This window comes from Micromonospora echinospora (assembly GCF_014203425.1).
GTDB classification, from domain to species: domain Bacteria; phylum Actinomycetota; class Actinomycetes; order Mycobacteriales; family Micromonosporaceae; genus Micromonospora; species Micromonospora echinospora_A.
Genome location: NZ_JACHJC010000001.1, coordinates 2611259 through 2726601 on the forward strand (window position 1 = coordinate 2611259; position 115343 = coordinate 2726601).

At 73.1% G+C, this 115343-nt stretch carries 94 protein-coding genes and 1 pseudogene (2 of these 95 running past the window's edge); 53 read left to right on the forward strand and 42 right to left on the reverse strand.

Annotation, left to right across the window (positions count from 1 at the left end):
• The 4 genes from FHU28_RS12475 to FHU28_RS12490 form a co-directional block, all read right to left on the reverse strand.
• Positions 1–1779: the 5' portion of a hypothetical protein gene (locus tag FHU28_RS12475; RefSeq protein WP_116509250.1), read on the reverse strand. It extends 741 nt beyond the left edge of the window; 1779 of the gene's 2520 nt are visible here — the first part of the coding sequence; its start codon is at positions 1777–1779; its stop codon lies off the left edge, out of view.
• Positions 1776–3431 (reverse strand): hypothetical protein, encoded by a 1656-nt coding sequence (locus FHU28_RS12480; RefSeq protein WP_184683819.1) that lies wholly within the window; start codon positions 3429–3431, stop codon positions 1776–1778. The genes FHU28_RS12475 and FHU28_RS12480 overlap by 4 nt, the downstream gene beginning before the upstream one ends.
• A complete protein-coding gene (locus FHU28_RS12485) occupies positions 3428–5182 on the reverse strand; it encodes a hypothetical protein (protein WP_184683821.1) in 1755 nt (584 codons plus the stop codon). The genes FHU28_RS12480 and FHU28_RS12485 overlap by 4 nt, the downstream gene beginning before the upstream one ends.
• Before the next feature lie 114 nt (positions 5183–5296).
• Complete coding sequence (locus FHU28_RS12490) at positions 5297–5527, reverse strand: hypothetical protein (protein ID WP_116509256.1); 231 nt, start codon at positions 5525–5527, stop codon at positions 5297–5299.
• 95 nt (positions 5528–5622) lie between these two features.
• On the opposite strand from FHU28_RS12490, the gene FHU28_RS12495 reads away from it, so the two are divergent.
• The gene (locus tag FHU28_RS12495) at positions 5623–6390 is read left to right on the forward strand and encodes a TetR/AcrR family transcriptional regulator (RefSeq protein ID WP_184683823.1); all 768 of its coding nucleotides are present in this window, start codon (positions 5623–5625) and stop codon (positions 6388–6390) included.
• Here FHU28_RS12495 and FHU28_RS12500 read toward each other — a convergent pair.
• Positions 6377–7093 (reverse strand): TetR family transcriptional regulator, encoded by a 717-nt coding sequence (locus FHU28_RS12500; RefSeq protein WP_116509260.1) that lies wholly within the window; start codon positions 7091–7093, stop codon positions 6377–6379. The genes FHU28_RS12495 and FHU28_RS12500 overlap by 14 nt on opposite strands.
• 44 nt (positions 7094–7137) lie before the next feature.
• On the opposite strand from FHU28_RS12500, the gene FHU28_RS12505 reads away from it, so the two are divergent.
• Positions 7138–8034, forward strand: coding sequence for an alpha/beta hydrolase (locus FHU28_RS12505; protein WP_184683825.1), 897 nt, complete (start codon positions 7138–7140; stop codon positions 8032–8034).
• Positions 8035–8131: 97 nt separating this feature from the next.
• Here the strand turns inward: FHU28_RS12505 and FHU28_RS12510 are convergent, their stop codons facing one another.
• The gene (locus FHU28_RS12510) at positions 8132–8410 is read right to left on the reverse strand and encodes a hypothetical protein (protein WP_184690092.1); all 279 of its coding nucleotides are present in this window, start codon (positions 8408–8410) and stop codon (positions 8132–8134) included.
• Here FHU28_RS12510 and FHU28_RS12515 point away from each other — a divergent pair.
• The 3 genes and pseudogenes from FHU28_RS12515 to FHU28_RS32575 all read left to right on the forward strand — a co-directional run.
• Positions 8388–9515, forward strand: a complete 1128-nt coding sequence (locus tag FHU28_RS12515; RefSeq protein ID WP_221453183.1) for a zinc metalloprotease — start codon at positions 8388–8390, stop codon at positions 9513–9515. The genes FHU28_RS12510 and FHU28_RS12515 overlap by 23 nt on opposite strands.
• Positions 9516–9662: 147 nt before the next feature.
• Complete coding sequence (locus FHU28_RS12520; RefSeq protein ID WP_260412916.1) at positions 9663–10256, forward strand: hypothetical protein; 594 nt, start codon at positions 9663–9665, stop codon at positions 10254–10256.
• 12 nt (positions 10257–10268) lie between these two features.
• Positions 10269–10526, forward strand: a pseudogene (locus FHU28_RS32575) (DUF6745 domain-containing protein); the annotation flags it as partial.
• A gap of 40 nt (positions 10527–10566) precedes the next feature.
• On the opposite strand, the gene FHU28_RS12525 reads toward FHU28_RS32575, so the two are convergent.
• Positions 10567–12375 carry a hypothetical protein gene (locus tag FHU28_RS12525; RefSeq protein WP_184683828.1) on the reverse strand — a complete coding sequence of 603 codons (1809 nt, stop codon included), beginning with the start codon at positions 12373–12375 and terminating at the stop codon, positions 10567–10569.
• A 17-nt stretch (positions 12376–12392) separates the two neighbouring features.
• Entirely contained in the window at positions 12393–13121 is a 729-nt protein-coding gene (locus FHU28_RS12530) for a DUF899 family protein (RefSeq protein ID WP_221453184.1), read from the reverse strand.
• A 93-nt stretch (positions 13122–13214) separates the two neighbouring features.
• On the opposite strand from FHU28_RS12530, the gene FHU28_RS12535 reads away from it, so the two are divergent.
• Entirely contained in the window at positions 13215–14618 is a 1404-nt protein-coding gene (locus FHU28_RS12535; RefSeq protein ID WP_184683830.1) for an NDP-hexose 2,3-dehydratase family protein, read from the forward strand.
• A gap of 44 nt (positions 14619–14662) precedes the next feature.
• Here FHU28_RS12535 and FHU28_RS12540 read toward each other — a convergent pair whose 3' ends face one another.
• The 3 genes from FHU28_RS12540 to FHU28_RS12550 are packed head-to-tail and all read right to left on the reverse strand — an operon-like array spanning position 14663 to position 17020.
• Complete coding sequence (locus FHU28_RS12540) at positions 14663–15139, reverse strand: SRPBCC family protein (protein ID WP_225980486.1); 477 nt, start codon at positions 15137–15139, stop codon at positions 14663–14665.
• Positions 15140–15194: 55 nt separating this feature from the next.
• Positions 15195–16019: an ABC transporter permease gene (locus tag FHU28_RS12545; protein ID WP_073827288.1), complete on the reverse strand. Its 825-nt coding sequence runs from the start codon at positions 16017–16019 to the stop codon at positions 15195–15197.
• Positions 16016–17020: an ATP-binding cassette domain-containing protein gene (locus FHU28_RS12550; RefSeq protein WP_184689472.1), complete on the reverse strand. Its 1005-nt coding sequence runs from the start codon at positions 17018–17020 to the stop codon at positions 16016–16018. Before FHU28_RS12550 ends, FHU28_RS12545 begins: the two co-directional genes overlap by 4 nt.
• A gap of 159 nt (positions 17021–17179) precedes the next feature.
• On the opposite strand from FHU28_RS12550, the gene FHU28_RS12555 reads away from it, so the two are divergent.
• From FHU28_RS12555 to FHU28_RS12575, 5 genes are all read left to right on the forward strand, one after another.
• Complete coding sequence (locus FHU28_RS12555) at positions 17180–18004, forward strand: SAM-dependent methyltransferase (RefSeq protein WP_116509275.1); 825 nt, start codon at positions 17180–17182, stop codon at positions 18002–18004.
• A gap of 40 nt (positions 18005–18044) precedes the next feature.
• The gene (locus tag FHU28_RS12560; RefSeq protein ID WP_184683832.1) at positions 18045–19277 is read left to right on the forward strand and encodes a class I SAM-dependent methyltransferase; all 1233 of its coding nucleotides are present in this window, start codon (positions 18045–18047) and stop codon (positions 19275–19277) included.
• A complete protein-coding gene (locus FHU28_RS12565) occupies positions 19274–20026 on the forward strand; it encodes a class I SAM-dependent methyltransferase (protein WP_311773573.1) in 753 nt (250 codons plus the stop codon). The genes FHU28_RS12560 and FHU28_RS12565 overlap by 4 nt, the downstream gene beginning before the upstream one ends.
• Positions 20023–21009: an NAD-dependent epimerase/dehydratase family protein gene (locus tag FHU28_RS12570; RefSeq protein ID WP_184683834.1), complete on the forward strand. Its 987-nt coding sequence runs from the start codon at positions 20023–20025 to the stop codon at positions 21007–21009. Before FHU28_RS12565 ends, FHU28_RS12570 begins: the two co-directional genes overlap by 4 nt.
• 101 nt (positions 21010–21110) lie before the next feature.
• On the forward strand, positions 21111–22226 hold the full coding sequence (locus FHU28_RS12575) for a nucleotide disphospho-sugar-binding domain-containing protein (protein ID WP_184683836.1): 1116 nt from the start codon (positions 21111–21113) through the stop codon (positions 22224–22226).
• Between the two features lie 58 nt (positions 22227–22284).
• Here the strand turns inward: FHU28_RS12575 and FHU28_RS12580 are convergent, their stop codons facing one another.
• Entirely contained in the window at positions 22285–24039 is a 1755-nt protein-coding gene (locus FHU28_RS12580; protein WP_221453185.1) for a selenium-binding family protein, read from the reverse strand.
• Between the two features lie 473 nt (positions 24040–24512).
• Between FHU28_RS12580 and FHU28_RS12585 the strand changes: the two genes are divergently transcribed.
• From FHU28_RS12585 to FHU28_RS12595, 3 genes are all read left to right on the forward strand, one after another.
• A complete protein-coding gene (locus FHU28_RS12585; protein ID WP_184683838.1) occupies positions 24513–25622 on the forward strand; it encodes a DegT/DnrJ/EryC1/StrS family aminotransferase in 1110 nt (369 codons plus the stop codon).
• 73 nt (positions 25623–25695) lie between these two features.
• Positions 25696–26241 carry a pyridoxamine 5'-phosphate oxidase family protein gene (locus tag FHU28_RS12590; RefSeq protein ID WP_184683841.1) on the forward strand — a complete coding sequence of 182 codons (546 nt, stop codon included), beginning with the start codon at positions 25696–25698 and terminating at the stop codon, positions 26239–26241.
• Positions 26242–26326: 85 nt separating this feature from the next.
• Positions 26327–27670 carry a cytochrome P450 gene (locus FHU28_RS12595; RefSeq protein ID WP_184683844.1) on the forward strand — a complete coding sequence of 448 codons (1344 nt, stop codon included), beginning with the start codon at positions 26327–26329 and terminating at the stop codon, positions 27668–27670.
• Positions 27671–27726: 56 nt separating this feature from the next.
• On the opposite strand, the gene FHU28_RS12600 is transcribed toward FHU28_RS12595, so the two are convergent.
• From FHU28_RS12600 to FHU28_RS12645, 10 genes are read right to left on the reverse strand one after another with little or no spacing between them, the layout of a single operon-like run.
• Positions 27727–28269: an EF-hand domain-containing protein gene (locus tag FHU28_RS12600; RefSeq protein WP_184683846.1), complete on the reverse strand. Its 543-nt coding sequence runs from the start codon at positions 28267–28269 to the stop codon at positions 27727–27729.
• Entirely contained in the window at positions 28266–29159 is an 894-nt protein-coding gene (locus tag FHU28_RS12605; RefSeq protein ID WP_184683848.1) for a class I SAM-dependent methyltransferase, read from the reverse strand. Before FHU28_RS12605 ends, FHU28_RS12600 begins: the two co-directional genes overlap by 4 nt.
• A 26-nt stretch (positions 29160–29185) precedes the next feature.
• Entirely contained in the window at positions 29186–29887 is a 702-nt protein-coding gene (locus FHU28_RS12610; protein ID WP_184683850.1) for a copper resistance CopC family protein, read from the reverse strand.
• Positions 29884–30447 (reverse strand): hypothetical protein, encoded by a 564-nt coding sequence (locus tag FHU28_RS12615; protein ID WP_184683852.1) that lies wholly within the window; start codon positions 30445–30447, stop codon positions 29884–29886. Before FHU28_RS12615 ends, FHU28_RS12610 begins: the two co-directional genes overlap by 4 nt.
• Positions 30444–31007: a flavin reductase family protein gene (locus FHU28_RS12620; RefSeq protein WP_225980488.1), complete on the reverse strand. Its 564-nt coding sequence runs from the start codon at positions 31005–31007 to the stop codon at positions 30444–30446. The genes FHU28_RS12615 and FHU28_RS12620 overlap by 4 nt, the downstream gene beginning before the upstream one ends.
• The gene (locus tag FHU28_RS12625; RefSeq protein ID WP_184683854.1) at positions 31000–31449 is read right to left on the reverse strand and encodes an acyl-CoA thioesterase; all 450 of its coding nucleotides are present in this window, start codon (positions 31447–31449) and stop codon (positions 31000–31002) included. The genes FHU28_RS12620 and FHU28_RS12625 overlap by 8 nt, the downstream gene beginning before the upstream one ends.
• Before the next feature lies 1 nt (position 31450).
• Positions 31451–37228 carry a type I polyketide synthase gene (locus FHU28_RS12630; RefSeq protein ID WP_184683857.1) on the reverse strand — a complete coding sequence of 1926 codons (5778 nt, stop codon included), beginning with the start codon at positions 37226–37228 and terminating at the stop codon, positions 31451–31453.
• A gap of 32 nt (positions 37229–37260) precedes the next feature.
• The gene (locus FHU28_RS12635; protein ID WP_184683859.1) at positions 37261–38232 is read right to left on the reverse strand and encodes an enediyne biosynthesis protein; all 972 of its coding nucleotides are present in this window, start codon (positions 38230–38232) and stop codon (positions 37261–37263) included.
• A complete protein-coding gene (locus FHU28_RS12640; RefSeq protein ID WP_184683861.1) occupies positions 38229–40181 on the reverse strand; it encodes a CRTAC1 family protein in 1953 nt (650 codons plus the stop codon). The genes FHU28_RS12635 and FHU28_RS12640 overlap by 4 nt, the downstream gene beginning before the upstream one ends.
• 4 nt (positions 40182–40185) lie before the next feature.
• Complete coding sequence (locus FHU28_RS12645; RefSeq protein WP_184683863.1) at positions 40186–41157, reverse strand: DUF1702 family protein; 972 nt, start codon at positions 41155–41157, stop codon at positions 40186–40188.
• A 414-nt stretch (positions 41158–41571) separates the two neighbouring features.
• Here FHU28_RS12645 and FHU28_RS12650 point away from each other — a divergent pair, with 414 nt between their 5' ends.
• Positions 41572–42372, forward strand: a complete 801-nt coding sequence (locus FHU28_RS12650) for a helix-turn-helix domain-containing protein (RefSeq protein ID WP_260413422.1) — start codon at positions 41572–41574, stop codon at positions 42370–42372.
• Positions 42372–43361, forward strand: a complete 990-nt coding sequence (gene add, locus FHU28_RS12655; RefSeq protein ID WP_184683865.1) for an adenosine deaminase — start codon at positions 42372–42374, stop codon at positions 43359–43361. Before FHU28_RS12650 ends, add begins: the two co-directional genes overlap by 1 nt.
• Here the strand turns inward: add and FHU28_RS12660 are convergent.
• Positions 43352–45835, reverse strand: a complete 2484-nt coding sequence (locus tag FHU28_RS12660) for an ATP-dependent Clp protease ATP-binding subunit (protein WP_184689481.1) — start codon at positions 45833–45835, stop codon at positions 43352–43354. The genes add and FHU28_RS12660 overlap by 10 nt on opposite strands.
• A 369-nt stretch (positions 45836–46204) precedes the next feature.
• Between FHU28_RS12660 and FHU28_RS12665 the strand changes: the two genes are divergently transcribed.
• The 10 genes from FHU28_RS12665 to FHU28_RS12710 all read left to right on the forward strand — a co-directional run bounded on the left by FHU28_RS12665 (position 46205) and on the right by FHU28_RS12710 (position 57617).
• Positions 46205–48109 carry an AfsR/SARP family transcriptional regulator gene (locus tag FHU28_RS12665; RefSeq protein ID WP_184683866.1) on the forward strand — a complete coding sequence of 635 codons (1905 nt, stop codon included), beginning with the start codon at positions 46205–46207 and terminating at the stop codon, positions 48107–48109.
• 206 nt (positions 48110–48315) lie between these two features.
• Positions 48316–49515 carry a DUF6004 family protein gene (locus FHU28_RS12670; protein WP_184683867.1) on the forward strand — a complete coding sequence of 400 codons (1200 nt, stop codon included), beginning with the start codon at positions 48316–48318 and terminating at the stop codon, positions 49513–49515.
• A gap of 128 nt (positions 49516–49643) precedes the next feature.
• Positions 49644–50540 (forward strand): 50S ribosomal protein L11 methyltransferase, encoded by an 897-nt coding sequence (locus tag FHU28_RS12675; RefSeq protein ID WP_184683868.1) that lies wholly within the window; start codon positions 49644–49646, stop codon positions 50538–50540.
• On the forward strand, positions 50540–51181 hold the full coding sequence (locus FHU28_RS12680) for an NHL repeat-containing protein (RefSeq protein ID WP_073827311.1): 642 nt from the start codon (positions 50540–50542) through the stop codon (positions 51179–51181). The genes FHU28_RS12675 and FHU28_RS12680 overlap by 1 nt, the downstream gene beginning before the upstream one ends.
• Before the next feature lie 5 nt (positions 51182–51186).
• Positions 51187–52473: an ABC1 kinase family protein gene (locus tag FHU28_RS12685; RefSeq protein WP_184683869.1), complete on the forward strand. Its 1287-nt coding sequence runs from the start codon at positions 51187–51189 to the stop codon at positions 52471–52473.
• A gap of 92 nt (positions 52474–52565) precedes the next feature.
• Positions 52566–53270 carry a winged helix-turn-helix transcriptional regulator gene (locus FHU28_RS12690; protein WP_184683870.1) on the forward strand — a complete coding sequence of 235 codons (705 nt, stop codon included), beginning with the start codon at positions 52566–52568 and terminating at the stop codon, positions 53268–53270.
• Between the two features lie 248 nt (positions 53271–53518).
• Positions 53519–54796, forward strand: a complete 1278-nt coding sequence (locus FHU28_RS12695) for an aminotransferase class V-fold PLP-dependent enzyme (protein ID WP_184683871.1) — start codon at positions 53519–53521, stop codon at positions 54794–54796.
• A gap of 22 nt (positions 54797–54818) precedes the next feature.
• Positions 54819–55958 carry a trans-sulfuration enzyme family protein gene (locus FHU28_RS12700; protein ID WP_184683872.1) on the forward strand — a complete coding sequence of 380 codons (1140 nt, stop codon included), beginning with the start codon at positions 54819–54821 and terminating at the stop codon, positions 55956–55958.
• A 39-nt stretch (positions 55959–55997) separates the two neighbouring features.
• A complete protein-coding gene (locus FHU28_RS12705) occupies positions 55998–56900 on the forward strand; it encodes a homocysteine S-methyltransferase family protein (protein ID WP_184683874.1) in 903 nt (300 codons plus the stop codon).
• A gap of 63 nt (positions 56901–56963) precedes the next feature.
• Positions 56964–57617: an NHL repeat-containing protein gene (locus tag FHU28_RS12710; protein WP_184683876.1), complete on the forward strand. Its 654-nt coding sequence runs from the start codon at positions 56964–56966 to the stop codon at positions 57615–57617.
• A gap of 45 nt (positions 57618–57662) precedes the next feature.
• Here FHU28_RS12710 and FHU28_RS12715 read toward each other — a convergent pair whose 3' ends face one another.
• On the reverse strand, positions 57663–57842 hold the full coding sequence (locus FHU28_RS12715; RefSeq protein WP_184683878.1) for a hypothetical protein: 180 nt from the start codon (positions 57840–57842) through the stop codon (positions 57663–57665).
• Positions 57843–57980: 138 nt separating this feature from the next.
• On the opposite strand from FHU28_RS12715, the gene FHU28_RS12720 reads away from it, so the two are divergent.
• From FHU28_RS12720 to FHU28_RS12745, 6 genes are read left to right on the forward strand one after another with little or no spacing between them, the layout of a single operon-like run.
• On the forward strand, positions 57981–59318 hold the full coding sequence (locus FHU28_RS12720) for an aminotransferase class V-fold PLP-dependent enzyme (RefSeq protein WP_184683880.1): 1338 nt from the start codon (positions 57981–57983) through the stop codon (positions 59316–59318).
• Positions 59315–61009 (forward strand): ABC transporter substrate-binding protein, encoded by a 1695-nt coding sequence (locus tag FHU28_RS12725; RefSeq protein WP_184683882.1) that lies wholly within the window; start codon positions 59315–59317, stop codon positions 61007–61009. Before FHU28_RS12720 ends, FHU28_RS12725 begins: the two co-directional genes overlap by 4 nt.
• Complete coding sequence (locus FHU28_RS12730; protein ID WP_184683884.1) at positions 61006–62226, forward strand: DUF2268 domain-containing putative Zn-dependent protease; 1221 nt, start codon at positions 61006–61008, stop codon at positions 62224–62226. The genes FHU28_RS12725 and FHU28_RS12730 overlap by 4 nt, the downstream gene beginning before the upstream one ends.
• Positions 62227–62278: 52 nt before the next feature.
• Positions 62279–63991, forward strand: coding sequence for an ABC transporter substrate-binding protein (locus tag FHU28_RS12735; RefSeq protein ID WP_184683886.1), 1713 nt, complete (start codon positions 62279–62281; stop codon positions 63989–63991).
• Positions 63988–65715: an ABC transporter substrate-binding protein gene (locus tag FHU28_RS12740; protein WP_184683888.1), complete on the forward strand. Its 1728-nt coding sequence runs from the start codon at positions 63988–63990 to the stop codon at positions 65713–65715. The genes FHU28_RS12735 and FHU28_RS12740 overlap by 4 nt, the downstream gene beginning before the upstream one ends.
• An 11-nt stretch (positions 65716–65726) precedes the next feature.
• Positions 65727–66509, forward strand: coding sequence for a hypothetical protein (locus FHU28_RS12745; RefSeq protein ID WP_184683890.1), 783 nt, complete (start codon positions 65727–65729; stop codon positions 66507–66509).
• Here the strand turns inward: FHU28_RS12745 and FHU28_RS12750 are convergent.
• On the reverse strand, positions 66493–67866 hold the full coding sequence (locus tag FHU28_RS12750) for a metallopeptidase TldD-related protein (protein WP_184683892.1): 1374 nt from the start codon (positions 67864–67866) through the stop codon (positions 66493–66495). The genes FHU28_RS12745 and FHU28_RS12750 overlap by 17 nt on opposite strands.
• Complete coding sequence (locus tag FHU28_RS12755) at positions 67863–69368, reverse strand: TldD/PmbA family protein (protein WP_184683894.1); 1506 nt, start codon at positions 69366–69368, stop codon at positions 67863–67865. Before FHU28_RS12755 ends, FHU28_RS12750 begins: the two co-directional genes overlap by 4 nt.
• 412 nt (positions 69369–69780) lie before the next feature.
• Between FHU28_RS12755 and FHU28_RS12760 the strand changes: the two genes are divergently transcribed.
• Entirely contained in the window at positions 69781–71052 is a 1272-nt protein-coding gene (locus tag FHU28_RS12760) for a cellulose-binding domain-containing protein (RefSeq protein ID WP_184683896.1), read from the forward strand.
• Between the two features lie 111 nt (positions 71053–71163).
• Here the strand turns inward: FHU28_RS12760 and FHU28_RS12765 are convergent, their stop codons facing one another.
• Positions 71164–72015, reverse strand: coding sequence for a helix-turn-helix transcriptional regulator (locus FHU28_RS12765; protein ID WP_184683897.1), 852 nt, complete (start codon positions 72013–72015; stop codon positions 71164–71166).
• Positions 72016–72101: 86 nt separating this feature from the next.
• Between FHU28_RS12765 and FHU28_RS12770 the strand changes: the two genes are divergently transcribed.
• On the forward strand, positions 72102–72899 hold the full coding sequence (locus FHU28_RS12770) for an SDR family NAD(P)-dependent oxidoreductase (protein ID WP_184683899.1): 798 nt from the start codon (positions 72102–72104) through the stop codon (positions 72897–72899).
• A gap of 5 nt (positions 72900–72904) precedes the next feature.
• On the opposite strand, the gene FHU28_RS12775 is transcribed toward FHU28_RS12770, so the two are convergent.
• From FHU28_RS12775 to FHU28_RS12830, 12 genes are all read right to left on the reverse strand, one after another.
• Positions 72905–73603, reverse strand: a complete 699-nt coding sequence (locus FHU28_RS12775; RefSeq protein ID WP_184683901.1) for a DUF4386 domain-containing protein — start codon at positions 73601–73603, stop codon at positions 72905–72907.
• Positions 73604–73765: 162 nt separating this feature from the next.
• Positions 73766–74854 (reverse strand): TFIIB-type zinc ribbon-containing protein, encoded by a 1089-nt coding sequence (locus FHU28_RS12780; protein ID WP_184683903.1) that lies wholly within the window; start codon positions 74852–74854, stop codon positions 73766–73768.
• 46 nt (positions 74855–74900) lie between these two features.
• A complete protein-coding gene (locus tag FHU28_RS12785; protein WP_260412919.1) occupies positions 74901–76049 on the reverse strand; it encodes an SPFH domain-containing protein in 1149 nt (382 codons plus the stop codon).
• Positions 76050–76172: 123 nt separating this feature from the next.
• A complete protein-coding gene (locus FHU28_RS12790) occupies positions 76173–77249 on the reverse strand; it encodes a glycosyltransferase family 2 protein (protein WP_260413426.1) in 1077 nt (358 codons plus the stop codon).
• Positions 77250–77304: 55 nt separating this feature from the next.
• On the reverse strand, positions 77305–79089 hold the full coding sequence (locus FHU28_RS12795) for a hypothetical protein (protein WP_184683907.1): 1785 nt from the start codon (positions 79087–79089) through the stop codon (positions 77305–77307).
• 87 nt (positions 79090–79176) lie between these two features.
• The gene (locus tag FHU28_RS12800; RefSeq protein WP_184683909.1) at positions 79177–79767 is read right to left on the reverse strand and encodes a DinB family protein; all 591 of its coding nucleotides are present in this window, start codon (positions 79765–79767) and stop codon (positions 79177–79179) included.
• 43 nt (positions 79768–79810) lie between these two features.
• Positions 79811–80230: a PPOX class F420-dependent oxidoreductase gene (locus tag FHU28_RS12805; protein ID WP_184683911.1), complete on the reverse strand. Its 420-nt coding sequence runs from the start codon at positions 80228–80230 to the stop codon at positions 79811–79813.
• 108 nt (positions 80231–80338) lie between these two features.
• Positions 80339–81466, reverse strand: coding sequence for an RICIN domain-containing protein (locus FHU28_RS12810; protein ID WP_184683912.1), 1128 nt, complete (start codon positions 81464–81466; stop codon positions 80339–80341).
• A gap of 11 nt (positions 81467–81477) precedes the next feature.
• Positions 81478–83217, reverse strand: a complete 1740-nt coding sequence (locus tag FHU28_RS12815; protein ID WP_184689484.1) for a family 43 glycosylhydrolase — start codon at positions 83215–83217, stop codon at positions 81478–81480.
• A gap of 124 nt (positions 83218–83341) precedes the next feature.
• Positions 83342–85771 carry a ricin-type beta-trefoil lectin domain protein gene (locus FHU28_RS12820; RefSeq protein ID WP_184683914.1) on the reverse strand — a complete coding sequence of 810 codons (2430 nt, stop codon included), beginning with the start codon at positions 85769–85771 and terminating at the stop codon, positions 83342–83344.
• A 284-nt stretch (positions 85772–86055) separates the two neighbouring features.
• Positions 86056–87387, reverse strand: a complete 1332-nt coding sequence (locus FHU28_RS12825; protein WP_184683916.1) for a cellulose binding domain-containing protein — start codon at positions 87385–87387, stop codon at positions 86056–86058.
• 357 nt (positions 87388–87744) lie between these two features.
• Positions 87745–88932, reverse strand: a complete 1188-nt coding sequence (locus tag FHU28_RS12830; RefSeq protein ID WP_184683918.1) for an ROK family transcriptional regulator — start codon at positions 88930–88932, stop codon at positions 87745–87747.
• A 371-nt stretch (positions 88933–89303) separates the two neighbouring features.
• Here FHU28_RS12830 and FHU28_RS12835 point away from each other — a divergent pair, with 371 nt between their 5' ends.
• The 19 genes from FHU28_RS12835 to FHU28_RS12925 all read left to right on the forward strand — a co-directional run bounded on the left by FHU28_RS12835 (position 89304) and on the right by FHU28_RS12925 (position 111991).
• Positions 89304–90419 carry a substrate-binding domain-containing protein gene (locus tag FHU28_RS12835; protein WP_184683921.1) on the forward strand — a complete coding sequence of 372 codons (1116 nt, stop codon included), beginning with the start codon at positions 89304–89306 and terminating at the stop codon, positions 90417–90419.
• A 108-nt stretch (positions 90420–90527) separates the two neighbouring features.
• On the forward strand, positions 90528–91520 hold the full coding sequence (locus tag FHU28_RS12840; RefSeq protein ID WP_184683923.1) for a phosphotriesterase family protein: 993 nt from the start codon (positions 90528–90530) through the stop codon (positions 91518–91520).
• Positions 91520–92497: an ROK family protein gene (locus tag FHU28_RS12845; protein ID WP_184683926.1), complete on the forward strand. Its 978-nt coding sequence runs from the start codon at positions 91520–91522 to the stop codon at positions 92495–92497. Before FHU28_RS12840 ends, FHU28_RS12845 begins: the two co-directional genes overlap by 1 nt.
• A complete protein-coding gene (locus FHU28_RS12850) occupies positions 92498–93478 on the forward strand; it encodes an ABC transporter permease (RefSeq protein ID WP_184683928.1) in 981 nt (326 codons plus the stop codon).
• Between the two features lie 19 nt (positions 93479–93497).
• Positions 93498–94754 (forward strand): alanine racemase, encoded by a 1257-nt coding sequence (locus FHU28_RS12855; RefSeq protein WP_184683931.1) that lies wholly within the window; start codon positions 93498–93500, stop codon positions 94752–94754.
• Positions 94754–95542, forward strand: coding sequence for an ATP-binding cassette domain-containing protein (locus tag FHU28_RS12860; RefSeq protein ID WP_184683933.1), 789 nt, complete (start codon positions 94754–94756; stop codon positions 95540–95542). The genes FHU28_RS12855 and FHU28_RS12860 overlap by 1 nt, the downstream gene beginning before the upstream one ends.
• A 369-nt stretch (positions 95543–95911) precedes the next feature.
• Complete coding sequence (locus FHU28_RS12865; RefSeq protein WP_184683935.1) at positions 95912–97567, forward strand: ABC transporter substrate-binding protein; 1656 nt, start codon at positions 95912–95914, stop codon at positions 97565–97567.
• Positions 97568–97582: 15 nt separating this feature from the next.
• On the forward strand, positions 97583–98593 hold the full coding sequence (locus FHU28_RS12870; protein ID WP_184683937.1) for an ABC transporter permease: 1011 nt from the start codon (positions 97583–97585) through the stop codon (positions 98591–98593).
• Positions 98593–99480 carry an ABC transporter permease gene (locus FHU28_RS12875; RefSeq protein ID WP_184683939.1) on the forward strand — a complete coding sequence of 296 codons (888 nt, stop codon included), beginning with the start codon at positions 98593–98595 and terminating at the stop codon, positions 99478–99480. The genes FHU28_RS12870 and FHU28_RS12875 overlap by 1 nt, the downstream gene beginning before the upstream one ends.
• Positions 99481–99482: 2 nt before the next feature.
• Complete coding sequence (locus FHU28_RS12880; RefSeq protein WP_184689486.1) at positions 99483–101516, forward strand: ABC transporter ATP-binding protein; 2034 nt, start codon at positions 99483–99485, stop codon at positions 101514–101516.
• Positions 101513–103564, forward strand: a complete 2052-nt coding sequence (locus FHU28_RS12885; protein ID WP_184683942.1) for a hydantoinase/oxoprolinase family protein — start codon at positions 101513–101515, stop codon at positions 103562–103564. Before FHU28_RS12880 ends, FHU28_RS12885 begins: the two co-directional genes overlap by 4 nt.
• Entirely contained in the window at positions 103561–105249 is a 1689-nt protein-coding gene (locus FHU28_RS12890; protein WP_184683945.1) for a hydantoinase B/oxoprolinase family protein, read from the forward strand. Before FHU28_RS12885 ends, FHU28_RS12890 begins: the two co-directional genes overlap by 4 nt.
• Positions 105242–106912 (forward strand): hydantoinase B/oxoprolinase family protein, encoded by a 1671-nt coding sequence (locus tag FHU28_RS12895; protein WP_184683948.1) that lies wholly within the window; start codon positions 105242–105244, stop codon positions 106910–106912. The genes FHU28_RS12890 and FHU28_RS12895 overlap by 8 nt, the downstream gene beginning before the upstream one ends.
• Positions 106909–108174 carry an amidohydrolase family protein gene (locus tag FHU28_RS12900; RefSeq protein ID WP_184683950.1) on the forward strand — a complete coding sequence of 422 codons (1266 nt, stop codon included), beginning with the start codon at positions 106909–106911 and terminating at the stop codon, positions 108172–108174. The genes FHU28_RS12895 and FHU28_RS12900 overlap by 4 nt, the downstream gene beginning before the upstream one ends.
• Positions 108171–108584 carry a nuclear transport factor 2 family protein gene (locus tag FHU28_RS12905; protein ID WP_064447407.1) on the forward strand — a complete coding sequence of 138 codons (414 nt, stop codon included), beginning with the start codon at positions 108171–108173 and terminating at the stop codon, positions 108582–108584. The genes FHU28_RS12900 and FHU28_RS12905 overlap by 4 nt, the downstream gene beginning before the upstream one ends.
• Positions 108581–109585: an NADPH:quinone oxidoreductase family protein gene (locus FHU28_RS12910; RefSeq protein WP_184683952.1), complete on the forward strand. Its 1005-nt coding sequence runs from the start codon at positions 108581–108583 to the stop codon at positions 109583–109585. Before FHU28_RS12905 ends, FHU28_RS12910 begins: the two co-directional genes overlap by 4 nt.
• Positions 109582–109911 (forward strand): TIGR04076 family protein, encoded by a 330-nt coding sequence (locus tag FHU28_RS12915; RefSeq protein ID WP_073827356.1) that lies wholly within the window; start codon positions 109582–109584, stop codon positions 109909–109911. The genes FHU28_RS12910 and FHU28_RS12915 overlap by 4 nt, the downstream gene beginning before the upstream one ends.
• Entirely contained in the window at positions 109908–110906 is a 999-nt protein-coding gene (locus FHU28_RS12920) for an LLM class flavin-dependent oxidoreductase (protein ID WP_184683954.1), read from the forward strand. The genes FHU28_RS12915 and FHU28_RS12920 overlap by 4 nt, the downstream gene beginning before the upstream one ends.
• A 5-nt stretch (positions 110907–110911) precedes the next feature.
• On the forward strand, positions 110912–111991 hold the full coding sequence (locus FHU28_RS12925) for an alpha/beta fold hydrolase (protein ID WP_311773574.1): 1080 nt from the start codon (positions 110912–110914) through the stop codon (positions 111989–111991).
• A 61-nt stretch (positions 111992–112052) separates the two neighbouring features.
• Here the strand turns inward: FHU28_RS12925 and FHU28_RS12930 are convergent, their stop codons facing one another.
• The 3 genes from FHU28_RS12930 to FHU28_RS32290 all read right to left on the reverse strand — a co-directional run.
• On the reverse strand, positions 112053–112688 hold the full coding sequence (locus FHU28_RS12930) for a helix-turn-helix domain-containing protein (protein ID WP_221453940.1): 636 nt from the start codon (positions 112686–112688) through the stop codon (positions 112053–112055).
• A gap of 220 nt (positions 112689–112908) precedes the next feature.
• Entirely contained in the window at positions 112909–113907 is a 999-nt protein-coding gene (locus FHU28_RS12935; RefSeq protein WP_184683960.1) for an alpha/beta hydrolase, read from the reverse strand.
• Between the two features lie 25 nt (positions 113908–113932).
• Positions 113933–115343, reverse strand: partial view of an FG-GAP-like repeat-containing protein gene (locus FHU28_RS32290; protein ID WP_221453187.1) — the 3' portion only. It continues 116 nt past the right edge of the window; only the last 1411 of its 1527 coding nucleotides appear in the window; its start codon lies beyond the right edge, outside the window; its stop codon occupies positions 113933–113935.

Genomic DNA, 115343 nt, shown 5'->3' on the forward strand with positions numbered 1-115343 from the left:
CTGCTGCGATCCGATCGCCACCGGCAGATGTCCGGTCAGCTGCTGCTCCAGCTCGACGGTGTGGGACTCCGCGGCGTCCCCGGCCACTATCGAGATCCGCCGGCCGCCGACGGCGACGTTGACCGGAGCCTGCTTGAACGTCGACGCGGGCACGTCGTCCGGATCCGGCTTTTCGCCGACTGCCAGTTGCCCGCCGTACACCACCGACACCGTCACTCTGCCGGCCGCGTACCCGTCGGGGATGGTGACCTGCGACGTGGTGACCCCGTTGGCGAGCATCGCCGGCGGAGCCGTCTCGGGGTCGTAATGGACGGGCTCCGTCGTCATCGACGGGGCGAAGGTGAACGTCGCCGGTACGGTCACGACCTTGTCCGGGGGCCGTTGCAGCCCGGTGGCGTCGTAGCGCCGGCCGAGCGCGACGAAGGTGTTCTCGGTGACGTCCTCGGGACCGAAGTCCAGCGCGCGCGGAGCCACCGGCTCGTTCGCCGACGCGGCCGCCCCGGCGAGGTGGACGTGCTGCGCGGCCGGCTCCGGCACCACGAACTCCAGCAGCAGCCGCTCGCCGTAGTTGTAGACCTGCGCGCGGTCGACCTTGTTCAGCCACCGGTAGACGCCACGGACGTGGTCGGTGCCCTCCCGGTTGTCGAAATCGTGCTTGTTGGTCTCGGTGACCTGGGTCCGGCTCGTGGTGACGGTCCGCGTGGACGCCTGGCTGCGCATGCTCTCGGTGGCCCGGTCGGTGACGTCCTTGCCGTACGTGGAGGAGGAGCTGTTGCTCTGTGTGGTGCTCGTGGAGTTGCTGGCGTTCACGTCGACCCCGACGCTGACCGGGCCGAACCCGCCGGACACGCTCACCCCCGCCGAGAGACTGGTGGTGGCCGTGTTCGTCGTGCTCGCCGCCTCCTGGAGCGCGAACCGCTCGGCGGTGGTCAGCTCCCGGCTGGTCTCGCTGGACAGGTCGGTCGTCTCGACGACCTTCTGACCCGTGGTCGTGTCGACGACTGTGGTCCGGCCGCGCACCTCGGACCGCAGCACGTTCTCGATGTAGGCGATCTCGCCGAGGTCGTAGCGCAGGTGCTCGGTCCGTACCACCATCAGGTCACCGCGGCCGAGCACGCGGGCCCGCGCCTCGAACACCGGCAGCGCGGGAGGGGGAAGCGGCACCGGCACCGGGTAAGGCGTGGGTGTCGGCGTCGGCGTGGGCGTCGTGGCGATCCTCTCGTCGGGACCGCCCTGGGCGGACGGCGGCAGGGCCGGCAACCGGAGGGTCTGACCGCGTACGAGGTGCCGCACCCGGTAACCGCCGTCGAGCGGCAGCGCCGCCAGGCGGAGCACCGTGGCGCCGCGGAGCAGGGCGGTGGCCCGGGTGGTGGCCGGGGAACCGGCCGCGCCGAGCCACCGGTTCAGCACGATCACGCTCGTCGCCCGCCGGGCCACGTCGGCAAGCGCCTCGCGGTGCGGGCCGTCGTCCGGTGCGGGCCGCAGGTCACCCAGGCTGAGCGTCTCGTCGACGGCGGCGCGGCGCCGTACCTCACGCAGCCGCTGGGCCGCTACCGCGAGCGGTGACGGCAGGTCGGTGAGCAGGCCGCGCGCCAGCCCTGCGGCGGTCTCGCGGTCGCGCTCCCGGATCGCCTGCGCGGCCACGGGCAGCAGCGCGTCGGTGTAGTCGAACGCGCGCAGCAGAACCTCCACGGACGGCGGAGGCAGTACGGGCTCGGCCGGTGCGGGCCGGCGCACCGCGACGAAGCGGAACAGGGCCTGCGGCGTGGTGTCGGTCATCGCCAACTCCCGTCTGTCAGTAGCGGGGGCATGAGGTCGGGATCCATTCCGTACGCCCGCATGGCGGCGTTCAGGCAGCCGGCGAAGCCGTTGTAGACGGCGATGCTCTCGTCGCCGTCCGACTCCCCGAACAGGTCGCCGAGCGCTCGCCGGACGCCGGCGTCGCGGAACAGGTTCGCCACCGGTTCCAGGTAGTACGGCGAGAAGCCGAAGAACCCGTTCATGGCGCGAGTGATGTCGCGATGCGAGTCGTAGTCGAGCCGGAAGGTGCGCGGCTCGACGAGGTCGCGCCGGTTCAGCCCGGCCAGCGGGGCCGGCGACGGCGGCGGCGGGCCGAACAACGCGGCGGCGCGCGCCCGGTTGGGCACCCACCGGTTTCCCCGCGCCGGCTGCAGGCCGCGCCGGGCGTCCGGGAGGTAGCCGGAGAACGCGGCGAAGAAGTCCTCGGCGGCGTGCCCCTCCGGGGTCAGCACCCGCAGGTTGTGCGGGTCGCACAGGCCGCACATGTGCCGGAGCAGGTCGGCGTCCACGACCTGGTCCAGCCGCCGGAAGAGGCGCTCCAACTGGTACACCATGCGCTGGACCCGCCGGTGCTCGACCTCGAACGCCTGGACCGCGATCGTGGGGCAGCCGTGCCGGTACAGGGCGACCGCGACCAGCTCGGCGTTGCTCAGCGTGGTGACGGGATGGTCCGGATTCCCGATCACCGGCCGGGCCGTGTCGGCCGCGTCCGGATGCTGCTGGACCAGTCCCTCGAACCGCGCCTCGCTGGAGGTGAGGAGGCCCGGCTCGTTCAGCCGGCCCGCGAGTTCCCAGCGGGCGTCCCGGGCGGCCCGCCCACCCGACCCGTGGGAGACGAGGAAACCCGTCGGCGGGGTCGCGCCGGGCGCCACGAGCATCGACCGGTACGCGGGCGAGCGGCCCTCGACCAGCAACTGCGCCACCTGCAGGTCGCTCATCGCCAGCACGCCCATGCCGCGGAACGGGCGTGGCGTCGGATCGTGCGGCAGCCGCAGCGCGGTGAGCAGCGCCGGCCCGTTGAGGTCGAGCGGGATCGCGGTGTCGGGAAGCCGGTGCGCCAGCTCGGCGTACGCCAGGTTCTGGAACAGCCGGGTCCGCCCGGTCTCCCAATCCGGGTAGCCCCAGCGCTCGCTGCCGGCGTGCGGCCCCCGGATGATCCGCTTGCGTTGCGGGAAGTCCACCGGCAGCAACCCCGGCATGTCCGCGAAGACGTCGACGGTCACCGGGTCGCGCCCCCACTGCCCCCAGGCGAGCCACTGCGCGACCGCCGGCTGGTCGTAGCGCAGCGACCGCAGCAGCCGCGTACGGGCGTCGAAGTACCGCCGGCCGGACTGCTCGGTGGCGAGGATGAAGTAGTCCGGGCCGACGATGCGTTCCAGGGCCTCCCGGGCGGCGGGGTCGTCGAGCAGGAACTCCCGGAACGTCAGGTACCGGCTCGGCTCGGCGCGCCTGGCCCGCTCGAACGGCTCGTACAGGAAGCGGTGGAAGTCGACGAGCGCGTCGTGACCGTTGCGGGTGAACACCGCACCGACCTGGTCGAGGCTGTGCGCGAGGACCGGGTGCATCAGCGCCTCGCTGAGATCCCGGTGCAGCCCGCGCCGGACGACGGTGGCGAGCTCCTCGACTCTCACGGCGCGACCTCCCGGGCGACCGCCTCCGTCGCCGCCGCCAGCCCGGCCGGTTCGACGGCCGCGAACGCGGCAGCGAGGCGGCGCGCCGGGGAGTCGCCGGCGGTGACCAGGTGGGCGACCTTGCGCGCGACGACTTCGAGCACCTCGGGCAGGAGTACGCCGCCACAGGTCAGCGCGAGGTCGAGGCGGGTCATGTCGCGGCCGAGGAGGTCCTTGCCGTCGTACAGGTACCGCAGAATCGTGGCGTAGTCGTTGAGGTCCGCCACCACCTGCGCGGGTGGCCAGGGAAGCAGCCCGATCGCCGTGACGGTGAGGTCGGCGATCTCGGTGGGTGTCACCGCGCGCGGGGGCAGCGATCCCGCGCGCAGCGTCGCGCCGTGGTCCACGATCGCGACCGGAACCGCGGCGAGGTCCGCCACCTCCTGCTCGCGGAAGTCGACCACCTCGCCGATCTGTGCCGACCCCTCCGAGCCGAAGAACAGCCCGGCACGTACCGAAACCCCCGGGGTGCGGATCACGCTCAGCCGGAACCGTCTCCCGGTGCGGCCCGCCAGCCAGGGCCGGTCCACCGGCTCGCCGCCGTCCAGGTAGGTCACCGAGTAGGCGAACCTGTCGTCCGGGCTCTGCGGATCGACCCGGATGTGCACCGGCACCGCCGGGTTCGGCGGCAGCGCGCCCCGGACGCCGGCGACGTACGGGGCGACCTCGGCGGCCAGTGCGGCGATCGGGTCGCCGCGGGCCCGGTTCAGGTCGAGTGCCGCCTCCGGGGTGAGGAACAGCAGGTCGACGCCGTCCGGCCGGGTGATCTCCTCGATCCGCGGGCCGGCCGTCCACTCGCCGGCGGACAACTCCGCCTCGGGTGCCCCGCTGCGCCGCCTCGGCGCGCCCGGCGGCGGGAGCGCCTCGACGTTCTGGAAACGCTCGATCTGCAGGTCCAGCGCCTGCTGGCTGGTCACCACAGCCGGCGACCGGGCGCGGGTCGTGTCGTCCTGGCGGCGGGCGGCGTCCATGACGAACCACCCCCAGAACGGCGAGGACGCCAACGCGGCCACGCCACCCGAGGTGAGGTCGAGCGACAGCGGGTCGAACTGGGTGTCGACGGCCGGGAACAGTTCCGCCGGCACGATCCGGACCCCCGGCGCCGCCGAGATCCGCAGCGACGGGGCGATCCAGTGGACCCGTTTGATGCCCGCGTACCCCTCCGGCGACCCGTCGGCCAGCAGTTGCGGATCGGCCCCGTCGCGCATGGTCAGGGCGCCCTGCGACGGCCGCGCGTCGTAGCTGATCTGCGGCGGGACCGCGCGGCGGACGCTGATCCCGGGCGGTGGCGCCACGCCCGCGGGGAACAGCTCGATACGGGTGGCGGTGGCGTGCTCGACCCGCGCCTCGATCCGCAGCGGCACCGCCAGGTCGCGGTCACTGACCTGCGCGACGACGGTCTCGGCGCCCGGACCGGAGCGCAGCCGCGCGAGCGCCCGGGCCGGCACGGCGTCGAGGGCCGCGGCGAACCACGAGGGAAGGTACGTGATGGTGAGCCGCTCGTCGGCGGATGTGGTCGCGTCCCGGCGCACGTGCAGCACGTTGCCGAGGAAGTCGACCATGACGCATGTCGGAAGCAGGGGATTGCCCCGCCAGAACTCGAACCACTCGGAGCCCCAGTAGTCGGGGTCGTCCACTGTCAGGCGGGCGTCGTCGAGCACCTCGGCGAGGCCGTCCGCGGCCCGGGTGAGGATCTCCAGCTGGTTCACCACAGCGGATCACCTCCGCCAGAAGCGTACGGATGCGCGCCGGATGTCGCTGTCAGGTGCGTGCCAGTCGGCCGTCGGCATTCATGGGCGGCGAGGTGGCACGAGCCTGGAAGGTGCTCAGAGGACCGTGTCGGAGTAGACCTCGACGTCGTAGAGCAGTTGCACGTGGCGCCGGCCGTTCGTGATGCCGACGAAGGTCGGGTCACCGGCCGGGGTGTGGCCCCGGCGCCACACCTGTTCCCGAGCCGCCTCCCGCGACTCGTGGTGGATCTTGCCCTCCTGGTGCAGTTGCAGGACGCGACGGGCGGTGCTCCGGTCGCTGTCGAGGTGGACTCGCAGCACAGGCATGGGTGATCTCCTAGCCGACCGTCACGGTCCAGCTTCCTCCGTTCGATCAGCTTACCGATGTTAAGTTGCCTGTCCAATGACATAGAGTCGGCTGCATGACCACCGCGGAGCCGGGTGCGCCGACGACAACCTCAGCCGGGCGGGACAGCCGCGTCCCACCGCCGATATGGCTGCGTGCGGAACCCTCGCGCGCGCGACGTAAACCGCCGCTGACTCTCGGCCGCATCGTGGACACAGCGGTGACCGTGCTGGACGAGCAGAGCATCGAAGGACTGACGATGCGCTGCCTCGCCCAGCGTCTCGACGTGACGGCGACCGCGTTGTACTGGCACGTGAGGACGAAGGACGACGTCCTGGACCTGGCCGTCGACCGGATCTTCGGCGACGTGCCCGTTCCGGACGTGAGCGACGACTGGCTGGCGGACATCCGCGTCCTCGTCCGAGGATGGCGCGGCGCCATGCTGGACCATCCCTGGGCACCGGGGCTGGTCGGGCGTCCGATGCTCGGACCGAACGTCCTGGCCCGTACCGAGTTCCTGCAGTCGGCGCTGGTGCGCGGCGGCTGTAGCGGACTTCAGCTCGCGGTGGCCACGCGAATGGTGGCCAACTACGTCATCGGCGCCGCGCTCACCGAAGCCACCTGGCACCGGTTCGCGGACCCCGACGCGAGAGCCGCGGCCCGCGCCCATGTCGCCGCGAACGCCGGCGCCTATCCGACTCTCGACGCCTCCGGCCATCTCGACGGCGACCGATGGGACGACGACGTGCTGTTCGAGCAGGGCCTCAACGGCATTCTCCTGGCGGCGGCACGGGCAGGTGGCGCTGTCTCAAAACCTGTGTCGCGAAAACCTACCGAGTTTTGAGAACCCGGTAGATCGTGGCGCGCGAGACGTCGTATCGATCGGCCAGCTCGTCGACGCCGAGCCGGTCGGTCTCCCGCAGGCGGCGTACCTCCTGCGCGTCCGCGGCCGTCAACGCCGCCGGCCGGCCGCCGGCCCGGCGGGGCGTACCCGGCTCGGGAACGCCGCCCGCGGCCGGGTCCTCCGCCGCCAGCAGCGTGCGGACGCCGTCGAGGATCAGCCGCCGCAGCCGGGCAGGTGGCACGTCCCGGAACAGCACCACAGGATCGGCGAGCCCGGCGACCACCTGAGCCGCGCGTACGCGCTGGGCGAGCGCCGGCCGGGGGCCGCTGACGAGCGTGTTGGCCAGGGCGATCGCGGCCCGGAAGCGGTCGGCGACCGGCGCCTGCACGAGCAGCGTCATGTCGCGGACCAGCATGAGCAGCGTGTCCCGGTGGCGCAGGTGCACGTCGAGGAACGCCTCGATCGCACGCCAGCGCACCGTCTCCGGGTCGCCGGCGGCCTCCGCCTCGTTCAGCGCCTGCTCCAGTTCGTCGAGCACCGGGCCGGTCAGCTCGTGGAGCACGTCCTCCTTGGCGGCGAAATGGTAGTAGAGCGCGGCCTTCGTGATGCCGACCCGGTCGGCGATCTCCTGCATGGAGGTGGCCCGGTATCCGCGCTCGGCGAACAGGGCCGCCGCGACCGCCAGGATCCGCTGCCTCGTCACGCCGCTCCCTACCGCCGGTAAGTAAAGTTGCTATCATTCTGACCGTGGGTCAGGTTACTGCTGTCGACGTGTCCTTTGCGAGCAACGGTGGCCGGCGAGCCGGCCGCCTGTACCGGCCGGAGGGATCGCATCCGGCGCCGTGCGTCGTGATGTGCGCCGGCTTCGGCAGCACCGCGGACCGGCTGTCCGGCTGGGCCGAGGTCTTCGCCGCCGCCGGGCTCGCGGCGATGGTGTTCGACTACGGCAGCTTCGGGCGGAGCGACGGCGATCCGCGGCAGGTCGTCGACATCGACGGCCAGCTCGCCGATGTGCGCGCGGCGGTGGCCTGTGCCCGGGCCGACAGTGCGGTCGACGCCGACCGGGTCGTCCTGTGGGGCAACTCCCTCGGCGGCGCCCACGCGATCACCGTGGCGGCCGACGACCCGCGGATCGCCGCAGTGGTGGCGCAGATCCCGTTCAACGGGTTCCCGCGCCGCGTCGAGGGCCGGTCGACGGCGCAGAGCCTGCGGCTCACGGCCGCCATCCTGCGGGACGCGCTACGGGGCAGGCTCGGCCTGACGCCGCACTACATCCCACTCGTCGGTGAACCGGGCGAGATCGCGATCACCAACGCGGCGGAGGCCAAGGAGCACATCAGCACACTGGCCGGCGGGGACTCGCTGTGGCGCAACCAGGTGGCACCCCGCGCGACCCTGCGGATGATGCGTTGCCGCCCGGCGGACGCGGCGGCGCGGCTGACCGTGCCACTGCTGGTCTGCCTCGCCGCCGACGACGCGGAGACGCCGCAGGAGCTGAGCAGCCAGCTCGCCGAGCGCGCCCCGCGCGGGCGGCTCAAGGTCTATCCGGGTACGCACTTCTCCTTCTACACCGACCCGCGGACGCGCCAGGCAGTCGCGTCGGACCAGATCGCCTTCATCCGGGAGGCGCTCGCCCTCCCGTAGAGGCCGTCGACGGAGCTGGATCACCCGTCCGACGTCGCGGCCGGCCGGACGCCGTCAGGAGCCGACGGCACGACCGGTCAGGCCCGGGACGGCGCGGTCATGCCCAGGCGCGTTCGAGGGCCAGCGCCAGCCGCCTCGTCCACTCCTCGCCGGTGCCCTCGACTCCCGGGTACTCGTCGACGAAGTTCTCCCAGTCGATGCCCCACGTCAGCACGGTCTCGGCGGTGAGGGCGTCGGCCTTGCCGGGCGCGAGGGCGCGTGTACCCCTGCCGCCGCCCGTCCGGCCGTACCATCTCCCGGTGAAGCTCCGCCGTCGGCTGGTCGCCGTGTCACTCCTCCTGGCGGTGGAGGCGATGGCGTTCGCGCTGCTCGTCACTGAGTCCGTGACGGGTGCGATCGTCGCCGCCGGCCTCACCTGCCTGTCGTTGTGGCTGCATCTCGTCCTGCACGAGTGCGGACACCTCGTCGTGGCGAAGCTGCTGGGTCTGCCGGTCATCGCGGTCCGTATCGCGCCCTTCAACGGTTGGCGCAACGAGGTGTCGGTCCGGCCTTCGCCGTCGATGACGGCGTTACCGCTGCGGATGGTGCTGTTCTACCTCGGTGGCCCGCTGACCAACCTGTGCGCCGCGGCGGCACTCGTCGTCGCGTCGGCGTCCACCGGTACAGCCTTGACGCGGTCGACGTTGCTCGGCGCCGCGTTCGTCGGGGCGCTGCTCGGCGTGGCCAACCTCGTTCCGGGGCGTTCGACCCGCAGCGACGGCCACAACCTGCTCCGCTGGCTCCGGGCTCCGGCAGCCGCCCGTGACGGGCTGCGAGCGGGCTACTACCAGGAGGAGGTGGTCAGGGCACTGCGGGCGGTTGCCCGAGCGGGTGGTGACGTCCACCGGGTCGGGATTCAGGCTCGCCCCGGCAGCGATCCGCTCCTGGCCCTCGCTGCCTACCAGCAGAGGCTGAGCACTGCGCACATGCAGCCGGCGGAACTGGTCGAGGAGGCCGAGCGGCTCGCGGCGCTGGCTCGCGCGGGCAGCACCGATCCCGCGGCGGCCGCCGCCATCGGGCAGATGCTGAGCGTCCAGTTCGGATTGTGGTACCTGTACGCCGCGGTGGTGACCGGTTCGCCGGTGGCACGCCGGGAGGTGCGGGAGATCTCGGAACTCGCCGGGATCGCCGCCCGGACACAGCCGCGCGTGTTTTCCGCCCGGATCGCGATGAGCCTGGCTCATCTGCTCAACCAGCGGCCCGAGGATGCGCGATCGTTGCTTCTCGACGTTCGCCCCGGCACCGAACCGGCCGACCTCTGCGCCGTCGCGCTCCTGCTGCGGGCGGCCGCCGAGTCGTACCTCGGCAACCACGCCGACGCGGACCACCTTCTCCGCGCGGCCCGCGGCGACTACCCGCAACTGGCGCAGCTCGTGGGCGCGATCCGGGCAGCCGATCCGGCGCCGCCCCTGTTCGCGCCGCTGCCGGTGGCCGGCGCCTGACCTGATTGCGGGCCGGCTGCTGTGGCGGATGCCGTGGCGTCGATCGCCTTGCTCACGGCCTGACCGGAATTCGCTTGAGCGGCGCCGCGACGTGAGTCAGAGTCGTTCCATGATCTCCAACCGGAAGGGCGGCGACGCCCCGGCGCGATGAGCGCCCCCGCGCGGCGCGACGGCGCCGCGAAGACCCCGCAGACCGTTCGCAGCGGTGACCCGCACGACCTGTGGCAGCAGGCCGTCCGGATCCGCCAGGAATGGCTCGACCACGCCCTGTCCACGCAGCCGGCCGACAGGCCGGCCGCCGAGCGGTGCCTGACCGCCGTCTACGCGAGGGCGTCGCGGCCGAGGCCCCGGTTCGAATGGGTCGACTCGCCGGAGAAGGCGATGCCGCTGGTCAGCGGCTGGCCGAACCTCGACCACCTTTACGAACGCATCCGGGCGGCACGGCCGCCCCGGACACCTCTGCTGGCGAGCGACATCGCCATGATCGTCTCCCAGCTCCGGGGCGCGCTGGGGGCGGGCGTCGTGCACACCGATCCCGAGCTGTCACCCGCGCGTACGGGCAAGGCCAAGGTGCCGTGGCCCGAGCTGGCGCCGCTGCGGGCGCTGGACAGCGGCGTACCGCTCGCGGTCGTGCTGCACCAGGGGGTACGGACGGCGCTGCACCGGAGCCTCGCGCACGGGTACTACCTCCCGGTGCGTGCGGCGCTGGCGAGCGACGGCCCGGTGCCCGTGTGCTGGTAGGGGCAGCAGGACGCGTCGTGGATCGCCTACTACGACGTGCTGCGCCGGCTCGGCCTCGCCCGGTACGGGCCCGGCGAGGCCGATCACCTCGACATCTGGGCCGGCCTGGCACGCTCCTGCGGCTGGTGGTGGCCGGGGGAGGACGTCTGCGTCGTCGTGGAACGACCCGAAGCGGTACGAACCGAACCGGTGTCCGGTACGGCGCACGACCAGATCCGGCTGCAACCGGGCGGGTTGCGCTACCGCGACGGCTGGCAACCACTGACGTGACAGCGACAGCCGGCGACTCACATCCCGGCGCGGACGCGCCCTAGCCGAGCGGGCCGGTCACCGCGGTCACCGTACCCCCGGGCAGGAAGCCGGACCGGCCGTGCCCGCCGTGTGCGACCGGGCCGGGCAGCGAGACAGCTGCCGCCGCGTACATCCGGGCCGGTCCGGCGGGTGAGCCACCCTGCCAGGCCAGGTAGCCGGAGACGGTGGCGGGTTCACCGGGGAAGCGGCGGGCCAGCGCCGTGACGTACCGGGACACCGGCTCGGCGCGCGGATCGAACCGGAGCGCGAGCATCTGCCCGGTGGCGGGGCGAAGCACCCCGGCGGTGAGCAGCCAGGGGGCCAGGTAGGTGCCGAGCGCCGCGCCCGGCCCGCGCGCGGCGTCGCGGAGCGCCGCTTCCGCCGCGGCCCAGCCGGTGACCACGAGCGTCGGATGCCGTCCGGTCCCCGGGGGTACGACCCGCAGCCCGGCACGCCGCGCGGCCGCGGTGACGGCGGCGACCGCCGCGACGGAGCGGGCCGAGGAGTCGCCGACGACGGTGACGGCGCCCTCGGCCCGGGGCGCGAGGAAGGCCACGGTGGCGTCGAGGTCTTCGCGGTCGCCGGGGGAGAGGGCGTCCGCCGGGCAGTGTGACAGCGGCTGCGAGCCGCCCCGGAGCAGTGCGCCGAGGGCCGCGCTGACGCACTCCGGCCCGTCCGGGCCGCGCAGGTCGGGACCGGCGCCGCCGGCCGCTCCGGCGTCGAGCCGGACGACGGCGTCGCGTCCCCCGTACGCGACGTGCAGCCGGCCGGGGCCGGGCGGAAGGTGCACGACGGACCAGCCGTTCGTGGCGCCGGGCAGCCGGGTCACGGGGGAGAGCCGATCCGGCCGCAGCCCGACCGAGACGCCCTCGGCGCCGACGTGCACGAGGTTCCAGCCGGGTCGCTGCGGCACCACCATCAGCGGGATGCCCCGGTCGCCGTTGTCCACCGTGACGAGCAGCGGCGCGCCGGGGCGGCCGGGCGGCGCGGACAGCGCCACGGCGGTCGCGGTGACGGCGACGATGACGACAGCGGGCAGCACGACCGCCTGTCCGCGCAGCAACGTCCGGTCCGGCTGCCGTCGGCGTCGCAGGCCGGCGCCCAGGCCCGCCGCCCCGGCCACGGCGACCGCGAGGCAGACCCAGCGCGCCGGGCCGGCCCATCCGGGGCCTTCCGGGCCGAGGGCGCCCTGGCCGGCGCCGAGCCGCACCGCGCCGGCCGCCGCCTCGGCGGTGACGGCGGCGAGCATCCAGGGCGCGGCCCGGTGGGCGACGCGTCGCCGGGCCGACTCCGCGCCGAGCACTGTGGCGACGCCGCCCAGCAGCAACGCGGCGGCGACCCCGTGTCCGGCGGCGGCCACCGCCTCCGCGACTGTCGCCGTGGGCGGCGCCAGCAGGCCGGCACCGGCGGACACGAGCAGGGCCAGGGGTACGCCGACCGCGCGCCGCCCCGCGTACGGCAGCAGGGCGAGGCAGGCCGCCGCGAGTGCGAGCGTCCCGGCGGCGGGCGCGTCCCCGCCCAGGCCGAGGGTGAGCAGGTGCGCGACGGCGGCGGTCACCGACGCGGCGGTCAGGTGGCGTGGCGCCGGGGCGCCGAGTGGTCGCAGCAGCACCAGCCCGGCCGCGGTGGCCGTCGCGGCGAGTGCGAGCAGGCCGGCGAACGCGGTCGCGGCCGGCGCGACGCCGCCGCCGTCCGCGGCGTGGGCCGGCGCCGCCGCGAGCAGCGTGGCCGCCACTGCGGCGAGGGCCGCGCCGGCAAGCCGTCCGGCCGCGCGGGGCACGCCCCGGCGACAGTCGGCGGTACGCGGTGTCGTGGTGCGGTCGGGCACTCGTGGCTCCTCGGCTGTCACACGGGTCGATCGGCCGGGGCGGCCACCCGGGGATACGTGTTTGCGGCGTACCAGTCGCCGCGACCCTGCGGCAGCAGGTCGAGCACGTTCCACACCGGGGAGAGCAGGTCGATGCCGCGCTCGGCGCCGTCGACGAAGTTGGCCGGCTGGCTGTAGAAGTGCCGGACACCGTCGCCGGCACGGATCAGCACGCTGACCATCGGGCGCTGGTCGCCGTTCGGGTGCTCGGCGCGCAGGTCGGCGTTGAAGTCGGTGCCGTGGCTGGAGAGCAGCCGCAGGCCGTCCCAGCCGCGCCGGGCGCCCCAGGCGCGCAGCTTCGCCGCCGGGGCCTTGCCGACCACCACGAACGCGGCGTGCTGCTGGATGTGGTGCGCGACGCCGTGGAACCCGTCCACCCACAGCGAGCACATCGGGCAGGCGGCGTCGGCCTCCGGGTGGAACATCAGATGGTAGACGACGAGCGTGCGGTGCGCGCCGAAGAGCGCGGAGAGCCGGACGGGACGCAGCGGGCCGGGCGCGGTCAGGTCGGCCGGTCCCTCGGTGAGCGCGACGTCGGCCACCGGCGCGCCGGGTGGCAGCTCCCGCCGGGCGGCGGCGACCCGCTCGACCTCGTCACGCAGGCGGCGTTCCGCCTCGGCCAGGCGCAGCCGCGCCGCCACGTACCCGGCGTCGGCGCCGTCCGGCCACATCGGTAGCGGCGGCGGTCCGGTCCCGTCGTCGGTCATTCTCGTCGTCCTTCCTCGACCCGCGCCAACGCCGGTCATTCGCTATAGAATATAGAAGTGATTAACGGGTAGGCGTCGACGAAGGGGGTATGCGTGACGGAGACGACCGCGCCAACATGGCTGCCGCAGCACGACCCGCTCGCCACTGCCGACCCCGACGCCGACATCCACGAGTGGCTCGCCGGGTGGCGCCGCCGGGCCGGGATGCGCGTGGACGTGGTGCCCCTGGCCGGCCTGCGCGGCTGGCGCCAGGACGCCGACACCGGAGTCCTGGCCCACGGCAGCGGCCGGTTCTTCCGGGTGGAAGGGCTTTCCGTCGAGGTGCCGGGCGCGGCCGTGCCCCGCTGGGACCAGCCGGTGCTGCACCAGCCGGAAGTGGGCATCCTCGGTCTGCTCGCCCGCCGCGACGGCGACACGCTGCGGGTGCTGGTGCAGGCCAAGGCCGAGCCCGGCAACCAGGACGGCCACCAGATCGCGCCCACCGTCCAGGCCACCCGGAGCAACTGGACCGGTGTGCACGGCGGCCGCCCGGTGCCGTTCCTGCACCACTTCCGCGACCCGGACCCGCGCCGGGTGCTCGTGGACGTCCGCCAGTCCGAGCACGGGTCCTGGTTCCTGCGCAAACGCAACCGCAACATGGTGGTCCTCACCGACGAGGACATCGTGCCGCCGCCCGGGTTCCGCTGGCTCAGCCTCGCCCAGCTGCACCGGCTCCTCCGCCACGACGACCTGGTCAACATGGACACCCGTACCGTGCTCTCATGCCTGCCGACGGAGCTGACGGCCCGGGCGGCCGGCCCGGCACAGGACGCCTTCACGGCCGCGCTGCGCCGCTCCTGCCGGCCCGGTACGGGCAGCCGGCACCGCACCGGCGAGCTGCTGCACTGGATCACCGACGTCCGCAGCCGGACCGAGGTGGGCGCCGACCGGACGGCGCTGCGCGGACGGGCGGCGTGGCATCTCGGCGAGGTCTCCCTGCGTCACGACAGCGGACTGTTCTTCGAGGTCATCGGCGTGGACGTGGACGCCGAGGGGCGCGAGGTGGCGAGCTGGTCGCAGCCGATGCTGCGGCCCTGCGGCCAGGGGGTGGTGGCGTTCCTGGCCACCCGCCTCGACGGAGTGCTGCACGTGCTGGCGCACGCCCGGGTCGAGGCGGGCTTCGTCGACGTGGTGGAGCTGGCGCCGACGGTCCAGTGCACGCCCGCCACGCTCGACTACCTGCCCGCCGCGGCGCGTCCGCCCTTCCTGGACCAGGTGCTGGGCGCGCCGCCGGAGCGGGTCCGGTTCCGGGCGGTCCTCTCCGAGGAGGGCGGACGGCTCTACCGTGCCCGCAGCAGCTATCTCGTGGTGGAGACCGACGACGCCGACCTGGAGAGCGACCAGTACCGCTGGGTGACCCTGCACCAGGTCTCGGAACTGCTGCGGCACAGCAACTACGTGAACGTCTCGGCCCGCAGCCTGATCGCCTGCCTGCGCGGGCTGCTGGACGCCGCCTGAGCGGGCGGACCGGGCCGCTCCCGGTCCGCCCGCCGCCACGGCGGTCAGTCGCCGAAGCCGGCCGGGTGGGCGTCGCCCACCGCGTTGAGCAGCACACCCTGCTCCAGCAGCGCCTTGCAGGCGCAGAGCACCATGGTGAAGCCGCCCATGGAGTCGATCGCCTTCCCCACGGCCTGGTCGGCGGTGCCGGTGAAGCCGGTCTCGGTGATCCGGACCAGCGTCGTGTCACCCTCGCCCGGCAGGAACCGCCATTCGAGCTGGGTGGGGGACTCCGGGTCCCACTCGGCCAGGATGCGGCTGTTCTCCTCGACGTCCTTGACGGTCACCACCGTGGAGACGCCGTACATCTCCCAGTCCCAGGTGACTGTGGCGCCGGGCTCGAGCCGGCCGCTGCTCCTGGTGAACCAGAACTTCGTGGTCACCGCCGGGTCCGCGAACGCCTGGAAGACCTCGGCGACGGGCTTGCGGATGAGCATCTGCGCGGTGACGGCAGGCGGTTGGGTCAAACGGTCGCTGTCCACGGGTCAGCCGTGTTCCCTTCTCGTGTCATCGGCACTGCGTACAAACGGTGGCGGGTCAGGCCCGCCGGCGGTAAAGGAACATGGAGAGCGGCGCGAAGACGGCCACCAGCGCCGCGCAGCCGGCCAGCGCCGCGCCGACCTCACCGGCGGTCGCCGTGCCGTGGGCCAGACCGCGCGCGGCGGTGATGGTCAACGCGAACGGGTTCAGACCGACCACCGCCTGCAGCCAGCCGGGCAGCGTCTCCTGCGGCACGAAGAAGTTGCTGACGAACGACACCGGGAAGACGATCGCCTGGCAGGCGCTCAGCGCGGCGGTCGGTGACTTCAGGGCGAGCCCGAAGACCACGTACACCCAGGAGAAGGAGAAGACGAACACCAGGGTGATCAGGATCGTGGCGAGGACGCCGAGCACGCCGCCGTCGGGCCGGAAACCGACCGCGAGCCCGACCGCCACGGCGACCGCGCAGCCGACGACGTAGAGCACGTTGTTGCCGAGCAGCGTGCCGACGATCGCGGCGGGACGCCAGATGGCGAGCGCGCGGAAGCGGTCGGTCACCTCCCGGGAGTTGTCCAGGTTGACCACCGCGCCGATCCGCATGCTGATCATGATCCCGGTGAACACCACGATGCCGGGGATGTAGAACTGCATGTAGCTCGACGTCGAACCGGCCAGGGCGCCGCCGAACAGGAAGCCGAAGACGAGCGTGAACATGATCGGCACGCCGAGCGCCTCGAGGATCTGCGTCGGGTCACGGCGTACCTTCTGCACCGCCCGCCACGCGAAGGTGAGCGTGGACGACAACGCGCCGGGACGCGCCGGCCGCGCCGCGGCCAGCGCGGACACCCCACGGCCGGTGCCGGCCTCCACCACGCTGCTCACGCCGCCTCCTCGGTCTCGGTCCGCGTGCCGTCCGCCCGGTGCCCGGTGAGGGCGAGGAACACCTGGTCCAGGGTGGCGTGGCCGAAGGCGTACTCGGCCAGCCCGACGCCGGCCCCGGTGAGGGCGGCCAGCGCCCGGGTGGCCTCCTCCTCGGCCGGCACCTGCGCGGTCAGCTCCAGCGGGTCGGCGCCGGCGTGCACCGAGGCGCCCAGCGCCTCGGCCAGCATCCGCTCGGCCGTCTCCCGCGCCCCGGCGTCGCGCAACCGCACCCGCAGCACGCTCGAACCGACCGACCGCTTCAGCTCCACCGGCGTGCCCTCGGCGATGACCCGGCCGTGGTCGACGACCGCGATCCGGTCGGCGAGCTGGTCGGCCTCGTCGAGGTACTGCGTGGTGAGCAGCACGGTGGCGCCCTCGCCGACCATGCCCCGGACGAGTTCCCACACCTGGTTTCGGCTGTGCGGGTCCAGCCCGGTCGTCGGCTCGTCGAGGAACATCAGGTCGGGCGTCACGACCATGCTGCTGGCGATGTCGAGCCGCCGGCGCATGCCGCCGGAGTAGGTCCGGACCAGCCGGCCGGCGGCCTCCTCCAGGTCGAACGTGGCGAGCAACTCCTCGGCGCGGCGGCGTGCCGCGCCCCAGGAGAAGCCGCGCAGCCGGGAGAGCAGGACGAGGTTGTCCAGGCCGGACAGTTCCTCGTCGACCGACGAGTACTGCCCGGTCAGCCCGATCCGGTCGCGGATCGCCCCGGCCTCGCGCACCACGTCGTGGCCGAGCACGCGGACCTCGCCGCTGTCGGGCGGGACGAGCGTGGCGAGGGTGCGGACGATCGTCGTCTTGCCGGCGCCGTTGGGACCGAGCACCCCGAACACGCTTCCGGCCGACACGCGCAGGTCGACTCCGTCGAGCGCGCGCACCTCACCGTAGGATTTGCGCAATCGGGTGACCTCGATGGCGGGACTGTCGGTCTGCTGTGCGGACAAGCCAGCCGTACGCGACATTGTGTTCACAAACATATAGTAGCAGGACGTTTCGCTCCGGTCACGCCCTTGATCCGCGCGTCGCGCGTTCCTTTGCCACGTGATCCTCGCATGGACACTCGCCGGTCGATAGCTATAGCATTCTCAAGCAGCAAGTTGCCGCGAGAGTGAGGAGCGGACGTGTCCACACGCGAGCTGACCGACATCGACGAGGTGGCGGAGATCTACGACGACGGCGCCTGGGCCGTCGAGGTGCTCGGCGGGAACATCCACTTCGGATGGTGGGAGGACGACGACGACCGCACACCATTCCTGGAGGCCATCAACCGGTTCACCGACATCGTCGGCGATCGGCTCGCGCTGCGTCCGGGCGAGCGGCTGCTCGACGTCGGATGCGGCGCCGGTGAGCCGGCGATCCGGCTCGGCCAGCGCAGCGACGCCGACATCACCGGCATCACCAACAGCACTGAGCACCTCAAGCGGGCCCGGGAACGGGTGAACGAGTCCGGGCTGCGCGGCCAGGTCCGCTTCGAGCTGGGCGACGCCGCCGCGCTGAGCTACCCGGACGCCTCCTTCGACAAGGTGCTCGCCTTCGAGTCCCTGGTGCACGCGCAGGACCGCCGGCAGTGGCTCGCCGAGATCCGCCGCGTGCTCAAGCCGGGCGGCCGGCTCGTGCTCACCGACCTCGCCGAGGACGCCCCGCTCACCGAGCGGGACCGGCAGATCCTCACCGACTTCACACTCGCCCCGCCCGGCCCGCCGATGGCCGCGTTCGACCTGGTCCGCGACGCCGGCTTCGTGGTGGACGAGTTTCTCAGCTGCGGCGACAAGATCAGCCGCTCGTTCCCCGCGTACCACGAGCGGGTGCAGCAGCGGCGCGAGACGCTCGCCGCCGCGCACGGGGCTGAGAAGATCGACGCCTTCCTCGCCGAGATGCCGGCCGTGCTCGACGTCCTGCGCACCAAGGTCGGCTGCGTCGTCATCGCCGCTCACAAGCCGCGCTGAACCGGCCGGCGGCGCACCGGTGTCCGAAGGAAACAGGCACATGACCGCCCTCGCCGTCAGCGGCTGCCGGATCTGCGGCGGCCCGGTGACCGAGGTGCTCGACCTCGGCCGGCAGCCCCTCTCCGACGCGTTCCTCCGCCCGGCCGACCTCGCCGGCGAGTTCTTCTACCGCCTCGCGCTGGGCCGGTGCGCCGACTGCACGATGGTCCAGCTCGTCGAGGAGGTGCCCCGCGAGCGGATGTTCCACCACGACTACCCGTACCGCTCGTCGCTGTCGTCGGTGATGCGCGCGCACTTCACCGGCACCGGCCGGGAACTGCTCGCCACCGAACTGACCCGGCCCGGCGCGTTCTGCGTCGAGCTGGGCTGCAACGACGGGGCGATGCTGCGGACCGTGGCGCAGGCCGGCGTACGCCACCTCGGCTTCGAACCGTCCGCCGGGGTGGCCGAGCTGGCCCGCCGGCAGGGCGTACGGGTACGCACCGACTTCTTCGAGGAGAAGACCGCCGCCGACGTGCTCGTCACCGACGGGCCGGCGGACGTCATCTACGCCGCCAACACGATCTGCCACCTGCCCTACCTGGACTCGGTGCTGCGCGGGGCGCGGCTGCTGCTCGCCCCCGGCGGCGTCCTCGTCTTCGAGGACCCGTACCTCGACGACATCCTCGCCCGGACCGCCTTCGACCAGATCTACGACGAGCACTTCTACTACTTCACCGCCCACTCGGTACGCGCCGCCGCGGCCCGCTTCGGGCTGGAACTCGTGGACGTACGCCGGCTACCAGTGCACGGGGGCGAGGTGCGCTACACGCTCGCCCACGCCGGGGCGCGTACCCCGTCCCCGGCCGTCGCCGACCTGCTGCGTCAGGAACGGGAGCGCGGGGTGACCGGGGTGGAGGCGCTGCGCCGGTTCGCCGCCGACGTCGCGCGTAACCGGGCGGAGCTGGTCGCGCTGCTGCGCTCACTGAAGGAGGAGGGCCGCACCGTCGCCGCCTACGGGGCCACCGCGAAGAGCGCCACCGTCACCAACTACTGCGGGCTCGGACCGGAGCTGATCTCGTACGTCTGCGACACCACCCCGGCCAAGCAGGGCCGGCTGACCCCGGGCGCGCACATCCCGGTCCGCCCGCCGGCCGCCTTCGCCGACCCGTACCCGGACTACGCGGTCCTCTTCGCCTGGAACCACGCCGAGGAGATCATGGCGAAGGAGACCGGCTTCCGGGCCGCCGGAGGCCGGTGGATCCACTACGTGCCCACCGTGCGCGTACGGTGACGGCATCGGTGGCGCGCGGCTTCTACCGCGCCGGATACCCGGAGATCTACGACCTGGTGATGCGGCACCGGGGCCGCGACCACACGGCCGAGGCCGCCACGCTCGCCCGGATGGTCCGGCGCCGGAACCCGGCCGCCGCCTCGCTGCTCGACGTGGCCTGCGGCACCGGGCTGCACCTGGAACACCTGCGGACCCACTTCGCCCCGGTGACCGGGGTGGACCTGTCCGCGGAGATGCTCGCCCGCGCCGGTGCCCGGGTGCCGGACGTGGCCCTGCACGAGGGCGACATGCGCGAGCTGGACCTGGCCGCCGTCTTCGACGTGGTGGTCTGCCTCTTCGCGGTGCCGCACCTGCGCGGCGTCGCCGAACTGGAGCGGACCGTCGCGCGGCTGGCCGCCCACCTGACGCCGGGCGGCGTGCTGGCGGTCGAGCCCTGGTACACGCCGGAGACGTTCGTCCCCGGCTACGTGGCCCGCGACATGGTGCAGGAGCAGGACCGGGTGGTGGTCCGGCTGTCCCACTCGACGTGGCTCGACGGCGCGCGCGACCGCATCCGGATGACTGTGCACCAGGCGTACGCCGACCCGGACGCGGGCATCCGGCACGACACCGCGACGACCGAGCTGACGCTGTTCCGGCCGGAGCACTTCGCCGCCGCGTTCGCCCGCGCCGGGCTCGCCGCCGCGCACGTCACTGCGCCTCCGTTCCGCTGGGGCCTGTGGATCGCCCGGCCCGCAGGTGCCCGGTGACCGGCGACCGGCCCCGGGCGGTCGTGCTGGGCGGCACCGGGTTCGTCGGCGGTCACGTCGCGGACGCCTTCACCGACGCCGGCCACGACGTGCTCACAGTGGCCCGCCGCGCCCCGGCCGGCCGCCGGCACCGGTTCACCGCGCTCGACCTCGGCAGCACTGACCCGGAGACGCTGGCGCGGCTCCTGGACGCCGAGGGCCCGGTCGCCGTCGTCGACGCCACCGGCAGCAGCTGGGGACTGGACCCCGGCCGGATGGCGGGGCGCTGCACCCGGCTCAGCGGGCTGCTGCTCGACGCGCTGCGCCGCGCCACCTGCCGGCCGCGGCTGGTCCACCTCGGCTCGGTGCTGGAGTACGGCCCGCAGCCGGTCGAGCCAGCCGATCCGCGCCGTACGCCCGCACCGGACACCGCCTACGGCCGGGCGAAACTCGCCGCGACCCGTGCCGTGCTGGCGGCTACCGACGCCGGTGACGTCGACGCGGTGGTGCTGCGACTGGTGAACGCGCTCGGCCCAGGGCTGCCCGTGACCAGCCTGCTGGGCCGGGTCGCCGCCGCGCTGGCGCCGGCCGCGTGGTCCGGCGTCCCCGCGCGGGTGACGCTCGCCCCGCTGGAGGCCCGGCGCGACTTCGTCGACGTCCGGGACGCCGCCGACGCCGTGCTGGCTGCCGCCGGACGCCCGGTGACCGGCCGCGTCCTCGACATCGGCCGGGGCGAGGCGGTGCCGGTGCGGTCGCTGGTACGGCTTCTGGTGGAGGTCAGCGGGGTGCCCACGACGGTGGTGGAACGCGCCGGCCCGGCCGGCTGGCGGGCCGCCACCCGGTGGTCGTGTGTCGACCCCGCGCCGGCCGCTGCCGCGCTCGGCTGGTGGCCCCGCCGCGACCTGCGAAAGGCGGTCACCGACTTCTGGCACGACGAGCTGCGCCGGCAACCCGGCACCGGGGAGCCGGCGGCCGCGGGGAAGCCGCGACAGCGGGCGCCGTAGCGCCGGTGCGGGCGGCGAATCGACAGGTGGCGCGACCGGCGTCACCGGCTCGGCGGTACGGCGTCGACCGTGCCGCCTCGGCGACAGGGAGGGCAGGAGTCATGCGCGTACTGTTCATGCCGGGTCCGGCCATCGGCCACGCGTTCCCGCTGGTGCCGCTCGGGTGGGCGTTCCGCGCCGCCGGTCACGAGGTCGTCTTCGTCACCGCCGGTGACGCGCTGGCGGTGGCCCGGGCCGGGCTGCCGGTCCTGGACGCCGTGCCCGGGCGGAGCACCTCGGACATGCAGGCGCAGTTCATCAGGGACGTGCCGCGCCTCTTCGAGCCGATCGGTGCCGACCCGATCGGGGAGATGGAGGAGCGAAAGCCGTACATCGTCGCGGCCTGGGACCCGTTCGTCGACGCCCACGTCGCGCTCGGCGAATGGGTGCAGCCGGACCTGGTGGTGTACGACCCGATCTTCGCGGTCGGCCCGGTCGTCGCCGCCCGGCTGAAGGTGCCGGCGGTGGCGCACAGCCTCGGGCTCGCCCGGTTCACCCCCGACCTGCTGCGCGAGCTGCCCGGCGCGGTGGCGATGCGCCGGCACGGGGTGACGCTGCCCGAGGGCATCCGGACCGTCGACATCGCCCCGCCCAGCCTGGTCGAGGGTGGGCCGGCCGAGATCTCCATGCGCTACGTGCCGTACAACGGCGGCGGGGTCCTGCCCGGCTGGCTCCGGGAGCCGGTCGACCGGCCCCGGATCGCTGTCACCTTCGGCACGCTCGGCGGGCCGGACCGGTTCGCCGCCGGCATCGAGCGGGTACTCGCCGCCGCCTCCGAGCTGGACGCCGAGTTCGTGCTGGCGATCGGGGAGTCGGCGGCCCCGGCCGACCTGCCGCCCAACGTGCGTACCACCGGCTGGGTGCCGCTGAACCAGTTGCTGCGCGGCTGCGCCGCCGCGATCCACCACGGCGGGGACGGCACGACGCTCACCTGCGCCGCGCTCGGCGTCCGCCAGATGGTGCTGCCCGGCTCGCCGGACGAGCTGGTCACCGGCGAGCTGCTGCGCGCCCGAGGGCTGGCGCACGTGCTGGACTCGGTGGACGATTTGGGCGCCGCCGCGATCGACAGGCTGCTCACCGACGCGGAGCTGGGCCGGGTGACAGGTGAGGTGCGGGCCGAGATCGCGGCGCTGCCGTCCCCGGCCGAGGTGGTGCCCCGCCTGGCCGCGCCGGCGTGAGCCCGGACGTGCCGCGGCGGCGGGCGGCTCGTCGCCGCCCGCCGCCGGTCCGTCGTGCTCAGCGCAGTTGCGCGTCGGCCACCGCGAAGAGCAGCCCGTGCGGGTTCGCCTTGCCGGTGTCGCCGTGCGGCCAGCTCGTCCGGTCGAAGCTCACGCAGCGCCGGCCGGTGTGCTCGTCGCGGAACGCGCGGTCCTCGGTGAGCCGGCCCGCCGGGTCGACCAGTGCCATGCAGATCCGGGCGTCACCGTCGAGCCCGGTGGGGGCCACGAAGTAGTTCGAGGTGACCACCCGGGAGACCTGGTCGGTCTGGCGGAAGTGCTTCCCGCCCGCCATCGGCCGGAACGTGTCCAGCGCCCCCCAGTGCGGGCCGCCGAGCGTGGTGTCCACGATCGGCAGCGCGCTGACCAGCGCGGGACAGTCCGGCTCGGCGCCGCCGCGTACGGTCTCCGCGATCGTGTCGATCTGGCACGAGGTCCGGCTTCCGGCGGCCAGGAGCCGGCGGATGTCCAGCACGTACACCATGCCGGACTCGGCGTTGACGGCCGGTGAGTTGTTGCCGCCGAACATCACCGTGTGGAACAGGAAGCGGTCGTCCGGGCTCACCATGAGCCAGCTGCCGCCGTCGGCCGCGCTGGTCGGGGTGTCGCGCGGGTAGATCCGGCGGAAGGCGGTCGCGTCGTCGAACACCTGCCGCCAGGTCAGCTCCCGCTTGGTGATGTCCGGCGTGTAGTAGACCGCGCCCATCCCGGTGGCCACGAACGCGCCCTTGTTGCGGGGCTTGTTCGTCACCGCGGGCTCCATGGCCAGCATGCCCTCCCGGCTGAACTCGTCGTCGACCCGGGGCCCGTCGGGCAGGTACGACAGGGAGAGCAGGCGGGGCCGGTTACGGTCGCTGATGTCGTACGTGCGGACCGTGCGGCGCTGCAGATTGGGGTCGGTCACCAGGCCGGCGACGACGTGCCGCACCTCGACGAAGTCGCTGGTGACCAGCCGGTTCAGGTCCTCGCGCAGCGCGATGCCGTGCGGGTTGGCGCAGGTCGGCACTGGCAGCGCCGGCTGGTTGGGGCAGGAGACCGGGTCCTCGGCCTCCTTCTTCGCCGCCGGCATCTCGGCCAGCACCCGGCCGTCGGCGCCGAGCCGGACCACCTCGCCGGGGGAGCCGGCGAAGCCGTTGCCCACGCGGGTCTGCCCGTCGGAGTAGGTGCAGGGGCCGGCGACGTCGGGCCCGCCCATGTACGACCCGTACGCGGTGCCGTCGCGCAGGACGGTGAACGCGTCCGGCACCGAGCCGCACGGGGTGTCATGCGGCAGCGTCACGCCGCTGAGCGAGACCCGGGGCAGCCGGCTGACGTCGAAGACGAAGACGGTGTCGCTGAGCAGGCCGCCCGCGTACACCTTGTCGCCCTTGCGCCAGGTGTACTGCATGTGGTGCGGCTCGTTGCCGAAGACCGAGTCGACGGTGACGGTGTTCGCCACCCGGCCGTAGTCGGGTGAGCCGGGGGTGGCGTCCACGACGGCGAGGAAGTCGGGGTCGGGCTTGCCGTCGGGGCCGGGGGCGGCGTCGCCGGTCCACACCAGCAGCCACTGGCGGGCGGGCGCACCCGCCCGCTCGGCGGCCTGAGCCGTGCGGGTGAGGTGATTGGTGATCCGGTACGGCTGACCGTCGCTGCCGGTCACGGTCGAGGTGATCCGTCGCACGGACGCCCCGGCCGCGGCCGGGGGCGGCACCAGGCCGCTGCTGACTGCGACGAGCGCGATCACTCCGATGTGGGCGGCGCGCCGGAGCGGGCCGCGCAGTTGTCTACGGGGCATGGACGTCCTCCTGGTCACGTGCGGGATTGAGGCCGGAACATGCCAGGCGTCGCGGTCGGAGGGAGACGGAGAGGGCCGGAGAGCGGCGCCCGCGGCAGGGAGCCTACTATGCGAATTGCAACTGTCAATTGATGGGAAGTCGGCTGCGGGGAGATCCACTCCGCGCAATTTCCACCTGTCGACGGAGGGGCCACAGCGGTCGACGGCAGCCGATGTCGTGGCAGGTCAGGGCGGCGTTGAAGGCTTGCCCGGCAAGGTTTTCGCGCGCGCCTCGCAGGGCTGGTGTCAGGCCCGGGGCGGTGGCGTCGCGAAGGGAGCGATTCCGTCCGTTCGGGCCAGTGGGCGTGAGCCGGGGGTACCGATATCGGTTGACGAACGTGTAGCTGGCCGACGGGTCGGCGACTAGGATGCGAGGTGGTGATGCCGGGGTGAGGCACCGCGGCGACGACGCGTCCCCGGGGAGGTCCGCCGCCATGACCGTCGGAGTCTGGAACTACCTGGCCGAGTACGCCAGCGAGCGCGAGGACGTCCTCGGCGCCGTGGAACAGGTCTTCTCCTCCGGCCGCCTGGTGCTCGGCGAGAGCGTGCGCGGCTTCGAGCGGGAGTTCGCCGCCTACCACGGCGTACCGCACTGCGTCGGGGTGGCCAACGGCACCGACGCCATCTCGCTGGCCCTGTGGGCGCTGGGCGTACGCCCCGGCGACGAGGTGGTCACCGTCGCCAACACGGCCGCCCCGACAGTGCTCGCCATCGACGCGGTGGGCGCGGTGCCGGTCTTCGTGGACGTGGACGAGGCGACCTGCCTGATGCGCGTCGACCAGGTCGCAGACGCGATCACGGCGCGTACCCGGGTGCTGCTCCCGGTGCACCTCTACGGGCAGTGCGTCGAGATGGCTTCGCTGCGGGCGCTCGCCGCCGAGCACGGCCTCGCGGTGCTGGAGGACTGCGCGCAGGCGCACGGCGCGAGCCACCACGGCCGCGTGGCCGGGTCGCTCGGTGACGCCGCCGCCTTCTCGTTCTACCCGACCAAGGTGCTCGGCGCGTACGGCGACGGCGGCGCGACGATCACCGCCGACCCGGACGTGGAGCGGCGCCTGCGCCGGCTGCGGTACTACGGGATGGAGGACCGCTACTACGTCGAGGAGACGCCCGGGCGCAACAGCCGCCTGGACGAGGTGCAGGCGGAGATCCTGCGCCGCAAGCTGCGGCGGCTGGACCGCTACGTCGCCGCCCGGCGCGAGATCGCCCGCCGCTACGACGAAGGGCTGGCCGGCACCGGCCTGGTCCTGCCGGTCACCGCGTCCGGCAACGAGCACGTTTACTACCTGTACGTGGTACGGCACCCGCGGCGCGACGAGATCCTGGCGGAGTTGCGCCCGCACGGCATCGAGCTGAACGTCAGCTACCGCTGGCCGGTGCACACCATGCGCGGCTTCGCCCACCTCGGCTACTCCGACGGGTCGCTCCCGGTCACCGAACGGCTGGCCGAGGAGATCTTCTCGCTGCCGATGTACCCGTCCCTGGACGCGGACACCCAGGCCCGGGTGATCGACGCGCTGCGCAAGGTCCTGCGGGCCGGCTGAGGCTCCACGCCGGACACCGCAAGAATTGAGAATTATATAGCAAACTCCGCTCCCGCGGATCTACCATCTCGACATGGAGCCTTCCACTTTCAGCACCCCGGTCGGCGACTTCGCCGACCTCCGTGACGACTTCCTGCGGCTCACCACCGAGATCGGCTGGTGCACGGTCGCCACTGTGGACGGACACGACCGGCCGCGCAGCCGGATCATGCACGTCTCCTGGGAGGTCGGCGACGCCGGCCCGACCGGATGGGTCAGCACCTCCCGCACCCCGGTCAAGACCGCCCACCTCGCTCGCAACCCGTACGTCTCGTGCAGCTACTGGACACCCGCGCACGACGCCGTCTTCGTCGACTGCCGCGCCACCTGGCTGGAGCCGGGCGACACCAAGCGCCACGTCTGGGACCTGGTCGCCGCCGAGGCGACCCAGCGCGGCTTCGACCCGTACGCGGTCTGGCCCGACGGCCCCACCGACGCCGGCTTCGAGGTGCTCCAGTTCGACCCCTGGCGGGTCCAGATCACCCTTCAGGACCTGGCCAACGGCCAGACCATCGGTTCGTCGCGGGTCTGGCACGCCGCCGGACGGCCCGCGTCCACCGGCGCGCTGCTCTCCCGCTGATCCCGACCGGGCCGCCGTCGCACCCGGGCCGGCCCGTCACCGCCGACGCGGCGAGCCGCGCGGCCCGACACCGAGGGAACGCACCATGACCAGCACCCTGCGCACACCCGCGTCGGCGCCCGGCCGCCTGCCCGTGCTCGGGCACGGCCTGCAGATGAAACGACGACCCGCCGAATTCCTGCTCGAACTCCAGTCCGGCGAGCCGGTCGTCACCATCGCGCTCGGCAAGCGCCCGGCGTACGTGGTGAACGACCCGACCCTGATGCGCGAGCTGCTCCGCGACGGCGACACCTTCGTCCGGGGCGGGCCGATGACCGACCGCTTCCGGTCCATGTTCGGCAACGGCCTGGGCATCTCCGAGGGCGAGTTCCACCGCCGGCAGCGGGCGCTGATCCAGCCCGCCTTCCATCGCAACAAGGTCATCCACTACACGGAGCTGATGAGCCGGACGGTCGCCGGCAAGCTCGACTCCTGGCGCGACGGCCAGCGCCTCGCGGTCGAGAAGGAGATGGACGAGCTGGCCCTCACCAACGTCGTCGAGGTCGTCTTCGCCGGTGACCGGCGCCTCGACCGCGCCCGGTTCATGGCCGCGACCACCACCGTCCTGGGCGGACTGTTCCGCCGGATCACCGACGTGACGGGCGTGCTGACCCGCCTGCCCACCCAGGCCAACCGCGACTACGACGCCGCGGCCGAGTACCTGCGGGCCACCATCCGCCGGGTCATCGCCGAGTACCGCGCGGCCGGCACCGACCACGGCGACCTGCTGTCGATGATGCTCTTCGCCCGCGACGAGGACGGCCGGCCCGCGATGAGCGACGAGCAGGTCCACGACGAGGTGATGACGTTCTTCATCGCCGGCAGCAACACCATCGCCAACACGCTCTGCTGGGCGCTGCACCACGTCGGCGCGGACGCCGGCGTGCAGCGGCGGCTGCACGCCGAGGTCGACCGGGTGCTCGACGGACGGGCCGCCGGCTATGCCGACGTGGCGGCGCTGGAGTACACCCGCCAGGTGCTCTCCGAGACGCTGCGGCTGCGCACCCAGGGCCTGTTCAACAACCGGGTCACCGCCCGCGACGCCGAACTGGGCGGCTACCTGATCCCGGCCGGCTCGGACGTGCTCTACAGCTTCCACGCCGTACACCACAACCCGCTGATCTATCCGGAGCCCGAGCGCTTCGACCCGGACCGGTGGCTGCCGGAGCGGGCCCGGGGGCTGCCGCGCGGCGCCTTCATGCCGTTCGCCACCGGCGTGCACGGGTGCATCGGCGACCAGTTCGCCTGGACCGAGATGATCGTCTCGCTGGCCAGCATCGCCGCCCGCTGGCGGCTGGAGCCGGTGCCGGGCCACGAGCCGAAGCCCGTGCCGGCCATGACCATGCCCGTCGACGCGTTGCCGATGACCGCGCGCCTGCGTACCCGCTGACCGGCGGACGCTCGGCCGCCGGCCCACAACGGACCGGCGGCCGGGCGTCCGGTCGCCTAGAGCTCCCCGGCGATCACATTGCCCGGCGCGTCCGGGTCGGCGCTCAGGTAGAACTCGTGCGCCGCCCGGCCGTACTCCTCGCTGGTGAGGTAGCCGTCCCGGTCGGTGTCGAGCCGGTCGAAGATCCGCTGGGTCTCCTCCGACCGCATGCCGCTCTTGCTCTGCGCCGCGAACATCTCCGCGTGGTTGATGCGCCCGTCCCGGTCCGCGTCGGCCACGTCGAAGACGGCCAGGCTGAACGGCACCGCCGCGTTCGTCACGAACTCCGGGAACTCCGGCTTGTCGGCCCACGCCACCCACTCGGCGACCGTCACCCGCTTCTCGCCGTCCGGCCCGTCGCTGCCGCGCATCCCGCGCCACATCCGGGCCGCCGCGCCGTGGATACGCCGCCAGCCCGGCGAGTACGGCGCGACGCCGTACGTGTCGCACCAGATCTGGGCCATCGCGGTGATGTCCAGCCCGTCGATGACGCCGTCACCGTCGGCGTCGTACGAGGCGAAGACCTTCTCCAGCTTCCGGCGTTGCAGTTCGGTGGTCATCTCGGTCCTTCCGTCGTGATGGATGGGGGTCGGTGCGGGGCGACCGCGCGTACGGTGAGCGCGGTCGAGGTCAGGTCGACCAGCCCGTCCGGGCCCAGGCGCCCCCGCGCGGCGGCGGCCACCTCCGCCCAGAGCGCGTCCCGCCCGGCCGGGTCGAGCGCGTCGACCCGGCGGCGTACCGGAGGCGGGGCCACCGCCCGGGTGAACCGCGCGTACTCGGCCGGGTCGTGGAACCGGAACGGGACCGGGTACTCCTCGACCGTCACGTCACGCAGGCCGGCGTCGGTCAGCCCGGCCGCCAGCGCCTGCGGATCGCAGAGGCGGTACGGGCCGGGGGCGTCCGGTGGCCCGGACGGCAGGTCCAGCCGTCGCGCGAGCACGCCGTACCCGAGCGACATCAGCGGCACCCGCGGCGGTGGCGCCCACACCGCCGCGGCGAGCACGCCGCCCGGGACGAGGAGCCGGGCGATCCGGCGGAACGCGGCGTCCGGGTCGACGGCGAACATCAGGCCGAGCCGGCTGAGCACCACGTCGAAGGCGTGCGGCGGCAGCTCCACCGTCTCCAGGTCGGCGACGAGGAAGTTGACGTTGCGGCGGCCCTCGGCGCGGCGGCGGGCCACGGCGAGCATGGCGGGGGAGAGGTCGACACCGGTGACCGTGCCGGCCGGGCCGACCACGTCGGCGGCGCTGAGCCCCGGCTCCCCCGGACCGGTCGCGACGTCCAGGACGCGATGCCCCGGCCGTACGCCACCCAGGGCCAGCAGCCGCGCGGTGAGCGCCGCGCCGCCCCGCTCGAAGGTCTCCCACTCGCGGGTCCAGCCGTCGCTGACGGCGTCCCAGGTCCGCCGCTGTTCGGCCTTCACGGCGGCGGCATCTGTCGATACGGACATCGCTCCTCCTCCTGTGGTCCGTCAGGTCACCCGCCCGGCCGGGCCGGTTCGCGATCGGCGGGCCGCTCGTCGGCGTCCTCCGGTTCCCGCAGCACCCAGGCCCGCCGTCGCCCGCCCGGCCCGGGACCGGCCGGCGACCCGGGCGGGCCGTCGACGGCGGGCCGGTCACGCCGTCCACGCGCCATCAGCACGAGCAGGACCGCTCCGGTCACCACCGGCGCCAGCAACAGGGCCAGTCCGGCCGCTCCGCCCGTACCCCCGTGGTGGCTGCCCCCGGCGGGCCCGTCCGGCGGCGCGGTGACCGGCGGGGACACGGCCGGGGCCGCCCGCGGCGGGGCGACGAGCCCGGCGGCGACGGTGAAGGGGACCACGCCGGTGGCGGTCTGCCCGGTGGCGAGCTGGGCGTGGTAGCCGACCCGGTAGCGCCCGTCACCCGCGACCGTGACCGGCAGCTCGACGCCGTTGCCGCGATACCGGGGCGCGCCCGTCGCGGCGAACGCCCCGCCCGGACCGACCAGCCAGACATGGGTCCGCTCGCCGTCGAGCGGACCGTTGAAGGTGAGCGTCACCGCCGCCGGCGCCGTGGTCAGCCGGGCGCCGGCCGGCGGGTCGGTGCTCACCAACCGCGCCGGCCGCAGCTGCGCCGCCAGGGTCAGCCCGGCCAGGCCGAGCGCGAGCAGCGTGAGCAGTCCCGCCGCCAGCCACCTCAGCCCCGGCCCGCGCCTCACCGGACTTCGGCCACCCGGCGGCAACTGCACCGCATCCGGGCCAGCTCGTCGGCGAGCGGCGTGCGGTGCAGGTACATCGCCACCACCATCGGCAGGAACACCACCGCGTTGTAGAACAGGTGCAGCTCCACCCGGGGCGCCACCAGTTGCAGCAGGCTCGTCGGCACCGGCTGCCCGGCCAGGTTGCTGCCGGTGAGCGACTGCACCAGCAGCAGCAGGTGCTCCAGGTGGTGCCACACCTGGATCAGCAGCGCCGCCGTCCACCAGGTCCGGGCGCGGCCGACGAAGCCGCCGCGCAGCATCCAGAAACCGGCGAGCATGACGAGCGCGTACCCGTAGTGCAGCCACTCGCTCTCCACGAGCCACGGGAACGGCATGCCGAGCACGCCCCGGGCCTCCGGCCGGGACCAGCCGAACACCCAGATCTGGGCGGCCTGCACCAGGTGCTCGGCCCAGTGTGCGATGACGACGACGAGGAAGATCTGCAGGGCCGCCCGGTGCCGGCTGCCGTTCAGATCGAGCCCCGAAGCGCCGGCGTCGCGCTTCTCCGACAGGGTCACTGCGCCTCCTTCAAAAGCGGTTGGATGTGCCGGCGGCCGGCGGCCGGGTGGGGTTTCCCGTACCTGTCGAACCGGCCCCGCCGGAAGATCAGGGCGTCGCTGTCGGCGGCCGTGCGCGCGGCGACCAACCGGCCCACCACGATCACGTGGTCGCCGCCGTCGTGGCAGCGCCACGGCCGGCACTCCAGCCAGGCCAGCGCCCCGTGCAGCAGCGGCGCGCCGGTCTGCTCGCCCGGCGACCAGCCGACAGTGGTGAACTGCGCGCGCCCGGGCCGCCGGCGCCGGTCGGCGAAGTGCCGGGCCAGGTGTTCCTGACCGGCCGCCAGGACGGAGATGCCGAACCCGTCCGCGTCGGCCAGGCAGGCGGACATCAGGCTGTCGCGGCTCACGCAGAGCAGCACCAGCGGCGGGTCCAGCGAGACCGAGGTGAACGAGTTCGCGGTCATCCCGTGCGGCAGCGGACCACCCACCGTCAGCACCGTCACGCCGGTGACGAACTCGCCGAGCACCGCACGCAGCGCCGCGGCGGCCGGCGGCGCGCCCACGGCCCGCTCAGGCACGACCGGACACCCCCTCGGCCGCCCGGTACGGCGCCAGTGCCCGCACCAGCGGCGGCGGCACGCGGGTCGGCACCACCTGCCCGGCGACCTCCCGCATGCAGGCGATCCGCTGGTGGCCACGGGCCACCGGGACCAGCCCGCCCGTGCCGTCACGCAGGTAGTCGAAGGCCAGGCCGAGCTGCGTCTGGGTCAGCTCGGTCAGGCTCATCCGGATGCGCAGCTCGTCGAAGGCGTCGAGCTCGGCGAGGTACTCGCAGTCCACCCGCAGCGTGAACAGCTTCAACCCGGCGCGCAGGTCGTCTACCACCGCCGGGGCGTGCTCGCGCAGGAACATCTCCCGGCAGCGGCCCTGCCAACGCAGGTAGTTGACGTAGTAGACGTTGCCGACGAGGTTCGTCTCCTCGAACCCGACCACGTGGCGGTACTCGTACCAGGCGGACACGTCACACCCCCGTCGCGGTGAGGACGGCGACGACCACCGGTTGTGGCTCGCCGATGAGACGGACCGGGCCGGTGGCCACCGTGACCCGGCCGCTGCGCACCAGCACCCACTCGCCGTCGGCGCCGGCCACTGTCAGCGGGGCGTCCACCGGCAGCCCCGCCTTGACCAGGCACTCCTTGGCGCACCAGACCCGGGTGGCGGCGACGTCGGGGTCCTCGCCGAGGTCGGCGGCGACCTGCCCGGCCAGCCCGGCGTGCCGGCCGAGCAGGTCGGCCCAGACCTCGGCGGGCCGGGGCCGGACCACCTCCAGGTCGCAGGCGAGCGGCCCGGCGCCGGCCACCAGCAGGCTGGCGACGTCGCTGTGGGCGGCGGAGACGTGCCGGCCGTTGACCTCCTCGGGCCGCCCGTCCGGCCGGTAGCGCAGCCGCACCGGCCGTCCCACGGCCCGCCCGACGGCGGTGGCGGTGACCTCCCGGCGTGCCCCGCCGGTCCCGTCCGGACGCGGCTCCACCACCACCGCCAGGTCGGCGTCGAGCAGCCGGCCGAGCCGCCGCTCCAGCGCCGGTCCGAGCAGCGCCGGCGGCCACGGCAGGGCGGCCGGGCGGTGACGCACCGCGCGCAGGCGCAGACCGAGCCAGCGTTCCACCACCACCCCGGCCGCGCCGAGGACCGTCACGTCGTACCGGTAGGTGTCGTCGCGGTGCTCCCGCTCCACCGCCACGAAGCGGACCTGCTCGGTGGCGGCGAGCTTCGGTCCCGCCGGCTCCACCCGGTCCACCGCGACCGGCAGCAGCGTCGCGTCCGGCACGCAGACCTGGATGCCGTGCAGGAAGGCGTCCCGCGCGCCCGCGTCGCCGAGCAGCAGCCGCTGCGGCAGGAACGCGTGGAACCAGCGCAGATCCTCGGTGGTGGCGACGTCCGCCTCGGCCCGCCGGGACGCGACCCGGTGGTAGCGCACCAGCCGGCGGAACCGGTCGCCCTGGAAGAGCAGGTCGCCGTAGAGGTCCCGGCCCGGCTGCAGCGGCACCGGCGGCAGCCCGCCGGTCACGCCCGGCGCCTCCCGGTCGCCCTCGTCCGGCTCGAAGCGGACGGTGCCCCGGAAGTGGTCGACCGCGAAGCCCGTCTCGTCGCTGCGGATCGCCACCTCCACCACGCCCGCCTCGGCCTGCACCGCAGCGATCCGGACGGTGGTGCGCCCGCCGCGGGCCACCACCACGGGCCGGGAAAAGCTGACGCCGGTCAGCACCGGCACACCGGTGGCGCCGCTGAGCGCGGTGGCCACCTGCGCCATCGCCTCCATGCCGAGCACGGCGGGCAGCAGGAGGTTGCCGTCGAGGTCGTGCTCGGCGAGGTACGGGTCGCTCTCGGCCGACAGGTCCGCCTCGACCACCAGCTCCACGCCGTCGTACTGCACCAGCGGGCGTTCCAGGAAACGCAGCAGCGGCAGCTCGCGCCGCTCGTGGCGCAGCGTGTCCAGCCCGTCGGTACGGCCGGTGACCACCACCGAGGCGGGCAGCCGGGGCAGCGTCAGCACCTGGCGCAGCAGCCGGACGCCCTCGTCCGGCGGGATCGGGGTGATCCCGGCGCGCAGCAGCGACTCGACAGCGGAGAGCCGCTCGCCCATGCCGACGCCGGACCAGACCGACCACTCCAGACAGACCGCGCGGCATCCGGGGGAGCGTCGGCCGGCCTCGGCGGTCAGCCGGGCCAGCCAGTCGTTCGCCAGCGCGTAGTGCGCCTCCCCGGGCAGGCCGCCGCGCCCGATCACGCTGCCGAACGTCACCAGCAGCCTCAGTTCGTCCGGCTCGACCGCGGCGAGGACGTTCGCCAGGCCGTCCACCTTCGGCGCGAGCGTGGCGCGCAGGGTGTCCGGGTCCAGCGCGCCGAGGGCGGCCGGCCGGTTGACCCCGGCGCCGTGCAGGACCCCGGCGACCGGACCCAGGTGCTCGCGTACCTCCGCCACGGCGGCGAGTACCGCCTTCGGGTCGGTGACGTCGGCGCGGACGTACCGCGACCGCACCCCCGCCTCCCGCATCCGGGTCAGGTTCGCGGCCAGCTCCGGGTCCGCGGCCGGGTCGGCCCGGCCCAGCAGCGCCAGCCGGGCGCCGGTGTCCCGGGCCAGCGCGAGCGCGCACTCGGCGGTGATGCCCTTCCCGCCGCCGGTCACCAGCAGCACGTCGTCCGGGCGCAGCGGCGGACCGGCCGGCCCCTCGCGTACCGGGCCGGGTGGCGGCAGCGGCCGGAGCAGGGGGACGCGCCGCGTGCCCTCCGCGCCGAGGTGGCACTCGGCGTACCCGTCGGTGGCGGCCACCTCGCGTACCACCCGGTGCACCAGGTCGTCGGCGGGAGCCGCCTCGACGAGCGTCACGTGCAGGCCCGCGCCCTCCAGCCGGGCGGTACGGGCCAGCCCGGCGACGCCCCGGCCGTGCTGGACGACCACCAGGCGGCTGCCCGGCGGCTGGGCCACCGCGGCCTGGACGGCGCGCAGCGCGAGGTCCAGGTCCACCTCGTCGTCCGGGCAGAGCAGCACGCCGCCGCCGACGCCCGCACCGGCGAGCGCGTCGCGCAGCGCCCCCGCGTACCGGTGGCCGGCCGGCGCGTACAGCTGCCAGCCGCCCGGTCCGGTGGGACCGGCGGTGATCCGCTCCACCGGTTCCTCGGCCAGCTCGACGGTGAAGCCGCGCACCCACGGGGCGACGCCGTCCACCCGCCGGTCGGCGGGCGCGGCGGCCGGGTCCAGCTCCCGCAGCGCGTCGGCGATCTCCCGCAGCGTGGCGGTGGCGAAGTTCGTCGGGGCCTGCACCGCCGGCAGGCCGAGTTCCCGGGCGGCCTCGTTGACCAGCTGTCCCACCGCGATCGAGCTGAGGTGCAGGCCGTCGAGGAGCCGGGTGTCCGCGCCGACGCTCTCGGCCGGCAGCTCCGCGCGGGACGCGGCGAGCCGGCGCAGCACGGCCAGCGGATCGGCGGCGGGGCCGGCCGGCGCCGTCGCGTCGCCGGTCGCGGGCCGCTCGGCGTCGCCGGCCGCCGGGGTCGTCTCGTCCCCGGCCGCGGACGCCGCCGCCACGACCGCCGCCGGCGCGGCTTCGCACGGGTTGGCGAAGAAGCGCCGCCGCGCGGCCAGGTCGAGCGGACGGATCGGACGGTCACTGACCAGCGCGGCGTGGTCGACGGGCACGCCCAGCGTCCAGAGCGCGCCGACAGTGCCGAGGAACCCGGCGAGCGTCGGCGCGTCGGTGCCGGTGGCGAACACCGGCACGTCGACCAGTTCCCGGGCCATCCGGGCGAGCACCTGGCCGGGACCGACCTCGACCAGCGCGTCCACCCGCTTGCCGGCCTCGGTGACCGCGGCGGCGAAGCGCACCGGGTCGGTGATCTGCCGGCGCAGCAACGCCGCCAGGTCCGTGCCGGAGGGCAGTTCCGCGCCGGTGACCGTGGAGACCACCGGCCGGCGCGGCGGGGCGAGCCGGACCCCTTCCAGCCAGTCGCCGAACTCGCGGGCGGCCGACGCCATCAGCGGGGAGTGGAACGCGTGCGAGACGGCCAGGTCCGCCCAGTGCACACCGGCCTCGGTGGCCCGCTCGCACACCCGCCGGACCGCGTCGGACGGGCCGGCGACCACCGTCTGCCGCGGCCCGTTGTAACCGGCCACCACCACCGGTTCCGTGCCGATGAGCCGGGCGGTGGCGGTGTCGTCGGCGGCGATGCCGGCCATCGTGCCCGGTTCCCGGCAGCCGGCCATGACGGCGCCGCGTGCCGCGGCGATCCGCAGCAGCGCCTCCGCGTCGACGGTTCCGGCCCAGTGCAGCGCGGTGATCTCGCCGAGGCTGTGCCCGACGGCCACCCGTGCCTCGACGCCCAGTTCGGTGAGCACCCGCAGTCCGGCGAGGGAACCCGCGGCGATCCGCGGCTGGGCCACCTCGGTGGCCACCGGGTCCGCGTCGGCCGGCAGCGCCGCCAGGCGGTGCACCTCGGCGGCGGCCGGGAAGCGCCGGGCCAGCGCGCCTCCGTCGACGCTGCGGCCGGAGCCCTGGCCGGGGAAGAGGAACCCGAGCCGGGCCGGCCGCAGCGTGCGCCGCAGCGCCAGCCCGTCGGCGAACAGTTCCTCCTCGCCCCGGTCGAGCTCCGCCAGGGCACGCTCGAACCGGTCGACCGCCTCCGCGGGGGAGGCGGCGACCACCGCCAGGCGCGTCGGCCGGCCGCGTACCTCACCGGCCAGCGCGCCGGCGAGGTCGGTCAGCTCGCCGTACGACAGCCGGGCCAGCGGGGGCAGCAGCGCGGCCACCCGTTCCCGCAGCGCCGCCGGGTCGGCCGCGTCGAGCAGCAGCAGTTCGGCGTCCTGGGTGTGCCGGGCCAGCCGGAGCTGCTGCCGCCGGATCCGCTCCGGTACGGCGGACGGGCCGGCCTCCAGCACCAGGTGGGTGTTGATCCCGCCGAAGCCCATCGCGGTGACCCCGGCGCGCAGCGGCGCACCGTCCGGCCAGGGCTCGGCCACCGGCGCGGCGCGCAGCGTACGGTCCGCGGCGGTCAGCTCCGCGCGGGGACGGGCGCACCCGGCGGTGGGCGGGACGATCGCGTGCCGCAACGCCATGGTCGCCTTGATCAGCCCGGCCACGCCGGCGGCGGCCTTGGTGTGCCCGATGAGCGCCTTGATCGAGCCGATGGCGGCCGGGTCGGCGGCCCCCGCGTCGCGCCGGGCGGCGGAGAGGGCGCGCAACTCGGTGGCGTCGCCGACCGCCGTGCCGGTGCCGTGTCCCTCGAAGAGCGGGACCGTGCCGATGCCGAAGCCGGCCCGCTGGTACGCCCGGTCCAGCGCCAGCCGGTAGCCCTGCGCCTCCGGGCGGGTCATCCCGCCGCGCCCGTCGGAGGAGACACCCCAGCCGGCGATCGTCGCGTGCACGGCGCGCCCCTGCGCCACCGCGTCGTCGTGGCGCATCAGGACGACCATCCCGCAGCCCTCGCCCGGCCAGAAGCCCTGCGACCGCTCGTCGTAGACCCGCATCTCGTCGCGGGCCAGCGCGCCGGCCTTGGCGAAGCCGACCATCTCGAACGGGTCGATGGACAGGTCCACCCCGCCCGCCACTGCCACGTCGACCTCGCCGTCGGCCAGGGCACGCGCGGCGGTGACCACCGACAGCAGGCTGGAGGCGCAGGCGGCGTCCACTGTCCAGCCGCCGCCGCCGAGGTCGAAGTGGTTGCAGATCCGCCCGGCGATGGTGTTGGAGAGGCCACCGGCGAGCGTGTCCTCGTCGATCGGCGGGAACGGGCTCTTGTACCGCTCCTCGGTCACCGCCAGGAACTCCGCGATCCGCCGGTCGGGCCACCCCTGCTCCTGCAACCCGGCGGCCAGTACCCGGCGCACGTACGGCCAGCGCAGCCGCAGCACGTTGGCGCGGGAGAACTCGCCGGTGAGGGTGTTGCCGACCACCACGGCGGTACGTTCCCGGGGCAGTCCGGCGCCGTCCGGCCAGCCGGCGTCGGCGAGCGCCTCGCCGGCCACGTCCAGCGCCAGCCAGTGGGTGAGGTCGGTGGAACGGTAGGTGCTGCCGGCGATCCGGTGGCGGATCCGGTCGAACGTGTACCCCTCGATGACGGCGGCGTGCCGGTTGTAGAACCGGTCCGGGGCGGCCGGGTCGGCGTCCCAGTAGTCCTCCAGGCTCATCCGCTCCGGCGGCAGCCGGCGGAACGCGCGGCGTCCGCTGAGGGCGTTGCGCCACAGGTCGGCCACCGAATCGGCTTCCGGGTAGCGGCAGCTCATGCCGACGACCGCGATTCTGCTCATGTCGTCACTCCTGGGGTTGTGCGATTCGCGGATCAGGCGGGCACGGGCCGCTTGCCGTTATCCGCGGAGACGGGACCGGCGGTGGCCGGTGTCCCGGGCGTTGCGGGCGAGACGGGGTGGTCCTGCTCGCGAAGCCGCTGCTCGCGACGCGAGGCGTGCAGCGACCAGAGGTAGACGCCGCGGACCAGGCAGACGATCGCGGTGGCGAAGAAGAGCCCGTACGTCACCGAGGCGCCGGTCAGCACGCCGTACACCAGCGCCACGCCGCCGCCGAACGCGAACTGGGCGGCGGGCCGGCTCGGTGTGGTGCCCGGGTCGGTGATCATGTAGTTGGTGAACAGGACGAACGCGGTGCCGGTCATGGTGGCCAGCGCGGCCGCGATCGAGGTGTCCAGCACCAGGCCCCGGACCACGGACTGCACCACGAAGATCGACAGCCAGCCGGCGATCAGCCACATCCGGCGGGTGAGCTTCGCGTTGAGCAACGTGCCCAGGACGAGGATCACCGCCACGATCGCCCAGTCGGCGGGACCGGAGAGGTTCTCGGTGAAGTGGTACGGCGGCGCGATGGAGACCCACGGGAACAGCAGAAGCACGATCGCGATGCCGAAGTTCGACGGGTTCATGAAGTGCCGCAGCCGCCCGTTGACCGGCGCCCGCAGAAGCCACTTGCCGCTGATCGCCACCAGCACGCCGAAGAGCATCACCAGCAGCCGGTCGTTGGTGTAGAGCAGCATGTTCACCGCCAGCGCGGTGATGTGCGCGGGGAAGAGGAACTCGACCAGGTTGCGTACGCCGCCGGCGTACCGGGGGGCGCGGCCCTCGCCCCGCGCGCCCACCGCCTCCAGCAGCAGCTCGGCGGCGTACGCGGTGAGCACGGCGTACACCGGCCAGAGCGCGGGCTGTTCGAAGCCGAGGACCGTGTAGCCGAGGATGTTGAGGACGCTGATCGAGATCGCGAAGCGGCGCAGCGCGGTCACTCGCGGGTCGCGTGGCTTCGTCATGAACTCGCCTCCTGTGCCTGGGTGCCGAGGGTGAGCGCGTGCCGGCCGGGGGTGAGCGTCACCGTCTGCGCGCGGGGCGCGCCGGTGCGGTCCCGCCAGGCCAGGTCGACCTGGACCGGCCCGGTGACGTCACCGAGGCCGATGTGCACCTCGAAGCTGCGCCGGCCGGAGTGGCCGCTGCCGCCGTCGACCCGGCCGCGCAGCACGCGGCCGTCGGGGGTGCGGACGGTGACGTCCGCGCCGATCACCGGGGAGCCGGTGACGGCGTCGCCGGTCGGCGGCCGGTTCAGCTTCAGGGACAGCTGCGACCCGGTGCCGGGGCTGTCGTTGCGGTAGAACACCGGCGCGTCCCACTGCCGGGCCACCGCCATGTCCAGCCGGCCGTCGCCGTCGGCGTCGCCGAGCGCGATGCCCCGGGTCGGGATCGGCACGGCCAGGCCGAGGTGGCCGGCGATGTCGGCGTAGCCGCCGCCGGGCATCTGGGCGTGCAGGCGCAGCGGCTGGCCGCCGGCGATGTCGTCGCCCTCCCGGACCCGTGGCCACGACGAGGTGTGCTCCAGCAGCGTGTCGTTGGCGGTGGCCAGCTCCTGCAGCTGCGCCCACCGGTTCACCTCGCCCTTGACGAAGCCGCTGGTCTGCACGATGTCGGCCCGGCCGCGGTTGGTCAGGTCGGCGATCTTGACGTCCCAGCTCCAGCCGCTCCAGGCGAGGTTGAGCGGGGCGCTGCGGTCGACGAACGGCGCCCGGCCGTCGGCGAGCCGCTGCCGCAGGTCGTCGGTGTCCCGGGCCTGGTTGACGAAGGCGAAGTTGCTCTCCTGGATGCCGAACGAGGTGGTGATGTTGCCGACGTACATGTCGTAGAGGCCGTCGCCGTTCAGGTCGCCGACGTCCACGCCCATGCCCTTGAAGGAGTCGTGCCCGAGGATCTTCGACTTGGGCACGGTGAGCCGGCTGCCCTCGCCCTCGACGAGGGCCAGCCGCACCCGGCCCGGCGTGGAGCGGTTGTGCAGCAGCCGGTCGGGGCCGAAGTCGTTCGCCACGTACAGCTCGGGCAGCAGGTCGCCGTCGAGGTCGGTGGCGGTCGACGCGAGTGACCAGCCACGGGAGACGTCGTCGTCGAAGAGGTCCGGCACGTCGGCGAAGGTGACGGTGCCGGCGGTCGCGCCGGTCCAGCGCAGGATGTGGTCGCGCCCGCCGTTGTACGCGGCGGACATGGACCGGTTCATCGCCACGCCGCCGCTGACCGTGTGGTCGAGCACCGGGCCGTCGGGGAAGTAGTTGCCGACGTAGACGTCCTCGTGACCGTCGCCGTCGAAGTCCGCCACGCTCACCGTGTTGGTGTTCCACCGCGGGCCGGTGTATCCGCCGTCGGTGGCGGCGGGCCGGGGAACCAGCTCGACCGGCTGGAACGCCGCCGCGGACAGGCCGGTGGCGTCCGGGCGGGCCAGGAAGATCACCGGTGTCCGGCCCCACCAGTAGACCAGCAGGTCGGTACGGCCGTCCTCGTTGAAGTCGCCGGGCGCGCACCCCATCGGCGCCATGTGCGGCCCCATCGGCAGCGGCGCCGGGTCGAGCACGAACGGCTCGTACCGCTCCTGGCGGGCCCCGGGCGTCGGGGTGACCACCACCCGGTCGATCCGCACGTCGGTGACGCACAGGTCGTTGGCCAGGCCGTCGCCGTCGATGTCGTTCATGGCGACCCCGGCGCCCACCGAGGAGATCCACGCGTCGATGTGTGTGTACTCCTTGTTGACCCGGCGGATGCTCTGCTGCGGCAGGCCACCCGGGATCGCGATGGACAGCGCTGTGAACCGGTAGCCCGCGGCCACCCGTCGCCGTTCGTCGTCGGTAGCAGTGGCCGGCTTGGCGATCAGGAACAGGACGACGATCAGCAGCAGGGCGGTCAGCCCGGCGAGATGACGTCGGCCCCAACCCAGGATCATGGACACCCGGTCAGCACCTCCCCAGCAGAACGAGATGGTCGGCGATCCGCTGACGCCACACCGCGAAGGCGGGCAGCGACGCCGAGTCGGTCAGATCGGTCAGTGCGGCATCGGTGATCGCGGCGGCCTGCTCGATGCTGGTGACGCAGAACGCGCCGACCGCGACAGCGGTGTGCGTCGGCACGTGCCCGGCGCGCATCCGGGCCTTGGCCGCGAACGCGCTGCCCTGGCCGAGCGCCGCCCGGTGCTCGCCGGCCGCCTCGCGGAGCGTTCGCAGTTCCGTCAGATCGGCCCCGCCGGCGTAGCTGGCGGCCAGGCCGACCCCGCTCCACAGGTCGGAGTGCCGGTCGGTGGGGAATCGGCCGAGCAGCCGGATCAGCTCGGCCGGGTCGGCGCCGGCGACGAACCACAGCGCCCGGCCGATGCCCTGGTCCACCGCGTGCGGCGCGTAGTGCCGCAGCTCCGCCGGCCAGATGTGCCCCGGGTCGCGGTGCCGTTCGTGGACGTACCGGCCGGTGTGGAAGTAGGCCTGGTGGAAGCCGTAGCCGTCGAGGGCGAGCCAGCGCAGCAGCGGGTCGGGCGGAAGGATCGCCGGCCAGCGCCAGCGGGGCAGCCGGGCCATGGCCCAGCCGGCGCCCACGTGCGCCATGTAGACGTGCGCGGCCCCGCGCCCGGCCAGGAACCGGGCCATGCCCCGGCCGCCGCCGGGGCGAAGGCCGTCCATCAGGGCGTACGCCATCGCGGCGCCCTCGTAGGCGAAGCCGCGCAGCGGCGCCGGCCGGCGTTCCAGTAGCTCCTCGGCGGCCCGGGGCGAGGGCGCCCCGGCGGCGTCACCGAAGCCGCCTATGAAACTCAGCCCGGCACTTTCCAGGGCCTGCCGCGCAGCGTCGTTCTTGACATGGAAGCCGCGTACGTCGAACAACGCCTCGCGCTTATCCGGAGTCAGGATTCGTTGTCGCAGTGCCAACAATATTCGGGCCATGGCAAGTCCAATTCGCCGTGGGTGTACGCATGCGGATCCTGCCCGCCTGCGGAGAAGTCCTTCGATTGGCGTGCCCGCTCTGGCCAATACTTGCGGAACGCCTCGGGGACTGTCTTCTCGCAGGTTGCTGTGTTGCCTCCGGCGGCCGGCGGCGCCGGTTCGGCGGGCGGGTGAGGGCCGGGTGCGCGCAGGCCGGGAAGCCGGTTCCACACCCGGTCCGGCCAGGACGTATCGACAGCCTCCGAGGGCCCCGGAGCTGCCGAAGCGCGGCCAATCAAGACTCGTTCAAGAGCCGCACAGCAGTATTGGTCACGGTTTCCGCGTAGCGATGGAGGGGCCATGGGGCAGTTTTCAGGTGCCGACTGCAAGGAACATGACGGCCGGCTGGCCGCCATTATCCGGGTGATTGAGCACATGAAAAGAGAACTCGGCAGGCCGTTGCCGCTGGAAACGCTGGCACGCCTCGCCCCGTTCAGCCCCTTCTATTTTCATCGAGTGTTCAAGCAGGCCACCTCGATGACGCCGGCACGTTTTCTGGCGGCCCTGCGGATGGCCGAGGCGCGCCGGCTGCTGCTGCGTTCCTCGCTCACCGTGACGGCGATCAGCGCCCAGGTCGGGTACTCCAGCGTCGGCACGTTCACCACCCAGTTCCGGCGCTGGGTGAGCCTGCCGCCGGAGCGGTTCCGCCAGCTCGCCCGGCAGTTGGCGGGCGTGTCGGTGGCGGCGCTGCTGCCGGTGATCCGGGGCCGCGCGATCGTCGCCGGCCAGGGGCCCCGGGCGCTGATGCACCTCGACACAGTGGACCTGCCGGGACTGCTGCTCGCCGCGGTGGCGCCGCACGACGGGGGGCGCAACGAATGGTGGACGGCCGCGCCGCGCCCACTGCCGGCCGCGCTGCCCGCCACCGTGCCGCCGGGCGAGCACCGCGCCCGCGTCGTGCTGCTGCGCCCGGACCGGGACGCCACCTCGGCGCTCGTCGACGGCGCGCCGGACAGCTTCCTGATCGGCGACGCGGACCTGCTGATACCGGCCGAGCCGGGCGACGCCCGGCGCGCCGCGCGGCCCACGCTCACGGTGCCGGTGCGGCAGGTGCGGGTCACCGATCCGCCGTTGCTCTCGGCCACGCCGCTGCGCTGGCTGCTGGGCGTGTCGCAGGCCGGCTGGCGGGGGCGGGCGCCGGTGACGGCTGAGCGGCGCGCGCTCCGAACCGCCTGATGCCCGCGTCGTGGGCCGGGCCGTCCCCGAAGATCGAACTGCACGTCCACTTCGAGGGGACGGTACGGCCGGAAACGCTGCTGGTCATCGCCCGGCGCAACGGGGAGCGGCTGCCCGCGGAGACGGTCGAGGGTCTGCGTCCGCTCTACGAGTTCACCGACTTCGCCCACTTCGTCCGGACCTGGGTGCTCACCACCAACTGCCTGCGGACGGCCGACGACTTCCGGCGCATCGTGGTGGCGTACGCCGTCGAGGCGGCCGCGCACGGCGCTGTCTACCTGGAGGGCATCTTCTCGCCGGCGGAGCGGGTGCGCCGGGGCGTCTGCTGGACGGACATCTTCGAGGGGTACGCCGACGGCGCGGCCGAGGCGTACGAGCGGCACGGCGTACGGGTGTTGTTGACGCCCGACGTGGACCGCGAACTGGCGCCGGCCGACGCCGAGGAGTGCGCCCGCCAGGCCGTGCGGTACCGGGACCGGGGCGTGGTCGGGTTCGGCCTGGGCGGGCCGGAGCTGGCCGCGCCGGCGAAGGCGTTCGCCCGGGCGGTGGCGATCGCCCGCGACGGCGGTCTGGCCTTCGTCCCGCACGGCGGTGAGGCGGGCGGCCCGGATTCGGTGCGCGAGCTGCTGGAGCTGGCTCCGGCCCGGATCCGGCACGGCATCCGGGCCGCCGAGGACGACGACCTGCTCGCCGAGCTGCGGGACCGGGGTGTGGTGCTGGACGTGTGCCCCACGTCGAACCTGCGGACCCGGGTGGTGGAGTCCGAGGCCGCGCACCCGTTGCCCCGTCTCGTCGCGGCCGGTCTGCGCTGCTCGGTCGGCACCGACGACCCGGCGATGTTCGGTACCGACCTGGGCCGTGAGCACGAGCTGGCGGCGCGTCTCGGGCTCGGGCCCGAGCAGGCGTACGCCGCCGGGGTGGCCGGGGCGCTCTGCGACGACGCGACGCGTGATCATCTGGCGGCGGTGGGCCGGCGGGCCTACGGCTGACTCGTCGGCACCGGCTTGCCGGCCCGGAAGACGAGTGTGGACGTGTCGGTGTTGTCGGGGTCGCCTTCGCAGTCCACGACGACGATCTGACCCGGGGTCAGCTCGTTGAACAGGATCCGTTCGGACAGGTTGTCTTCGATGTCGCGTTGGATGGTGCGGCGCAGGGGCCGTGCGCCGAGGACGGGGTCGAAGCCCTTGAGGGCGAGGTACTTCTTGGCGTTGTCGGTCAGTTCGAGGCCCATGTCCTTGTTGCGCAGCTGGGTTTCGATGCGCTGGATCATGATGTCGACGATCGACAGGATTTCCTGCTGGCGCAGCTGGTGGAAGACGATGGTGTCGTCGATGCGGTTGAGGAACTCGGGCCGGAAGTGCTGCTTGAGTTCGTCGTTGACTTTCTGCTTCATCCGGTCGTAGTTCGACTCGGAGTCCTCCGACGCCTGGAAACCCAGCGACACGGCTTTGGCGACGTCGCGGGTGCCGAGGTTGGTGGTCAGGATGATGACGGTGTTCTTGAAGTCCACGATCCGGCCCTGACCGTCGGTGAGACGGCCGTCTTCCAGGATCTGCAGGAGCGTGTTGAACACGTCCGGGTGAGCTTTTTCGATCTCGTCGAACAACACCACGGAGAACGGCCGGCGACGGACCTTCTCGGTCAGCTGCCCACCCTCGTCATACCCGACATACCCGGGCGGGGCGCCGACGAGCCGGGACACGGTGTACCGGTCGTGGAACTCCGACATGTCGAGCTGGATGAGGGCGTCCTCGCTGCCGAAGAGGAACTCGGCGAGCGCCTTGGACAGCTCGGTCTTACCGACACCGGACGGGCCGGCGAAGATGAACGAGCCGGACGGCCGCTTCGGGTCCTTCAACCCTGCGCGGGTACGGCGGATCGCCTTCGACACGGCCTTGACGGCGTCTTCCTGACCGATGACGCGCTTGTGCAGCTCGTCTTCCATACGCAGCAGCCGGGAGGTTTCCTCCTCGGTCAGCTTGTACACCGGGATGCCGGTCCAGTTACCGAGGACCTCGGCGATCTGCTCGTCATCAACCTCGGACACGACGTCGAGGTCGCCGGCCTTCCACTCCTTCTCCCGCTGCGCCTTCTGACCCAGCAGCTGCTTCTCGGTGTCGCGCAGCTGCGCGGCCCGCTCGAAGTCCTGCGCGTCGATCGCGGACTCCTTGTCCCGACGCACCTGCGCGATGCGCTCGTCGAAGTCCCGCAGGTCCGGCGGCGCGGTCATCCGACGGATCCGCATCCGCGCACCCGCCTCGTCGATCAGGTCGATCGCCTTGTCCGGCAGGAACCGATCCGAGATGTACCGATCCGCCAGCGTCGCGGCGGCGACCAGGGCGGCGTCGGTGATCGACACCCGGTGGTGCGCCTCGTAGCGGTCCCGCAGGCCCTTCAAAATCTCGATGGTGTGCGCCAGGGACGGCTCACCCACCTGGATCGGCTGGAAACGACGCTCCAGAGCGGCGTCCTTCTCCAAATGCTTGCGGTACTCATCCAGCGTGGTGGCGCCGATGGTCTGCAGCTCACCACGAGCCAGCATCGGCTTCAAAATGCTCGCCGCGTCGATCGCACCCTCGGCCGCGCCCGCGCCGACGAGGGTGTGGATCTCGTCGATGAACAAGATGATGTCGCCGCGGGTGCGGATCTCCTTGAGGACCTTCTTCAGACGCTCCTCGAAATCACCCCGATAGCGCGAACCCGCCACCAGAGCACCGAGGTCCAGGGTGTAGAGCTGCTTGTCCTTCAGCGTCTCCGGCACCTCGCCCTTGATGATCTTCTGGGACAGGCCCTCCACCACGGCGGTCTTGCCGACGCCGGGCTCACCGATCAGCACCGGGTTGTTCTTGGTGCGGCGGGACAGCACCTGCATGACCCGCTCGATCTCCTTCTCGCGCCCGATCACCGGGTCGAGCTTGCCCTCCCGGGCGGCCTGGGTCAGGTTCCGGCCGAACTGGTCCAACACCAGGCTGGTCGACGGCGCGGCCTCACCCGGCGCGGCACCCGCCGCGGCCGGCTCCTTGCCCTGATAGCCCGACAGCAGCTGGATGACCTGCTGGCGGACCCGGTTCAGGTCGGCGCCCAGCTTCACCAGGACCTGGGCGGCGACGCCCTCGCCCTCGCGGATCAGGCCCAGCAGGATGTGCTCCGTGCCGATGTAGTTGTGGCCGAGCTGCAACGCCTCGCGCAGCGACAGCTCCAGCACCTTCTTGGCCCGCGGCGTGAACGGGATGTGCCCGCTCGGCGCCTGCTGACCCTGACCGATGATCTCCTCGACCTGCTGACGCACGCCCTCCAGGGAGATGCCGAGGCTCTCCAGGGCCTTCGCCGCGACACCCTCACCCTCATGGATCAGGCCCAACAGGATGTGTTCCGTACCGATGTAGTTGTGGTTGAGCATCCGGGCCTCTTCTTGGGCCAGGACGACAACCCGTCGCGCTCGGTCGGTGAACCGCTCGAACATGCCCTCGTGCTCCTCACGTGAGTCATCCGGCCACAGGAATACTAAGATTTCATATAGCGTTTTGTCTATCGTGAGGGAGCGGCGCGGGCATCCCGGCGGGCGGCATCCCTTTCGGCGTGCGACTTCGTCGGGGCTGGATCGCGCCATCGGGCACGAACCGCAACTTCCATCAATAGCTTCGCCATATGAAAAAGAACTCTCGGCTGCCGGTGCTCCGCCCGGCGGTCTTTACGCACGTCCCAGGCGGTGATCACGCTGCTCGGGCGGGCCGGCGACCTGGCCTGCCGAGTTTCCTGAGTAATAGCTGAGTGTGGCAACGTGGTAACCGGATGTGCCAGTCTCGGGCTCACGCTGAGCCTGGGGGGATAGATGACGGAGACTCGCGCCTGTTACCGGGTCGACCTGTTGGGTCCGCTGCACGTGCGGCGGAAAGGGCATCGATTGGAGCCTGGCCCGGCCAAGCAGCGGGCGATCCTCTCCCTTCTGGCGCTACGCCTCGGCGACAGCGTCCCGGTGAGCGAGGTGGAGGAGGCGGTCTGGGGCGGCGTGGTCCCGCCGAGCGCCCGGTCGCTCGTGCACACGTACGTGGCCCGGCTGCGCCAGGTCCTCGAACCGGAGCATCCGCCACGGCGCCGGGTGCGGGTCATCGCCTCGACCGTCTCCGGGTACTCGCTGCGCGCCGAGACCGTCGAGACGGACGTCGCCCGGTTCCGGCGGTACGCCGCCGAGGCCGAGAAGCGGATCGGTGAGGGCTGCCGCGAGGAGGCGTTCCACCTGCTCGGGAAGGCGCTGGACCTGTGGCGCAGCTCGACCCTCGGTGAGTTGCGCTCGCTGCTGCACGACAACATCGAGGTGGAGGCCCTGGGCGCGGCCTGGGTGGCGACCTCGCACAGCTACGTCGGTCTGGGGCTGCGGCTGGGACGCGCCGCGGCGGTGCTCGACATCGCCACCCGGCTGGCCCGGCTGGAACCCCTGCACGAGGCGATCCAGGCCGACTACCTGGCCGTGCTGGGCAGCAGCGGGCACCGGACCGTGGCCCTGCACCGGTACGCCGACATCACCGAGCGGCTCCGGACCGAACTCGGCGTCGACCCGGGGGAGGAGTTGCGGGCGGTGCACCGGGCGCTGGTGCGTCCGGCCGGCCGGCCGCCGGTGCCCCGGCCGGCGCCGGCGGTTCCCGCCGCGCGGCGCAGGCCCGGCTGCGGACCCATCTCCGGGCCGCTGCACTGGCGGGCCGGCGACATCGCCGAGCTGGCGGCCCTGCTGGCGAAGCACCGTGCGGTGACTGTCACCGGCGCGCCCGGCTGCGGCAAGTCGGCGGTGACCCTGCGCGCCGCCCACCAGGCCGCCCGCGTCTTCACCGGCGGGGTCCTGACTGTGGACACGCTCGACCTCAGCGACCGGCGGCAGCTGGAGCGCCGGCTGGCCCGGATGCTCGGAGGCAACGGCGCCGAGGATCCGGTCGACCTGCTGCGCGACCAGCCGACGCTCGTGGTGCTGGACAACGCCGAGCACCTGGTCGACGCGTGCGCGGTGGTCGCCGACCGGCTGTTGCTGGCGTGCCCGGACGTGGTGGTGCTGACCGGCTCGCGCCAGCCGCTCGGGTTGCCGTACGAGCGGGTCCAGCGCCTGCATCCGCTCCCGGTGCCACAGCCGGGCGGATGGCCGTCGGTCCTGGCCAATCCGGCGGTCGCCCTCCTCGCCGAACGGGCGGCCCAGGCCCGCCCGGGGTTCCGCCTCGACCGGCGGGACGCGGAGATCGCGGTGGAGATCTGCCGCCGGCTCGACGGCCTGCCGCTCGCCCTGGAGATGGCGGCGGCGTGCCTGTCCACCGACAGTCTGGACGGGGTGCTGCGCAAGCTGGAGGGACCGCTGGAGGGACTGCGCCCGCCCGTCGCCGGACCGGAGCCGCGTCACACGTCGCTGCGGGCGATGCTCGACCGCAGCGTCCAGCGCCTCGACGTCGTCGAACGTTGTCTCTTCCAGCGCGTCGCGCTGCTGCCGGGGGTGTTCGACCTGGCGGCCGCCCAGCGGTTCTGGCGGCCCCATCCGTCCGGTCCCACCGACGTGCGGGTGGTGCTCGCCGCCCTGGTGGACAAGTCCCTGGTGATGCCGGTCGGGACGACCGGCGGGCGGTACCGGATGCTGCGCCTGCTGCGCCGGCTGGCGTTGGAGACGGGCGCCCCGGAGGCGGCGACGCGTCCCGCCCCCGACCTGCCCCTGTCGCTGTCCCGGCCGTTGCTGCCGGCCGGTGTGGCGGCCGTGCCGGACTGACCGGCGGCCGCCACGACGGCCCGCTCCCCGACGGGGGGAGCGGGCCGTCGTGTTCCGGAGGGCGTGACACCTGACGATGCCTCAGGCATTGACAGAACGCTTTAAAAACACATAGCTTGAAGTTCGGCGGGACCGGTCGGGTCCGGTCCACCAGCGGCCCTCAGACCGCCGCTGAACCCTGCCGACAGACATTGGAGGTGTCTGGCTTGAGCACCAGAGAGACCTACGAGTCCCTGAACCTCGAACCCAAGCCGATCCGCCCGCACATCCTCGCCGCGGCCACCGTGGTCTTCGGCGAGGACTACTACTCGGGCCGCCGCGAGACGATCAACCTGTCCGGCTTCGTGCAGCTCAACAAGTGGCCCATGCCGGGCTTCGAGCACAAGGTCGACGAGAACGGCTACGCGCAGTTCGGCACCGAGCTGATCAGCGCGCCCGAGGTGGGCATCAAGGGGTTCAGCTACGAGTTGGACGACCGCATCCAGGTCCTGTCCAACCCGTTCCTGCCCAACAGCGGGCACGTGCGGCAGATCGTGCCGGGCAAGAACTTCCCGGCCGAGTTCTACATCCGCCGCTTCGGAATCCTGGAGTCGAGCACGCTGCGGCTCGCCCACCGCAACGTCATCGACATCTACGGCGTGGTCGACAGCGTCCCGCCGTTCAAGAAGCCGCTGACCGGCCCCTACCTGGGCAAGCCGCGCGGTGACGGTCCCTTCGACGTGATGGCCGCGCCGAACGTCGTCAAGGGCACCACGCTGCCGGAGGCGTGGTACCCGGCCAACGACGAGAACCAGCCGGTCGGCATCACGCCGAACCTGTTCTTCGCGCCCAGCGCCGGCCCGTGCATGTCCATGCTGGTGGACCCGTCCATGATCATGCAGACCTCGCTGGAGGGGCAGATCGAGGTCGAGATCAACGGCAAGACGGTGCGTGTCGACCTGGCCGGGGACTACCACAAGGCGGCCGGCGCCGAGCTGCTGCTCTTCGGCCCGGACAAGCACGACGAGGGTCCGGGCGTGCTCGCCCAGCTGGCCCGCGTCGCGGTCGTCGGGCACAGCCCGGAGCTGGGTGGCCGGGTCATGCTGCGGGCGAGCTGGCCGCGGGTCTCCGGCGGCACGCTGGGCGAGGGCAACGAGGACAGCCTCAGCCGGCTCAAGTTCCCCGGCGACCTGCACATCGACGCCGAGTTCGAGCTGGTCACGCCGCACGAGACGCTCTACGCCGCCAACTCCGTGCACGTCAACGGCAAGATGCGCGGCATGGAGGCCACGGGCACCGAGCTCAAGCTGGACGGCTCGGACACCGCCCTGGTCACCGTGGACGAGCAGCCGAAGGCCCGCCTCACCGGCGTCAACCTGGTGATGCGGGACGCGCTGGTCGGCGAGCACGCCGCGGTGAACGCCTGACCGACGGGTCCGCTTGACGGGCCTGCCGGCCAGAGGTTCTACTAGTAAAATCAATAGCAACGTACCGTCACGATGTCCCTCCCGGCTGCTACGGCGGTCGGGAGGGACGCGCGCTCAGGGGGTACCGCGTGGACCAGCGGCTGCTGCTCATGCACCAGATGATGCTCGGCGACGCGCCCCGGCTGCGGGCGTACGACAGGGCGCTGGAGGAGGCCGTCACCCCCGGCGACGTGGTGGTGGACGTGGGCGCGGGGCTGCTCGCGCTCTCCCTGCTGGCGCTGCGGCACGGCGCCGAGCACGTGTACGCGGTCGAGGCCGACCCGGCCACCGCCGCGGCGGCGGCCCGCATCATCGAGGCCAACGACCTCAAGGGACGGCTCACCCTGGTCACCGGCGACGCCCGTACGGTCCGGCTGCCCCGCAAGGCGGACGTGCTGGTCTCCGAGATGATGGGCAACCTCGGTCCGGAGGAGGAGATGGCCGAGGTACTGCACGTGATCGCCCGCCGCCACCTGCGCCCCGGTGGCCGGGTGGTGCCCCGGCGGCTGCGGACCTGGCTGGCCGCGGCCGAGTTCGCCGACGAGGGCTGGGGGCTGTGGGGCGCCGACTTCTACGGCTACCGGCTCGACCCGGTGCAGGAGCTGGTGGCCCCGGCGGCCCAGCTGCACTTCTTCCAGCGCCCGCCGAGGCTGCTGACCGAGCCCACTGTGGTGCTCGACCAGACGCTCGACGGCCGGTCACCGTCCCGGCAGACGTTGCGGCAGCGGCTGCCGGTCACCACGCCGGGACGGCTGCACGCCGTGCTCGGCTTCTTCACCGCCGACTTCACCGACGACGTCACGCTGTCGAACTTTCCGTCGTACCCCGGTTGCAACTGGGCGGTCTGGGTGTGGCCGCTGCGGCACACCGACGTGGCCGAGGGTGACGAACTGTCCGTCGCCCTGCGCCGCCCGGCCCGGCGCGACGTCCGCGCCGTGACCGGCTGGCGGCTGGAGTGCGGCCTGTCCCGGCAGAGGAGGTCCTGATGCCCTTCGCGGTGGGTACCGTCCGCGACATTCCCGTCCGTGGCGCTCTCAAGCTCTGCGGTCTGACCTGGGCCGCGGAGTGCCTCTGGTTCTCCGAGGCGGTCTCCAGCCAGATCGCCTCGCTGGACCCGATCAGCGGCAAGGTGGTCCGCCGGCTCGACTGCCCCGGCGTACGCACCGACCTGACCACGATCGGCGGGCGGCTGCTGCAGGTGGCCGGCGACGACCGCGTGCTGCGGCTGGTCGATCCCGAGGACGGCGAGCTGCTCGGCGAGTTCGGCAACCCGCGCCCCGGCAACGTGCTGTGCGGGCTGGAGGCGACCCGGCACGGGCTCTGGCTCGGCTACGAGGACCTGCGCCAGGTCGACCTGCGCGACCCGGACGGCTTCGGGCTGATCGACACGTTCCCGGTCCGGCACCCGATCGCCGGCGTGACCGTCTCCGACAGCTACCTCGTCTACTCCGACCACGACGCGGCCACCATCAACCTGTACGACGTGGCGGCCCGCCGGGAGGTGGCCGCCTACTCGGTCGCGGGCAACCCGACCGGCATCACCTGGGACGGCCGCCGCATCTGGTACTGCGACTTCACCACCCTGCAACTCCGGGCGATCGAGGTGCCGGGCATCACGAAGGGTTGACGTCCATGGTGACCACGCGCGCTCTGCTGGCCCGTTCCACCCGGATCGGCGCGGTCGGCGCCGCCCACCTGCTGCCGGCGCTGCCACCGGCGCTGGTCAAGGTGGCCCGAGGTGACCGGGCGGCGGCCCGTCGGCTGCTGTACCGCCGCCTCACCACGCTGCTGATGCGGCTCGGCCCCACGTTCGTCAAGGCCGGGCAGGTGCTCGGCACCCGGCGCGACGTGCTGCCGGCCGCGCTCTGCGACGAGCTGTCGGTGCTCCAGGACCGGGTCGACCCGATGACACCCGAGCAGACCAGCCGGGCGCTCGCCGAGGCGTACGGCAGCGAGACGCCCGCTGAGTTCGCGGAGATCGACCTGACGCCGGTGGCCAGCGGCAGCGTGGCCTGCGTCTACCGGGGCCGGATGCCCGACGGCGCCGAGGTGGCGCTCAAGCTGCGCCGCCCCGGCATCGAGTCGACGATGGCTCTCGACCTCGCGCTGATGCGGCGCGGCGCCCGGGTGATGGCCCGGCTGCCGATGCTGCGCGGCGTCCCGGTGCGGGAGGTGGTGGAGAACATGTGCGGCGCGGTGTTCGGCCAGCTCGACTTCGCCCGGGAGGCGGAGAACCTGCGCCGGCTCAAGGAGAACCTCGCCGTGGTGCCCCGGGTCCGGGTGCCCGGCGTACGCGACGACGCCTGCCGGCCGCGCTGCCTGGTCATGGAGTTCATGCCCGACCTCGACGTGGACGTGGCGCGGTCGATGTCGGCGGCCGTGCGCAAGCGGTTCGCCGCCTCCGCGATGACGGCGATCTACCACATGCTCTTCGTGGACGGATTCGTCCACTGCGACATGCACCCGGGCAACCTCTACTTCACCCGGGGGGCCCAGGTGGTGGTGCTCGACGCCGGGTTCAGCGTGCAGCTCACCGAGGAGCTGCGCCGGCTCTTCGCCGAGTTCTTCATGAACATGTCGATCGGGCGTGGCCGGCACTGCGCCGAGATCGTGGTGCGCAGCGGCACCGGCCTGCGGCCGGACGCCGACGTGGAGACGTTCCTGGTCAAGATGGCCGACCTGGTGGAGCGCAGCCACGGGCTGCCGGCCCGCGAGTTCAGCCTGATCGCGTTCGCCGCGGAGATGTTCGACCTGCAACGCCGCTACGGCGTGCACGCCGCGCCGGAACTCATCTTCCCGCTGCTCTCGCTGCTGGTGATCGAGGGCACGGTACGCGAGCTCGATCCCGACCTCGATTTCCAGGAGCTGGCCAAGCCGGTGCTGATGCGCGGGCTCTTCGGCCGCCGGGCCGCCGCCTGAGCACCGTCCGAACGGTCGGCCGGGCCTGGCCGGTCGCTTCGACCGGGCGGCCCTACCTGCGCAAACAGCCGACTAAAATATACGATAGCGGGATGGCACAGACTGGCCTTGCCGGCAAGCGCTCCTACCACCAGTACTGCGGGCTCGCGTCCGCGCTCGACGTGCTGGGCGAACGCTGGACGCTGCTGATCATCCGTGAGCTGCTGATGGGCCCCCGACGCTACGGCGAGCTGCTGGCGGACCTGCCCGGCATCGGCACGAACCTGCTCGCCGACCGGCTCAAGTTCCTTGTCGACTCGGGCGTGCTGCGGCAGGTCGACGTGCACGGCACCGGCGGCCGGCTCTCCTACGAACTGACCCCGACCGGCCAGGCGCTGCGGCCGATGGTGCTCGGGCTCGCGCACTGGGGCCTGGAGTTCGTCGGTGACCTGAAGGCCGAGGACACGGTCCGCCCGCACTGGGGTTTCCTCGCCGTGGAGGCGATGTTCCAGTGGGACAAGATCTCCCCGATCGACGAGAGCTACCAGTTCCAGGTCGACGACGAGGTCTTCCGCATCGACGTCGCAGGCGGTGTGCCGCGTGTGGCGAAGGGGCCGTCCGAGAACGCGGCGATGGTGGCGACCACCGACGCGGCCACTTTCGTCCGCATCGGCGCCGGCCGGGTCACGCCGCTCATGGCGATGGTCGGGGGCCAGCTCAAGCTGGAGGGCGACATCGACGCGGTGCTGCGCTGCTGCGAGCTGCTCGGCCTGGACGCCGGCGCGGCGCCCGCCGCCCAGGCGGTCTCCGGTCACTGAACCGCGCCAGGGGGTGACGGGACCGGATCACTATATTATTCTGAACTAGCCTCGGCGTTCGTCGGGGCCCGTCGTCGTCCGGCACGCCGCGCCCGTGCGGCACCTCCCGAGCACTGTGGTCCCACGGGGACGACCGGTCCGCCCCTCCGTCGCCCGAGCGCCTGACGGCGTCCGTGCGCGTCGCGGGGCGGCCCCGCGCGGCGCGTACGCCGGCACCGACGACCGGCCGTCAAGCGACAGGAGCCGGCATGACGGACACGGTGCGACACGACCCGGAGGCGCTGCCCAGGGCGGTACGAGACGACTTCCCCCTGCTGGCCCGCCGGGCCGGTGACCTCGTCGCCTACCTGGACAACGCCGCCACCACGCAGAAGCCCCGCGTCGTGCTGGACGCGATCACCGACTACTACACCGGGGCGAACAGCAACGTCGGGCGCGGCTACCACCGGCTCGGCCTGGAGTCCACCGAGCGGTACGAGCAGGCCCGCGAGAGCGTCGGGCGGGCGATCGGCGCGGCGCAGGCGGAGGAGGTGCTCTTCACCGCCGGCACCACCGCCGCGGTCAACCTCGTCGCGGACACCGCCGGCCTGCGGGTGGCCGGCCCGGGCCGGCGGGTCGTGGTCACCGGGATGGAGCACAACAGCAACCTGCTGCCCTGGCGCCGGCTCTGCGACCGTACGGGCGCCACGTTGACAGTGGTGCCGGCCGGACCCGACGGGCGGGTCGACGCCGACCGGTTCGCCGCCGCGCTCGGCCCGGACACCGCGCTGGTGGCGGTCAGCCACGTCTCGAACGTGCTCGGCACCGTCAACCCGGTACGGGAGATGACCGCCGCCGCCCGCCGGGCCGGCGCGCTGGTTGTGGTCGACGGCGCCCAGGCCGTACCGCACCGCCCGGTCGACGTGCGCGACCTCGACGCCGACTTCTACTGCTTCTCCGGGCACAAGGCGTACGGGCCGATGGGCGTCGGCGTGCTGCACGGCCGCCGGGACCTGCTCGCCGGGCTGCCCCCGTACCAGGTGGGCGGCGGCACCGTGAAGGGCGTCGCGGCCGACCAGCCGGTCCGCTACCTGGACGGGCCGGCCCGGTGGGAGGCCGGCACACCGCACGTGGCCGGCGCGGTCGGGCTGGCCGCCGCCCTGGACTACCTGGGCGACCTCGGCTGGGACGCGATCCGCCGGCACGACCGGGCGCTGGTCCGGCACGCAGTGGACGTGCTCACCGCAGTCGACCGGGTACGGGTCGTCGGCGACCCGGCCGCCGACCCGAGCGGCATCGTCTCGTTCGTGGTCGAGGGCATCCACCCGTACGACGTCGGGGCGCACCTGGACCGGCACGGCGTGGCGGTGCGCTGCGGCGTGCACTGCGCCAGCACCTTCCTCGACGCGCTGGGGCTGCTCGGCACCGTCCGGCTCTCCTTCGGCGTCTACAACACCACCGCCGAGATCGACCTCGTCGGCGAGCTGCTCGCCGGCGTACGGCCCGGGCCCTGGACCACCGACCACCCCGACGTCCGGTTCCTCTGAGCAGCGCCCGGAAGGGAGCGTCATGAGGTTCGACACCCGGCTGGTGCACGTCGGCCAGCAACCCGTCCCCGGCACCGGCGCCGTCGTGCCGCCGATCCACCTCAGCACCACCTACGACCGCACCGCCCAGGACCCGCCGCGTTACTTCTACGCCCGGGGCGAGCAGCCCAACCGGGAGGCGCTGGAGGAGTGCCTCGCCGCGCTGGAGGACGCCCGGCACGCGACCGTCTACACCAGCGGGCAGGCCGCCGCGACCACGGCGCTGTCGGTGGTGCCGCCGGGCCGGCTGGTGCTCGCCTCCGACGACGTGTACGGCGGCACCCACCAGTTGCTCGCCGCCGCCGCCGAACGCGGCGTCACGGTACGGCAGGTGGACCTGGCCGACCCGGCCGAGCGGGACCGCGCGCTGTCCGAGTGCGGCCCGGAGCTGGCCATGGTGTGGCTGGAGACACCCACCAACCCGCTGCTCAAGGTCGCCGACATCGCCGCGGTGTCGGACCTCGCGCACCGGCACGGAGCCCTGGTCGTGGTGGACAACACGCTGGCCGGGCCGGTGCTGCAACGACCGCTCGCGCACGGCGCGGACATCACGCTCTACAGCACCACCAAGTCCGTCGCCGGTCACCTCGACGTGCTCGGCGGCGCGCTCGTCTACCAGGACGAGGAGCTGCACCGGCGGTTCCTGGCGTACCGCACGGTGGCCGGCAACGCCCCCGGCGGCTTCGACTGCTACCTCACCCACCGGGGCCTGAAGACGCTGTCGCTGCGTACCGCCCGGCAGGTGGAGAACACCCGGGCGGTGGTGGCGGCGCTGCTGGCCGAGCCGAGCGTCGACCGGGTCAGCTATCCGGGGCTGCCCGCGCATCCGCAGCACGCGGTCGCGGCCCGGCAGATGACCGCGCCCGGCGCGCTCGCCGCCTTCGAGTACCGCGGCGACCCGGCCAAGCTGCTCGACGGGGTACGCCTGTTCACCGCCGCGGTCAGCCTCGGCGGCGTCCGGTCCCTGATCGAGTGCCCGGCGCTGATGACCCACCGCCCGGTGCCGCCCGAGGTACGCCGGCGCCTCGGGCTGACCGACCGGCTGATCCGGATCTCACCCGGCATCGAGGACCCGGCCGACCTGGTCGAGGACCTGGTCACCGCGCTGCGCGACGGCGCCTGACCCGCTGACCGGCATTACCCGCCCCGCGAAGGAGGAGACATGTCCGCATTCACGACCGGCGGCGCCCCGGTGGTGCTCGACGGAGGGCTCGCCACCGAGTTGCAGCGCGCCGGGCTGCCCTACCAGGCCCCGTGGTGGGGCACCGCGGCGCTGCTGGCGGACAGCCGGCGGCGCGTGCTGCGCGACGTCCACGAGCGGTTCCTCACCGCCGGGGCGCAGGTGCTCACCGCGAACACGCTGCGCTGCAACCTGCGGGCGCTGCGCCGCGCCGGGCTGGAGGACGCCGGGCTCGGCTGGATGGTGCACGCCGCCGTCGGCGTCGCGCTCGCCGCCCGCAACGCGGCCGGCGCACCCGGCACCCGGATCGCCGCCTCGATGGCGCCGGTCGAGGACTGCTACCGGCCGGACCTGGTGCCGACCGACGACGAGCTGCGCGAGGAACACCGCTGGCTGGCGGTGGAACTGGTCCGGGCCGGGGTGGAGCTGGTGCTCGTGGAGACCATGAACACCGCCCGCGAGGCCCGGATCGCGGTGGAGCAGGTGCGCGAGGTGGGCGCCCGGGCCTGGGCCGCCTTCGTCTGCGACGACCAGGCCCGGCTGTTGTCCGGCGACTCCCTGGTGGACGCCGCCCGCGCGGTACGCGCCGCCGGTGCCGAGGTGGTGCTGGTGAACTGCACCGGGCCGGAGGCGACCGAGCGGTGCCTGCGGGCGCTGCGCGACGCCGACGACGGCCCGATCGGCGCGTACCCGAACCTGGAGGACCGCCGCGACGGCGCGCCCGGGCCGCGACCGCTGCTCGACCCGGCGGAGTTCGGCGACCTGGTCGCCCGCTGGGTGGTGGAGTACCGGCTCGCGGTGGCCGGCGGGTGCTGCGGCGCGTCGCCGGAGCACATCGCCGCGCTGGCGGCCCGGCGCAACGCCCCGGTGGCGGCCGTCGACTGACGCCGCCCGCAGGTCCGCCGGCCCGGCGCGGGCCGGGTCAGCCAACGAAGGGAGAACGAGACGGTGAGCGGCTCGACGATCGCACCGCCGGTCGAGGTGGTGCGCAGCCTGCCCGGCCCGGCCGGTTACATGTGCGGCCTGACCTGGGACGGTACCTGGCTCTGGCACTCCGATCAGGACGCCGCGCGGATCTTCGCGATCGACCCGGCGGACGGCGCGGTACGCCGGTCCTTCGGGTACCCGGACGTGCGGGCCGACCTGGGGTACGCCGACGGAAAACTGTGCCAGATCGGCGGCCGGCCGAAGCGGATCCTGCTGATCGACCCGGCCACCGGCCAGACCGTCGGCTCGAAGCCGGTGCGGCCCTCCAACGGCCGGGTCACCGGCATGGAGACCGGGCCGGAAGGGGTGTGGCTCTGCCTGCGCGCGCCCGCGGTGATCCAGCTGCGGGACTTCGAGACGATGACGGTGCAGCGGGAACATCCGGTAGTGGGGTCGCCCTCGGGCCTCACGTACGCCGAGGGTCATGTGCTCTACGCCGAGTTCGAGGACGGCCTGCTGCACGCGGTGGACGCGGAGTCGGGCCGGCTGGTCTCCACGGTGCGGCTGCCGGGGCATCCGACCGGGCTGGCCTGGGACGGCGAGCTGGTCTGGTACTGCGACTTCGCCGACCGGCGGTTCAAGGCGGTCCGGCTGCCGGACGTGCTCGGCGGCTGACCGGCGAGGTGGGGGCGGTCCCGGCCGCCCCCACCCGCGCCGGCGTCAGGGCACCCGGTCGCGCGCGTCGAACTGGTCCTGCCGACGGTCGCGGTCGCCGCGGGCGTCGGCCGACGGCGGCCGGCAGTGGCCGGCGCAGCCGCAGGAGCAGCCGGAGGCGGTGGCGCGCTCCGTCCGCTGTGGCGCTTCGGTGTCCGGCCAGCCGCCGGTGTGGCACGCGTTCATCGCTTCTCCCTGCTCTGCGGTGGTGACGCGCCGGAGCGCCCGGCGCGGTCGGACGGGGCGGGCAGCGGGACGGGTAGTTACTTGAGAATCATATGGTAAATTCGCTGGTGGGTGCCAGCTCCTGACAGGAGGGACGCCATGCGCGTCAGCGTGACCGACGACCCCGCGACCACGACGGCCTCCCGTACCGGCGGGCCGACCGCACCGGCCGACCCGCTGCGCACCGCCTCCTTCGCGGAGCTGCGGTCGCTGTTCGCAGTGGAGCCCGACGCGGTTCACCTCAACACCGGCACCATCGGCGTGATGCCGTACGAGGTGCTGGACGTCAACGACCGGGTGACCCGGGAGTGGAACGGCGGGCTGCGCAACGTCTACCCGCCCGGCATGTACCCCGAGCACCGCGCCGCCATCGGCCGGGCGTTCGGCGTCGACCAGGACGAGATGGTGATCTGCCACAACGCCACCGAGGGGGTGGCCCGGGTCATCAACGGGCTCGAGCTGCACGAGGGCGACGAGGTCATCACCACCAGCCACGAGTGCTACTCGGTGCTGTCCAACTTCAACCTGCTGCGCAACCGGCACCGGATCACGCTCACCGTGCTGACCCCGCCGGTCGGGCCGGACGTCACCGCCGAGGAGATCGTCGACATGTTCGCCCGGGCGATCACGCCGCGGACGAAGGTGCTGGCGTTCGCCGCGGTCACGCTGTTCACCGGCACCCGGATGCCGGTGCGCCAGCTCTGCGACCTGGCCCAGCGGCACGGTCTGACCACAGTGGTCGACGGCGCCCTGCTGCCCGGCCTGTTCGACACCGACCTGCGCGCGCTCGGACCCGACTTCGTCACCTGCTCCGGCTCCAAGTTCCAGTGCGGGCCGCTCGGCACCGGGCTGCTGTACGTCCGCAACAAGGTCCACCCCGAGCACAACCCGCTGCCGCTGCCGACGTTCTGGCCGGTCATCTCCACCTGGTACCCGATGATGGGCGCCCCGCCGCCGCGCACCACCACCCGGGTGGAGAGCTACAACATGGGCGACTACCTGCAGAGCGCCGGCAGCGCCAGCATCGCCCGGGGCGCCGCACTGGCGAAGGCGTGCGAGCTGTGGGACCGGATCGGCCGGGACCGCATCGAGCGGCACGCGGTGGCGCTCGGCGAGCACACCCGCGCCCGGATCGTCGAGCGGTTCGGCGTCGAGTCCCTGTACTCCCCGCTCACCGACGACCGGCTGACCGCGCCGCTGGTGGCGTTCAACCCGTTCCCCGACCGGGCCGACGGCTGGAACATCACCAAGTTCGCCCGCCTCGTCGACGAACTGGAGAGCCGGCACCGGATCTGGACCCGGTGGACCGAGTTCGACGTGGCCGGCTCACCGCACCAGCACTACGCCGCCCGGATCTGCACCCACCTCTACAACACCGCCGAGGAGGTCGACCTCGCCGTCGACGCCATCGCCGACCTCGTACGGGAGCTGTCATGACCGTCGCCCCGTACCGGCCGGACACCGCCGTCCCGCACCGCTGCGGCGGCGTGCTGCGGGTGGTCGCGCCCACCGCCGCCGCGCCGCTCGACCCCAGCTGCGCCCCGGCGTCGGCGGCCCCGTTCGTCCGGCTGCACACCCGGCAGCTCGTCACCTGGCAGGCCGCCCGGGACGTCCGTGACTGGCAGGCCGTCACGCCGGTGCCCGACCTCGCCCTGGAGGTCCCCTCCACCTGGAACGCCGGGCTCGGCGCCAGCCACCGCAGCTACGTGTTCCACATGCGCCCCGGCATCCGCTGGGACACCCCCGACCGGCGCCCGGTCACCGCGCACGACGTGGTCCGTGGCTTCAAGCGGATGTGCAACCCGGTCCGGCCCTCGCCGTCGCTCGCGTACTTCGCCGACACGGTGCGCGGCCTCGCCGAGTTCGCCGCCGCGTGGGCGGCGGAGGCCACCCACCGGGCCGGGGACGCGGCGACGCTCGCCGCATACCAGAACGCGCACGAGATCCCCGGCGTCTTCGCGCTCGACGACGAGACGCTCGTCATCGAGCTGGCCCGGCCGGCGCTGGACTTCGTGCAGATGCTCGCGCTGCCCGCGGCCTCGGCGGTGCCCGTCGAGCACGACGCGTTCGTCCCCGGCAGCCCCGAGGCCGCCGCCCACCTGCGCGCCAACGGGCCGTACCGGGTGCGGCGGCACCGGCCCGGCGAATGGGCCGAGCTGGTCCGCAACCCGGCCTGGGAGCCGGCCGCCGACCCGTACCGGCGGGCCGAGGCCGACCGGGTGGAGCTGCGCCTGAGCGACGGCGTCGGCCGCGCCGACGCGGCCGACGCCCTGGCCGAGGTGTCGGTCGCGCCCGCCGTCGGCGGGCTGCCGGCCGCCGAGCCGGTGGACGGGGACGGCGCGCTCGGCTGGGCGCTCGACCCGTACCTCGTGCTCAACCTGCGCGACCCGGTCTGGGCCGACCTTCGGGTACGGCAGGCCGCGGCGCTCGCCGTGGACAAGGCGGCGGTGGCCGACCTGTACCGGCGGCACCGTCCCGGCGTGCCGGTGCGGGTGGCGGGCTCGCTGATCCCGCCGGGCAACGCCGGGCACGACACGGCCGATGCGTACCCCACCGGTGATCCGGCGCGGGCCCGCGACCTGCTCGCCGCGGCGGGCCACGCCGACGGCGCGCCGCTGGTCCTGATCCACCCGCACTCCGGCCTCGGGCCCGAGGTGGCGCACGCCTGCGCGACCGACCTCACCCGGGCCGGCCTGCCGACCCGGGCGGTCGGGCTCGCCGACGCCGCGTACACCGAGGCGCTGCGCGCCCCCGCCACCGCCGGCGGCTGGCAGCTCGCCGTGGCGGCGCGTGTGCCCGACTGGCTGGAGCACAACGGGCGGGTCTTCGCGCAGGCGATGCTGCAGGCGAACCCGGTGCCCGGCGGCGCCAACCACGGCGGCTACGCCGCACCCGAGGTGGACGCGCTGATCGAGCGGGCGCTCGACGCGGCCGAGCCGTGGCGGGCCGACGCCGCCTGGCGGGCCGCGGCGGAACGCGCGGTCGCCGACGTGGCTGTGGTGCCGATCCTGCACCGGGCGCCGGTGGCCGCGCCGAGGCAACCGGACCGGGTCGACGGGCTGGTGCCGCTGCCCCCGCAGGGGTACGCGGTGGACCTGACCGCCGCCCGCCCGGAGGTGGCCGGGTGAACCCCCTGGTACGCGACTACCTGCTGCTCGGCCTGCGCCTGGGCCGGCTGGTGGACGGACTCGTCGACTGCTACTACGGTGACCCGGCGCTGCGCGAACAGGTCGCCGCCGAACCGCCGGCCGACCCCCGGGAGCTGTCCCGCCAGGCCGGCCGGACGCTCGCCGCGCTCCCCGGCAGCGACCTCGAACCGGCCCGCCAGCGGCACCTCACCGCCCAGCTCACCGCGCTGCGCGCGGTCGCCGACCGGGTCGCCGGCACGCCGATGTCCTTCCAGGACGAGGTGCGCGCCTACTTCGACGTCGAGGTGACCCGCACCCCACCGGAGCGGTACGCGGCGGTGCACGACGAGATCGACGCGCTGCTGCCCGGACCGGGACCACTCGTGGACCGGGTGGAGGAGTTCTACCGGCGCAACACCGTCCCCCCGGAGCGGCTGCACCGCTGCGTGCAGGCGGTCTCCGACGCGCTGCGCGAGCGGGCCCGGGACCGGTTCGGCCTGCCCGGGGCCGAACGCGTCGAGTACACGGTGGTCCGGGACGCGCCGTGGAACGCGTACAACCGCTACCTGGGCGGCTTCCGCTCCGCGGTGGCGCTGAACGCTGCAAGCGGCCGGTCGGTGGCCGCGCTGCCCATCATCGTGGCGCACGAGTCGTACCCCGGCCACCACACCGAGCACTGCCTGAAAGAGGCCGGCCTGGTCCGGGACGGCGGCCAGGACGAGCACACCATCGCCCTGGTCGACACGCCCCGGTGCCTGGTCACCGAGGGCCTGGCCGAGGCGGCGGTGGACGCGGTGCTCGGCCCCGGCTGGGGGGAGTGGACGGCGCGGATCCTCGCCGCGGAGGGCGTCCACGTCGAGGGCGAGCGGGTGGAACGGATGCGCGGCCTGGTCGTACGCCTCCTGCCGGCCCGGGTGGACGCCGCCCTGCTCCTGCACGACGAGGGCGGCGACCGGGCGCAGGCGCTGGCGTACCTGCGGCGGTGGATGCTGCTGCCGCCCGAGCGCGCCGAGCAGATGGTGACGTTCCTCGCCGACCCGCTGTGGCGCGCGTACTCGGTCACCTACTCCGAGGGCGGCCGGCTGGTCGACTCCTGGCTGGCCGCCCGCGAGCCCGGCACCAGCCTCGCCGACCGCTTCACCACGCTGCTGCGGGAGCCGCTGCTGCCGTCGCAGCTGCGGGCCGACGTGGCGCGGACCGCGCTCGCGCCCACCTGAACGCCACCCGGCACCGGCAGCAGCTACCAGAGACGACGAAAGGTGTGTGTCGATGAACGGCGGCCAGCCCCGGTACGGGGGCACCCTGCGGCTCTACGGGCCCGGCAGCATGGACCATCTCGATCCGGCCTGCGCCTACTACATGCTCGGCGGGCAGATCATCCGGCTCTTCGCCCGGCAGCTCTTCACCTACCGGCCGGTCGCCGACCTGCGTGACCCGTCGGCCGTCACGCCCGTGCCCGACGTGGCCGAGGCGGTGCCGACAGTGGACAACGGCGGGATCAGCGCCGACCACACCCGCTACACGATCCGGTTGCGCCCCGGCGTGTACTGGGACACCGACCCGCCCCGGGAGGTGACCGCCGGGGACTTCGTGCGCGGCTTCAAGCGGATGACCAACCCGGTGCTGCGGGCCGGCGGGATCGGCTACTTCACCAGCACCATCCGGGGGATGGCCGAGTACTGCGACGCGTACGACGCCGCGATCACCTCGGCCGAGCCGACCGCCGCCGAGCTGGCCGCGTTCCAGAACAGCCACGAGATCGCCGGGCTGCGGGCCGTCGACGACCGGACGATCGTGTTCGACCTGATCCGCCCGGCGGTGGACTTCCTGCACATCCTGGCGCTGCACTTCGCCTCCGCCGCCCCGGTCGAGTACGACGAGGTGCTGCCGGACAGCGCGGAGTTCCGGCGGCGGGTGCGCTCCAACGGGCCGTACCGGGTCACCCACTACGTCCACGGCGAGTCGGTGCGGCTGGCGCGCAACCCGGTGTGGCGCAAGGCGTCCGACCCGGTGCGCCAGCAGTACCTGGACGGGGTCGAGGTGACCATGGAGATCGCCACCCCGCAGCAGGTGGGTGAGGTGATCGACAGCGGGCGCGCCGACCTGTCCTGGGCGTCACCGATCACCGAGCCCTACGTCGCGCCGCCCACCGACCCGGGCAACGACCTCGGCTACGCGCTCAACCCGTACCTGGTGTTCAACCTGCTCAGCCCGAACGCCGACCGGGCGATGAGCAAGCTCAAGGTGCGCCAGGCCATCGCGTACGCGATGAACAAGGCCGCGATCGCCGAGATCTACCACGACCTGGAGGCCGGGACGGTGATGCTGCCCGGCCACACGGCGATCCCGCCGGGCAACGACGGGCACGTCGACTTCAACCTGTATCCGACACCGGGCGACCGGGGCGACCCGGAGCGCTGCCGGGCGCTGCTGGCCGAGGCGGGCTACCCGGACGGGCTCACCCTCACCGCCGTGCACCGGGACGTGGACGCCAACCCGGAGGTGGCCCGCTCCTACGCCACCGACCTGGAGAAGGGCGGCATCAGCGTGCGCCTGGTCGCGCTCGGCCACGCCGAGTACTACCAGTTCCTGCGCGACCCGGCCAACGCCCGCGCCGGCGCCTGGGACATCTCCGCGCCGTCCTGGACGCCCGACTGGTTCGGCCCGAACGGGCGCACCTACGTCCAGCCGATGTTCCAGACGAACACGTCCCGCGGCACCAGCAACTACGGCGGATACAGCAACCCGGAGGTCGACCGGCTGATCGAGGAGGCGCTCGGCGCCACCGACCGGGCCCGCGCCACCGAGCTGTGGCACCAGGTCGACCTGCACGTCATGCGGGACGCCGCGATCGTGCCGATCCTCGTGCACGCCCCGACCATCCCGCACCGCAAGGGCCGGCGGGTCCGCAACGCGATCGCCATGCCCACTGTGGACCGCTGGTTCGACCTGTCCAACCTCTGGCTGGAGGAGTCCGCATGACCGCAGCAGGCACGCCGACGGCCGCCGCGCACACCTCCGGCGGGGCCGGACCGCGTCGCGGCGGCACGCTCACCCTGGTCGGCGCGGGCGACGTCGACCACCTCGACCCGGCGCTGGCGTACCACACGGTGACCCGGGGGATCATCCGCGCGTACACCCGGCAGCTGGTCACCTACCCGGCGACGCGCGACCACCGGCGCGCGGGCGACCTGGTGCCGGACCTGGCGGTGGCGGCGGACGGTCCGTACGACGACGAGGGCCGCCGCTACCGGTTCACGCTGCGCGACGGGCTGCGCTGGGACCTGCCGAACGGGCCCCGGCCGCTCACCGCCGCCGACGTGGTACGCGGCATCAAGCGGCTGGCCCACCCGATGGCGCCCAGCCCTGGCCTGCCCTACTACCTGAGCACCGTCGAAGGGCTCGCCGAGTTCCGCGACGACCTGCTCACGCTGCCCCGCGACCTCAACGTGGTGGCGCCCTACCTGGAGGCCGCCGAGGTGCCCGGGCTGCGGGTGCTCGATGGCCGGACGCTGGAGCTGACCACCCGCCGCCCCACCCCGGACTTCCTCAACATCCTGGCGTTGCCGTTCGCCTCCCCGGCGCCGGAGGAATACCTGTGGTTCGTGCCCGGCAGCCCTGAGCTGGACCAGCGGATCGGCTCCATCGGGCCGTACCGGATCACCGGCTACGAGCCGGACCGGCGCATCACGCTGGAGCGCAGCCGCACCTGGGACCCGGCCACCGACCCGGTCCGGGCCGCGCACGTGGACCGGATCGAGGTGCGGCAGGGGCTCGACGAGAAAACCTGCCACGACATGGTGATCGCCGGCGACGCCGACATGATGTGGGACATCCAGCCGCTGACCGAGCGGCTGCCGGAGATGTTCGCCGCCGGGGATCCCCGGCTGGAGGTCTGCCCGGCCGGCCTGTTCAGCCCGTACCTGGTGATCAACGTGCTCAGCCCCAACGAGGGCGGCGCGCTGGCCCGCCGGGAGGTCCGGGAGGCGTTGCAGTACGCGATCGACAAGACCACTGTGGCCGAGGTCTGGGGCGGGCCGCGCCTCAACGACATCGCCGAGCAGATCCTGCCGCCGCTGTGCCGCGCGCACCGGCCGTTCGCCCCGTACGCCGCGAACGACGGCGCCGGCGACCCGGAGCGGGCCCGGCGGCTGCTCGCCGACGCCGGCTACCCGGACGGGCTCACGTTGAAGCTTGTCTACCGGGACCGGGACATCCACCCGGAGACCGCGCGGGTGGTCCGCGCCGCCGCCGCCCGGGCCGGCATCACCCTCGACCTCGTCCCGGCCGGCATCACCGAGCTGTTCGGCACGTACCTCGGCCGGGCCGACGGGGCCCGCGAGGGCCGCTGGGACGTGGCGCTGTCCGGCTGGGAGCCGGACTGGCACGGCAACAACGCCCGCGTCTACCTCCAGGCGCTCTTCGACAGCTCCGGCGTCTCCGACAACGACGACTGGGGGTCGAACTTCGGCCACTACCACAACCCGGTCGTCAACGAGCACATCGACGCGGCGCTGAGCTGCGCCGACGAGACGACCGCGAACGAGCACTGGCGGGCCGCGGAGCGGGAGGTGCTGCGCGACTGCGCGGTGGTGCCGATCCTCTTCGCCCACCAGTACTGGCTGCGCGGGCACCGGGTGCGCAACTGGCTGCCGTACCCGGTGCTCAACGGTGACCTGACCAACCTGTGGCTGGGGGAGGACTGACGCCCGGGTCGATGAGCGGCGACGACCACCGGCTCACCGTACGTCTCGGCGAGCTGGCCCAGACACACGCCGACCGGGCGGCGGCGCGCGCCGGCGTGCCCGCCGTCCGGCTGGACCGGCTGGCCGCCGAGTCGCTGCGGCTGGACGAGGACTTCTGCCGGGAGGTGGCCGACCGCTACGAAGCCGCCCCGATGGTCACCGCCGGCACGGAGCGCGGGTACGCCCGGCTGGCCGAGGAGAACCTGCGGCAGTTCCGGCTGATCGGCGAGGTGGGCATCCGGGTGCTGCCGTGGACCGGGCCGGGGCAGCCGTACCGGGACTCGCGGGACCTGGTCGCGCGGGTCCGCTCGACCGGCCTGCTCCACGTCTTCCTCACCCGCCACGGGCACGGACCGGCCGGCGCGGGCGGCGACCATCCGCTGCGCGCCCCCGCCGGAGTCCGGGCCGGCGGGGAGGAACTGCTGCACAACGACATCTTCCGGGCGGTGCACGACGTCTTCGGGCACGTCCTGTTCGGCAACACGTTCGGGCCGCGCGGGGAGTTCCGGGCCACCCGCTGCCACCTCGCGATGTACCCGGCCGACCTGCACCCGCTGGTCTTCGCCGAGTTGGTCGGCCAGCTCTGCTGGTTCTTCCACGGCCCGCACCTGCGCCGCCCGGACGGGACGCTGCCCCGGCGCGGCGAGCCCGGGTACGTGCCGCCGCCACGGCGTCCGTACCCGCCGCAGAAGCAGCTCGTGTACGACAGGCGCACCCTGGACCGGTTCGCCGCGCTGTTCACGTCGCCGGGCTGACCGCCGACATCAGGAAGTCGGGCACCCGCAGCGGCGGCATCACCATCCGGGTGAAGTAGTCGCCCCACTCCCGGGGCAGCGCCGCCGCCGGCCGCCCGGCCTCGGTGGCCCGGGCCAGCAGCGACAGCGGGCTCTCGTTGAACCGGAAGTTGTGCACAGTGCCGACGATCTCGCCGTCCTCCACCAGGCGCACGCCGTCGCGGGTGAGGCCGGTCAGCAGCAGCGACGCCGGGTCGACGTCGCGCAGGTACCACAGCGAGGTGAGCAGCAGGCCGCGCCGGGTGGAGCGCACCATCTCGGGCAGCGTCGGCGCGTCCGGCCCGCCCTCCAGCACCAGGTTGTCCACCATCGGGGTGAGCGGCGCGCCGGTCCGCGCGGCGGTGTGCCGGGTCTGCACGAGCGCGGTCAGTACGCCCTCGTCGATCCAGCGGGTCGGCCGCAGCGGCAGCCCGTTGTCGACCACGGCGGTCAGGTCGTCGGTGCCCCGGCTGACCGTGAACGGGGCGCAGGGCAGCAGCGGGTGGTCCGGGTCGCTGCGCAGCGTCAGCGGCAGCGCGGTGAGGCGCTCGCCGATCGGCAGGCGGCCGTCCGGGCGGCTGAACGCGGTACGCCCGTCCAGCGCGCCGCGTGCGCCGGCGGCCAGGTAGAGGTGGAGCATCAGGTCGGCCACGCAGTTCGGGGTGAGCAGCACCTCGTAGCGTCCCGGGGGCAGCTCGACCCGGCGGCCGGGCCGCGCCAGCGTGGCGGACAGCTCAGCGGCGAGCGCCGGCACGTCCAGCCCGGTCAGGCCGGGCGCCGTCACACCGGCCCAGGCCGAGTCGTCGCCGTCGCGCACGCTCAGGTCGAACAGGCCGGTGGACTGCGGGTGCCGCAGGCGGGCGCCGGTGGACGCGGCGAGATAGGTGGTGACCACCCGGTGCTCGGTGTAGCCGTAGAGCCGCCGCCGCCCGGCTGCCGCGAACGCCTCGGCCAGGCCGGGCAGCACGTCGCGGAACGCGTCGACCGAGGTGAAGCCGGGCGGCTCCGCCCAGGACGGCGTCCGCCACGGCTCGGGCAGCGACGCCGCGTCGGCGGCGGGCGGGGCGTCGCGGGCGGCCCGCTCGGCCGCGCGGACCAGGCCGGGCAGCGCGTCGCCGAGCGCGCCGCCGTGCCCGACCAGCCCGACGTGTACGCCTGCGGCGCCGTCCCGTACCGCCACCGCAGTCACCCGGCGGGACCGCACGCTGCCGTTCGTGGTGAGCGCGTTGCCCGCCCAGCGCATGTGCGCGGCGGCCGTCTCGTCGGCGATCAGCAGCAGCTCGTCGGCGTCGCGCCGGTGCCGCAGCGCCGCTTCCAGGGCGTCCTGGATCCCGCTCACCCGTCCCGCCCTCCGGTGTCGACGACGTCGATGCCGCGGAACACCGCGGCCGGGCAGCCGTGGCTGGCCGCGCTCGCCTGCACCGGCTGACCCTTGCCGCACATGTCGGCGCCGGAGAGCAGCCAGGTGCCCTCGCCGCCCAGCCCGCACAGCGCGGACCAGAACGCCGTGGTCTCCGCCTGGTACGCCGCGCCGGACACCTGCCCGGCCAGCCGCCCGTTGCGGATGCGGTGCCAGCGCTGGGCGGTGAACTGGAACTGCCGCCGGCGCATGTCGATCGACCAGCTGTCCGAGCCGGCCAGGTAGAAGCCGTCCGTCACGCCCGCGATCAGGGCCGCCGTGTCCGGCCCGCCCACCGCCGGCCGCAGCGACACGTTCGGCATCCGGGCCATCGGCGTGTGCCGGTACGACTCGGCGTACGCGCAGCCGGCGGAACGCGGCAGGCCGGCCTGCGCGGCCGAGGCCCGGTCGTGCTGGAAGCCGACCAGGACGCCCGCCTCGACCAGCGGCCAGGACTGCGCGGCCACGCCCTCGTCGTCGAACCCGACGGTGGCGAGTCCGTGCGCGGCCGACCGGTCGGCGTCCACAGTCATCAGCGACGAGCCGTACCGCAGCCGCCCGGCCGACTCGGGGGTGGCGAACGTGCCGCCCGCGTACGACATCTCGTGGCCCAGCGCCCGGTCGTACTCGGTGGCGTGCCCGACCGACTCGTGGATGGTGAGCCAGAGCTGCGACGGATCGATCACCAGGTCGTACCGGCCCGGTCGCACCGGCGGCGCCTGCGTCTTCTCGGCCAGCAGCGCCGGCAGTTCGGCCAGCTCGCCGGCCCAGTCCCAGCCCTCACCGTGCAGGTACTCCCAGCCGCGGGCCACCGGCGGGCCGACCGTCCGCAGCGTCTGGACGCCGCCGTCGCGCGGGTGCCGGCCCACCGCCAGCACCTGCGGGTGCACCCGGACGCGCTGCTGGGTGACGGCGGTGCCGCCGAGGTCGGCGTAGTACGTGTTCTCCTGGGCGGCGCTGACGCGGGCCAGCACGTGCGCCACCGACCCGTGCGCCAGCAGCCCGGCGCACCAGTGGCTGAGCAGCTCCGCGCGTTCGCTCTCCGGCACCTCGAACGGGTTGATCCGGTACGGCGAGCGCCAGGTCGCCGCCGGGTACGCGGGCTCGGGCGCGAGCGCGACAGGCGCGCCGCCGACGTCGGCGCAGGCCCGGGCCAGCTCCAGCGCGTCGTCGCAGGCGCGTACCGCCGCCTCCGGCGTCAGCTCCGGCGTGGCGGCGAAGCCCCACGCGCCCCGGTGCAGCACCCGTACCGCCAGGCCGGTCTCGGTCTCCTCCTCGCTCGCCCGCAGCGCCCCGTCGTGCACGACGGTGCGCCCGGAGCGGACCCGCTGCACCCGCAGCGCGGCGTACCGCGCGCCCCGCTGCCGGGCCCGGGACAGGGCGGCGTCGGCGAGGCGGGCCACTGGAAGGGCGAGGAAGGAGTCGTCGATCTCGTCGGGCACACGCGCCTCCGGTCGCCGGGGTGCCGCCGTCCGCGCCGGTGGCGCGGCGGCCCGGGGGTTGCGGTGAGGAGACTAGTGCGGCGGGCGGGCCCCGCACAGGGGGCCGCATGGCGGCCGGGCGGCCGACCAGCGCCGTCGCCGCGCAACACAGCAATCGGGAAGAAGACCACGGCCGCGCCGGGGCGCTTGATTGGATCGGCGTCGCTCAATAGATTGAGGGCGGGCGCCGCCGAGGTCCGCACGACCGGGCCGTCGGCGGCTGACAGGTCCACCCCGAGCCGGGCACGTCGGTCGTCCGTACCGACTTCTCACAGTGGCGCATCGACGCGCCGCCACCGAAGCGCGTCGCCGCGCCGCCGTCCGTCCGGACGCGCGTCGTCGCGCCGCGCCGCCCGACGCAGAAGGACTTCCCATGACGATTCTCCGTATCCGCTCCGGCCCGGCCCTGGCGGCGGTGACCGCGGCGGCCGCCGTCGTGGCGGCCACCGCGACCGCGCTGCTCGCCGGCCCGGCCGCAGCCGCGCAGGGCTGCCAGGTCGACTACACACCCAACCAGTGGCCCGGCGGGTTCACCGCGAGCGTCAAGGTCTCACCCGGCGACTCGGCCGTCTCCGGGTGGACAGTCACCTGGACGTACGCCGGCGACGAGCGCGTCACGAACGGCTGGAACGCCACTGTCAGCCAGTCCGGTTCGACTGTCACCGCCCGCAACATGTCGTACAACGGCGGCATCCCGGCCGGCGGCTCCACCGAGTTCGGCGTGCAGGGCACGTTCAGCGCCGCCGGTGGCGCGCCGAGCGGGTTCACGCTCAACGGCGTGCCGTGCAACGGCGCCGCGCCGTCCCCGACCGTCGTGCCCACCACCGCGGTGCCGACCACGGCGCCGCCGACGAGCGCCCCGCCCACGACGGCCCCGCCGACCACGGCGCCCCCGACCAGCGCGCCGCCCACGACGGCGCCGCCGACCAGCGCGCCCCCGACGACCCCGCCGCCGAGCGGGTGCGCCGGGGCGGTGCTCTGCGACGGCTTCGAGAACCAGACCGGCTCGACGCCGTCCGGCGACTGGGCGGTGGTGAGCCCGGACTGCTCCGGCGCCGGTACGGCCACAGTGGACACCACCACCACGCACAGCGGCAGCCGCGCGGTCCGGATCAACGGCGCCGCCGGCTACTGCAACCACGTCTTCGTCCGGACCACGAAGAACCTCAGCGGCCTGGGCAGCGTCCGGTACGCCCGGATCTGGGTGCGGCACACCACCGCCCAGCCCACCGACCACACCACGATGATCACCATGGCGGACGCCGCCGACGGCAACCGGGACCTGCGGCTGGGCGGCCAGAACGGCGCCCTGCAGTGGAACCGCGCCTCCGACGACGCCACGCTGCCCGAGCAGAGCCCGGCCGGGGTGGCGCAGAGCGTGCCGCTGCCCACCAACCGCTGGGCCTGCCTGGAGTTCATGGTGGACGGATCGGCCGGCCAGCTCCGTACCTGGCTGGACGGCGTCGCCGTCACCGGGCTGACCGCCGACGGCGTACCGACGCACGACATCGACGGCCAGTGGTACAACCGCACCTGGCGGCCGCAGCTCACCGACCTGAAACTGGGCTGGGAGAGCTACGGCGGCGGGGCCGACACCCTCTGGTACGACGACGTGGCGATGGGATCGACCCGGATCGGCTGCTGACGCGGCACACCGACGAGTGGAACGTCATGGGTGTCTCGGCGCCAAGTTGACACCCATGACCTTCCACCGAGCCGGGCGGCCCGTGGACGGCCGCTCGGCGCGGCCGCGGGGTCAGTGCTCGACGGTCATCCGCTGGGTGCCGATCACGGAGAGCAGGCGCAGCGCCTCCTCCGACGGGGAGCCGGGCGTGGCGGTGTAGATGACCACCTGCTGGTCGCGGTCGGTGATGTCGAGGACGTCGCAGTTGACAGTCACCGGCCCGACCAGCGGGTGCCGGAACGTCTTGCTCAGCGTGCGGGCGCCGTCCACCTCGTGGGAGTCCCACAGGCGGGCGAACTCCTCGCTGCCGGCGAGCAGGTCCGCGATCAGCGCCGCCATCTCCGGGTCGTCCGGATAGCGGGCCGCGGCGGCGCGCAGCCGCCCGACCGAGTGACGGGCGAACTCGCCCACGTCCGACACGTCGTACCGCCCCGCGCCGCGCAGGTGCGGGCCGAGAAAGGCCCGGCGGACCAGGTTGCGGTCCCGCCGGGGCACTGCGGAGAAGTCCTCCATGAGGGCCGCCGCGAGGTCGTTCCAGGCGATCACCTCGAACGTCGCCGAGGTCACGAACGCCGCCGCCTGCGGCAGCCGGTGCAGCAGGTCCAGCACGCTCTGCCGTACCTCCCGGGGTGGCCCGGGCGGCGGCGCGGGCGGCTCCCCGGCCAGGTGGTGGAGGTGGTCGCGTTCGGCGTCGGACAGCCGCAGCGCGCGGGCCAGCCCGGCCAGCACCTCGCGCGACGGCCGCGGCCCTCGCCCCTGTTCCAGCCGGGTGTAGTACTCGGTCGAGATGAACGCCAGCCGCGCCGCCTCCTCGCGGCGCAGCCCCGGCGTGCGGCGGCGCCGTCCGGCGGGCAGGCCCACGTCGGCCGGGGTGATCCGCTCCCGCCTGTTGCGCAGGAACAATGCCAGCTCACGTCGGTCCACGACCCCAGTGTGCCCGTGCGCGGCGGCGCGTAGCCAGGTACCGCCGGTGCCTGGATGGGCTCCGCGACCGGCCGCAGGCTTGCCGCATGGACACCACACGAACCGATACGACCGTCCACCCGACCGCCGGTCTGCTGGCCGGCAAGGTCGCCTTCATCACCGGCGCCGGGCGTGGCATCGGCGCCGCGGCGGCCCGGCTGTTCGCCGCCGAGGGCGCCCGGGTGCTGCTCGCCGCCCGGACCGAGGAGCAGTTGAAGGCGGTCACCGAGCAGGTCCGGGCCGCGGGCGGCACCGCCGAGTACGTCGCCTGCGACCTGGCCGACGCGGCGAGCGTGCGCGCCGCCGTGGACCGCACGGTCGAGGTGTACGGGCGCCTCGACGTCGCCTTCAACAACGGTGCGACGATCGTGCCGCCCGGACCGATGGACCAGGTGCGCGAAGAGGACTTCGACCACGTCTACACCGTCAACCTCAAGGGGCCGTGGCTCGCCATGGTCGCCGAGGTCGCGGCGATCCGGGCCACCGCCGGCACCGGCGCGATCGTGAACAACTCCAGCGTCGGCAGCCTGATGGGCAACCCCGAACTGCCCGCGTACGGGGCGATGAAGCGCGCGGTGAACAGCCTCACCGAGTCCGCGGCGATCACCTACGGGCCGGAGGGCATCCGGGTCAACGCGATCGCCCCGGGCAGCACGCTCACCGAGATGATGCGGGCCTGGGACGCGGAGTCGCCCGGCATCATCGACCGGCTCGCGGCCGCCAGCCCGTTGCGCCGGGCCGCCGAACCCGACGAGATCGCGCAGGCCGCCGCCTGGCTGCTCAGCGACCGCGCCTCCTTCGTCACCGGGGCCGTGCTGCGGGTCGACGGCGGCGCGCGGGCCTGACCCGGTCAGACGGTGGCATCCTGGACCGGGCGGGGCTCGACCGCGCCGGCCGTGACGGGGGAGGGCCGGAAGCCCTTGACGACCAGGTAGACGCCGAGCGAGAACTCCCACACCGCGATGGGCAGGGCGGCGACCGCCGCCACCGGGGACAGCCGGTCCCAGGCGCCGAACAGGGTGCCGAGGTCGGAGGCGACGAGCAGCGGCGTTGCGGCGAGCCCGAGCATCGGCAGCCAGCGCGGCACGAGGCGGGACTGGTACAGCAGGGAGCCCAGCAGCAGGGCGTTCACGGCCGGGAGGAGCGCCTGGCTGAGCAGGAACACCGAGTCGTAGAACGCGACGAGCGTCTGGCCGGTGACGAGCGCGTCCGGCTCGGCCCCGGCCCGCCGCAGGGCGACCAGGGTCAGGATGCTCGCGACACCGATGAAGATGCCGGCGGCCTCCAGCACCCGGGCGGCGACGAAGCCCAGCGCCCGCGCCTCACCCTGCCGCTTGAGCACCGGGTACAGCGCTATCGCGGTGCCGATGCAGGCGAGGGCGACGATCACCTCCAGGACGCTGCCGACGACGACCGGCGTGTCCGGCGTGGTGCCGAGGACGTAGTCCGGCTCGCGTACCGGGGCGTACAGGCTGAGGGTGGGGATGGAGACGAAGGTGAGCAGGTAGAAGCCGCCCGCGACCAGCGACGTCTTGCGCAGTGAGTCCATCAGGGCTGCCCTCCGCCGCTCGGCCGGTGGTGGTCGTGCCCTCACTCTCACGTGGATCGGCGCGGCGGCGAATCGGCCGCTCGGTCAGTCTCCTCGCGCGATGCGCACGGGCCACCGGTAACGGATACCGGTGGCCCGTGGGCGTTCGACGGGGCAGCGACGCTAACGGCTCGTCATGAACGCCACCACTATGGCGACGAGCACCAGCGCGGCGAACACCGCCGCCGCGATCTTCGCGGCGCTGTACGGCCGCTCGCCGATGACCTCACCGGTGCGCGCGTTCACCAGAACCTGGTACGAGCGGCCGGCGTGCAGGTACGCGGCGATCCACACCGGCAGCAGGATCAGCTTGTACGACACGTCGGAGTACGTGGTGTCCACCGCGGACACCCGTTGCTCGTCGCCGCCGATGTCCGAGCGGCAGTCCCCCTGGATGACCGGCGCCATCCGCGCCTTCGCCTCGGTCAGGCCCGCCTCGGGCTCGGTGTCGTACCGCAGCGCCTGGTATCCGGCCAGGTAGTCGCCGTGGTACGCGGCCGCCTCGGTCAGCGGCCACGGCGCCAGCTTGTCCAGCTGCTCGGTGGGCAGGTGGGTGGTGGCGGGCACCAGCACGTCGTCGAAGTCCCGGCTGACGGTGCCGGCGGCCGGATGCCACCGGGTGTGCCGCACCTGCCGGGTCCGCGTCTCCTGCTTGCCGTCGACTGTGACCGTGTACGTCTCGGTGACGTAGTAGTGCTCGCCCCGCTGACCCTGGTAGTCCGACACGGTCCGCGCGTCGAACGTCCAGTGCGGCAGGTAGGTGCCCTTCAGCGTCTCCGCCTCGCTGATCTTCTTCAGGCTCCCCGGCGCGAACCAGCGGCTGCTGCACCACTCGCCGAGCGCCGTCCGTACGCCGTTGCGGTCCACGGCGAACGGCAGCACCGCCTCCGGCGCGATCAGCTCGCCCGCCGCGGCGTCGGCCACCAGCGGCGTGGCGCAGAACTGGCAGCGCTGCGCCAGCACGTCGCTCTCCGTCCGGGCGCCGCAGCCCGGGCAGACGAACGTGTGCGCGCCGACGCTCGCCACCGGCTTGCGGGGCAGCGACGCCAGATCCGCGTACGCGTGCTCGCGCACCTCGCGGCCGGCGCCGGCAATCTCCTGCCGGTGCCCGCAGTACGGGCAACTGAGCGTCGTCGTGCCCGGCGCGAACTCCACCCGGGCCCCGCAACCCCCGCACCGGTATGAGGGCGGGGAGACAGTCGTCTCGCTCATGCCGGCACCTGCCCGCTGCGGGGGCGACTCACCCGCTGACGCGCGCTCATTGCGGCGGCAGCGGCGGCGGGACGCTGGCGAGCACCGACGCCAGTTCCGGCACCTGTCCGGCGGGCTGCCACTGCGCCATCCCGGCACGCCAGACCAGCGTGTCCGGGCCGAGCGCGCCCGCGCCCGCCTGCTCGGCCAGCCCACCGAGGTCGTACGGGCCCTGCCGCTGGCCACCGACGCCGACGTACCACTGGGCCTGGCCCGGCAGCGGCGGCGGCTCGGCGGCGCCCGGCTGCGCGGTCGACGGCTGCCCGGCGGCCGGCTGTGCGGGGGCCGGCGTCGGCTGCGTGGCCCCGCCGCCGCCCATGGTGCGGGCCATCTGCTGGCCCATCGCCATGCCCAGGCCCAGGCCGATGCCCGCGCCCGCCTCGCCGCCCGGGTTGTTCGCCGCGGCCTCCATCGCGTTGGCGGCCTGGAAGCGGGTGTACCGGTCCAGGTCGCCGACCGCGCCCATGCTGGTCCGCTTGTCCAGCGCCTGCTCGACCTCCGGCGGCACCGACACGTTCTCGATGACGAACTTGGGGATCGCGATACCGACCTCGGCCAGTTCCTCGGTCAGCACAACGGCCAGCCGCCGACCGATCGCGTCCTGGTGCGCCGCGAGGTCCAGCAGCGGCACACCGGCCGTGGCGAGCGCGCCGCCGAACCGGCCCACGATCAGCTGCCGCAGGTACTCCTGCACCTCCTCGGTGCGGAACTGCGGGTCGGTGCCGACCAGCTCACGCAGCAGCTGCGCCGCGTCGACCACCCGCGCCGCGAAGGCGCCGAACGCCCGTACCCGCACCACGCCGAACTCGGCGTCGCGCAGGATCACCGGGTTCTGGGTGCCCCACTTCATGTCGGTGAACTGCCGGGTGTTGACGAAGTACACCTCGGCCTTGAACGGCGAGTTGAAGCCGTACTTCCAGCCCTTCAGGGTGGACAGGATCGGCAGGTTGCGGGTCTCCAGCGTGTACGTCCCCGGCGGGAAGACGTCGGCGATCTTCCCCTCGTTGACGAACACCGCCGTCTGGGACTCCCGGACGACCAGCTTGGCGCCCATCTTGATCTCGTTCTGATACCGGGGGAACCGCCAGACGATCGTGTCCCGGCTGTCGTCCAGCCACTCGACGATGTCGATGAGTTCGCCCCGGAGCTTGTCCATCAGCCCCATCGCAACCCTTTCCTCGGCGCCGGTCTCCGGCGTCGCGGGCGACGATAGCAACCCCCCGCCACCTGCGAAAAGAGAACGATTGTGCGCTGATCGGCGGGCACTGACAGCGGTCGCTCAGTCGGCGTCGCCGCTCATCGATTCCCCGGTGGCGTGACGCCGGGAGGCATCTCGGGACGGATCATCCCAAGCCGGCGCCGCGCGTGGACCCCGGTCGGCGGACCACGCCGCGCGCTGGTTCGGCAGCCGGGGCGTGCCGCCGGTCTCCGTGACCGGACGTTCGGTCTCCTGCACCAGATAGTGCGGCCGGCGCTTGGTCTCGTAGTAGATCCGGCCGATGTACTCGCCGATCACGCCCAGGATCATCATCTGGATGCCGCCGAGGCCGATCACGCTGACGATGATGGTGGTGTAACCGGGCACGTCGATGCCCTTCTCCACGGCGTCGGCGACCACCCACGCCATGTAGCCCACTGCGATGAGCGTGAGGAACAGCCCGCCGTAGATCGCCAGGCGCAGCGGCCGGTTGTTGAACGACAGCAGCCCGTCGAACGCGTAGTTGAACAGCTTGCCGAACGTCCACCGGCTCCGCCCCGCCTGCCGGCTCTCGTTGTGGTGCGCCACCACCACGGTGCGGAAGCCGATCCACGAGAACAGGCCCTTGGAGAAGCGGTTGTACTCGGGCATCGCCAGGATCGCGTTCACCGCGAGCCGGGACAGCAGGCGGAAGTCACCCGCGCCGTCCAGCAGGCGGACGTCTATCCACCAGTTGACCAGGCGGTAGAACGAGCGTGAGGCGACCATCCGGATGAACCGGTCGCCGCGCCGGTCGCGGCGGGCGATCACCTGGTCGAAGCCCTGGCGGTAGAGCGCGACCATCTCGGGCAGCAGGCGCGGCGGGTGCTGCAGGTCGGCGTCCATGATGACTACCGCGTCGCCGGTGGCCCGGTGCAGCCCGGCGAGCATGGCCGCCTCCTTGCCGAAGTTGCGGCTCAGCGACGTGTAGCAGACCGTCGGATCGGTGGCGGCGAGCCGGCGCAGCGCCGCGAGCGTGCCGTCCTCGCTGCCGTCGTCGACGTACACCACCTCGACGTCCACGTCCGGGAGTTCGGCGAGCGCGGTGCTGAGCATCTCGTGCAGCCGCTCCACCGACTCTTCCTCGTTGAAGCAGGGCACCACCACCGACAGCCGCATCGCCGTCGCCCCGCCCGGCCCGCCGCCCGGGCGCGCGCCCCCGGCGCCGGCGGCGTCAGAGCCGGTAGACGAGCGTGCCATCGAGTTCCTCCCGGGTGATGCCCAGTCCGTCGACGGGCCGGTTCTCGATGCCCTCCCACGGCGTGCCCGCCGCGCGGCTCGGCACCGCGACGACCGACCGGACGCCGATCCCGCGCAGGTACGCCACGCTGCCCGCGTCGGGGAACGTGGCCACGGCGACCCGGGTCTGCGCCTGGGTGACCGGCTCGAAACCGCCGAGCCCGTTGGTGATCCGGGGGAACCCGTCGGTTGACCAGAGCATGTAGTTGAGGTCGCCGATCCCGCCGGCGGGCAGCACCAGCATCGGTTCCGGCGCGGTCCGCATCGCCGCCGGCGGCGTCGGCACGACCGGGTGCGGCGTGCGGTTGACGCCCTCCAGCGTCACCAGCGCCAGCGGCACCAGCAGGACCAGCGGTGCCACGGCCCGCGACCAGCGGTGGGCCGAGGGCCGGTGCCACGACTCGGCGAGCGCCGTGACCAGCCCGGCGGCCAGGACCGCCAGCAGCAGGCTGGTCCAGTGCATCATCCGGCCCGGGGTGCGCAGCGCGTCCCAGCCGGGCAGGAGCGTGGACAGCGTCAGATAGCCGGGGTCGCCGTCCCCGCCGAGGGTGGCGCCCAGGCCGAGCAGCACGGTGCCGAGCACGCCGAGGCCCAGCGCGACCCGGTGCCGCACCGGGAACGACGAGACGAACAGCCCCGCCGCGGCCAGCCCGATCAGCGTCATCCCGGGCAGCAGCGCCATCTCCGGCGGCCAGGTCAGCTGTTCCCGGGCGGCGGCGTGCCGTTCTCCCCACAGCCACGAGTCGCCGGGCGCGGTGATGAACCCGATCAGGGGAGGGGAGAACATCTTGGTCCAGTCCAGCGAGCGGACGGCCTGCGGGTTGAGGTCGACGACGCGCAGGTAGACCAGGCCGAGCAGCAGCGTCACGGCGCCGAACACGGCGCCACCGGCCAGGTCCGCGATCAGCAGCCGGCGGCCGAACGGCGGACGCTCCCGCTTGCGCCACCAGGACCAGCCGTAGAAGCCGGCCGCCACCAGCACGGCGGCCAGCAGGAAGTAGACGAGCGGCAGCCCGATGCCGAAGCCGAGCGTGACCTGCCAGGCGGCGACGAGCCACCCGGCCACCGCCCAGCCGGGACGGCGGCGCTCCGGCCGGTAGCCGTGGCGCAGCGACCAGCCGTGACCCCGGGCCAGCATCGCCAGGGCCAGCGCGATCCCGCCGCTGGACAGGATGTTCAGGTGGCCGGAGTGCGCCAGCCGCCAGGGCGCGTACGCCCACGCGATCCCGGCGACCGCACCGCCCCAGCGGTTCGCGCCGAGCTGCCGGGCCAGCGCGTACGCCCCGAGGAACGCCAGCGCGTGCAGCAGCACGTAGAGCACGTTGTAGCGGATCACGGCGGCCTCGAAGCCGGAGCCGACCATCCCGAACGGCGCGTAGCCGAGCAGGGTGTCGCTGTAGGCGTAGGTGTACCGCTCCGGGAAGAACGTGTTCGAGTGCCAGAGGTTGGCCGGGTCGTTGAGCAGGGCGTGCCCCGACCAGGCGACCTGCCACGCCTGCAACGTCGGGTCGCCCAGGTCGCCGGGGATCGTGGTCGCCGGGTGCCGCATCGTCGGCCAGGTCAGCACCACCGCCAGCAGCAGGCTGCCCAGGATCGCCAGCGTCCACTCCGGGTTCGGCCGGCGCCATCGGCGCGTGCGCTTCGACGGCACGTCGGCTGGAGGCTGGGCGGAGCTGGCGTCCTCAGCGGTCGGCGGGGCGGCGGCGGACCGGATGTTCATGGGATAGATGCTTCACGATGCTGCTGGTCCTGTCGATCCACTGTCCGAAATATGGTTGAAACTTCCGGTCCCATTACCGGAAGCCGCCTACCCGAACCGGTCGGCGAGCGCCGACAGCCGGTCGACGTACGCCGGCCAGTCGTAGCCCTCGGGGACGTTCCGGTTCTCCCGCCCCAGCCCGATCGCCGCGTCGTGCTGCTCGCGCAGGATGTCGGCGTGCCCGGCGTGCCGGGCCAGGTCGACGCAGACGTGCACGATGACCTGGTGCAGCGTCACGTCCTGCCGGCCGGGCTGCCACCACGGCACCCGCCCCGGCGCGTCCAGCGGCAGCGTGTCGATCGTCTGGTCCGCGAACGCCGCGACGCGGCGGTACAGGTCGATCAGCCCGTCCTTGGTCTCGTCCTCGCGGGCGTACCAGTCGGCCTGCGGGTCCGCGTCGAACGTCTCGCCGGCGACCAGCTCCGCCGGTGTGGGGAACTCGCGACCGAACGTCGGCCCGAAGTAGCCGGCCTCGACGTTCAGGCAGTGCTTGAGCAACCCCAGCAGGTTGTTGCCGGTCGCGGTGCGGGGAAGCCGGGCCTCGCGTTCGCTCAGCCCGTCGAGCTTCCAGATCAGGTTCTCCCGGATCGCGCGCAGGTAGTGGTGCAGCGCTGCCTTGGGGTCGTACGGCTCACTCATGCCCGACACTCTTCCGCATGGGTCGGACATTGTGGGGGCATCGTCAGCCGGTCTGGTTGTTGTCCTTGTGCGCGCCCCACCCGTGCCAGCGCTCGATCTCGATCCACGCGCTGACCCGCTTGCGGTCCCGCCTGGGGTACGGCCGTCCGGTGTAGTGCTGCGAGACCCGGTCGATGTCCGCCATCTCCTCGTCGTCGCGCAGCTCGACCACCCGCCCGATCAGGCTGACGTGGGTGTACCAGCCCTGCTCGTCCAGCACGGTCACTGTGACCCGGGGGTCGTGGCGCAGGTGCGCCAGCCGGCGGCGACCCTCGTCCATGTTCACCAGGACGCGGCCGTCCTCCCACAGGTACCAGGTGGCGGCGGACACCGGCTGGCCGTCGTCGCGCAGCGTGGCGATGACGGCCGGGTTCGGCTTGCGCAGCATGGCGACGGCGGGCTCGGGCAGCGGCGGCTTCGACATGGTTCGCACTCTACGTACCCGCCGGGCCCGTCGCTGGTCATGCGCCGGTTACCGGCCCCGACGGGCTCCCCGGCGGTGTGGTCCGCCGGGGAGCCCGTCGCGTGCCGGTCAGGCGCGCGCGCTCCACTGCTGGTTGGTGCCGCCGTGGCAGTCCCAGAGGTTGATCCTGGTCCCGTTGGCGGTGCCGTAGCCCGCCGCGTCCAGGCAGCGCCCGGACTGGACGCCGCTGATCGTGCCGTTGGCGTTGAGGTTCCACTGCTGGTTGGGCTGGCCGTTGCAGTCCCAGATGATCACGCTGGTGCCGTTCGCGGTGCCCCGCCCGTTGGCGTCGAGGCACTTGTTGCCGAGCACCTGCAACTGCTTGGCCGAGGTGTAGGTCCAGCGCTGCATCGTGCCGCCCCAGCAGTCGTACAACTGCACGGCGGTGCCGTTCGTGGTGCTGCCGTTCGGCACGTCCAGGCACCGGCCCGAGCCGGCGCCGACGAGCTGCACGTTCTGGTACGTGCCGCCGCCGCCGCTGCCGGGGGTGCCGATGCTGCCGGACACCGACTGCAACGCGCGGTACCAGACCGCCGCCATCTTGTCGTAGCCGGTGGCGGTCGGGTGGATGCCGTCGATCAGGTCGGCGGTGGTCAGCGCCGAGTACTGGTCGACAAGGTGGACGCGCTTGCCGGCGTTCACCTTCGACTGCACGATGCCGGGCAGCGCGGCGTTGAACGTGCGTACCGCCGCCGCCTGGCCGGAGTTGGCGAGCGGGATGATCTGCGCGACGAACACGTCCGCGTTCGGCGCCGTGGCGGTGATGCGGTCGATGAGCGAGGAGAGCCGGTTCGGCGCGGTCGAGACGTTGTAGTTCTGCAGGATGTCGTTGGTGCCGATGTGCAGCAGCACGGTGCGCGGCTGGTAGGCGTTCAGCCAGCCGGTGATGTTGGCGTCGATCTGGTCGATGCGCCAGCCGGGGTGGCCCTCGTGGTCGTGGTCGCCGAGGTTGCCCGGCCCGTTGAACTGGGAGCCGACCAGGTCGACCCGGTAGCCGCCGCCGGCCAGCCGCTGCCACAGGCCGATCCGGTAGCCGCCGGGCACCTGGGTGCCCTCGGTGATGGAGTCACCGAGCGGCATCACCCGGGTGCCGCCGTTGGACTCGGCGGCCGCCGGTCCGGTTGCCGTCAGGACACCGGAGGCCAGCACGGCGAGCGCGGCGCCCGCGGTGAGCCATCTCCGCACAGTGGTACGCATGACTGCTCCTCTCACGGGGTGGTGCAGGTCAGGGAAGGGGTGGTGGGCGAGCCGTTGGCGATGAAGCCGAACGTGGTGGAGCCGGACGCGGGCACGGAGCCGTTGTACGCGGCGTTGCTGACGGTCGCGGTGGAGCCGCTGGTGCTCAGCGTGCCGCTCCAGACCTGGTTGATGCTCTGGCCACTGGCCAGGTTCCATCGCACCGACCAGCCGTTGAGCGCCGCGGCGCCGGCCGTGACGGTCACCTCGGCCTGGAAGCCGCCCGACCAGGAGTTCGTGGTGCGGTAGGTGGCGGTGCAGGCGTCACCGCTCGGCGGCGGCGTGGTGGGCGGCTGAGTGGTCGGCGGGGGATCGATCGGCGGCGGCGTGGTGGTCGGCGGGTCGGTGGGCGGCGGCGTGCTCCCGGCGGGGGTGAACCGCCAGTGGTCGATGTTGAACAGCGAGCCGCTGCCGCCGGTGAACCGCAGGTAGAGGTCGTGGGTGCCGGTGGCGCCGCTGACCGCGCAGGTGGTGTCGGCCCAGGTCTGCCAGCCGCCGGTGCCGGACACCCGGCAGGTGCCCACCACCGGGCCGCCGGTGCTGTCGAGCCGCAGCTCGATGGTGCCGCCACTGCCCGCGGAGGCCACCCGGGCGGTGTACGAGGTCGCGCCGGTCCCGAAGGCCACGCCCTTGATCTTCAGGTAGTCGCCGTTGTCGATGAAGCCGACGTTCATCCCGCCGCCGCCGGCCGGCTCGGTCTCCACGCCGGACGCCCACGCGCTCGTCTCGGCCTCCTGCCGGATGTACGGGTTGAGCGTGCCGATCTGCGGCGCGCCGGTGGTGGTCATGTTGATCGTCGGGATCGAGCCGTCGGCGCCGTAGGAGAACTTCTCCACCGCCACCGACCTGGTGAAACCGCCGCCGCCGGGCAGCGCGCCGTTGTGGTAGAAGAAGTACGAGCCGCCCTTGTAGTCGGTGATCCCGGGGTGGTTGGTGAAGCTGCTGCCCTGGGTGGGCATGACGGTGCCGCGGTACGTCCACGGTCCCAGCGGCCCGGGCGCTGTCGAGTAGGCGATGAACTCCGAGCAGCACTTGGCCGCGAAGACCATGTAGTAGAGGCCGTTGCGCTTGTACACCCACGGACCCTCCTCGTAGAGGGTCGGCCGGTTCGCGTCACCGGTCCGCGCCCCGAAGCCCGCCGCGGTCAGCGGGATCTGGGTCGGGCTGCCCGAGTACGAGGTCATGTCCGCGTTCAGCTTGACGTACCACAGGCGGGGGTTGCCCCAGTACAGGTACGCCTGTCCGTCGTCGTCGATGAACACGGTGGGGTCGATCTCGCCGTTGCTCACCAGCGGGCGCCCGATGGCGTCCCGGAACGGCCCGGTTGGGCTGTCCGCCACAGCCACCCCGATGCCCATCTGGCCGGTCGCCCGCACGACCATCGGCACGTACCAGTAGAACTTGCCGTTGCGGTGGACCGCCTGGCCGGCCCACGCGTCCTGCTTGGCCCAGCTGAACGTGGCGAGGCTGAGCGGCGATCCGTGGTCGGTCCAGTTCACCATGTCGTCGGACGAGTAGACCCGCCACTCCTTCATGGTGAACCAGGTCGAGTTGTCCTCGTCGTGGCCGGTGTACAGGTAGACCCGGTTGTTGTACACGAGCGGGGCCGGGTCGGCCGTGTAGATGGTCTGCACGATCGGGTTGTCCGCCCGGGCGGCGGTCGGGTTCAGCCCGCCGGCGATGGCCGGGGCCAGCCCGAGCAGGGCGAGCATGGTCACCGCCAGTGCGAGCCATCGTCTGGTCCGGCGGTCGGTTCTCCATAGCGTTGACGTCACAGGTCTTCTCCCGGGGTAGGCCGCGCCGCGGCGGGTGGTGTGGTCGGCGAGGGTCGGGCCGTCACGCCCGGCTCCACTTCTGGCTGTTCGCGCCGGTGCAGGCGGACAGGACGACGGAGGTGCCGTTGCCGGTCCCGCCGCCGTTCGGGCTCAGGCACAGTCCGGACTGGACGCCGGTGATCGTGCCGTCGGTGTTGACGTTCCACTGTTGGTTGGTGCCGCCGTTGCAGTCCCAGATGATCACCCGGGTGCCGGACGAGGTGCCCTGCCCCTCGGCGTCCAGGCACTTGCTCCCGTACACCTGGAGTTGCCGGCTCGACGTCGCCGTCCACTGCTGGTTGGTCCCGCCGTTGCACTCCCACAACGTCACCTGGGTGCCGTTGGTCTGGGACTGGTTCGGCACGTCGAGGCACCGGCTGGAGTTGGGGTTGAGCCAGGCGCCGCTCGTACCGCCGGGGTTGCCGCCCGGGCCGGCGACCACCGACAGGTTGTCGAACTGCGCGGTCTCGCCCTGGCTGGTGCCGAAGCCGACCTGGCCGGTGCCGAACGTGGAGTCGGTGGCCGTGCCGACCGTCGTGCCGTCGATCGTGGCGGTGATGGTGGTGCCGGAGAAGCCGAGCGCGAGGCTGTGCCAGCGGTTGGTGCCCAGGGCCGCGACGTTCCCGCTGCGCAGCGTGGTGAGCTGCCCGGCGGTGTTGTTGCGCAGGATGGACCACGCGCCGGAGTCGGTGACCCGCAGGAAGTAGGCGTTGTAGCGGCCGATGGGGTCCAGGTTGGTGCTGCCGACGCGGCCCTGGATCTGGGCGTAGCCGGACTGTTCGAGCAGGACGTCGGCGGAGACCGTGTAGTTGCCCCAGCTCAGATTCCCGCCGTAGGTCGCCGGGTCGGCGAGGGTCTTCCAGGTGATGGGCGCCTGCGCGGACATCTGGCGCAGGCACATGCCGGACCGGCCGCCGCCGCAGCCGACGATCTCGAACGCGCCCTGCATGTCCTGGAGGTACTTCGGGAACCGCCCGCTGGCGTAGCTGTCGAAGTCGTCGCGGTAGGGCAGAGCCAGCGAACCCTGGGCGGGGCTGGTGGCGGTGCCCTTGCCCTGCCCGGTCGTGGTGGTGACGGTGTAGAGGTGGCCGGGCTGGGCGGTGAACGAGAACGACCCGCCCGACGGGGTGATGTCCGCGGTGCGGACGAAGAAGTCGTTCGGGTTCGTCGAGTTCAGGTTCGTGGCCCAGATGTGCGCCTGCCCGGTGGACAGCCCGCCGGTGATGTTCATGGTGACCTGCTGGGCCGCGGTGGCGTCCATGGTCTCGACGACAGTGCTGTAGTCGCCGGTGGTGGGCGACCGCAGCGACACGTAGCTGCCGTTGTTGCGGTTGCCGCCCAGGTAGCCCGAGGCCGAGTCCAGGTAGCGCCAGCCGGGCGCGGTGAACTGGGTGGTGTGCGCCAGCGCCCAGGTGTTCTTGCCGACCGAGTACCAGCCGGACCAGGGCTGGTTGGCCAGGATCAGCCCGACCGTGGACCAGGGCAGGTTCGGCGTGATGGCGGCGATCAGGTCCCAGTTGAGGTAGGCGACCATCCGGCCGTCGAGGTAGCCGCGGTTGATGCCGCGGGCCAGCGGCTTGGCGCCGTCGTTGTAGTCCTGGGAGCCGCCCTCGCTGTTCCACAGCGTCTTGCCGGTGGAGGTGGCTGTCGACGACACGGTGCAGGTGGTCTGCGCGCTGAGGTAGCCGCACGGGTAGTGACCGCTGAGCACGTCGATGCTGTTGCGCAGCGTGGCGTTGCTGGCGACGGCGTTGGCCGGTCCCCAGCTACCGGGGTAGTCGTCCCCGTAGATGATCTTCACGCCGCTGTAGCCGTTGGCATTCAGCGCCTGGCGCAGGCTGATGGTCCAGTTCGCGTCCGTCCGCTTCTCGTTCTGGGCGGCGGTGATGTAGTCCATGGTCAGGTTGTGCTGCCGCGCGCAGCCCAGCCAGTCCACGAAGTAATTGATCATGTCCTGGGACATGAAGTTGCCGTTGCCGATCCAGCCGGGAGCGCCCCACGGCAGGGCCGCCAGCTTGATGGCGGGGTTGCGGGCCTTGGCCTGCTCCATGATCCACCACTGGTAGCCGCGGTTGCAGTTGAGATCGCCCCGGACGTGCTCGTGGCTCGGCTCGGACCCGCTGGTGGAGTTGGTGTCGCCGCCCATCTCGACCTTGAGGATCTGCAGCGCGGCGCCGTATCCGGGCTTGAACAGATAGTCCAGGATCTGCCCGCGCTGCGGCTCCGGGTAGTCGATCAGCAGCCGGCTGTTGCCGCCGCCGCCGCTGACCGCGCCCACGCCGTCGAACGTCTGGCCGCCGGAGGCGCCGTTGACGGTGATCGTGGTGGCGGCCTGTGCGGGGCTCGCGGTGAGCGCCAGGCCGCCGCCGGTGGCGGCCAGGGCGAGAACCAGGGCGGGAGCAGCGAGACGCGATGGCCCGGATCGGACGGACCGGGGACGGGGGATCACCATGACGGCTCCTCGGGTACGCGCGGGCACCCGACCGTCCGGACGGTGCCTCACGAGTTGTGGGTGGCCGTCGGTGTCAACGCTAACAGCGTTGGTGCGGCGGCTCCGAGGTGTTGGTGGTGGTGGCCTGCGGAGTCGCGAATGTTAGCGCAAACATCGACCAGTGTTAATTAGAGCACATCCCGACGCCCGGCGGGACATCGGCTGTTCCGGCCGGTGCCGGGCCGGGGCGGCGGCATGCCACCCACGGCCCGGCTCCCCGTGCGGGGATCCGCGGTCCGGTGAGGTCAGGGACTGGTGCAGCTGACGCCGCTGGGCGCGGTGGCTCCGTTTCCGGTGGCGGTGAACCCGAACGTCGTCGAGCCGTTCGCGCCGACCGTGCCGTTGTAGTCGGCGTTGCGGACCGACACCGAGCCCGAGGTGCCGGTGTTGACGCCGTTCCAGAGGCTGCTGATCGCCTGGCCGGAGGCCAGGGTCAGGCGTACGGTCCAGCCGTTGAGCGTGGTCGCGCCGTTGTTGGCCACCGTGACCTCGGCCTGGTAGCCGCCCGGCCAGGTGTTGATGGTCCGGTAGGTCGCGGTGCAGGCGCCCGGCTCACCCGGCGGCGGCGTCGTGACCGGCGGGGTCGTGGGCGGCGCGGTGGTGACCGGCGGCGTGGTCGGCGGCACGGTGGTCGGCGGCACGGTGGTCGGCGGCACCGTGGTCGGCGGCGTGGTGGACGCGAACTGGCTGAAGAACCGCCAGATCTCCCCCGACGTCCAGGTCCGGGAGTCGTTCGGGCTGGACGACCCGTCGACCGGGCTGGGGGTGTGGTCGCCGTCGAACGCCGCCCACTGCACCGGGTAGCCCTCGCGGCAGCCGGAGTACGTGGTGGTGATGTGGGTGAGGCTGCCCCGGCTCGGCTCGCGCGGGCTCTGCGCGGTGCAGCCGTTGTTGCGGACGAACGTGTCGCGCAGCGACCGGCCCATGGAGATGTTCAGCACGCTGTCGTAGATGCCGTGGATGCCGAAGTAGGCGACCGGCTGGGTGCCGCCGTTGCAGCCGCTGAGGTTGGCGCCGGAGATGACGGTGACCGCGCGGACGATCGTGGGCCGGGCGCAGGCCACCGCGTAGCTCATCGCCCCGCCGTAGCTCCAGCCGAGCGCGAACCGCTGGGACGTGTCCACGCAGAGGTCGTTCTCGACCTGCCGGGAGATGTCGTCGAACAGCGTCAGGTCCCGGCCGTTGGTGTTGGCCCAGCCGTTGTCGATGCCCTGCGGCGCGACGAAGATCGTGCTGTTGTTCGACAGCGGCAGCAGGCCGTAGTAGCCGGCCGAGGCCACGTTGTTGGCCGAGCCGTTCAGCCAGTGGAACCCGAAGATCAGCCGGTACGGGCGGTTGCGGTCGTACCCGTCCGGGATGCGCAGGATGTAGCTGCGGTTCTGGCCGCCGCTGGAGATGGTGCGCGTCCCGCTGGACAGCGTGGGCGCCTTGCCGCAGCCGGCGGTCGCCGCGAGCGTGCCGTTGGTCGACGCCTGCGCCGTCTCGCCGAGGTCGGCGCTGAGCGCGCCGCCGGCCGCCGCCGCGAGGAGCACGGCCGCGGCGGCGATGGATGAGAGAAGGGATGTTCGTTTCGCCATTGCTGGACTCCTTGCCCTGGGTGGTGGTGCAGGCCGGACCGTCCGTCGATGCCGACGTCGCCTGCGAAGAGGGCGCGGAGCCGCGCGTGCGGCCGGGGCCGAAGTCGTCCGTTGGCCGCCTGCGTCGGCGTGCATCGGCGGAGCGGCCCGGACTGGTCACCGACCGGCGGGGCGGCGAGGAAGGTGCCTCGGATCGCCTTGCCGATTGCGGGGGTGACGGGGAGCGTGCCCTTCGCTCCCGTGCCGGAACATAGCAGGTTATCGATAACATGTTCAACCGGTCGGTTCCGGGAAAGTAGCGGGCCGGCCGCCGGGTGAACGCTCACAGCAGCACCCGGCGCGGGCGCTGCCGCCTGCTCAGGCGCGGTCGGCCAGGGCCGGCAGGTCGCAGCCGGCGAGGGCGTCCGGCTGGGGTACGCGGGCGAGGTCCGCCTCGGCGAGCCCGAGCCGCCGGTACGCCGTGTGCAGCGCCGCGACCACGGCGCCCAGCGCGCCGGAGAGGTCACCGAGTTCCGCGCCGTGCATCGTCGCCGCGGCGGCGGGCACGATCTCGTGCAGCCGGCCGCGCAGCCGGACCAGGTCGGGTGTGAGCGCGTGGGAGACGCCGCCGCCGAGGACGATCACCTCCGGTTCGTAGGCGACCACCGCCGCGGTGAGGACGACCAGCAGCGCCTGCTCGACGTACTGCTTGACCGGCGTCAGGCGCGGGTCGGCCGAGCGGAACACGTCGGCCGCGTTGTCGAACGACAGGCCGAGCTCGCGAGCGCGGGCGAGGATGCCGGACCCGCTGATGATCCGTTCGAGCGGCGCGCCGAGCGGGCCGGCCGGCAGGTGGCCGAACTCGCCGACCAGGCCGCTGCGGCCCCGGAACAGCCGGCGGTCGATGGCGACGCCGGCGCCGAGTCCGGCCCCGATGGTGAGCATCACCGCGGTCTGCGCGTCCCGGGCGGCGCCGAAGCGCAGCTCCCCGAGCAGCGCGTAGTTGGAGTCGTTGTCGACCTCGACCGCGGCGCCCAGGTGCTTCTCCAGCAGCCGCAGGAACAGCGGGTCCTCCACCTGGGGCAGGTTCGGGGCGTTGGAGACGGCGCGGTCGCCCTGCCGGACGGCGCCGGGCAGGCCCACCGCGACGGAGTCGAGCCGCTCCCGGTCAGCGCCGACGGTCCGCATGATCAGGTCGGCCAGCCACTGGGCCAGCCGGGGCGCGTCGTAGTGGGCGGGTGTGGGCACGGTCCGGCCGGTCAGCGGCCGGGCGGCGAGATCGGCGACCACCAGCCGGACGTTGGAGCCGCCGACGTCGACGCCGCAGACCACGCCGCGTCCGGCGGCGATCGCGACCTGGGTCGCCCGCCGGCCCCGGTTGGTGGTCGGCGCGCCGTCGGTCTCGGTCAGCAGCCCTTCGTCGAGCAGCTGTTCCACGATCCGCGACACGGTGGCGGGGGAGAGGTCGGTCTCGTGGCCGATGGCCGTGCGGCTCACCGGACCGTGGGTCAGCACGTGGGCCAGGACTGTGGACCGGTTCGCCGCCCGTGGTGCTCGAGATTCCACGCCCACCTCCGCCGATTTTCTTTCCGCCCGAATGTTAAAGCCGAGCCGCCTCCCCGGCAACCACCCGGGGCGTGTCACCTGGCGCCGGTGCGTGGCGGACATCGAAACCCGTCCTCCTGCGGCCTCGCGCGGGCGTGAAAGCCCAGGTCAAGCGCTCTGGCGACGGCTCGGAGCGAGTGGGAGGAATCTCTGACCAGCACCCTTGACGGAGTGTGATGACCGCGATAATACTTTCACCCTGAACGGAAATAGAGGCCGCCGGCCCCAGGGACGGCGGCGCGTGCCCCCGTACGTGCCGTGCCGGTCGCATCGGACCCCCGTGTCAATCCGGAATCCCGGTTCCGGACCCCGTTGCTGTGAAGGGAAGAGCAATGATTCTCAGCCGTAGACGTGGCGCCGCCCTCGGCGCGCTCTGCGCCCTGGCGCTCATGGTCGGCGCCTGCTCGAACGAGACCTCCGGGAGCGGCGGCGCGTCGAGCGGCCCGCGTACCGAACCCAGCCTGTCGTTCGTCGGCCCCGGCGGCGAGACGCCGACCGCCGCCGACCAGATCTCGCTTACTGACGAGGAGCGGCAGAAGGTCAAGGACGGCAACTACTCCGCCGCATTCGTCTGGCACGAGGGCTCCGCGCTGACCAAGGCCGTGGAGTCCGGCGTCCGCAAGGAGTTCGACCAGCTCGGCATCAAGGTGCTCGCCAGCACCAGCGCCGAGTTCGACGCGGCCCGGCAGGCCAACAACGTGCAGACCGTGCTGGCGCTCAAGCCCGACCTGATCGTCACCATCGCCGTCGACCCGACCGCGGCGGCCGCGGCCTTCAAGCCCGCCGTGGACGCCGGCGTCAAGCTCGTCGTGATGACCACCCCGCCGAAGGACTACAAGTCCGGGGAGCAGATCGTCGGCATCGTGACCGCCGACCTGACCGCGTTCGGCAAGGCCAACGCGGAGATGCTCGGCAAGGCGCTCGGCGGCAAGGGCAAGGTCGGCTACGTCTACCACGACGCCGACTTCTGGTTCACCAACCAGCGGGACAAGGCGTTCAAGGACTGGCTGGGCTACCTCTACCCGGACATCGAGATCGTCGAGGAGGCCGGGTTCTCCGACCCGGCGCGCACCGAGGACATCGCCACCGCGATGCTGACCCGCCACGCCGACCTCAAGGGCGTCTACGTCGCCTGGGCCACCGCCGCCGAAGGCGTGCTCGCCGCGACCCGGCAGCAGGGCCGCACCGACGTCAAGATCGTCACGAACGACCTGGAGGCGAACCTCGCCGCCGACATGGTCAAGGGCGGCAACGTCGCCGGCATCGTCGCCAACGGCTCGACCCGCCTCGGCGAGAACCTGGGCATCGTCGCCGCGTACGGCCTGCTCGGCAAGAAGGCCCCGGAGCTGGTCGTCGGATCGCCGATGGCCGCGACCAAGGACAACATCGCCGACGCCTGGCGCGACGACTACGGCCAGGAGCCCCCGGCCGAGGTGCTCGGCAACTGACGCCGGGCGGCGAGGTCCGGGGCCTCCCCGAACGGGCCCCGGACCTCGCCGGCGCGGCCCGGCCCACCGCCGGGTCCGCGACCACCGCGAAACGAGAGGAAGAAGCACATGGGGTACGTCCAGACAGTCCTCGGACCGGTGCCTCCCGAGTCGCTCGGCCGGGTGCTGAGTCACGAGCACCTCGGCGCGCTGGTGCCCGGGCCGTGGCTGTCCGGCGGCGCCGCCGACGACCGCGCGGACCTCGCCGCCGGGGCGGTACGCGACCTGCCCGATCTGGGCTTCGGCACGATCGTGGACCTGTCCCCGTACGAGGTGGTCGGTCACGACGTGACCCTGCTGCGCGAGGTGGCGCTGCGTACCGGCCTGCACGTGGTCGCCGGATCGGCGATCTACCTGGAGCCGTACTCGCCCGGCTGGGCGCTTTCCGCGAGCGTCGACGAGATGCGGGAACGCTTCGTCGCCGACGCCACCGTCGGCGTCGGGGACACCGGCATCAAGGTCGGCATCTTCGGCGAGCAGGCCACCGGGCTGAACGAGATCACCGCGCACGAGGAGAAGTGCCTGCGCGCCGCCGCCCGCGCCGCCGTCGCCACCGGCCTGGCGCTGAACACGCACACCACGCACGGCACGATGGCGCTGGAGCAGGTCGAGATCCTGCGCGAGGAGAAGATGGACCCCTCCCGCGTCGTCATCGGCCACCTGGACATCAACCCCGACCCGGACTACCTGCGGGCGGTGCTGGCGGCCGGCGTCAACATCGCCTTCGACACGCTCGGCAAGCAGTTCTGGGACTTCGTGCTCGCCCCGCTGCCGGAGAACCCGCCGGAGGGCGAGTTCGGCAAGCGGGCGTACCACCGGCCCGACCGCGCCCGGCTCGACATGCTGGCCGGGCTGGTCCGCGACGGGTACGCCGACCGGATCCTGCTCTCGATGGACCTGACCGGCGCGGAGGCGTACCTGAACCCGCGCACGCACGGCCGGCTCGGGTACTCGTACCTGGGCCGGGAGATCGTGCCCGGTCTCGCCCGCCTCGGTGTGCCGCCGGAGGCGATCGACCAGATGCTGGCGGCCAACCCGGCCCGACTCCTCACGGTCGGCTGATGGCCGCGCATCCGCGTCCGTCCGGCTACGTCGCCGGTGTCGACCTCGGCGGCACCAAGCTGCGGGCCGCGCTGGCCGACCTCGACGGTCTCATCGTGAACGAGCAGGTGCAGCCGACCGACCCCCGGGGCGGGGTGGCGGTGGCCGCGCAGATCGACACGCTGCTGCGCGAGCTGGCCGCCCGGGCCGGTGTCGACTGGTCCGACGTGCGGGCCAGCGCGATCGGCCTGCCCGGCGTCCCCGACCCGTCGACCGGCGCCATCGAGCTGTCGCCGAACGTCTCCGACCTCGAAGCCCTCGACGTCCGGGCCGAGCTGACGCGCCGCCTGGGGCATCCGGTCGTGCTGGACAACGACGTCAACATGGCCGCCGCCGGGGAGCGGTGGCTGGGCAGCGGGCGTACCCACCGGCACTTCGTGTTCGTGGCGGTCGGCACCGGTGTCGGCATGGGCATCGTGTCGAACGGGGAGCTGGTCCGCGGCGCGCGCGGCGCGGCGGGGGAGATCTCCTACCTGCCGCTGGGCACCGACCCGTTCGACCCGGGCAACCAGGTGAAGGGCGCGCTGGAGGAAGCAGTCGCCGGCGCCGCCCTCGCCGCCCGCTACCGGGCGGTCAGCGGCGAGCAGGCGAGCGTGCCCGACGTCTTCGACCGGGCCGCGGCCGGCGATCCGCTCGCCCTGGCTGCCATCGACGAGGAGGCCCGGCTGATCGCGCTGGCCGTCGTCGCGGTCACCGCCGTCCTGGACCCGGAGGCGGTGATCCTGGGCGGCGGCATCGGCTCCCGGATCGAACTCGTCGAGCCGGTCCGGCGCTGGGTCGCCGCGCTGAGCGCGGACGTCCCGTTGATCAAGACCAGCCGACTCGGCGACCGGGCCGGCCTGCTCGGCGCCGTCGCGGTCGCCCGCCAGGAGGCCGGCGTCCACGACGGCGAGCCGGCGGACCGGAACACCTCTTTCCAGACAGCGGAGGGACGATAGATGACCCACACCGATGCGGCGGTGAAGACCAGCGCCGTCCCGGCCTGGCGCCGGATCAACTGGCGCGACTACGTGGTCTACATCGGCTTCGCGGTCGTGTTCCTGTTCTTCGCGATCACCCAGGGTGGCAACGGCTTCCTGACCACGAGCAACCTCACGAACATCGTCATCCAGACCGCGCCCATCACGATCATGGCGGTCGGGCTGGTCTTCGTGCTCGCCGCGGGCGAGATCGACCTGTCGATCGGCTCGGTCGTCGCGCTCTCCGCGCTGGTCGGCGCGGTGACGTTGCGCGAGACCGACAGCATGCTGCTGGGCGCGGCCGCCGGTCTCGCCGCCGGCGCGGCGGTCGGCCTGGTGAACGGCGTCTTCGTCACCCTCGTCCGGCTGCCCTCCTTCCTGGTCACGCTCGCCACCATGGGCGCGGTGGCCGGCCTGGCCCGCGAGGTCACCGGCCTGCAGTCGGTGCCGGTCAGCAACGACGCGTTCCTGTCCTTCTTCGGCCAGGGCGAGATCTTCGGCATCCCCGGGCTGGTGCTCTGGTCGGTGGCGGCGGCGGTGGTCGGGTACCTGGTGCTGCGGCAGACCCGGTACGGCGCGCACACGCTCGCGATCGGCGACAACGTGGCAGCGGCGCGGGTCAGCGGCATCAAGGTGATCCGCGTCAAGATCATGGTGCTGATGGGCAGCGCGATGTGCGCCGCCCTGGCCGGCCTGCTGTACGCCGGACGCCTCCAGGGCGCCCGCTACACCCTCGGCGAGGCCGACCTGATGTCCGTGATCGCCGCCGTGATCGTGGGCGGGACCAGCCTCTTCGGCGGCAAGGGCTCGATCATCGGCGCGGTGCTGGGCAGCCTGCTGATGGGCATGCTCAACAACGGCCTGATCCTGGCCGGACTGTCCGTGTCCCAGCAGATGATGGCGCGCGGCGTGATCATCCTGGTGGCCGTCTCCCTCTCGCTGCGCGAGCGGCGAAGCTGACCCGGAAGGAAGCAACCGCATGTTTCTGGACCTGCTGAGACGCCGCAACCCGGGCCTGCTGGCCGCCGCCGCGAGCCTGCACTCCAGTGGTGACCTGCCGGCCAACTGCTACGCGCTGGACCTGGAGACGGTAGCGGCCAACGCCGTCGCCATCCGGAACGAGGCCGACCGGTTCGGGCTCTCGGTCTACGCGATGACCAAGCAGGTCGGGCGCAACCCCGACTTCTGCCGGACGGTCCGCGACGCGGGCATCACCGAGGCGGTCGGCGTCGACCTGCAGTGCGCGCTCGCCGACCGGCACGGCGGGCTCGGCATCGGTCACCTCGGCCACCTGGTGCAGATCCCCCGGCACGAGGCGGCCGTCGCCGCCGCGCTCGCGCCCGCGTACTGGACGGTCTTCAACGACACCAAGGCCGCCGAGGCGGCGGCCGCGAGCGCGGCGGCCGGGCGGGAGCAGGCGCTGCTCGCCCGGATCGCGGCGCCCGGCGACCGCTTCTACCGGGGCCACGAGGGCGGCTGGGCGGCCGACGAGATCGTCGCGGTCGCCGACCGGCTCGACGCCCTTCCCGGCGCCCGGTTCGCCGGTGTCACCAGCTTCCCGACCCAGTTGTTCGACACGGCCGCCGGACGGGTGGTGCCGACGCCCAACCTCGGCACCCTGCAACGCGCCGCCGCCGCGCTACGCGCCGCCGGGCGGTCCCACGTCGAGATCAACGCCCCGGGTACGACGTCGACGGCGATCCTGGCGACGCTGGCCGAGGCGGGCGTGACGCAGGTCGAGCCCGGCCACGGGCTCACCGGCACGACGCCCTGGCACGCGGTGACCGACCTGGTGGAGGAGCCCGCCGTGCTCTACGTCAGCGAGGTGTCCCACCTGTGGGACGGCCGGGCGTACGTCTTCGGCGGCGGCCTCTACGTCGACCCGGTGCTCGGCCTGGGCGGCACCCGGGCGCTGATCGTGCCCCGGGGCGGTGGTCTCGACGACGCGTACCTGGTCGACGTGGAGATGCCCGCGCCGGAGGCGATCGACTACTACGCGATGGCCGACGTCACCGCGGCGCCGGGGTGCGCTCCGGGTGACACGGTCCTGTTCGGCTTCCGGCCGCAGGCGTTCGTCACCCGGGCGCTGACCGCAGGCGTGACCGGCGTACGGTCCGGCGCGCCGGCCGTGGCCGGCGTGTACGCCGCCGACGGTTCGGCGCCGATCGGGCTGGACGACATCGCCGCGGGCGACGGCCCCGGCAACCAGGCGGCTCGCAGCGCAGGGAGGGCATAATGAGCACCGTCATCCGCAAGGACGACGCGACCCGGGCGGGCGCTCCGCCGCTGCGGTTGCGCGGCATCCGCAAGCAGTTCGGCGGCGTCGTCGCGATCGAGCGCTTCGACCTGGAACTGGCCGCCGGGGAGATCACCGCCCTGGTCGGCGACAACGGCGCCGGCAAGTCCACCCTCGTGAAGATCATCTCTGGCGTGTACCAGCCCACCGAGGGTGAGCTGGAGATGCACGGGCGGCCGGTGACGTTCCGGGACGCCTCCGACGCCCGCCGGCAGGGCGTCGAGGTGGTCTACCAGGACCTGGCGCTGGCCGACTCGCAGCCGGTCTACATGAACATGTTCCTGGGCCGGGAACTCACCCGTGGCCCGCTGCGACTGCTCGACCGGCGCCGGATGGCCCGGGAGACCCAGGATCTGGTGGACGCGCTGGACGTGCGCATCCCCAGCGCGAAGGCGACGATCCGGGACCTGTCCGGCGGCCAGCGGCAGGCGGTGGCGATCTGCCGCGCCACCCACTGGGCCAGCGGGCTGGTGCTGATGGACGAGCCGACGGCGGCGCTGGGCGTGGCCGAGACCGCCAAGGTGGAGCAGCTCATCATGCGGCTGCGCGAGCGGGGCGCCGCCGTCCTGATCGTCAGCCACAACCTGGACCAGGTGTTCCGGATCGCCGACCGGGTGGCGGTGCTGCGCCGGGGACGCCAGGTCGGCGTCCGCGGCATCACCGAGACCAGCCGCAACGAGATCGTGTCGATGATCACTGGCGCCTCCGAGGAGACCGCCCGCCCCTGAACCGCGCGGCCAGCCGCGCGCACGATGACCCCGGGTGTCCCTCCCGGGGTCATCGGCGTTCCGTGTCCTGTTCACCCTCCCGCCGATCTTGCGCCTGCGGCCCTTCCGAGGTCCCGTATACGGCGCTTCTGCCGGGGCGGCAATCCCATGATCGACGCCGATGCGGACCGAGCCTTGCGTAACGTTCGCGTGAACTTGTGTGAACGTCAGTTCGTGCGTTGTCCCGCAGTTCGGGAGCGTTACCAAGCCGAGTCCGTGAGGGAGCAGTGAACGACGTTCACCCTATTGTTCACTGCTGCTAAATCCGGTAGAACTCCTGGTAGGTCCGCTGCTCGGGCCATCTGCCTCGTGCTTCTAGGAGGACTTTTCATGGCTCGTTCACCCCGTCCGGGCGCCTCCTCGCCCGCGCTCTCCCGCCGCGGCGTCCTGCAGCTGGGGGGCGGCGTCGCGCTCCTCTTCGCCACCAGCGCCTGCGCCGCGGACAGCGGCGACAAGTCCAAGGACGGCAAGTCCGACGGCGCCGCCGCCAAGACGCTGCGCATCGCCGTCTCCAGCTACCTGTCGAGCTGGGACCAGGACTTCGTCGGCTTCGACCTGACCGCGTTGATGCTCTACAAGAACGTCTTCCCGTACCTGATCGACTACGGCGTCACCAACACCGGCGGCAGCCAGATCCTCGACACCCAGAACATCACCCCGACGTTCGCCGAGTCCTTCGAGCCCGACGCCGAACAGAAGGTGTGGACGCTCAAGCTGCGCCGCGGCGTGAAGTTCGCCAGCGGCAACGAGATGAAGGCCGCGGACGTGAAGTGGTCGAAGGACCGCGCGTTCGCCGCCCAGGCCAACGTCGCGGGCGTCTACCGCACCATCGGTCTGACCAGCGCCGACCAGGTCAAGGTCGTCGACGACTACACGGTGGAGTTCCACCAGGCGTTCCCGAGCGCGCTCACCCGGCAGATCCAGGCGATCTCGCTGTACGTCTTCGACTCGGTCGAGGCGAAGAAGCGCGCCAGTTCCAGCGACCCCTGGGCCAAGGAGTGGTTCGCGAAGAACCCGCCGACCGGCGGCTACTTCAACGTCGCCAAGGCCACCCAGGGCCAGGAGATCGAGCTCAGCGCGAACACCGACTACCCGGGCCCGGACCCGGCCAAGACGCCCACCATCCGGATCTCGGTCGTGCCGGCCGCCTCCAACCAGCGGCTGCAGCTGCAGGCCGGTGACATCGACATCGCGCTGGGCATCAGCCAGCGCGACATCCAGGACCTCAAGAAGACCCCGGGTATCAAGGTCATCTCGGCGGCCAGCAACCGCCAGGTCGCGATCCAGATGTCGGTCACCGCGGCGCCGTTCAACGACGTGAACGTGCGCAAGGCGCTCGCCTACGCGGTGCCCTACGAGCAGATCATCACCAACGTGTACGGCGGCGACGCCCGCGCGGCCAAGAGCCCCGTGCCGCTGGACATGCCCGGGTACGACGAGGTCGGCTACCCGTTCACCCACGACCTGGACAAGGCGAAGGCCGCGATGTCCGCCGCCGGCCGGGCGTCGCTCGACTCCGAGCTGGTCTTCGAGGCCGACAACGAGGAGCAGCAGAAGATCGCCGTCCAGGTGCAGAGCGAGGCGGCGAAGGCGGGCATCCGGCTCAAGCTGACCCCGCTGGACCCGGCCACCCTGGGCGAGCGGCGGACGAAGAAGAACATCCCGCTGCAGATCACCTCCGGGCAGCTCTGGGTGGACGACGTCGAGTACATGCTCGCCACGAGCTTCGTCAAGGGCGCCAACCTCAACTACTCCAACTACAGCAACCCGGAGATCGAGCAGATCTACGAGAAGTCGCACACCACTGTCGACACGGCCGCCCGCAACGCGCTCTGGAAGCGGGTCCAGGAGATCCTCGCCGCCGACGTGCCGTGGGTGGTCATCTGCCAGCCCAACTTCAACCTGCCCGTCCGGGAGGCCGTCGCAGGCTGGGTGCAGCCGATGGACGGCCTCGCCCGCCTGCGCTACCTGAGCGCGTCGGCCTAGGAACGTCAACCGCCCATGCGAATTCTCCGCTTCGTCGTCAGGCGACTGCTCCAGCTGATCCCCGTTCTGCTCGGAGTGGTCGTCCTGGCGTTCCTCCTGGTCCGGGTGCTGCCGGGTGATCCCGTCCGCAGCATCCTCGGGCAGAACGCCACCGAGGAGGACGCCGCCGCCGCCCGGGCCCGCTTCGGGCTGGACCAGTCACTGTGGCAGCAGTTCCTCGACTACCTCAGGGGACTGGTCACCGGTGACTTCGGGACCTCCATCCAGAGCGGAAACTCCGTGGGCTCGGAGATGGCGCTCCGGGTGGGGCCGACCCTGGAACTCGTCGTCATCTCCGTGAGCATCGCGCTCGTCGTGGCGACGGTGCTGGGCATCTGGTCGGCCAAGCGGGCCAACCGGGTCGGCGACCACAGCGTGCGGATGTTCGCCCTGGTCGGCAACTCGATCCCCGAGTTCTGGCTCGGCCTGGTGCTGGTGCTGGTCGGCTACAGCATCCTCGGCTGGTTCCCGGCACCGAACGGGCGGGTCGACCCGGACACCGACCTGACCCCGCTCACCGGGGCCGACCTGGTCGACGGCGTGCTCACCGCGAACGGACCGGCGATCGCCTCCGCCGCGGCGTACCTGGTGCTGCCCGTGCTGACCCTCGTGGTCGGCGTGGTCGCGCCGCTGCTGCGCAGCGTCCGGGCCTCCGCGCTCGAGGTGCTGCACTCGGAGTCGTACGCCGCGGCGAAGGCGCACGGGCTGCGCGACCGGACCCTGCACTACGGCTACCTGCTGCGGGCGACGCTGGTCCGGCTGCCGTCGCTGGCGGCGCTGGTCTTCGGCACGGCGATCGGCTCCACAGTGCTCGTCGAGTACGTGTACTCGTGGCAGGGCTTCGGCCAGTGGGCCCTGCGCGGCCTGCTCTACCGGGACTACCCGGTGGTTCAGGCGTCGGTGCTGGTCATCGCGCTGTGCTACGTGCTGGTGTTCCTCATCGCCGACGTGGTCCACGCGATCCTCGACCCGAGAGTGAGGCTCTGATGGCCGAGTTGCGCGCCGCCGTCAGCGGCGACTCCGCGCAGACGCCGGTGGTCGTCGCCGGCGGCGACCGGGACAGCCGGTTCGCCCGCCGCATGATCATCGTCGGTGCGACCATCCTGTCGGTGGTGGCGCTGGTGGCGGTGTTCGCGCCGCTGCTGAGCCCGTGGGGCGAGACCGAGATCGACCCGGCGAACACCCTTGTGGCGCCGGGCGGCAACCACCTGCTCGGCACCGACGGCAACGGCATGGACATCTGGAGCCGGGTGCTCTACGCCGCCCGGCTCGACCTGGGCATCGCCCTGGCCGCTGTCGCGCTCGCGGTGGTCGTGGGCACGCTGCTCGGCCTGGTCGCCGGCTACTTCGGCGGCTGGCTCGACGACGTGCTGATGCGGGTGGTCGACATCTTCCAGTCGTTCCCCACGTTCATCCTGGCGCTGGCGGTGGCCGCCCTGCTCGGCAACGGCACGATCAACCTGATCATCACGATCGCGGCGGTGAACGCGCCGGCGTACGCCCGGCTGGTCCGCGCCGAGGTGCGGACGCTGCGGGAACTGCCGTTCGTGGACGCCGCGATCACCTCCGGGGCGTCGCCGGTGGGTGTGATCTGGCGGCACCTGCTGCCCAACAGCCTCACCCCGGTCCGGGTGATCGCGCCGCTGAACTGCGGCTGGGCGATGCTCACCCTGGCCGGGCTCTCCTTCCTCGGACTGGGCGTCAGCATCCCCGACGCGGAGTGGGGGGCCATGATCAGCCTGGGCGCCGCGGACGTGGTCGGCGGCCGCTGGTGGACCTCGGTCCCACCCGGCCTGGCCCTCTTCGTCTGCGTCCTGGGGTTCAGCCTGCTCGGCGAAGGCCTGCAGGACCGCGCCAACGCGAAGCGGCGGTGACCATGCTGTCGATCGAGAACCTCTCGGTGAGCATCCGGCGACCCGGCCGGCAGGTGGCCGCGCTCAGCGGCGTCACCTTCGCCGTACGCCCCGGCGAGGTCGTCGGCCTGGTCGGGGAGAGCGGCGGCGGCAAGAGCATGGTGGCCCGCGCCATCGTCGGGCTGCTGCCCGGCGGCTCGCACGCCACCGGCCGGGTGCTGTTCGGCGACTCCGACGTGCTGCGCATGGACGACGCCACGCTCGCCGCGCACCGCGGGCGCGGGGTGGCGATCTGCTTCCAGAACCCGCGCGGCGCGCTCAGCCCCACCCGCACCATCGGCAAGCAGCTCGTCGACCGGCTCGCCACCCACCAGGACATGTCCGGCGACCGGGCCCGGGAGGCGGCGCGCGAGCTGTTCGAGGCGGTCGGCATCCGCAGCCCGCAGCGGCGGCTCGACGCGTACGCCCACGAGCTGTCCGGCGGCATGGCCCAGCGGGTGATGATCTCGCTGGCCACCGGCTGCGCCCCGGATCTGCTGATCGCCGACGAGCCGACCACCGGCCTGGACGTGACGCTGACCCGGGAGATCCTGCGCCAGTTCCGGCACGCCGCCGACACCGACGGCCGGGGAGTGCTGCTGATCTCGCACGACCTCGCCTCGATCGCCGAGGTCTGCGACCGGGTGGTGGTGCTCTACGCCGGGACCGTGGTGGAGAGCGGGCCGGCGGCGCAGGTGCTGCGGGAGCCCGCGCACCCGTACACCCGGGCGTTGCTGCGGTCGGTGCCGGACGTCGGCGGCCGGCCGGTCGTCGCCACCCCCGGCGCCATGCCCCTGCTCACCCAGGCGCCGGAGAACTGCCCGTTCGTCGCCCGCTGCGCGCACGCCGACCGCACCTGCTCGTCCCGGCGGCCGGCCACCCAGCCGATTCCCGGCGGCCGCGACTGGTCGCTGGCCTGCTTCCACCCGCAGACCCGGCCGCTCGACGCCGACGTGCCGTCCGCGCCGCACACGCCGGACGCGGGCGGCGCCCAGCCGGCCGGCGCCGACCCGAAGCCCGCCGTGCTGGAGATCGAGGACGCGCACGTCGTCTATCGCAGCCGGTTCGGCTCCGGCGGGCACCACGCGCTGCGTGGCGTCACGCTGCGGCTCGGTCCGGGTGAGACGCTGGGCGTGGTGGGCGAGAGCGGCTGCGGCAAGAGCACGCTGGCCAAGCTCGTCATGGGCCTGGTCGCGCCCACGTCCGGCACTGTCACAGTCGCCGGTCAGGCCCTGGTCAAGCAGACGGGCCGGCCCCGCCCACGCGGCCGGGCGCTGCGCCGGGCACGAACCCGCGCCCAGCTGGTGTTCCAGGACCCGATCGGCTCGCTGAGCCCGCGCCGGACCGTCGGCGACTCCATCGCCGAGCCGCTGCGGGCCGCGGGCCTGACCCCGGCGGAACGCGCCGAGCGTGTCGCCGCCGTGCTGGACCGGATGGAGCTGGACCGCTCGATCCTGCAGCGGTACCCGCACGAGCTGTCCGGCGGTCAGGCCCAGCGCATCGGCATCGCCCGCGCGCTGGTGGGCGAGCCGGACCTGATCGTCTTCGACGAGCCGACGTCAGCCCTGGACGTGACCGTCCAGGCGCAGATCCTCGACGTGATCGCCGACGTGGCCGCCGACGCGGACCGCGCCTCCGTCTTCATCTCCCACGACCTGGCGACCGTGCGCGGCTTCGCCGACCGCGTCGTGGTGCTCTACCTCGGTCGGGTGGTCGAGGAGGGTCCGGTGGACGTCGTCTTCGACACGCCCCGGCACCCGTACACCCGCGCGCTGCTGGGCAGCGCCCCCCGCCTCGGCGGGACGGCCGGGTCCGACGGCGAAGCCGTCGAGCTGGTCAAGGACCTGGAGGAAGCCGACGCCGCAACCGGGTGCCCACTGGCCGCCCGGTGCCCGTTCGTCACCGACCGGTGCCGATCGGAGCAGCAGGAGCTTCAGTCGTACGGCGAGAGCCGGGCCGCCTGCTGGCGCGTTCCCGAGCTTCCCGCCCTCATCGGAAGGCAGGCTGTCACGCCATGACCCGTCGCCCCATCCGGCTCGCCGTCGACATCGGCGGGACCTTCGTGGACGCCATGGAACTCGACACGCGCACCAACCGGGTCCGCTTCCGCAAGGCGGCGACGACCCCGGCCCGGCCCGCGGACGGTGTCCTCAACGCGATCACCGCGCTCGGCACCGACCTGTCCGAGGTGGAGCTGTTCATCCACGGCACCACGCTCGGCCTCAACGCGGTGCTGGAACGCCGTGGTGGCCGCACCGGCATCATCACCAACGAGGGCTTCCGGGACATCTTCCTGATCGGTCGCGGCAACGTGCCGTCCGACCACATGTACGACTTCCAGTACCAGCGGCCGGAGAGCCTGGTGCAGCGCCGCTTCACCGCCGGGGTGCGGGGCCGGCTCGACTACCGGGGCCGGGTGGTGGAGCCGCTGGACCCGGACAGCGTCCGGGAAGCCGCCCGCACGCTCGTGGTGGACCAGCAGGTCACCTCGATCGCCATCTGCTTCCTGCACTCGTTCCTCGACCCGAGCCACGAGCGGGAGGCCGCGCGCCTGATCCACGAGGAGTTCCCCGAGGTCAGCCTGTCGCTGTCGACGGACATCGTGCGCGAGTACCGGGAGTACGAGCGGACCAGCACCACGGTGCTGGAGGCGTACATCCGGCCGATCTTCGAGCGGTACGTGGACGAGCTGGAGGCCGGCCTGGCCGAGCGCGGCTTCAGCGGGCGCTTCCTGATCATGCGGTCCGGCGGCGGCTCGATGACCAGCGCGGTCGCCAAGACCGCACCCACGCACACCGTGCTGTCCGGCCCGGCCGGCGGCATCGTCGGCGCCGCGTACGTCGCCTCCGAGCTGGGCCGGGACAACGTGCTCACGTTCGACATCGGCGGCACCTCGCTGGACGCCTGCGTGATCGAGCGCGGCAACCCGGTCGCCGCGTACGAGGCCCAGCTGGAGCACTTCCCGCTGCTCATCCCGACGTACGACATCAGGACCATCGGTGCCGGCGGCGGCTCGATCGCCTGGCTCGACCACGGCCTGCTCAAGGTCGGCCCGCAGAGCGCCGGGGCCGACCCCGGACCGGTCTGCTACGGCCGGGGCGGCACCAGGCCGACGGTCACCGACGCCGCGGTGGTGCTCGGCTACATGGACCCGGAGCGCTTCCTCGCCGGCACCATGGGGCTGCGCGCCGCCGAGGCTCGCGCCGCGATCGCCGAGCAGCTCGCCGAGCCGCTCGGCCTCACCGTGGAGAACGCGGCGGCCGGCGTGTTCGACGTGCTGCTGGCCCGTACCGTCGGCGCGGTCCGCCAGATCACCGTCGAACGGGGTCACGACCCCCGGCAGTTCGCGCTGCTGGCGTTCGGCGGCGCCGGGCCGCTGCTGGCCCCGCTGCTGGCCCGCGAGATGGGCATCGGCGAGGTCATCGTGCCGTTCGCGCCGTCCGGCTTCTCCGCCTGGGGCATGCTCTCGGCCGACATCGTCAACGACTTCAGCCGTACCGTGATGGCCACGCTCGACGACGCCGACCTGGCGGAGCTGGAGCAGCTGTTCAAGGCGGTCGAGGCCGAGGCGGTCGCGTCGCTGGTGGCGCAGGGCGTGCCGGCCGGCGAGGCGGTGCTGGAGCGGCAGTTCGAGCTGCGCTACCTGGGCCAGGAGCACAGCCTCATGGTCACCGTCGGGCGCGAGCTGGACCGCGACGCGATCCGCGCCGCGTTCGACGAGACCCACCGCGCCCGGTACGGCCACACCATGGGCAACCCGCTGCAGATCCTCAACCTGCGGGTGCGCGGCATCGGCGGCACCGACCGGCCGGAGCTGCAGACCCGGCCGCGCGGCGACGGCGACCCGTCGCAGGCGCTGCTGACCCACCGCGACGCGTACGACTTCGGGCAGCAGGCGGTGGTGCCGTTCGCGGTCTACGACCGAGCCCACCTGGAGCCGGGCGACACCTTCGACGGACCGGCGCTGATCGACGAGGGCACCTCCACCACTGTGGTGCCCAGCGGCCAGCGGGTCACCGTCGACGACCACGGATACCTGCTCGTCACCCTGGAGGAAGCCGCATGACCACGCTGGACGGAGCCCAGGTCGAGGTCGTCCGCAGCTATCTGCTGTCGGCCGCGGAGGAGATGCGGGCCACCCTCATCCGTACCTCGTTCAACCCGGTCATCTACGAGGTGCACGACTTCGGCCTGTCGATGTACGACGCCGACCTGCGGCTGGTCGCCGAGGCCACCGGCCTGACGTTCTTCCTCGGCGCGAACGACTTCTCGCTGCGCAAGGGCGTGGAGTACGTGGGCCGGGAGAACCTGCACCGCGGTGACGTGGTGCTGCTCAACTACCCGTACTGGAACGCGGCGCACGCGTACGACGCGACGCTGTTCGCGCCGGTGTTCCGGCCGGACGAGTCCGACCCCGACGCGGACGGCGACCTGGTCGGCTTCCTCTGCGTCCGCGCGCACTGGATGGACCTGGGCGCCAAGGACCCCGGTTACGTGCTGGACTCGACCGACATGCACCAGGAGGGGCTGATCTTCCCGGGCACCAAGGTCGTGTCCCGGGGCAAGCCGGTGCGCGAGATCCACGAGCTGATCCGCTTCAACTCGCGGATGCCCGACGCGGTGCTGGGCGACCTGCACGCGCAGATCGCCGCGCTGCGCACCGGCGAGCGCCGGATGCTGGAGATCATCGAGAAGTTCGGCCGGGACACCGTGGACCAGGCGGTCGACCACATCATCGCCGACGGCGAGGCCCGCGCCCGCGCGGCGCTGGCGACGCTGCCGCAGGGCACCTGGACCGCCGAGGACTGGGTGGACGACGACGGCATCACCGACGACCCGGTGAAGATGCGCGTCACGGTGACCATCGCCGACGGGCGCTTCATCGTCGACTTCGCCGGCTCGGCGCCGGCCACCCGCGGCCCGATCAACATGCCGTTCGGGGCGACCGAGGCGATCTGCAAGGTCGTGCTGAAGTCGCTGACGTCGCGGGACGAGCCGTCGAACGCCGGCACCGTGGCGCCGCTGGAGGTGCGGGCCGAGCCGGGCAGCCTGTTCCACGCCGTCTACCCGCAGCCGACGTTCACGCTCTGGACCGGCATCGTCGCGGTGGAGCTGATCCTCAAGGCGCTGGCCCAGGGCATGCCGGACCTGCTGCCCGCCTCCTCCGGCGGCGACGTGCCCGGCTTCATGATGGTCGGCCTGCACCCGGACACCGGGAAGATGTTCGCGGTCAGCAACAACGACCTGGTGGGCTGGGGCGGCACCGCGCAGCACGACGGAATGGACGCCGCCACGCACGTCTCCGGCAGCACCGGCCGGGGCACCCCGATCGAGGTCATGGAGGCCAAGACCGGGATGTTCTTCGAGCGCTGGGAGATCCGCGCCGACTCCGGTGGCGCGGGCCGGTTCCGGGGCGGCTGCGGCCTGCGCCGGGACATCCGCTTCCTGACCCCGGGCGAGTTCCTCACCGTGATCAAGAAGACCAAGAGCGCGCCGTGGGCGCTGGCCGGCGGCGAGCAGCCGGAGCCGAACCAGGTGGTGGTGTTCCCGGGCACCGACCGCGAGCACCGCGTGAGCACCAAGCGCACGACGGTGGCCGCGGGCGACCGGGTCACGCTGCTGACCGCCGGTGGCGGCGGCCACGGCGACCCGCGCAGCCGCGACCCGGAGGCGGTGCGGCGGGACGTGGCCGAGGGCTACGTCTCCCGGGAGGCGGCCCGGGACGTCTACGGAGTGGACGTCGATGGGTGAGCCGACGGTCGACGGGGCAACCGTCGAGGTCGTCCGCAGCCATCTCGTCTCGGCCGCCGAGGAGATGCGGGCAGCGCTCGTGCGCACCGCGTTCAACCCGGTGATCTACGAGGTGTACGACTTCGGCATCTCCATCTACGACCGGCATCTGCGGCTGGTCGCGGAGTCGACGGGGCTGTCCCGCTTCCTCGGCGCCAACGACTACTCGCTGCGCAAGGGCGTGGAGTACGTCGGCCGGGAGAACCTGCGCCGCGGCGACGTGGTGCTGCTGAACTACCCGTACTGGAACGCGGCGCACACGTACGACGCGACGATGTTCGCGCCGGTCGTGCTGCCCGGCAGCGAGGAGCCGATCGGTTTCCTGTGCATCCGGGCGCACTGGATGGACCTGGGCGCCAAGGATCCCGGCTACGTGCTCGACTCCACGGACATGCACCAGGAGGGGATCATCTTCCCGGGCACGAAGGTGTACGACCGGGGCGAGCCGGTGCGTGAGATCCACGAGCTGATCCGGTTCAACTCGCGGATGCCGGAGCTGGTCATCGGTGACCTCAACGCGCAGATCGCCGCGCTGCGTACCGGTGAGCGGCGGATGACCGAGCTGTACCGCGAGTACGGCACGGCAGTGGTGGACGCGGTCGTCGACCGGGTGATCGACGTCGCCGCGCAGCGCGCCGGGGAGGCGGTGGCCGCGCTGCCGCAGGGCAGCTGGACCGCCGAGGACTGGCTCGACGACGACGGCGTCACCGACGAGCCGATCCTCATGCGGGTCACAGTCACCGTCGCCGACGGCGAGTTCACAGTGGACTTCGCCGGCTCGTCGCCGGCGGTGCCCGGACCGGTGAACCTGCCGCTGGGCGCCACCATCGCCACCTGCCGGGTCGCGTTCAAGGGCGTCACCACGCCGCACGAGCAGACGAACGCCGGGCACTTCGCGCCGCTGCGGGTACGCGCCGAGCCCGGCACGCTGTTCCACGCGCAGTACCCGGCCGCCACGTTCACCCAGTGGACCGGCACCGTCGCGCTGGAGCTGATCCTCAAGGCGCTGGCGCAGGGCATGCCGGACCGGCTGGCCGCCTCCTCCGGCGGCGACGTGCCGGGGTTCATGATGGTCGGCCGGCACCCGGACACCGGCGACATGTTCGCCGTCAGCAACAACGACCCGGTCGGCTGGGGCGGCACGCCCCGGCACGACGGGATCGGACCGGCGAACCACCTCTGCCAGACCCAGGCGCGCAACACGCCCGTCGAGGTGCTGGAGTCGAAGACGGGGATGTTCTTCGAACGGGTGGAGATCCGTACCGACTCCGGTGGCGCGGGCCGGTTCCGGGGCGGCTGCGGCCTGCGGCGGGACATCCGGTTCGTGACGCCGGGTGAGTTCCTGACGGTGATCAAGAAGACGAAGAGCGCGCCGTGGGCGCTGGCCGGCGGGTCGCAGCCGGAGCCGAACCAGGTGGTCGTCTTTCCGGGCACGGACCGTGAGCACCGGGTGAGCACCCGGCGTACCGCGGTGGCGGTGGGGGATCGGGTCACGCTGCTGACCGCCGGTGGCGGCGGGCACGGTGACCCGAGGAGTCGGGATCCAGAGGCGGTGCGACGGGACGTGGCCGAGGGCTACGTCTCCGCCCGGGCCGCCCGAGACGTTTATGGAGTGATCGCGTGAGTGCCGCCTATTCGCCCGAGCAGCCGAGCATGCTGCTCGGCAACTGCACAGTGCTGGACGCCCGAGTGGTGGACGGCATGGCGCCCGTGACCGGCGCCGGGGTGTGGGTCCGGGGTGACCGGATCGCCGCCGTCGGCCCGTACGCCGAGGTGGCCGCGCAGGCGCGCGCCGGCGGCCGGCTGACCGAGGTGGACCTCGACGGCGCGTACGTGACGCCCGGCCTGGTCAACATGCACACCCACTTCTCGCTGTCGCTGCCCGGCTCCGGGGGCGACAACGTCAAGGGGATGGGCCCCTACGACCTGGCGCACTACATGGCCGACGGGGCGCGGCGCACGCTGCACGCCGGCGTGACCACTGTGCGCTGCGTGGCGGAGAAGGACCACGCCGACTTCGCGTTGCGGCGGGCGGTCAACGCCGGGCGCGTGCCGGGCCCGCGCATCTACACGGCCGGCCGGGCGCTGGTGTGCACCGGCGGGCACGGGCACGAGAGCAACGACACGCTCGAGTGCGACGGCCCGGTGGGCTTCCGCCACGGCGTGCGCAGCCAGATCAAGGCCGGCGCGGACCTGATCAAGGTGATGATCTCGGGCGGCATCGCCGGTGAGCACGAGAGCATCCACACGCCGCAGCTGTTCGCCGACGAGATGACGGCGGTGATCGAGACGGCGCACGCGTGGGGCCGCAAGGTGACAGCGCACGCCGGGCCCGCCGAGGTGATCGGCGCGGCCGTGGAGCTGGGACTGGACTGCGTGGAGCACGGCTACCAGCTCACCCCGCAGGTCGCGGCGCGGATGGCCGAGCGCGGCACGGCGCTCGTACCGACGCTGCTGGTGACCCGCTGCAAGGAGTTCTTCGACGAGCTGGGCGTGCCGGAGTGGATGCAGTGCCGCTCGCTCGGCGCCGGCCCCCGGCACCTGGAGAGCTTCGACATGGCCATCGCCGCCGGGGTGGAGGTCCTGCTCGGCAGCGACATGCCCCCGTTCTGGGAGTTCGAGGGCACCACCGCCTCGATCCGGGAGCTGGAGTACATGTCCGAGCGGATCGGCGCCGCGCGGGCCATCCACGCCGGCACGCTCGGCCCGATCCGGTGGCTCGGCGCGGAGTCCGACCTCGGCACTGTCGAGGTCGGCAAGCTGGCCGACCTGATCGCGACGGACGCCGACCCGCTGGCCGACACCTCGGCCTTCCGGGACGTGCGGTGGGTGATGAAGGGCGGGCAGATCGCCCGCGACGACCGCAACCAGGAGGAGACGCGATGACCTTCGCGCAGGCAGGCGCGGCGGAGATCGCCGCCGGCATCGACGACATGTACGACGCGTTCCTCGCCGGGGACCAGCAGCGGTTCGACACGCACCTGGACCCCGAGGTGACCACCTGGGAGACGCACCTGCCGGGACCGCTGCGGACCCGGGCCGAGCTGGACGAGTACCGCGCCCAGCGGGACGCCGCCGGTCAGCGGCCCCGGCTGGCGGTGCTCGCCGCGCGGGGCAAGCGCATCGACGTCTGGGACGACTTCGGCGTGGCCCGGTACGAGCTGGTCGCGCAGCTCGGCCCGGACGACGAGCCGGAGATCACCCGGGTGACCGACGTGGTGCGCCGGGTCGACGGCCGCTGGGTGATCGTGCACCACCACGCCGAGCTGGTCCGGGAACCGGTGGGCGCGGCATGATCCGGCGGCTGGTCGCCGAGCGGACCGGTGAACCGGCGGACGTGCTGTCGGTCGCCGAGCTGCCCGACGACCCGCCGCCCGGCCCCGGCCAGGTGCGGCTCGCCGTCCGTACGGTCGGGCTGAACTTCCTCGACGTCATGCTCTGCCGGGGCGAGTACCCGGTGCGGCCGGATCCGCCGATGACGCCGGGGGTGGAGGCGGCCGGGCGGGTCGTCGCCGCCGGCGACGGGGCCGGGCACCTGCTGGGTCAGGAGGTGCTCGCCTGCCCGGCGCTGCCGCGCGGCGCGCTCGGCACGACTGTCACTGTGGACGCCGCGGTGGTGGTGCCGCGGCCGTCCACAGTCGACCCGGTCACCGCGGCGGCGCTGCCGGTCACCTACCAGACCGCGTGGTTCGCGCTGGAACGGGCGGGCGTCACCGCCGGGCAGACAGTGCTGGTGCACGCCGGCGCGGGCGGTGTCGGCATCTCCGTCATCCAGCTCGCGGTCGCCCGCGGCGCCCGGGTCCTCGCCACCGCCGGTGGCCCGGCCAAGACCGCGATCTGCCGCGACCAGGGCGCCGAGGTGGCGATCGACTACACGGCGGAGGACTTCGTGGCCGCCGTGCGGGAGGCCACCGGCGGCCGGGGCGTGGAGGTCGTGGTGGACCCGGTGGGCGGCGACGTCTTCGCCCGTTCCTGGGAATGCCTCGCCTTCGAGGGCCGCCTGGTCGCGGTGGGCGCGGCCGGTGGCGCGCCGCCACCCGTCGACCCGCTGCGGCTGATGGCCGCGAACGCGACGCTGGTGGGCCTGTCCTGGGGCTCGCAGTACCCGTGGCAGCGCCCGTCCGCGGTCGAGGCCGCCTACCAGGAGCTGTTCGACATGTGCGCCTCCGGCGCGGTCCGGCCGCCGGTCAGCCGCGTCGTGTCGCTCGACGAGACGCCCGGGGCGCTCACCGAGCTGGCCGAACGCCGGACCACCGGCAAGATCATCGTACGGATCGACGAAGGGGAGGGGCCGTGAGCGACACCGCCGACGGCGACATGGAGATCTACGACCTGAAGGTGACAGTCGACCGGATCGAAGGCCGGTCGGTGTGCGGCATGGCGGTCGGCGATCACTTCGAACTCACGAACAGCGCGCACCTGCGGCTGCCCGAGGGAAAGCACTTCTGCGTGTACGCGCTCGCGTCGGTGCTGCCCTTCCTCGCAGCCAAGCAGCGTGACCTGGCGCCGGGGGACTGGCTGGCTCAGGACTCCCACTTCATCTGCCCCGACCCGGAGGAGCGGCTCGTCATGAAGGTGGAACGGACCTGCCGGCGCACGATGAACTCGGCGGACCTGACATGACAGTCGAGATCGGACTCGGCCTGCAGAGCGACAAGCCGGCCGGCGCGTACGCCCGGCTGGCCCGCGCCGCCGAGGCGCACGGCTTCGACGTGCTCACCGTCTTCGGCGACCTGATGTACCAGCCGCCGATCTTCCCGCTGCTGGAGATGGCGCAGGCGACCGAACGGGTACGCCTCGGCGCGGCCTGCCTGAACCCGTACTCGATGGCCCCGTACGAGATCGCCGGTCAGATCGCCGCCCTGGACCTGGCCTCGCACGGACGGGCCTACCTGGGGCTGGCCCGGGGGACCTGGCTCGGCGCGGTCGGCCTGCCGCAGCCGCGACCGCTGACCACCATCGAGGAAGCGGTCCAGGTCGTCTACCGCCTGCTGCGCGGTGACCGCAGCGGCTTCACCGGCCGGGTCTTCTCGCTGGAGGCCGGCACCGCGCTGCGCTACGACGTGCAGCGGCCCGACCCGCCGCTGCTGCTCGGCGCGTGGGGTCCGCAGGGCGCGGCGCTGGCCGGCCGGATCGCCGACGAGATCAAGGTGGGCGGCAGCGCCAACCCGGACATGGTGCCGGTGATCCGCGAGCGGCTGCGGGCCGGCGCGGAGAAGGCCGGCCGGGACGTCTCCGACGTCGGAATCGTGCTGGGCGCGGTGACAGTTGTCGACACCGACGGTGAGGCCGCCCGGGCCAAGGCCCGCACCGAGGTGGCGATGTACCTGGCGGTGGTGGCGGAACTGGACCCGACAGTCGTGCTCCCCGACGACCTGGTGAAGCGGGTCGGCGAGCTGGTCGACGCGGGCGAGGACGAGGCCGCGGGCCGGTTGATCCCGGACGACGTGCTGGACCGGTTCGCCTTCTCCGGCACCCCGGAGCAGGTCGCCGTGCAGGCCCAGGCGCTCATCGACGCCGGCGTGCGCCGGGTGGAGTTCGGCACGCCGCACGGTCTGACCGACGAGCGCGGCGTGGACCTGCTCGGTTCCGCCGTCCTGCCCCTGTTGCGCAGGTGAGTCCGGTGCGGCTCACCGTCGTGGTCGGCCCCGGGCTGGTGGCCGACGCCGAGCTGCTGGCGTCGCTCGTCGCCACCAGTTGTGCCGAGCTGGACGTCACCGGCGAGGTCGTCACCGCCGCCTCGGCCGACGAGCTGCGGTCGCTGCTCGCCGCCGCGCAGGGCCCCGCTGTGGTGCTGCCCGGCCCCACCCCACCGGCCCGCGCGCTGATCGGCGCACAGCCGCCGCACGCGGTCTGGTACGACCTCACCGTCGAGACGCCGGCGCCCGGCGCGGTCCATCTGGCCGGCCGAGGGCTGTGGGGCGTGACCTGGGCGATCCGGCACGCCGTGCACCGCTTCCGCGCGCCGGCCGACCGGATCGCCTACGGTCCCGACCCGGAGCAGTGGGGCGACCTGCGCTTGCCGTCGACTCCGCCCACCGGGCCGGCGCCGGTCGCGGTGCTGCTGCACGGCGGGTTCTGGCGGTCGATCTGGGGCGCGGACCTGATGGACGCCCTCGCCGTCGACCTGGCCGCCCGCGGCTACGCGTCCTGGAACCTGGAGTACCGGCGCCCGGACCGGCACGGCTGGGACGCGACCACACAGGACGTCGAAGCCGGTATCGCCGTGCTGCGGGACCTCGCCACCGACCGGCCGCTGGACCTGGACCGGATCGTCGTCTTCGGCCACTCAGCCGGCGGGCAGCTCGCGCTGCGCGCCGCGGCGGACCTCGCCACGCGTACGGGCGGGCCGCGTGTCGCGCTCGCGGTGTCGCTGGCCGGGGTGCTCGACCTCACCGAGGGCGACCGGCGCTTCCTCGGCGACGGCGCGATCTCCGCGGCGCTGGGCGGCTCACCGGCGACAGTGCCCCGGCGGTACGCCGAGAGCGACCCGATGCTCCGGCTGCCCGTCGGTGTGCCGACCCTGCTCGTGCAGGGGACGGCGGACAGTCTCGACCTGGTCGACGCCAACCGGCGTTACGCCGTGGCGGCAGCCGACGCGGGCGACGACATCCGCCACCTCGAACGGCCGGGCGACCACTTCGCCGTCATCGACCCCGGCGCGGACATCTGGCACGCCACCATGACCGCGATCGGCGGCTGACCGTCCGGCGTCTGCTCCGCGCTTGTTCACGCCGGTGAACAAGCGCGGAGTTCGGCGTGCCTCAGAACAGGCGGGGCGTGACCACCGAGACCACTGTCGTCACCGAGTCGGTGTCGTTGTACATCTGGTGCGGCACCGACGAGCGCAGGTGCACGCTGTCGCCCGGGCACAGCCGATGCTCCACGCCCTCGACCTCGTAGAGCAGCTCACCGGAGATGACGTAGGCGAACTCCTCGCCCCGGTGGCCGTACGCGTTCTCCCGCCGCCCGCCGGGCGCGATGTGCACGAGCATCGGCTCCAGCAGCAGGTCGGGCCCCCGGTCGGAGAGCATCCGGTAGGTCTGCTGCCCGGACACGTACTGGGTGGCCGACGTTTCCGCCCTGGTCAGCGTGAAGTGCCGGGGAAGCTGCGAGACGTTGCTGTCGGACGTGCCGTTGCCGGCGTCGAAGAAGTCGGCGACCGAGCGGTCCAGCGCCTTGGCGACGCTGCCCAGCGCGGTCAGGCCGATGGAGGAGATGCCGCGCTCGACCTGGGACAGGAAGCCGATCGACAGGCCGGAGCGGGAGGCGAGGCCGCGCAGCGTGAGCCCGCGCTCCTTGCGGAACCGCCGGATCCGGGCGCCGACCACACCCGCCGGGGTGCTCTCGTCCGCGGCGCCACCGGGGGCGGCCTGCTCCGACGGCGGCTGACTGTCCATGGACCGCACGAGGACCTCCTGTTGCGGTGGCGGGGGATCCGACCGGCATGTTCGATCCTATCGAACATGCCCGCACCTGTGCGAGGGGGAGCACGGGCATTTCTCGCCTGCTCCCGCCATGTCATCCCTGGTGAACGGGGGCGGCGCCAGCCCTCCGACGCCGGTGCCGTGGGCCGTCGCCGGACGGCGACGGCCCACGACACGCGGTGGTCCCGGTGGGTCAGCCGGCCCGGCGCAGCCGGCCCATCATCCCGTTGAGGTCGTCGACGAACTGCTCGTGGCGGAAGTAGTGCCCGCCGGGGACCTCCCGGCCCTCGTGCGGGATGCCCGCCCGGGCGAGCAGGCTCCGGAACTCACGCTGGCCCGCCAGCACCTGGCTCTCGTTCGCCGTGTCGAACCAGTTGATCGGGTCGGGGGACGTGCCGGCGACCAGGAAGATCCGCTTGTTGCGGTAGCTCTCGATGCGCTGCACCGGGTTGTCCATGTTCACCCGGGCCTCGTCCCACAGGGGCGCGCCGTAAACGGTCCCGCCGCCGAGGTCGAGCAGAGCCGAGGTGGCGTTCGCCCAGTGCACCACGAGACCGAAGTCCCGCCGCAGGCTCGCCGGCCCGGAGTGGGCGCTGACCGAGCAGAAGTGGCCGTAGTACTTCGCGGCGTACTTCAGCGCGCCGAAGCCACCCATCGAGAAGCCGGCGACGGCGCGGCCGTTGTACTCGGCGAAGGTGCGGAAGTTGGCGTCGATCCAGGGCAGCAACTGGGCGATGTGGAAGGTCTCCCAGTTGCGCGGTCCGGTGTTGCTGGTGACCGGGTTGCTGTACCAGCCGGTGGAGGCGTCCGGCATGACCACGATGACCTCGCGGCCGGCGGTCAGGTTGATGATGTTGTCCTGGAGGTGGAACGTGCGGAAGTCCTGTTGGCCGCCGTGCAGCAGGTACAGCACCGGGTAACGCTTGCGGCTGGTGTGGTAGCCGTCGGGCAGCAGCACGTTCACCGCCGGATCCCACTCGATCGCGTCGGTGGCGAAGCGATAGTACTGCAACCGGCCGCCGTTCTCGTTGCGGCCGACGATGCGCAGGCCGAACCCGTCGACGGCGGCCGCGCTCGCCGCGGACGGCGCGGTGAAGGCCCCGGCCAGGGCGCCGGTCGCCGCGACCGCGGCGGCGCCGGTGAGCAGGCGGCGGCGGCTCACGGTGGGGGGAGTGGTCCGGTCGTGCGACATGAATCCTCCTGGGAGTCGATGGGGGTCAGAGTGTGGTTTCGTCGGTGAGGCCGAAGTAGTCGTGCCATTTGGTGGAGGGGCTGAAGGTGGTGCCGGTGGACAGGGCGACGTAGATGTCGTTTGTGGTGTTTTTGGTGAAGACGATGAGGTCGTCTTTGCCGTCGCCGTTGGCGTCGGCGAGGTAGGGGAATTCGCCGGGTAGGCAGAAGAAGTCGTGCCATTTGATGGTGGTGCCGGTGAACGACGAACCGGTGGAGGTGGCGGCGTAGACGTCGGCGTCGGTGTTGCAGGTGAAGGTGACGATGTCGTCGCGTCCGTCGCCGTTGATGTCGCCGACGCGGGGTTGTTCGGTGCCGACGGCGAACAGGTCGTGCCATGTCTGTGGTGTCCCGAAGCCGCTGCCGGTGGACAGGGCGACGATGACGTCGGCTGCGGTGGCGGGGCCTTGGGTGAAGGTGATGATGTCCTCGCGTCCGTCGCCGTTGACGTCGCCGAGGGCGGGGAATTCACCGGCGATGGAGAAGTAGTCGTGCCATTTGATTGCGGTGCCGGTGAAGCCGGTGCCGGTGGACAGGGCGACGTAGACGTCGGCGTTGGTGTCGTGGGTGAAGGTGATGATGTCGTCGCGGCCGTCGCCGTTGACGTCGCCGACGGCGGGGATTTCGGTGCCGGGGGCGAACCAGTCGTGCCATTTCGCCGATGCGGCGAATGATGTGCCGGTGGACAGGGCGACGTGGACGTCGGCGGTGGTGCCGTGGGTGAACACGATCGCGTCGTCTCGTCCGTCGCCGTTGACGTCTCCGGTCAACGGGGTCTCCCCGGACAACGCGAACCAGTCGTGCCACTTCACCGATGTTCCCGCGAACGACGAACCGGTTGAGGTGGCCACGTAGGCGTCGGCGAGTGAGCCGTGCGTGAACGCCACCACGTCATCCCGGCCGTCACCGTTGAAATCAGTCGGCGAACCACCGAAATACCGGGGCGCGGGCGGCGGCGGTGGCGTACCGCAGTTGTCGCTGACCAGGAACCTCTGGTTGTACTGGCCGGGATACGGCGCGAGCGAGACGCCGTTTATCGAGATGACCTGGCCGACGCCGTTGTAGAGCTGCTCGTAGTGCACGTGCGCCCCGGAGGAGTTGCCGGTGCTGCCGGTGATCCCGATCTGCTGCCCCTGCTGCACGTAGGCGCCGTCGGGCACCGAATAGGCGCTGAGATGGAAGTAGTAGGTGGTCCACCCGCCGCCGTGGTCGATGACGATGTAGTTGCCGGCGCCGCTGGGCTGCGAGTAGCGGCGGGCGACTCCGGCGGCGGACGCCACCTGGGGCGTACCGCCGGTGACGCCGCCGTCGGCCCGGACGAAGTCCAGCGCCTGCCGCACCTCGGCGCTGTGGTGGCTGTACGTCCACCGCTGCCCGCACGGGAACGGCGCCTTGAAG

Bases quoted from the DNA above. Each gene is read 5' to 3' on its own strand.
- FHU28_RS12820 (WP_184683914.1), bottom strand. From the start codon at position 85,771: ATGGTGATCCCCCGTCCCCGGTCCGTCCGATCCGGGCCATCGCGTCTC.
- FHU28_RS12905 (WP_064447407.1), top strand. From the start codon at position 108,171: ATGACCTTCGCGCAGGCAGGCGCGGCGGAGATCGCCGCCGGCATCGAC.
- FHU28_RS12835 (WP_184683921.1), top strand. From the start codon at position 89,304: ATGATTCTCAGCCGTAGACGTGGCGCCGCCCTCGGCGCGCTCTGCGCC.
- FHU28_RS12870 (WP_184683937.1), top strand. From the start codon at position 97,583: ATGCGAATTCTCCGCTTCGTCGTCAGGCGACTGCTCCAGCTGATCCCC.
- FHU28_RS12650 (WP_260413422.1), top strand. From the start codon at position 41,572: ATGAAAAGAGAACTCGGCAGGCCGTTGCCGCTGGAAACGCTGGCACGC.
- FHU28_RS12780 (WP_184683903.1), bottom strand. From the start codon at position 74,854: ATGAGCGAGACGACTGTCTCCCCGCCCTCATACCGGTGCGGGGGTTGC.
- FHU28_RS12760 (WP_184683896.1), top strand. From the start codon at position 69,781: ATGACGATTCTCCGTATCCGCTCCGGCCCGGCCCTGGCGGCGGTGACC.
- FHU28_RS12880 (WP_184689486.1), top strand. From the start codon at position 99,483: ATGCTGTCGATCGAGAACCTCTCGGTGAGCATCCGGCGACCCGGCCGG.
- FHU28_RS12660 (WP_184689481.1), bottom strand. From the start codon at position 45,835: ATGTTCGAGCGGTTCACCGACCGAGCGCGACGGGTTGTCGTCCTGGCC.
- FHU28_RS12495 (WP_184683823.1), top strand. From the start codon at position 5,623: ATGACCACCGCGGAGCCGGGTGCGCCGACGACAACCTCAGCCGGGCGG.
- FHU28_RS12685 (WP_184683869.1), top strand. From the start codon at position 51,187: ATGGTGACCACGCGCGCTCTGCTGGCCCGTTCCACCCGGATCGGCGCG.
- FHU28_RS12790 (WP_260413426.1), bottom strand. From the start codon at position 77,249: ATGCGGCTGTCGGTGGTGGTGCCCTGCTTCAACGAGGAAGAGTCGGTG.
- FHU28_RS12930 (WP_221453940.1), bottom strand. From the start codon at position 112,688: ATGGACAGTCAGCCGCCGTCGGAGCAGGCCGCCCCCGGTGGCGCCGCG.
- FHU28_RS12805 (WP_184683911.1), bottom strand. From the start codon at position 80,230: ATGTCGAAGCCGCCGCTGCCCGAGCCCGCCGTCGCCATGCTGCGCAAG.
- FHU28_RS12785 (WP_260412919.1), bottom strand. From the start codon at position 76,049: ATGGACAAGCTCCGGGGCGAACTCATCGACATCGTCGAGTGGCTGGAC.
- FHU28_RS12860 (WP_184683933.1), top strand. From the start codon at position 94,754: ATGAGCACCGTCATCCGCAAGGACGACGCGACCCGGGCGGGCGCTCCG.
- FHU28_RS12910 (WP_184683952.1), top strand. From the start codon at position 108,581: ATGATCCGGCGGCTGGTCGCCGAGCGGACCGGTGAACCGGCGGACGTG.
- FHU28_RS12585 (WP_184683838.1), top strand. From the start codon at position 24,513: ATGACCGTCGGAGTCTGGAACTACCTGGCCGAGTACGCCAGCGAGCGC.
- FHU28_RS12795 (WP_184683907.1), bottom strand. From the start codon at position 79,089: ATGAACATCCGGTCCGCCGCCGCCCCGCCGACCGCTGAGGACGCCAGC.
- FHU28_RS12705 (WP_184683874.1), top strand. From the start codon at position 55,998: ATGTCCGCATTCACGACCGGCGGCGCCCCGGTGGTGCTCGACGGAGGG.
- FHU28_RS12850 (WP_184683928.1), top strand. From the start codon at position 92,498: ATGACCCACACCGATGCGGCGGTGAAGACCAGCGCCGTCCCGGCCTGG.
- FHU28_RS12775 (WP_184683901.1), bottom strand. From the start codon at position 73,603: ATGGACTCACTGCGCAAGACGTCGCTGGTCGCGGGCGGCTTCTACCTG.
- FHU28_RS12825 (WP_184683916.1), bottom strand. From the start codon at position 87,387: ATGGCGAAACGAACATCCCTTCTCTCATCCATCGCCGCCGCGGCCGTG.
- FHU28_RS12815 (WP_184689484.1), bottom strand. From the start codon at position 83,217: ATGCTCGCCCTGCTCGGGCTGGCCCCGGCCATCGCCGGCGGGCTGAAC.
- FHU28_RS12740 (WP_184683888.1), top strand. From the start codon at position 63,988: ATGACCGCAGCAGGCACGCCGACGGCCGCCGCGCACACCTCCGGCGGG.
- FHU28_RS12645 (WP_184683863.1), bottom strand. From the start codon at position 41,157: ATGGCCCGAATATTGTTGGCACTGCGACAACGAATCCTGACTCCGGAT.
- FHU28_RS12530 (WP_221453184.1), bottom strand. From the start codon at position 13,121: ATGACCGACGACGGGACCGGACCGCCGCCGCTACCGATGTGGCCGGAC.
- FHU28_RS12605 (WP_184683848.1), bottom strand. From the start codon at position 29,159: ATGTCCGTATCGACAGATGCCGCCGCCGTGAAGGCCGAACAGCGGCGG.
- FHU28_RS12745 (WP_184683890.1), top strand. From the start codon at position 65,727: ATGAGCGGCGACGACCACCGGCTCACCGTACGTCTCGGCGAGCTGGCC.
- FHU28_RS12665 (WP_184683866.1), top strand. From the start codon at position 46,205: ATGACGGAGACTCGCGCCTGTTACCGGGTCGACCTGTTGGGTCCGCTG.
- FHU28_RS12855 (WP_184683931.1), top strand. From the start codon at position 93,498: ATGTTTCTGGACCTGCTGAGACGCCGCAACCCGGGCCTGCTGGCCGCC.
- FHU28_RS12920 (WP_184683954.1), top strand. From the start codon at position 109,908: ATGACAGTCGAGATCGGACTCGGCCTGCAGAGCGACAAGCCGGCCGGC.
- FHU28_RS12890 (WP_184683945.1), top strand. From the start codon at position 103,561: ATGACCACGCTGGACGGAGCCCAGGTCGAGGTCGTCCGCAGCTATCTG.
- FHU28_RS12735 (WP_184683886.1), top strand. From the start codon at position 62,279: ATGAACGGCGGCCAGCCCCGGTACGGGGGCACCCTGCGGCTCTACGGG.
- FHU28_RS12575 (WP_184683836.1), top strand. From the start codon at position 21,111: ATGCGCGTACTGTTCATGCCGGGTCCGGCCATCGGCCACGCGTTCCCG.
- FHU28_RS12490 (WP_116509256.1), bottom strand. From the start codon at position 5,527: ATGCCTGTGCTGCGAGTCCACCTCGACAGCGACCGGAGCACCGCCCGT.
- FHU28_RS12810 (WP_184683912.1), bottom strand. From the start codon at position 81,466: ATGCGTACCACTGTGCGGAGATGGCTCACCGCGGGCGCCGCGCTCGCC.
- add (WP_184683865.1), top strand. From the start codon at position 42,372: ATGCCCGCGTCGTGGGCCGGGCCGTCCCCGAAGATCGAACTGCACGTC.
- FHU28_RS12520 (WP_260412916.1), top strand. From the start codon at position 9,663: ATGAGCGCCCCCGCGCGGCGCGACGGCGCCGCGAAGACCCCGCAGACC.
- FHU28_RS12680 (WP_073827311.1), top strand. From the start codon at position 50,540: ATGCCCTTCGCGGTGGGTACCGTCCGCGACATTCCCGTCCGTGGCGCT.
- FHU28_RS12875 (WP_184683939.1), top strand. From the start codon at position 98,593: ATGGCCGAGTTGCGCGCCGCCGTCAGCGGCGACTCCGCGCAGACGCCG.
- FHU28_RS12725 (WP_184683882.1), top strand. From the start codon at position 59,315: ATGACCGTCGCCCCGTACCGGCCGGACACCGCCGTCCCGCACCGCTGC.
- FHU28_RS12885 (WP_184683942.1), top strand. From the start codon at position 101,513: ATGACCCGTCGCCCCATCCGGCTCGCCGTCGACATCGGCGGGACCTTC.
- FHU28_RS12560 (WP_184683832.1), top strand. From the start codon at position 18,045: ATGACCGCCCTCGCCGTCAGCGGCTGCCGGATCTGCGGCGGCCCGGTG.
- FHU28_RS12720 (WP_184683880.1), top strand. From the start codon at position 57,981: ATGCGCGTCAGCGTGACCGACGACCCCGCGACCACGACGGCCTCCCGT.
- FHU28_RS12935 (WP_184683960.1), bottom strand. From the start codon at position 113,907: ATGTCGCACGACCGGACCACTCCCCCCACCGTGAGCCGCCGCCGCCTG.
- FHU28_RS12895 (WP_184683948.1), top strand. From the start codon at position 105,242: ATGGGTGAGCCGACGGTCGACGGGGCAACCGTCGAGGTCGTCCGCAGC.
- FHU28_RS12600 (WP_184683846.1), bottom strand. From the start codon at position 28,269: ATGACCACCGAACTGCAACGCCGGAAGCTGGAGAAGGTCTTCGCCTCG.
- FHU28_RS12800 (WP_184683909.1), bottom strand. From the start codon at position 79,767: ATGAGTGAGCCGTACGACCCCAAGGCAGCGCTGCACCACTACCTGCGC.
- FHU28_RS12715 (WP_184683878.1), bottom strand. From the start codon at position 57,842: ATGAACGCGTGCCACACCGGCGGCTGGCCGGACACCGAAGCGCCACAG.
- FHU28_RS12630 (WP_184683857.1), bottom strand. From the start codon at position 37,228: ATGAGCAGAATCGCGGTCGTCGGCATGAGCTGCCGCTACCCGGAAGCC.
- FHU28_RS12515 (WP_221453183.1), top strand. From the start codon at position 8,388: ATGGCGTTCGCGCTGCTCGTCACTGAGTCCGTGACGGGTGCGATCGTC.
- FHU28_RS12865 (WP_184683935.1), top strand. From the start codon at position 95,912: ATGGCTCGTTCACCCCGTCCGGGCGCCTCCTCGCCCGCGCTCTCCCGC.
- FHU28_RS12840 (WP_184683923.1), top strand. From the start codon at position 90,528: ATGGGGTACGTCCAGACAGTCCTCGGACCGGTGCCTCCCGAGTCGCTC.
- FHU28_RS12845 (WP_184683926.1), top strand. From the start codon at position 91,520: ATGGCCGCGCATCCGCGTCCGTCCGGCTACGTCGCCGGTGTCGACCTC.
- FHU28_RS12690 (WP_184683870.1), top strand. From the start codon at position 52,566: ATGGCACAGACTGGCCTTGCCGGCAAGCGCTCCTACCACCAGTACTGC.
- FHU28_RS12635 (WP_184683859.1), bottom strand. From the start codon at position 38,232: ATGACGAAGCCACGCGACCCGCGAGTGACCGCGCTGCGCCGCTTCGCG.
- FHU28_RS12695 (WP_184683871.1), top strand. From the start codon at position 53,519: ATGACGGACACGGTGCGACACGACCCGGAGGCGCTGCCCAGGGCGGTA.
- FHU28_RS12580 (WP_221453185.1), bottom strand. From the start codon at position 24,039: ATGCCCCGTAGACAACTGCGCGGCCCGCTCCGGCGCGCCGCCCACATC.
- FHU28_RS12700 (WP_184683872.1), top strand. From the start codon at position 54,819: ATGAGGTTCGACACCCGGCTGGTGCACGTCGGCCAGCAACCCGTCCCC.
- FHU28_RS12590 (WP_184683841.1), top strand. From the start codon at position 25,696: ATGGAGCCTTCCACTTTCAGCACCCCGGTCGGCGACTTCGCCGACCTC.
- FHU28_RS12770 (WP_184683899.1), top strand. From the start codon at position 72,102: ATGGACACCACACGAACCGATACGACCGTCCACCCGACCGCCGGTCTG.
- FHU28_RS12595 (WP_184683844.1), top strand. From the start codon at position 26,327: ATGACCAGCACCCTGCGCACACCCGCGTCGGCGCCCGGCCGCCTGCCC.
- FHU28_RS12550 (WP_184689472.1), bottom strand. From the start codon at position 17,020: ATGTCGCGTACGGCTGGCTTGTCCGCACAGCAGACCGACAGTCCCGCC.